The organism is Streptomyces sp. NBC_01241 (assembly GCF_041435435.1).
In the GTDB taxonomy this organism is placed as follows: domain Bacteria; phylum Actinomycetota; class Actinomycetes; order Streptomycetales; family Streptomycetaceae; genus Streptomyces.
The window spans coordinates 5,333,523-5,445,790 of the sequence record NZ_CP108494.1; the positions used below are offsets into that span (position 1 = coordinate 5,333,523).

The window sequence follows — 112,268 nt, forward strand, 5'->3', positions numbered from 1 at the left end:
CCGGCCGGAACCAAGCCGGAACCAAGCCGGAACCAAGCCGGACCCCGGGCGGAGCCCGGCCCGGCTTGGTTCCGGCTTGGTTCCGGTCAGGCCCCCGTGCCCGTCCCCGTCACGGTCCCCGTACCCGTACCTGTACCCGTCCCCGTCACGGTCCCCGGCGTCGGTACCGTCTTCGGTCTGGCCTTCGTCTCCGTGGTGCACAGATATCCGTGCGGCCGGTAGCTCCCCGGCCCGCCCAGCACCACCCTGCCGTCCGGGGCGAGCGTCCCGCTCTCCGCGTACGTGCACACGATCTGCGCCAGCGCCTCGGCCGGCAGGTCCTCCGGCTGTTCGCTGAGGCGCAGCGTGCCCCGGGGGTCGCCGCCGCGGGCCGCGCTGACCTGCAGGGTCGCCGGGACGGTGGTGGAGAACCCGGCCTGCCGCTCATCGGCGGGCGGCTTCTGCTCCAGCTCGTCGAGGAGGGCCTGCGCGATCCGGACCCGGTCCGCCTTCGCCTCGTCGACCTGGATCGTACGGTCCACCGTGACCAGTTGCGAGGAGCAGACCAGATAGATCTGTACGGGGACGCCCTGGAGCGTCTGGGGCGCGACGTCCACCGCGGACATGGAGCACGGCACCTGCGACGGCGCGGCCCCGGCGTCCACCGGTACGGACGTGGTCCTGATCCCGCAGCCCGCGGCCAGCACGGCCACGGTCACGGCACCGGCCAGCGTCACGGCCGCACGGCACCCCGGGCGATTGCTGCCCCTCATGTCGCGTCTCCCTCCTCGTCCTGGACCCCCGCGTCGGTATCCCCGGCGCTCCCGGCGCCTCCCGCGGAACCGGTGAGCGGCTCGGCATCGCGCGGCAGCCGCAGGACGAACACCGCGCCGTCGCCGTCCGGCGAGTTCGCGGCCGTGATGTCACCGCCGTGGATGTGCGCGTTCTCCATGGCGATCGACAGACCGAGCCCGCTGCCCTCGGAGCGCGGGCGGGAGGCGCTGGCCTTGTAGAACCGGTCGAAGACGTGCGGCAGGACGTCCTCGGGGATACCGGGGCCGTGGTCACGGACCTCGATGACGAGTTCGTCGCCCTCGGTCCGTACCGCGACCCGTACCGGCGAACCGCCGTGCTTGAGCGCGTTGCCGATCAGGTTCGCCAGGATCACGTCCAGCCGGCGCGGGTCGAGGCGGACCATCATGCCGCGCTCGGCGTCCAGGTCCACCGCGTCCAGCCAGGCGCGGGCGTCGATGCAGGCGGTGACCTGGTCGGCGACGTCGACGGTGTCGAGGACGAGCCGGGCCGTACCCGCGTCGAAGCGGGTGACCTCCATCAGGTTCTCCACCAGGTCGTTGAGCCGCCGGGTCTCGCTCACCACCAGATGCACGGCGGGCGCGATCATCGGGTCGAGGCTGTCGGCCTCGTCCTCCAGGACCTCGGCGACCGCGGTGATCGCGGTGAGCGGGGTGCGCAGTTCGTGCGACATGTCGGCGACGAACCGGCGGCTGGACTCCTCCCGCGCGCGCATGTCCGCGACCTTCTTCTCCAGAGAAATCGCGGCTCTGTTGAACGTACGGGAAAGATCGGCGAGTTCATCGGTGCCGGAGACCACGAGCCGGGTGTCGAGCTTGCCCTCACCGAGCTTGCGCGCGGCGTCACCGAGCCGCTGCACGGGCCGCAGCACGGTCGTCGCCGCGGCCTGCGCGAGCAGCGCCGAGCCGATCAGGGCGAGCCCGGTGGCGATCCCCAGCGACCAGGCCAGGGAGTTCAGATCCTGCCGCTCCTGGTCCAGGGACTTCAGCATGTAGCCGGTCGGGCCACCGCCGATGATCTTCGTGCCGCCCACCAGGTACGGCGTACCGCGGATGCTGACCCGCTGCCAGAACAGGTGGTACTCGTACTTGTTGCCCGCCTCGATCGGCTGCTTCTCGTTGACGGCCTTCTGCAGCGACAGCGGCACGTTGTCGAGCGTGAAGGTGTCCAGATCGGAGTTGCCGACGATCGGCTTGCCGGTGTCGCGCTCGTCGACGAGCAGAACGCTGTAGCCGGGGGAACTGCTCGCCATCTGCGCGGCGGTGTTCTGCAGATCGTCCTTGGTGGGCCGCAGCGGCAGCGACGCGGCCCGGCTCTGCATCTCCTGCCGGAAGTCCCCGAGCGCCGAGTCCTGGGTACGCGTCAGTACGGCCTCGCGGTTCAGCCAGTACGCGATCCCCGAGGCGGACACCGCGGCGGTCAGCGCCACCAGCGCGAACACGACGACGAGACGCAGTCGCAGACTCGTCCAGCGGAGTCCGGCGAGCAGGCTCCGCCTGGTGGCATCGCTCACTGAGGCGAATCCAGCCGGTAGCCCACACCCCGAACGGTACGGATCAGGGTCGGCGAGGACGGCACGTCCTCCACCTTGGCGCGCAGCCGCTGCACACAGGCGTCCACGAGCCGGGAGTCGCCGAGGTAGTCGTGCTCCCAGACCAGCCGCAGCAGCTGCTGCCGCGACAGGGCCTGGCCCGGCCGGCGGCTCAGTTCCAGCAGGAGCCGCAGCTCCGTCGGTGTGAGCTGCAGATCCTCGCCGTTCTTGGTCACGGTCATCGCGGAACGGTCGATCACCACGTTCCCGAAGGACGCGGAGTCGGTGGACTCGCGCTCACCGCGGCGCAGCACCGCCCGGATACGGGCGTCGAGCACCCGGCCCTGCACGGGTTTCACCACATAGTCGTCGGCACCGGACTCCAGCCCGACGACGACGTCGATGTCGTCACTGCGCGCGGTCAGCAGGATGATCGGCAGCTGGTCGGTGCGCCGGATGCGCCGGCACACCTCGAAACCGTCGATGCCGGGCAGCATCACATCCAGCACGATCAGATCGGGCCGCTGTTCACGCAGCAGTTTCAGGCCGTCCTCTCCCGTCGCCGCGGTGGCCACACGGTGGCCCTGACGTGACAGCGAGAGTTCGAGGGCCGTGCGGATGGCGTCGTCGTCCTCGATCAGCAACAGGAAAGGCACGCTGGCCATTCTGGCCCATGGGAGAGCCCCAGTTCGACAGTTGGGGGCGACTCATACATCCCGGGCCCCGCCGGCGCACCGACGGCAGGCCCTGTGACAGGCCTGTGACAGTCGGGGGACAGCCCCATGAAACTGCCCCGGCAAGCTCATTGGCACAAGGACGGACGGACTCCACCGATGGGGGGCGCGAGATGAACGCGATTCAGAGCACCACCGCAAGCGCAGTTGTCACGCGTCTCCACGATGTCGGCCGGAGCTCCGAGAAGTCCGGCGTCGGGGGGCGGGGTTGCGTTCGAGGCGCCGGGCGTCAGCACGCGTCGTACATGACGGTGGTCGACGCGCCTGTGGGGGCCAACGGGGGAAGCAACGGGGGATCCGCGTACGGGGAGGTCATGGGGGAGCGGAAGGTCCCGGCACAGTCCGTGGACGCCGAAACGGCGTTCACGGCCTACGTCCGGGAGCGCCGCGCCTCCCTGTACGCAACCGCCTACCACCTGACCGGTGACCGGTTCGAGGCCGAGGATCTGCTGCAGAGCGCCCTCTTCTCGACGTACCGGGCATGGGACCGGATCAGCGACAAGGCGGCGGTCGGCGGCTATCTGCGCCGCACCATGACCAACCTGCACATCAGCGCCTGGCGCAGGCGCAAGCTCAACGAGTACCCGACCGAGGAGCTGCCGGAGACGGCGGGCGACACGGACGCGATGCGCGGCACGGAACTGCGCGCCGTGCTCTGGCAGGCGCTGGCGCGACTGCCGGAACTCCAGCGCACGATGCTGGTCCTGCGGTACTACGAGGGCCGCACCGATCCGGAGATCGCGGCCATCCTCGACATCAGTGTCGGCACGGTGAAGTCCAGCATCTGGCGGTCGCTCCGCCGACTGCGCGACGACGAGGTCCTCAGCTTCGGCCGTGACCAGGAGGAGTCCTTCGGCGAGCTGGTGGCCTGAAGGGGCGGGGGATACGGGGGAACACGGGCCGCTGCTTCGGGGGAGGCGGCGGAACACGGGGGAATGCTGCGGGGCCGGACGGGCCGGGGGGTCCTGTCCGGCCCCGTCGCCGTGTGGCCCGGTCCCTTCGGCGCCCCGTGTACGCCTCCGCTACGCCGACCCCCGCGCCGCCGGTGCCCGGCGGCAGCGTCCCGCCGCCGCGGCGGCCAGTCGGCCCAGGGCCTCCTCCTTGCCGCACGGATGCGCGCCCAGTGCCGCCTGCCGTGCCACGATCCGCCGCTCCGCGCGCATCAGCCGCCACCCCCGCCGCAGCAGGAACGGCACCGACTTGCGGCCCTCCCGCAGATCCCGCAGCAGCCGACGGCGGAAGGTCGTCGTCGGACGGCCGCGCAGGCACAGCGCGTCCGCGAGCACGCCCAGTTCCTGGCACCGCTCGACTATGTCCGCCGCGAAGATCCCCTCGGCCACGAACAGTGGTGTGCGGTCGATGTGGAGGGCCTCGTGGTCGACGCGGGAGCTCGTGGCGATGTCGTACACCGGGACGCGCGTCCGCCCCGTGCGGCACAGCTCCGTGATCGCGGCCACCGCCGCGTCGGCGTCCCAGGACTGTGCGGAGTCCCAGTCGATGTCCGTACTTCCGGGAACGAGCGGCAGCGTGGGGTCGTCGCCCTCCTTGTAGAAGTCGTCCAGGCGCAGCACCGGCAGATCGGTGCGGGCGGCGAGGGAGGACTTGCCGGAGCCGGAGGGGCCCGCGAGCAGCACGACGCGGGTCAGGAGCGGTTGGGAATTCACAGGACACGAGTGTGAGGCATTGACCCGCGCAGGGGATCCCCCGGAGGTCGGGTTGGTATCGAGCATCACGCCTCAACTACTCTACGCACTCAAGCGATTACTCGATCGGCTCTGATCAGGTGGGAACTCCATGGCACGTCACGCACTTTCCAGGTCCCGGCGCCGCACCCTGCTGCGGGCAGGTCTGACCATCACCGCGGTGGGCGCCGCGCTCGGCGCGGGAGGTGCGGCGGCCCAGGCGGCGCCGCTGCCCCTCGTGCCGACCACGGGCGCCGACACCGGCTTCGGCGACGCGGGTGAGGCGGCCACCGGCGCGGTGACCGGGGGGCTCGGGCACTCGCTCCACAACGGCATCGCACCGGTGACGCAGCTGCGGCTGGACCCGCTGGCCGGTACGGGCGCGGACCCGCTGAACAACACGGTGGAGACACAGATCGCCGACTTCAAGCCGCTCTCCACGGCCGCCGTCACCGGCCCGGTCACCAGCGGCGGCGGGCTGAAGGACCTGCCGGTGGTGGGGCAGGTCACACAACTGCCGCGCCGCTGAGACGGACGCGGACGCGGCCCGTTCCTCCGGAAATCCGGAGGAACGGGCCGCGTCCGTGCGGGCGGGCCCGACCGGCCCTCGCACAGGTCAGTGCGAGGAGCCGGTACGAGGCGTCAGTACGAGGACCCCGAGGTGCCGAGCGCGCCCGTCGGGTGCCAGACCGTCTTCGTCTCCAGGAAGGCCGTCATGCGACGGGTGCCCGGGTCGGCCGACCAGTCGGAGGCGCCGTCGCCCCGGTGAACCCGCTTCAGGTTGTCCGCCGCCGCGATCTCCAGCTCCTTCGCGAGCGCGGCGTCCGCCCCCGTGAGGTCGATGGCGTTCACGTCTTGGTGGGACGCGAGCGGTGCCGCGATCTCCGCCGTCCTCCCGGACAGGATGTTCACCACGCCGCCCGGCAGGTCGGAGGTGGCCAGCACCTCGCCCAGGGACAGGGCCGGCAGCGGGGCGTCCGCCGAAGCGATGACGACCGCCGTGTTGCCGGTCGCGATCACCGGGGCGATCACCGAGACCAGGCCCAGGAACGACGACTCCTGGGGCGCCAGGACCGCGACCACACCGGTCGGTTCGGGCGTGGACAGGTTGAAGAACGGGCCCGCGACCGGGTTCGCCCCGCCCACGACCTGGCCGATCTTGTCGGTCCAGCCCGCGTACCAGACCCAGCGGTCGATCGCCGCGTCCACCAGGGCCGCGGCCTTGGACTTGGACAGGCCCTCCGCGTCGGCCACTTCCCGGACGAACTGGTCCCTGCGGCCCTCCAGCATCTCCGCGACGCGGTAGAGGACCTGGCCCCGGTTGTACGCGGTCGCGCCCGACCAGCCGCCGAACGCCTTGCGCGCGGCCACGACCGCGTCCCGCGCGTCCTTGCGGGAGGACCGGGGGGCGTTCGCCAGCCACTTGCCCTTGGAGTCGGTCACCTCGTACACCCGGCCGCTCTCGGAGCGGGGGAACTTGCCCCCGACGTACAGCTTGTAGGTCTTGAAGACGCTCAGACGGTTATCGGACATCGAGGTACGCCTCCAGGCCGTGACGGCCGCCTTCGCGGCCGAAGCCCGACTCCTTGTAGCCGCCGAAGGGCGAGGTCGGGTCGAACTTGTTGAACGTGTTGGCCCAGACGACGCCCGCCCGGAGCTTGTTCGCCACCGCGAGGATGCGGGAGCCCTTCTCCGTCCAGATGCCGGCCGAGAGGCCGTACTGGGTGTTGTTGGCCTTGGCGACCGCCTCGTCGGGCGTACGGAACGACAGCACCGACAGCACCGGGCCGAAGATCTCGTCGCGGGCGATGGTGTGCGCCTGGGTGACGTTCGTGAACAGCGTCGGGGCGAACCAGTAGCCGGAGGACGGGAGCTCGCAGGGGGCGGACCAGCGTTCGGCGCCCTCCGCCTCGCCGGTCTCGGCGAGCGCGGTGATCCGGGCGAGCTGCTCCGCGGAGTTGATCGCGCCGATGTCGGTGTTCTTGTCGAGGGGGTCGCCGAGCCGGAGGGTGGACAGCCGGCGCTTCAGCGCGTCCAGCACCTCGTCCTGGATCGACTCCTGCACGAGCAGGCGCGAGCCCGCGCAGCAGACCTGGCCCTGGTTGAAGAAGATGCCGGTGACGATGCCCTCGACGGCCTGGTCGATGGGGGCGTCGTCGAAGACGATGTTGGCGCCCTTGCCGCCCAGTTCCAGGGTGACCTTCTTGTCCGTGCCCGCGACCTGGCGGGCGATGGCCTTGCCGACCGCGGTCGAGCCGGTGAAGGCGATCTTGTTCACGTCCGGGTGCTCGACGAGGGCGGCGCCCGCGTCCCCGTACCCGGTGAGGATGTTCACGACACCCTTGGGCAGGCCCGCCTGGCGGCAGATGTCCGCGAAGAACAGGGCGGAGAGCGGGGTCGTCTCGGCGGGCTTGAGGACCACCGTGTTGCCGGTGGCGAGCGCCGGGGCGATCTTCCACGCGAGCATGAGGAGCGGGAAGTTCCACGGAATGATCTGGCCCGCGACGCCGAGGGGGCGCGGGCCCGCGCCGACGTGCCCTTCTGTCGTCCTGCGGCCGAACCCGGCGTGATCCAGCTTGTCGGCCCAGCCCGCGTAGTAGAAGAAGTGCGCCGCGACCAGCGGGAGGTCCGCGTCGCGGGTCTCCTTGATCGGCTTGCCGTTGTCGAGGGTTTCGAGAACGGCGAGCTCGCGGCTGCGCTCCTGGATGATCCGGGCGATCCGGAAGAGGTACTTGGCACGCTCGGAACCGGGCAGCGCCGACCACTTCTCGAACGCCTTGCGGGCCGCCTGCACAGCCCGGTCGACGTCCGCGGCACCGGCCTGCGCGACCTCGGAGAGCACCTCCTCGGTGCTCGGCGAGACCGTCTTGAAGACCTTGCCGTCGGCCGCGTCGGTGAACTCACCGTCGATGAACAGGCCGTACGAGGGCGCGATGTCGACGACCGCGCGCGACTCGGGCGCGGGTGCGTACTCGAATGCAGATGCCATGGGGATCAGTCCACCGTCACGTAATCGGGGCCGGAGTAACGGCCGGTGCTGAGCTTCTGGCGCTGCATCAGCAGATCGTTCAGCAGGCTGGAGGCGCCGAAGCGGAACCAGTGGTTGTCCAGCCAGTCCTCGCCCGCGGTCTCGTTCACCAGCACCAGGAACTTGATCGCGTCCTTGGAGGTGCGGATACCGCCGGCCGGCTTCACGCCGATCTGTACACCGGTCTGCGCCCGGAAGTCGCGCACGGCCTCCAGCATCAGCAGGGTGTTCGCCGGGGTGGCGTTCGTCCCGACCTTGCCGGTCGACGTCTTGATGAAGTCCGCACCCGCCAGCATGCCGAGCCAGGAGGCGCGGCGGATGTTGTCGTACGTGGAGAGTTCGCCGGTCTCGAAGATCACCTTCAGCCGGGCGTCGGGGCCGTCCGCCCGCGCGCACTCGGCCTTCACGGCCAGGATCTCCTCGTACACCTTGAGGTAGCGGCCGGAGAGGAAGGCGCCCCGGTCGATCACCATGTCGATCTCGTCGGCCCCCACGGCCACGGCGTCGCGGACATCCGCGAGCTTGACGTCGAGCGCGGCGCGGCCGGCCGGGAAGGCCGTCGCCACGGACGCCACCTTCACGCCGGAACCGGCCAGCGCGGCAACGGCGGTCGCCGCCATGTCGGGGTAGACGCAGACCGCGGCGGTGCGCGGGGTCGTGCGGTCGGTCGGGTCGGGATGGACGGCCTTGGCGGCGAGGGCCCGGACCTTGCCCGGGGTGTCCGCGCCTTCCAGCGTCGTCAGGTCGATCATCGAGATGGCCAGGTCGATCGCGTACGCCTTGGCCGTCGTCTTGATCGAACGGGTTCCGAGGGACGCGGCGCGCGCTTCGAGGCCGACGGCGTCGACGCCGGGCAGCCCGTGCAGGAAGCGGCGCAGCGCACTGTCGGACGCGGTCGCGTCGGAGAATGCGGGAGCTGTGGTGGGCATGGTCACCAGGGGAGCATATCTACGCGCGTAGCGACCTGTACAGGGGGTGGGGTCCTCCGAGCGTCGCACAGTACCGGGGCGGCCGCCCCGGCGCCCCTTGCGTGCGTCAGGCAGAATCGGTCCCATGACGAGCCCCACACCACCCGCCGAGCCGACCTACGCCGACCGGTCCTTCCGGTCGCCCGCCGGGATCGTCGGGGGTGTCCTGCTGCTTCTCCTCATCGGCTGGATCGGCGGGGACGCCGTGGTCCGCGGCGGCGGCCGGGCGCCGTGGCTGGCGCTGGCCGGGCTGCTGACCGTGGTGCCGCTGGTCGCCGCGTTCACGCTGCGGCCCGTCGTGTACGCCAACGACCAGCGCATCCGGATCCGTAACCCGTTCCGGACGATCACCGTGCCGTGGACCGAGGCCGCGGTTCTGCGGGCCGGATATTCGAGCGAGCTGCTCACCGAGGACGGCGCCAAGTTCCAGCTGTGGGCGGTGCCGGTGTCGCTGGGGAAGCGGAAGAAGGCCGCCAGGCGGCAGGCCCGGCAGTCGGCGGACGACCCGTACGGCCGGACGTCCGTGCACGCCGATGTCCGCGACAGCCGCTCCCGGATGGCGCCGGCCGACCAGACCATGGCGGACCTCCGCGAGCTGATGGAGCGGGCGAAGGCGGGGGCGGGTGCGGCCGCACAGCCTTCGGCGTCCTCGGAAACTTCGGCGTCCTCGGCGTCCTCGGAAACTTCGGTTTCGGTGCGCTGGGCGTACGAGTTGATCGCCCCGGCGGTGGTGGGCCTGGTGCTGCTGGTGGTGCTGCTCGCGACCGGCTGAGACCGGCTGGGACCGGCTGAGGCGGGCCGGAGCGCGCGTACGACGATCGGATGCCGGCCGTACGCACGTGGGTGGTCGTGGTCCCGGTCGCGAGGCAGCCCCGCCCGCCGGGTCGGCCCGTCGTGGCCGACCGGTAGGTGCACACCTGTACGCCCGTGCCGCTGGTGACCGTCGAAACCGGTTCGAAATGTCGCGGGCGCGCCGCATGCGTACGCCGTCGCCTTCGAGGCCCGCGCGCACGATGGCCCCTTCGAGCCGGAACGCCAGGTGTTCCGCCGTGGCCCGGGCCCGCTCGTCCTGGCCGGGCAGCAGCTCCTGGAGGGGCAGGCTCTTGACCGCCTCCAGGTGGCGCCCGCCTCGGCCATGCCTGCCTCCCGTGGCTCGTCATGAGGCAGACCCGTCTGCCTCATGCGTTCCCGGTGCATGCCTCGTGCGGACGCGGTCCTAGTTCTCCGGGAGCCGCGCCCAGAAGTGGTTGACGATGTCGTCGATGTAGCGTCGCCCGTTTTCGCCGGAGGCCGTGGTGCCGCCGGCCCGGCTGAGGGTGGCGGCCATGAGGGCCTGGTACTCCTGATGCATGTCGCGCAGGGGGTCCTGCAGGTCGCGGCGGTCCGTGGAGACGAGGCGGGCGATGGCGCGGATGTGGGCCTGCCAGCGGGTGGAGACGGCTTCGGTGAGGAGGCGGGCGAGTTCGTCCTCCAGGCCGGTGATGGCGATGAAGTCGCGTGGGGGGAGGTTGAGGAGGGCGCCGAGTTTGGCGGACTGCCGTTTGTCGCCGGTCCATTGGCCGGTTGTTTCCATGTGGTGGTAGGCGTCGAGGTCGACGCCGGTGGCACGGGCGACGTCCTCGGCGGCCAGTCTGCGGGCGAGGCGGTGTTCCCGCAGGGTGCGGGGAGCGCCCATGAGTTCGCGGGGATTGCACCACAGGGCACCGGCCAGCGCGGTGAGTTCGCTGGCGGTGGGCAGTGCGGTGCCGCGTTCCCACGCGGTGATGTGGTCGGGGGTGATGTGGGCCGTGCCGTAGGAGGCGCGCATGCCGTAAGCGACGTGGCCGGGGGCCATCCCGAGTTTCTCGCGCAGGATGCGGGCGGCGCGCGCGTTGAAGGGGAGCGGTGGATGCACGGACCGAGAGTAAGGAGTCACCCGGGGTGAACTCCATGGCCGCTGTCGCCCGCATCCCGGTTTGGCTGGATAGGTCGTCGGTGATTTTGGAGGAACCGACAGGGGTGGTGTCGGAAGGTCAACTGACGGATATCGCAAAGCGATTGAGATTACGTTCCTGCCGCGTATGATCCGCTCGCAAGGCGCCCGTATGTGTGTTCGTACAACCGACTGACACACGCTTCCGGCGCCACTGCCATGTTTTCCCTCGCACTTGCAGGTCCAGGAGACACAGTCATGCACACCAGCACGACCGGCCCGGCCGAAGCGCCGACAACCAGACCCGGTGGCCCGCTCAACCGGTTCTTCCGCATCGATGAACGCGGCTCGACGTACGGCCGTGAGATACGCGGTGGGTTCGCCACCTTCTTCACGATGGCGTACATCCTCGTACTCAACCCGATCATCCTCAGTAGCACCGAGGACAAGTTCGGTCACCAGCTGGATGCCGGCCAACTGGCCACCGCCACGGCCCTGGTGGCTGCCGTGATGACCGTGATCATGGGTGTGGGTGGCAACCTGCCGCTCGCCCTGGCCGCGGGCCTCGGTCTCAACGCCGTCACCGCCTTCCAGATCGCCCCTCTCATGAGCTGGGACGACGCGATGGGCCTCATCGTGCTCGAAGGCCTGCTGATCTGCGTACTGGTGATGACCGGTCTGCGCGAAGCGATCATGTTCGCCATTCCGCAGCCCCTCAAGCAGGCCATCAGTGTCGGCATCGGCCTGTTCATCGCCTTCATCGGCTTCGTGGACGCCGGGTTCGTCACCCGCATCCCGGACGCTGCGAACACCACCGTGCCCGTTCAGATCGGCACAGGCACCCTCACCGGCTGGCCCATGCTCGTCTTCTGTCTCGGCGTGCTGTTGACGGTCGTCCTCCTGGTCCGCAAGGTGCAGGGCGCCATCCTCATCAGCATCGTCGTGATGACCGTCGTCGCCGTCGTCATCAACGAGATCGCCGACATCAAGTCCTGGGGTCTGACCGAGCCCTCGCTGCCCGACAAGCCCGTCGCCTCACCCGACTTCGGGCTCCTGGGCCACTTCGATCTGTTCGGCTCGTTCGGTCAGGTCAGTGCGCTGACCGTCGTTCTGCTCGTCTTCACCCTCATCCTGTCCGACTTCTTCGACACGATGGGCACCGTCGTCGGCGTCACCGCCGAAGCCGGACTCCTCGACGAGCGCGGCCAGGTCCCCGGTCTGGGCCGCGTGCTGCTCATCGACGGTGTGGCCGCCGCCGCCGGCGGCGCCGCCTCCGCCTCGTCCGCCACCACGTACATCGAGTCCGCCGCGGGCGTCGGCGAAGGCGCACGCACCGGTTTCGCCAGCGTCATCACCGGCGGCCTGTTCGCCCTCGCCCTCTTCTTCACCCCCGTTCTCACCATCGTGCCCCTCCAGGCCGCGGCCCCCGCTCTCATCGCGGTCGGGTTCCTGATGATGACCCAGGTCAAGCACATCGACTGGGACCAGTACGAAGTCGCCGTCCCCGCCTTCCTGACCATCGCCGTCATGCCGTTCACGTACTCCATCACCAACGGCATCGGCGCAGGCTTCCTCGCCTACGTGGTCATCAAGGCGTGCCTGGGCAAGGCCCGCGAAGTGCACTGGCTGCTCTGGGGCACCGCGGCGCTCTTCCTCGTCTACTTCGCGATCGACCCGCTGGAGCAGCTGCTCAACACCAAGTAGCCGGTGCGGTCCACCCGAAACGGAGCGGGGGACGGCCCGGGACGATCAGCGACGGAGCGTGTGAACACACCGCGCCCGCCTGATCGCCCGGACGTCCCCCGTCGGCCGGGGCGTGGCTGTGGCCCGACACCGGCTACACGTATCTGATGCGTACCTGATGGGTACCTGCAGCATGAGTGATGCGTACCCGAAGCCGGTCGCCGCGACCGGTCAGATACCGGCCGCCGCCGCCAGGTCCCGCTTGATCCCGGCGAGCAGCTCCGCACCCCGCGCACGGGCCGCGGGCAGCTCGTCCGTCGAGGCGACCGGCACCACGACCTCCAGGTAGCACTTGAGCTTCGGCTCGGTGCCGCTCGGGCGGACGATCACGCGGGCGCCCCGGAGGTGGTAGCGCAGCCCGTCGGTGGGCGGCAGTTGCGCGGCGCCCCGCGCGAGGTCCTCGGCCGAGGTGACGGGGAGGCCGGCGAGCGCGGTCGGGGGCTGCTCGCGCAGCCGGCGCATGGCGTCCGCGATGACGGAGAGGTCCTCCACCCGGACCGACAGCTGATCGGTGGCGTGCAGCCCGTGGTCTACCGCGATGTCGTCGAGGAGGTCAAGGAGCGTACGCCCCCGCTCCTTGAGCACGGAGGCGAGTTCGGCGACGAGCAGCGCGGCCGTGATGCCGTCCTTGTCGCGTACGCCGTCCGGGTCGACGCAGTAACCGAGCGCCTCCTCGTACCCGTACCGCAGGCCGTCCACGCGGGCGATCCACTTGAAGCCGGTCAGCGTTTCCTCGTAGCCGAGGCCCGCCTTCTCGGCGATCCGGCCGAGCAGCGAGGACGACACGATCGACTCGGCGAAGACACCGGCCGCGCCCCGGTCCACCAGATGGGCGGCGAGCAGCGCCCCGACCTCGTCGCCGCGCAGCATCCGCCAGCCGCCGTCGGCGGCCGGGTCCGGGACAGCGACGGCGCACCGGTCGGCGTCCGGGTCGTTGGCGATGACGAGGTCGCAGTCGGAACGGCGTGCGGTGGCGAACGCGAGATCCATCGCGCCGGGCTCTTCCGGATTGGGGAAGGCGACGGTGGGGAACGCCGGGTCGGGCTCGGCCTGTTCGGCGACGAGCACCGGGGCGGGGAACCCGGCGCGGTCGAAGGCGGCGGTGAGCACGGACGTACCGACGCCGTGCATCGCGGTGTACACGACCCGGGCGGTGCGCGGTGATCCGGCGGCGAGCACGGCGTCGGTACGGGCCAGGTAGGCGGCCAGGACCTCGTCGCCGAGGATCTCCCAGCCGTCGTCGGGGCGGGCCACGCCGTCGAGCGGGCCGACCGCGGCGATCGCGGCGGCGATCTCGCCGTCCGCCGGGGGGACGATCTGCGAGCCGTCACCGAGGTAGACCTTGTACCCGTTGTCGCGCGGCGGGTTGTGACTGGCCGTCACCTCGATGCCCGCGACGGCGCCCAGGTGCCGGATCGCGTACGCCAGCACGGGCGTGGGCAGCGGGCGGGGGAGCACCGCCGCGCGCAGGCCCGCGCCGGTCATCACGGCCGCGGTGTCGTGGGCGAAGTCGGCGGACTTGTAACGGGCGTCGTACCCGATGACGACGAGCCCGCCGGTGTGTCCCCGGTCCCCGAGATACGCGGCGAGTCCGGCCGCGGCGCGGATCACGACGGCGCGGTTCATCCGCATCGGCCCGGCCCCCAGCTCACCGCGGAGCCCGGCCGTGCCGAACTGGAGCGTGCCCGCGAACCGTGCGGCGAGCTCATCGAGGTCCTCGGCGTCGATGAGCGCGGCGAGCTCGTCACGGGTCTCGGGGTCGGGATCCTCCGCGAGCCATGTCCTGGCCTGCGCGATGAGCTCCTGCTGCACGGTGTCCGCCTTTCTGCGGGATGGAATGGGTTACGGGGGCGCTGCCCCGGACCCCCGCTCCTCGATGCCGGTAGGGGCTTGCTCTTCAGCGTCGCTCTTCAGCGTCGCTCTTCAGCGTCGCTCTTCAGCGTCGGTCTTCAGCGTCGCCGGCGTTCGAGGCGCGGGGCCCGGGGCAGCGCCCCGGTTCGGGACGGGGCTCAGATCCGCTCAAGCACCCGAGCCAGCAACGCGCCCATCCGCGTGGCGGAGTCCCGCCCCGCCTGCAGCACCTCTTCATGGTTGAGCGGCTCCCCGCTCAGCCCCGCCGCCAGGTTCGTGACCAGCGAGATGCCGAGCACCTCGGCCCCTGCCTCCCGGGCGGCGATCGCCTCCAGCACGGTGGACATGCCGACCAGGTCGCCGCCCATCACGCGGACCATGTTGATCTCGGCGGGCGTCTCGTAGTGCGGGCCGGGGAACTGTACGTACACACCCTCTTCGAGGGTCTCGTCGACCTCCTTGCACAGCGCGCGCAGCCGCGGCGAGTACAGATCGGTCAGATCGATGAAGTTGGCGCCGACGATGGGGGACGCCGCGGTCAGGTTGATGTGGTCGCTGATCAGGACCGGCTGCCCGGGGCGCATGCCCTCGCGCAGACCGCCGCAGCCGTTCGTCAGCACGACGGTCTTGCAGCCCGCGGCCACGGCGGTACGGACGCCGTGCGCGACGGCGGCGACGCCGCGGCCCTCGTAGAAGTGCGTGCGGCCGAGGAAGACCAGGGCACGCTTCTCGCCGATCCGGTACGAGCGGATCGTGCCGCCGTGCCCCTGTACGGCGGGCGCCGGGAAGCCGGGCAGGTCGGTCACCGGGAACTCGGCCTCCGGAGCGCCGAGCGCATCGCCCGCGGGAGCCCAGCCGGACCCCATCACGAGGGCGACGTCGTGGGTCTCGGCACCGGTCAGCTCGCGCAGGCGGGCGGCGGCGTCGGCGGCGGCGGCGTACGGGTCGCCCTGGATGTTGTCCGGAATAACTGATGCGTTCACGCGGATGAGGGTAACCGGATATTCCCTACGCGCGTAGATGCCCATGCGTAGAGTCTGCACACGCTTCCTCGTGCATTCACACAAAAGCGCTGGTCGGCCGGGTCAGCAGGGGCGCTTGCGCAGTTCCATCACATAGTCGTGCGGTGCGCCCGCGGACTCCGCGGCGTCCGCGATCTCGCCCAGATAGCGGGCGGACGGCAGCCCGCCCTCGTACCCGTTCAGCACATACATCCAGGTCGGCTCCTCGCCGTCCAGGGTGTGCACCCGTACCCGCATCCGCCGGTAGATGTCGAGGCCGACGCCCTCCCACCGGTCCATGGAGTCCTCGTCCATCGGCGCGATGTCGTACAGCGCCACGAAGACCTGGGAACGGGGGGCCTCCACCACCGTGGCGAGCGCGCCTTCCCAGCCCATCTGCTCCCCGCCGAAGGTCAGCCGCCAGCCGTTGAGCCAGCCGGTGCCGCGCAGCGGGGAATGCGGTGCGCGGCGCGTCATCAGCCGCGCGTCGAGGTTGCCGGCGTACGCGGCGTAGAGCGACATGGGGTCGAGGGTACGGGAGGCGGTGGCCGGAACGTCGATTCCTGTGAGGAAGACCCCGTACGAGGGTTCCGCCGTCCGGGCCGGGAACCCCGTCCCGGACGCCCCGGCGCACGTATGGAGGGCCCCGGGGCGAAGCACCTTGGCGCGTGCGGGACAATGAAGTACGTACTGCATTCCCCGGGGCGACCCCCCGGACCCCCGGCCGGGGCAGCAGACGGCCGCGGGATGACACACGCGAGGCGGACTTTTCGTGACCCGGATCGTGATCATCGGCGGCGGACCCGGCGGGTACGAGGCGGCATTGGTGGGCGCCCAGCTGGGCGCGGAGGTGACCGTTGTCGACTGCGACGGCCTCGGCGGCGCGTCCGTGCTCACCGACTGTGTGCCCTCGAAGACCCTGATCGCGACGGCAGAGGTGATGACCACCTTCGACTCTTCGTACGAGGAGTTGGGCATCATCGTCGCCGACGACACGCCGCACATGGAGCAGGCGGCCCGGGTCGTCGGCGTGGACCTCGGCAAGGTCAACCGACGGGTGAAGCGTCTGGCGCTCGCCCAGTCCCACGACATCACCGCGTCCGTCACCCGGGCCGGCGCCCGGGTGATGCGCGGCCGCGGCCGCCTCGTCGGCCTCCAGGCCGCCGACGGCTCCCGCACGGTCGTCGTGACCGCCGCCGACGGTACGCAGGAGACGCTCACCGCCGACGCCGTACTGATCGCGACCGGCGGCCACCCCCGGGAGATCCCGGACGCGCTCCCCGACGGCGAGCGCATCCTGAACTGGACCCAGGTCTACGACCTCGACGAGCTCCCCGAGGAGCTCATCGTGGTCGGCTCCGGTGTGACGGGTGCCGAGTTCGCGGGCGCCTACCAGGCGCTCGGCTCGCGCGTCACCCTCGTCTCGTCCCGCGACCGGGTGCTGCCGGGCGAGGACCCGGACGCCGCCGCCGTCCTGGAGGACGTCTTCCGCCGCCGCGGCATGAACGTCATGGCCCGCTCCCGCGCGTTGGCTGCGAAAGTTGTGCCGGGAACCACTGAGGGACCCTCCTCGCCGAAGGCGGGCAAGGAGGGACGCGTCGGCGACCGGGTCGAGGTCACGCTCGCCGACGGCCGGGTCATCTCCGGTTCGCACTGCCTGATGGCGGTCGGCGCGATCCCGAACAGCGCCGGCATGGGGCTGGAGGAGGCCGGGGTCCGGCTCAAGGAGTCCGGCCACATCTGGACCGACAAGGTCTCCCGCACCACCGCCCCCGGCGTGTACGCGGCCGGTGACGTCACCGGGATCTTCGCCCTCGCCTCGGTAGCCGCCATGCAGGGCCGGATCGCGATGTACCACTTCCTCGGGGACGCGGTGGCCCCGCTGAACCTGAAGACGGTCTCCTCGAACGTCTTCACCGACCCCGAGATCGCCACCGTCGGCTACACCCAGGCCGACGTCGACGGCGGCAAGATCGACGCCAGGGTGGTCAAGCTGCCGCTGCTGCGCAACCCGCGCGCCAAGATGCAGGGCATCCGCGACGGCTTCGTCAAGCTCTTCTGCCGGCCCGGCACCGGCATCGTGGTCGGCGGCTGTGTCGTCGCGCCGCGGGCGAGCGAGCTCATCCACCCGATCTCGATCGCGGTCGACAACAACCTGACGGTCGAGCAGATCGCGAACGCCTTCACGGTGTACCCGTCCCTGTCGGGTTCGATCGCGGAAGTGGCCCGTCAGTTGCACACGCGGAAGAACGCGGGCGAGGCGTAGACACCGTCGCGACACCCGGCGATCCGCGGCGATCGGCCGCGATCCCCGGCAGTTCGTGGCGCATCGCGGCAGCTCAGACGGTCGTCCGGGCGCGGAGCGACTGCCGGGCGGGCGCCGGGCGGTCGTCGGCCGGTCAGCACGGAACATACAAGGGGCCGCCTATACCACTTGGCGGCCCCTTGTATGCGCAACTTCTGCTATTCGGCGCAAACTGCTGAAAACGCTCTGGTGTCACGTTACTGTCAGTTTCGTGTTCGCTGCAGAACGTCGTCAATTGATCCTCGAAATGGTGCGCGCCAACGGGGCGGTATCGCTCCGTGAGCTCGCCCGCGTCGTCCAGACCTCCGAAGTGACCGTACGGCGGGACGTGCGGGCGCTGGAGGCAGAAGGACTCCTAGACCGCCGGCACGGCGGTGCGGTTTTGCCGGGCGGTTTTACGCGGGAGTCCGGCTTTCCGCAGAAATCTCATCTCGCCACCGCGGAGAAGACGGCCATCGCCGACCTGGCCGCGGGTCTCGTCGAAGAGGGCGAGGCCATCGTCGTCGGTGCCGGTACGACCACGCAGGAGCTGGCCCGCCGGCTTGCGCGGGTCCCCGGTCTGACCGTCGTCACCAACTCACTGCTGGTCGCCCAGGCGTTGGCCCATGCCAACCGGGTGGAAGTGGTGATGACGGGCGGCACCTTGCGCGGCTCCAACTACGCGCTCGTGGGCAGCGGTGCCGAGCAGTCGCTCCAGGGGCTGCGGGTCTCGCGCGCGTTCCTCTCCGGGAGCGGGCTCACCGCGGAACGCGGCCTGTCCACGTCCAACATGCTCTCGGCGAGCGTGGACCGGGCCCTGGTGCAGGCGGCGGCGGAGGTGGTGGTCCTGGCGGACCACACCAAGCTGGGCTCCGACACCATGTTCCAGACGGTGCCGACGGATCTGATCACCCGCCTCGTGACGGACGAACCGCCCGGCCACGACGACCGCGCCGCCGCCGAACTCCAGGCCCTGGCGGACCAGGGCGTGCAGATCGCGGTGGCCGGCGCGGGCAGCGGCCCCGCCCCGGCGGAAGCCCTCCCACCGGGCCGTCAGCCCCGCCGCGACATGCCGCTCCCCGGCCAGCGCCGTACCCGCGGTGGCCCCGGAGGGCCGGGGCCGCAGCAACTGCGGAGCGCGGCAGTGCTGGCGGAACCGGGGCAGGGGCCGGGGGACCGGGCGAGGGTGGCGGATATGCGGCGCCGGTAGGGGGCGCGGGGGGTTTCCTTCTCCCCCGCCCCTCCCCTTCCCGCAACCGGGGCGCCGCCCCCGGAACGCAGCTCCTCGATCGCCGGAGGGGCCTGGCCGGGTGGCCCCCTCAATCCCTCTCCGCGTTCGGCCCCTTCAGTCCCTGCAAGGTCAGCATCAGCAGCCGCCCCGCCAACTCCGGGTCGTCCGGCGACTGTTCGGCGGCCAGTGCGATCGCGTTCGTCAGCTGCATCAGGTCGTCGATGGACACATCCGCCCGCACGGCCCCGCTCGCCTGCGCCCGCGCCAGCAGCACCGAACCCGCCTCGCGCAGCGGCACATTGCACCGCGACAGCGCCGAAGTCGCGTCCCGTGACGTCGACATGAGTGCCTGGGCGAGCCCGCGGTACTCACCCGCATGAGTGATGATCGCGCCCAGCCACTCCACCAGCCCGGCACACGGCTGCTCCGCCCCGGCGAGCTCACGGGAACGGTCGATCAGGGACGTCAGGGCCTCCTGGAAGACGGCGCTCATCAGCGCGTGCCGGTTCGGGAAGTGCCGGTACAGCGTGCCGATCCCCACGCCCGCGCGTCGCGCGATGTCCTCCAGGGACGCGTCCGTGCCGTGTTCCGCGAACGCGGTACGGGCCTCGCCCAGCAGCCGGACGTAATTGCGGCGCGCATCGGCGCGCATGGGCCGGGCCGGCGTCTGTGCCGTGCTCATCGACATTGCGCAGTCCTCCCTTTTTTCCGCCCCAGGGTCCAGGATGCCATTGCGTGTTCGGAGGCTTCCTCCGTATCCCGGGCCTCGCCCTCACCCCGCTCGCCCGCTTGCCCGGTGGTGGCGCTGCGAGCGGGGTGACGAACGGGGCCCCTGCGGAGTCGTACGACTCCGCAGGGGCCCCGGTGGAACGTCGGGTACCGCTCGATCAGTCCTTGATCTCGCAGATCACGGCCCCGGAGGAGACCGAGCTGCCGACCTCGGCGACCAGTCCCTTGACGATGCCCGCGCGGTGCGCGTTCAGCGGCTGTTCCATCTTCATGGCCTCCAGGACGACGACGAGGTCGCCCTCCTGGACCTGCTGGCCCTCCTCGACGGCGATCTTGACGATGGTGCCCTGCATCGGGGAGGCGAGGGTGTCGCCGGAGACCGCGGAGCCGGTCTTCTTCGCCGCGCGGCGCTTGGGCCTGGCACCCGCCGCGAGGCCCGTACGGGCCAGGCTCATGCCCAGCGACGAGGGCAGCGAGACCTCAAGACGCTTGCCGCCGACCTCGACGACCACGGTCTCGCGACCGGTCTCCTCCTCCGCCTGCACGTCGGCGGCGGCGGTGAAGGGCTTGATGTCGTTGACGAACTCGGTCTCGATCCACCGGGTGTGGATCCGGAACGGGTCGCTGGTGAACGCCGGGTCGGCGACGACCGCGCGGTGGAACGGAATGGCGGTGGCCATGCCCTCGACGTTGAACTCGGCCAGCGCGCGAGCCGCTCGCTGCAGCGCCTGCTCACGCGTCGCACCGGTCACGATGAGCTTCGCCAGCAGCGAGTCCCAGGCGGGGCCGATGACGGAACCGGACTCCACGCCCGCGTCGAGGCGGACACCGGGGCCGGTCGGCGGGGCGAAGACGGTCACCGTGCCGGGTGCGGGCAGGAAGCCGCGGCCCGGGTCCTCGCCGTTGATCCGGAACTCGAAGGAGTGCCCGCGCACGGCCGGGTCGTCGTAGCCGAGCTTCTCGCCGTCGGCGATGCGGAACATCTCGCGGACCAGGTCGAGGCCGGTGACCTCCTCGGTGACCGGGTGCTCGACCTGGAGGCGGGTGTTGACCTCCAGGAACGAGATGGTGCCGTCCGTGCCGACGAGAAACTCCACGGTGCCCGCACCGACGTAACCGGCCTCCTTGAGGATGGCCTTCGACGCCGCGTACAGCTCCGCGTTCTGCGCCTCGGACAGGAACGGCGCGGGGGCCTCCTCGACCAGCTTCTGGTGGCGTCGCTGGAGCGAGCAGTCACGGGTGGAGACGACGACGACGTTGCCGTGCTGGTCGGCGAGGCACTGCGTCTCGACGTGGCGCGGCTTGTCGAGGTAGCGCTCCACGAAGCACTCGCCGCGGCCGAACGCCGCGACGGCCTCACGGACCGCGGAGTCGTACAGCTCCGGGATCTCCTCCAGGGTGCGCGCCACCTTCAGCCCGCGGCCGCCACCGCCGAACGCGGCCTTGATCGCGATCGGCAGCCCGTGCTGCTTCGCGAACTCCACGACCTCGGCCGAGCCCTCGACCGGGTCGGGCGTGCCGGCCACCAGCGGGGCACCGGCGCGCTGCGCGATGTGCCGGGCGGCGACCTTGTCGCCGAGGTCCCGGATCGCCTGCGGCGGCGGGCCGATCCACGTCAGGTCCGCGTCGAGGACGGCCTGGGCGAAATCGGCGTTCTCCGACAGGAAGCCGTAGCCCGGGTGGATCGCGTCCGCCCCGGAGTCCTTGGCAGCCTGGAGCACCTTGGCCATGTCCAGGTAGCTGGCGGCCGGGGTGTCACCGCCCAGGGCGAATGCCTCGTCGGCCGCGCGTACGTGCAGAGCGTCGCGGTCCGGGTCGGCGTAGACGGCCACGCTCCCGATCCCGGCATCCCGGCATGCCCGAGCAACACGGACAGCAATTTCGCCACGGTTGGCGATGAGCACCTTGCGCACGATGGCTCCCTCCTTGAAACAAGCTGAGTTTAGGGACTACCGACACGGCCCTACGACCCGTCCCCAATGGTGAGCTTGCCCACACGGAGGGTGATTCGAGGCTTGCTCAAGTCGCGAAATCCCTAGTGGGACCACGGTACGCCGGGATCCATGACCGCACAGTAGCCACGAGGTGTGGTCCAGGTCTCTGTTCGTGCAAGCAGCCACGCCGGGTGTTTCTTTGTCGAATCCCCACTAACGGGGACTCGATTCTTTGCCCGACGCACGAGAGCCGCACCCGGGAGAGCGCAGGGAGGGCGCGCAGGGGCGCGTCGGCGGCGCGGGGCGGGAGCAAGGGCGCCGGAACCCTTGTCCCACGCGTTACCGATTAGTAGGGTCCGCGCTATCGCACGTACTGCAGGTAACAGGGGGTGAGCACCGTGGTGCGCAGACCGGTGGCGTTCGTGGCCGCGATCGTGCTGTTCGTGGAAGCCGTGGGCATCGTGCTCATCAACGGCATCCTGGCGACGGTCGTCAAGAACCAGGACATGTCACTGGCCGGGCTGGAATCCGACGCCATGTCCAGCGGCACCTGGGTGATGGGCGGCGTCTTCGGCCTGTATCTGCTGCTGTGCGGGCTGGTCCTCCTGCTGACCGGCATCCGCGACCGGGCCCCCGGCCGTGCCGGCCGCATCGCCCTCATCGGCTGCGCCGTGGTGCACGGGGTGCTGGGCGCGCTGACGGTGGGACTCGTCGGCTGGACGGCGTTCGGGTTCATGATGGTGGTGCTCGGGCTGATCGTGCTGACGCTGGTGGCGTACGGGCCCCGCCCCGAACCCGGCCCCGAGGCCGTCCGGCCCGCGGACGACGCCGGACCGAACGCTCCGGCCCCGATCTGACCCGTACGGCCGACGGGGAGAGCCCGACCCGTACGGCCCGGTTCACCCGGTCGGCCCCGCACGTTCCGGCCCGATCGGTTCCGCTCAGACCCAGAGCTCGGTGACGGAGATTCCCAGCTCGCCCAGCAGCCTGCGCAGCAGCGGCAGCGAGAGCCCGATGACGTTGCCGTGGTCGCCCTCGATGGAGTCGACGAACGGCGCGGACCTGCCGTCCAGCGTGAAGGCGCCCGCGACGTGCAGCGGCTCGCCCGAGGCCACGTACGCGGCGACCTCCGCGTCCGTCGGTTCGCCGAAGCGGACAGTCGTGGAGGCGGTCGCCGAGGCCGTGCGTCCGGTGGCGGTGTCGATCACGCTGTGGCCGGTCCGCAGCACCCCGGCCCGGCCGCGCATGGACTTCCAGCGGGCGATGGCCTCCTCGCCGTCGGCCGGCTTGCCGAGCGCCTCGCCGTCGAGTTCGAGCACCGAGTCGCAGCCTATGACCAGGGCACCCGCCGCCTCCGGCCGGCCGGCCACCGCGGTGGCCTTGGCCTCGGCGAGGACGAGCGCCAGCTCGGCCGGCGTCGGCGCGGCGAGCGCGTCCTCGTCCACCCCGCTGACGATCACCTCGGGCGCGAATCCGGCCTGTCGCAGAAGGCCGAGACGGGCGGGGGACGCGGAGGCGAGCACGAGACGGCGCTGATCAGTCATACGCGCCATCGTAGAAGGCCACCGTGGCAGGCAGGGGCACAGCCGCCGTTCCGGTGCCCCCACCGGGCCCCGGTACGAACTCAGCGCGTCCCGAGCACGAACATCGCGACCACCATCGCGAGCGCCAGCACCAGCCCCGCGCGCCGCATCATGTCCTGGGCGTCACGCAGTTCCTTCGGCGGCTTGTTCTCGGGGTCGGACCACAGCATGGGTCCGATCCTGCTGCTCAGGCGTGCGGCTGCGCCTGAGTACGGGTACTCAGGCGCCCTGGTGCGAACGGACCAGAACCGTGCCCGGACGCACCGCAGGCCCCGGCCCGTACGGGCCCGGACCTCCGGAAACGCGTGCGAAAAGATACTCCCGCGACTACCCGGGCCAGTACGTCCGCACCCAGGCCCGCGGCCCCGGCACGTGGCGCTCACGCCGGGCGATGCGCCCCGGGTCGGACCACTGACCCGGCAGCGCCGACGTGAGGGACGGTGCGCCGGACGACACCGCGGACGTCGCCGCGCGTGCCCGGACCACCGCCAGCGCGGCAGCCAGCTCCTCGGGGGTCGGGTTGCCCCGTACGACCTTGATCATGGCCAGGACCCTTTCTAGAGGGGGATGTTGCCGTGCTTCTTCGGGGGCAGCGATTCCCGCTTCGTACGCAGTTGGCGCAGCCCCTTCACGATGTGCGCGCGGGTGTCGGACGGCATGATCACTGCGTCGACGTAGCCGCGTTCGGCCGCGATGTACGGGTTGAGCAGCGCGTCCTCGTAGTCGGCGATCAGCGCGGTGCGGGTGGCTTCTGCCTCGGCGGGGTCGGTGACGGCAGCGATGGTGCGCCGGTGCAGGATGTTCACCGCGCCCTGCGCGCCCATGACGGCGATCTGCGCGGTCGGCCAGGCCACGTTGATGTCGGCGCCCAGGTGCTTGGAGCCCATCACGTCGTACGCGCCGCCGAACGCCTTGCGGGTGATCACCGTGATCAGCGGGACGGTCGCCTCCGCGTAGGCATAGATCAGCTTGGCGCCGCGGCGGATGATGCCGCCGTACTCCTGGTCGACGCCGGGCAGGAAGCCGGGAACGTCGACGAAGGTCAGCACGGGCACGTTGAACGCGTCGCAGGTGCGGACGAACCGGGCCGCCTTCTCGCTCGCGTTGATGTCCAGGCAGCCTGCGAACTGCATCGGCTGGTTGGCGACGACGCCGACCGGATAACCCTCCACGCGCCCGAAGCCGGTGAGGATGTTCGGCGCGAACAGGGCCTGCGTCTCCAGGAATTCACCGTCGTCCAGCACGTGCTCGATGGCGGTGTGCATGTCGTACGGCTGGTTCGCCGAGTCCGGGATGAGGGTGTCGAGCTCGCGGTCCTCGTCCGTGGTGGTGAGGTTCGCCTCCTCCGGGAAGGCCGGTGCCTCGGAGAGGTTGTTCGAAGGGAGGTACGACAGCAGCGACTTGACGTACTCGATGGCGTCCTTCTCGTCGCCCGCCATGTGATGCGCCACGCCGGACGTGGTGTTGTGGGTGCGGGCGCCGCCGAGCTGCTCGAAGCCGACGTCCTCACCGGTGACGGTCTTGATGACGTCGGGGCCCGTGATGAACATGTGCGACGTCTGGTCGACCATGACGGTGAAGTCGGTGATCGCGGGGGAGTAGACCGCACCGCCCGCGCACGGTCCGACGATCAGCGAGATCTGCGGGACGACGCCCGAGGCGTGCACGTTGCGGCGGAAGATCTCGGCGAACAGACCGAGCGCGGCCACGCCTTCCTGGATGCGTGCGCCGCCGCCGTCGTTGATGCCGATGACCGGGCAGCCCGTCTTCAGCGCGAAGTCCATCACCTTGACGATCTTCTCACCGTAGACCTCGCCGAGCGAGCCGCCGAAGATGGTGAAGTCCTGCGAGTAGACGCAGACGGGGCGGCCGTCGACCGTGCCGTAGCCGGTGACGACGCCGTCTCCGTAGGGGCGGTTCTTCTCGATGCCGAAGCTCGTGGAACGGTGCCGGGCCAACTCGTCGAGCTCCACGAAGGAACCCTCGTCGAGCAGCAGGCCGATCCGCTCGCGGGCGGTCAGCTTGCCTTTCGCGTGCTGCTTCTCGACCGCGCGTTCGGAACCCGCGTGCGTCGCTTCGTCGACACGGCGCTGCAGGTCGGCGATCTTGCCCGCGGTGGTGTGGATGTCGATCTCTTCCGGCTCGGACATCGGGTGGCGGCTCCCTGCCTGGTCACGGGGACGACTGTGCTGCTGCGGGCTGCTGAACACCCACTGATCAGGTACTCAACACCTACTGATCCGTAGCGTATCGGCGTCGATACGGTTCGGCAGTGCGTCGTTCACCACACCTAGTCTGGCTTGCATGACACCTTCGGATGCGCCTCACAGCCGCTGGTCGGACCTGGACCGGCCGCCCCTGAACGTCCCCGCGCTGCGCCGCGGGCTGCTGCGGCCGGGCGGACTGTGGACCTCGCTCGACGTCGTGGAGACCACCGGGTCCACCAACTCGGACCTTGCCCGGCGAGCGGCACAGGGGCTCGACGAGGGTGCCGTGCTGGTCGCCGAGGAACAGACCGCCGGCCGCGGCCGGCTGGACCGGACCTGGTCGGCTCCGGCCCGTTCGGGCCTGTTCTTCTCCGTCTTCCTGGTGCCGGGCGACATCCCCGTGCGGCAGTGGGGCTGGCTGCCCCTGCTCGCCGGCGTCGCGACGGCTACGGGCCTGGCGCGCGCGGCGGGCGTCGACACGGCCCTGAAGTGGCCCAACGACCTTCTGGTCACCATCCCCAAGGACTCCGGCAAGCTCCGTCCAGGGGAGACCCCGCTGGGCGAGGAACGCAAGGCGGGCGGCATCCTGGCCGAGCGCGCCGGGGACGGCGTCGTCGTGGGCATCGGCCTCAACGTCTCCCTGCGGGCCGACGAACTCCCCGCCCCCACGGCCGGCTCGCTGGCCCTGGCCGGCGCGGTCTCCACCGACCGGGAGACGCTGCTGCGCGGCGTACTGCGCTCGCTGGAGCACTGGTACGTCCAGTGGCGCGCGGCGGACGGCGACGCGGCGGCGAGCGGCCTGCAGGCGGCGTACGCGGCGGGCTGCGCGACCCTGGGCCGGGCGGTACGGGCCCAGCTCCCCGGCGACCGCACGCTCACCGGCGAGGCCGTGGCGATCGACAGCGACGGCCGACTGATCCTGTCCACCGACGACGGCCTCCAGGAACCCGTGTCCGCGGGCGACATCGTGCACCTGCGCGGGCTCGGAGGCGGCCTGACGTGACACGTACCGGGGGAGAGGACCGCGCCCTCGCGGAAACCTCCCACCAGCGGTAACCGTCCAGGCGCCCCGGCCCGCCCGGGAACGTTTCGGGAGGACTCGGGGACGTGAGCCACGGCACATCTGCCGTATCGTTGAGGCGATCCACCGACAGATCGGCAGGGCAGTGCGCAGGGAACGGGCAGGAGGCGGCTGGTGACCGTCGACGACACGACCTCCGGCGCGGGCGCGGAGCCCCCGCCGGAACCCTCGGTCCACCCGACACCGCATCACGATGTCGACCACACGGTCGAGCCGACCGACGACCCCCTCGCGATCCGGCTGGAACAGCTGATCCTGGGCGCCGACCGTCGCTACACGCCGTTCCAGGCGGCCCGTACCGCGGGCGTCTCGATGGACCTGGCATCCCGCTTCTGGCGGGCCATGGGCTTCGCCGACATCGGGCAGGCCAGGGCCCTCACCGAGGCCGATGTGCTGGCGCTGCGCCGGCTCGCCGGCCTCGTCGAGGCGGGGCTGCTCAGCGAGCCGATGGCGATCCAGGTCGCCCGGTCCACCGGGCAGACCACCGCCCGGCTGGCGGAGTGGCAGATCGACTCCTTCCTGGAAGGGCTGACCGAGCCGCCCGAGCCCGGAATGACCCGCACCGAGGTCACGTACCCGCTGGTCGAGCTGCTCCTCCCGGAGCTGGAGGAGTTCCTGGTGTACGTGTGGCGGCGCCAGCTCGCCGCCGCCACCGGCCGGGTCGTACAGGCCGCCGACGACGAGGAGATGGTCGACCGGCGCCTCGCCGTCGGCTTCGCCGACCTCGTCGGGTTCACCCGGCTGACCCGGCGGCTGGAGGAGGAGGAGCTCGGCGAGCTGGTCGAGGCGTTCGAGACGACCTGCGCCGACCTGGTCGCCGCCCATGGCGGCCGGCTCATCAAGACCCTCGGCGACGAGGTCCTCTTCGCCGCCGACGACGCGGGCACCGCGGCGGAGATCGCGCTGCGTCTGATCGAGGCGATGGCCCAGGACGACACGATGCCCGCGCTGCGCGTCGGCATCGCGTTCGGCACGGTCACCACCCGGATGGGCGATGTCTTCGGCACGACGGTGAATCTCGCCAGCCGGCTGACCTCGATAGCGCCGAAGGACGCCGTGCTGGTGGACGGGGCGTTCGCGGAGGAGCTGACCCGCACCGGCGACGCCCCGGCCTCCGAGGCGCAGGCGGCGGAGGAGGCCGCGATCGCGGAGAAGGAACGCCAGGACGGCGTGGAGCCGGTGTCCCTGCCGGCCTACCGCTACGGGCTGCAGCCGATGTGGCAGCGCCCGGTCCGCGGCCTCGGCGTCGTCGAGCCCTGGCTGCTGGCGCGCCGGGGCACGTCCTGAGCTCGTCGCGGACCCACCGCTCACCGCCGGCCGCCCATCACTCACCACTCGCCCGGGACCACTGCTCCGGGCGCCCCATAGGATCCCTCCGGTAACGATCGTTAACCGGAGGGGTGCAGTCATGACCGTCACGTCCGAGCAGCGGTTCGGTGAATTCGTCGTCGTACGGGTCCACGAGGGGCAGGAACACGTCGCCGAGCTGGTCCTCGACCGGCCGAAGGCGATGAACGCGGTGTCCACGGACATGGCCCGCTCGATCGCCGCCGCCTGTGCCGCGCTCGCCGCCGACCCGGGCGTACGGGTCACCGTCCTCACGTCGAGCCATGAGCGGGCCTTCTGCGTGGGCGCGGACCTGAAGGAGCGGAACTCCTTCACCGACGCCGATCTGTTGCGCCAGCGCCCCACGGCCCGTGCCGCCTACACCGGCGTGCTCGAACTGCCGATGCCGGCGATCGCGGCCGTGCACGGTTTCGCGCTCGGCGGCGGATTCGAGCTGGCCCTGTCCTGCGATCTGATCGTCGCCGACCGCACGGCCGTGGTGGGCCTGCCCGAGGTGTCCGTCGGCGTCATCCCGGGCGGCGGCGGTACGCAGTTGCTGCCGCGGCGGATCGGTGCGGCGCGCGCCGCCGAGCTGGTCTTCACGGCCCGGCGCGTGGAGGCGGCCGAGGCGCGCGACACGGGGCTGGTCGACGAACTGGTGGAGGCCGGGCGGGACCGGGAGGCCGCGCTGGCGCTCGCGGGCCGGATCGCCGCCAACTCCCCGGTGGGGCTGCGGGCCGCCAAGCGGGCGCTGCGGCTCGGTCACGGCCTCGATCTGCGGGCCGGTCTCGAAGTCGAGGACGCCGCCTGGCGGTCGGTGGCCTTCTCCGGCGACCGGGCCGAGGGCGTGGCCGCGTTCAACGAGAAGAGGAAGCCGAACTGGCCCGGCGAATGACATTGAGTGTTCACAGGGACACGCAGTGAACACCATCGGCACCCCCAATTGATCAAATCACTACAAAACTGCATAAGCTGTAGCGATGGGTGGTGATGATGCACGCCTGCGGGCCGTGGTTTCGCTTGCGCAGACAATGGCGGCGGCGCACACCCCGCGGGGGTCGTGGCGAGCGGCTGCGCTGGGGGCGTGCGAGGCGTTGGACGGCAGCTTCGCCGCGCTCTCCGTGTGGGAGCGCGGGCCCGGGCGGCTGCGCGTGCTGGTGAACGCGGGCGAACGGGCCGAAGGGGAGGAGGAGTTCCCCGAGGAGGAGACGTACCCGGTGCACCAGTTCCCGGAGATCACCGAGTTCCTGCACGAACGGTGGGCCGGCGGCGGTGAACCGGACGCCTGGGTGGAGACCGCCGACGGCCCGGTGGGCGGAACGCCGAGCGTGGGGGTGCGTGGGTACGGGCGTGGGTACTGCCAACAGCGGGGGGCCGCCCTGCGCCGGCGTGGGCGTGGCTGCTGCGTGGTCGCGCCGATCGTGCTGCACGGGCGGGCCTGGGGCGAGCTGTACGTGGCCCGCCCGGTGGGGGAGCCGGTCTTCGGGCGCCAGGACGCGGACTTCGCGACCGTGCTGGCCTCGGTCGTCGCCGCCGGGATCTCCCAGGCCGAACGGCTCGAAGAGGTCCGTAAGCTCGCCTTCACCGATCCGCTCACCGGGCTGGCCAACCGCCGCTCCGTCGATGTGCGGCTCGACGAGGCGGTGGAGCAGCACCGGGCGGACGGCGCGGTGGTCAGCCTGGTCGTCTGCGACCTCAACGGCCTGAAGCGGGTCAACGACACGCACGGCCATGCGGTCGGCGACCGTCTGCTGGAACGTTTCGGCTCGGTGCTGTCCCGCTGCGGCGCCATGCTGCCCGGTGCGCTCGCGGCCCGGCTCGGCGGCGACGAGTTCTGTCTGCTCGCGGTCGGCCCGGAGTCGGACGACGTGATCCGGGTGGCGACCGAACTATGCGACCGGGCGGCCGAGTTGGAGCTCGGCGACGGGGTGGCGTGCGGGATCGCGTCGACCGGTGATCCGATCGGCCCGGTGGTGTCCGCGCGGCGGCTGTTCCGGCTGGCGGACGCGGCCCAGTACCGGGCGAAGGCGGCCCGCTCCACGGAGCCGGTGGTGGCGGGGCGCGACGGCGAGGTCATCCGGCTGGCCGACGCGCCGCCCAGGTCCCCGCACGACCGCCGTCACCTGCGCGGCAGCCGCCCCTGACCGCGTGACGAGGCCGGTGCGGGGCGGGCCGTACGACCTCTGGTGACATGGAGGGATTCGTCCGTACGCTTCTGCATGTGGATACGCACACCGTTGTGGTGGGGACGTCCGGTACGACCGCCCGGGACGTCATCGCCGTGGCCCGCGGCAACGCCCGCGTCGAGCTCTCCGCGGCCGCCGTGGGCGCGCTCGCCGCCGCCCGCGAGATCGTGGACGCCCTCGCCGCCGGGCCCGAGCCGGTCTACGGCGTCTCCACGGGCTTCGGCGCACTGGCCGCCCGGTACATCGGCCAGGACCTCCGCGGCCGGCTCCAGCGCAACATCGTCCGCTCGCACGCCGCGGGCATGGGCCCGCGGGTCGAGCGCGAGGTCGTCCGCGCGCTGATGTTCCTGCGGCTGAAGACGGCCGCCTCCGGACACACCGGCATACGGCCCGAGGTCGCCCGGACCATGGCCGACGTCCTCAACGCGGGCATCACCCCCGTCGTCCACGAGTACGGCTCGCTGGGCTGCTCCGGCGACCTGGCTCCGCTCGCCCACTGCGCGCTGACGCTGATGGGCGAGGGCGACGCGGAGGGCCCCGACGGCACCGTGCGCCCCGCGGGCGAACTGCTCGCCGCCCACGGCATCACCCCGGTCGAACTGCGCGAGAAGGAGGGCCTCGCCCTCCTCAACGGCACCGACGGCATGCTCGGGATGCTCGTCCTGGCCCTCGCCGACCTGAAGAACCTCTACACCTGCGCCGACATCACCGCGGCCCTCTCCCTGGAGGCGCTGCTCGGCACGGACAAGGTGCTCGCCCCGGAACTGCACGCGATCCGCCCGCACCCGGGCCAGGGCGTCAGCGCCGACAACATGCTGCGGGTCCTCGCCGGATCCGGCCTCACGGGGCGGCACGCCGAGATCACGGACGCCGCCGCGCCCCGCGTGCAGGACGCCTACTCCGTGCGCTGCGCTCCCCAGGTCAACGGCGCCGGACGCGACACCCTCGACTACGCCGCGACCGTCGCGGACCGCGAACTCGCCTCCGCCGTCGACAATCCCGTCGTGCTCCGAGGGGATGCCTCCCGGGAGGGCGGAGCCGGGAGCGGGGGAGGCCGCGTCGAGTCCAACGGCAACTTCCACGGCGCCCCCCTCGCCTACGTGCTCGACTTCCTGGCGATCGTCGCGGCCGACCTCGGTTCGATCACCGAGCGCCGCACCGACCGGCTGCTGGACAAGGACCGTTCGCACGGACTGCCGCCGTTCCTCGCCGAAGACCCCGGTGTGGACTCGGGCCTGATGCTCGCCCAGTACACCCAGGCCGCCCTGGTCGGCGAGATGAAGCGGCTCGCGGTCCCGGCCTCGGCCGACTCGATCCCGTCCTCCGCGATGCAGGAGGACCACGTCTCCATGGGCTGGTCGGCGGCGCGCAAGCTCCGTACCGCCGTCGACAGCCTCGCCCGGATCGTCGCCGTCGAGCTGTACGCGGCGACCCGCGCCATCGAACTGCGCGCCGCCCAGGGCCTCACCCCCGCGCCCGCCTCGCGGGCCGCCGTCGAGGCGCTGCGCGCGGCGGGCGTCCAGGGGCCCGGACCGGACCGCTTCCTGGCGCCGGACCTGGCCGCGGCGGACGCGTTCGTACGGGCGGGCGGGCTGGTCGCGGCGGTCGAGCCGGTGACCGGACCGCTGGGCTAGGAGGGTGCTTCCGCACCCTCCTAGGAGGATGCTTCGGCACCCTCCTGGGTTCTTCCGCTCGGATCAGGCCGGATCAGGCGGAGAGAGCGCCGGTGCGGCGTACCGAGTAGGTGACGAAGGCCGCGCCGATGCCCAGGAACGCCATGCCGCCGATCAGATACGGGGTGGTGTCGACCCCGGCCCCGGTGTCGGCGAGCCTCGGGCCGGTGGTGGTGCTCCCGGTGGTGGTGGCCGGCCGGCTCCGTGTGCCCGGTGCGCCGACCGGATCGTCCGTCGCGTTGGCGGACGGGACGAACCACAGGGCGGCCAGCAAGGTGCCCGCGGCGGTGGCGGTCAGGAGCGGGCGACGGGCAGCGGCCACGGAATCGTTCCCCCTTGTCACAGCCGTGAGTCAGGCCTGTACGCAGATGCTAGTGACAGCAGCGGGTCGCAGGAAAGTCGCAGGTGCGAGGCGTTTACGCTCCGGATCATGAACACTTCTGAGTCATCACGGTTTGTTCGGCTTCAGGTCGAAATGGTGTTGGAGATCACGGACCCCGCCGCCCTGAGCGGTACCGCGCTGGAGCCCATCGCCGCCGAGTTCGGCGAGCCCGGCGGTGAGGCCGCCGAGGAGCGCATGCTGGCCGAGGCCGCCGTACGGGAGGACGGCGCCGAGGCCCTTGCCTCCCTCATCGACCCGTTCGACCTGGTCAGCGAGGTGCCGGGGGTCGAACTCACCCACGCGTCCTGGAGCAGCGAGAGCGTCGATTACGACCCGGCCGATCCGGACGCCTGGGACCTCGACGAGGAGGACGAAACGGACGACGAAGCGGACGAAGAGGGCGCCGCGTACGAAGATCACGAAGCGGGGGCCGCCGACGGCATCCCGCACAATGGGGTGGACGACGGCGAGCACAGCGGCGTGAGCGGCGGTGCGGAGCGGCGGGTCTAGCAGGCAGTACGTGCCACGGCCCCGACCCGCTTCCTTCCGCGGGCCGGGGCCGTGGCACGTACCGGTCGCATATACGTGACCGACGTCGGGAACCACCACTGCCGGGCAAGCGTCGATGAGTGGTGTTCCCCACATCTCTCTTGGATGTGGAACGGAGGACCCTTTTCATGGGTTCTAGGAACATTGACGGGTTCGCCGATCGACGGCGGTTCCGCTCGGGGATTTTGGGGATTCGGCAACGTATGGAGAAGCGTGTGATGACGGGAAGCAAGCGGCGCAAAGGTCTGATGGCCGCGTCCGCACTGCTCGGCGGAGTGCTGGTGCTCACCGCCTGCAACGACGGCGACGCGAGCGGCAGCAGCGCCGACAGCTCGAAGAAGTCGCAGGCGGCCGAGGTCGACAAGGCCGCCGCCCAGGACGCGTCGGACGCGCAGATATCCATCGCGCCGAAGAACGGTGCGACCAACGCGAGCATCAACAATGACGCCAAGGTCACCGTGGCCAAGGGAACGCTGTCCGAGGTCACCATGACCACATCGGCCGGAGCGCCCGTCAAGGGCTCGCTCGCCGCCGACGGCACGAGCTGGCAGCCCGACGTCCAGCTGGAGCGCTCGACCACGTACAAGATCAGCGCGACGGCCAAGGACTCCAAGGGCCGCGAGGCGCACGAGAACGGCTCCTTCACCACGGTGTCGCCCGCCAACAGCTTCATCGGCAACTTCACGCCCGAGGACGGCTCCACCGTCGGCGTCGGCATGCCGGTCTCGATCAACTTCAACAAGCCGATCACGGACAAGAAGGCCGTCCAGGACGGCATCACCGTGACGTCCAGCAGCGGCCAGGAGGTCGTCGGCCACTGGTTCAACCCGCAGCGCCTCGACCTGCGCCCCGAGAGCTACTGGCAGGGCGGTTCCACCGTCACGCTGAAGCTGGCGCTGGACGGCGTCGAGGGCGCGAACGGTGTCTTCGGTGTGCAGCAGAAGACGGTCACCTTCAAGGTCGGCCGCAACCAGGTCTCGACGGTCGACGCGAACACGAAGACGATGACCGTCACCCAGAACGGCAAGACGATCAAGACCATCCCGATCTCTTCCGGTTCCTCCGCCAACCCCACGTACAACGGGCAGATGGTGATCTCCGAGAAGTTCAAGGAGACCCGGATGAACGGCGCGACGGTCGGCTTCACCGACGGCGACGGCAAGGGCGAGTACGACATCAAGGACGTGCCGCACGCCATGCGGCTGTCCACCTCGGGCACCTTCATCCACGGCAACTACTGGGGCGCGCGGTCGATCTTCGGCAGCGCCAACACCAGCCACGGCTGTGTCGGCCTCCCCGACGTGAAGGGCGCGGGCGACGCCAACCAGCCCGCCGCCTGGTTCTACAACAACTCCCTCGTCGGCGACGTGGTCATCGTCAAGAACTCCCCGGACCGGACCATCACCCCCGACAACGGCCTCAACGGCTGGAACATGAGCTGGGCCGACTGGAAGGCGGGCTCCCAGGCCTGACCCGACCCCACGCGTCCACCCCGGCGCAGCCCGAATCCCGTTCGAAGGCGGCGGCACCCGGATCCCCACGGATCCGCGGTGGCGCCGCCTTCGGCGTACGCGGGAGTTCTCATCCAGCTCTCATCGTGGCCTCAACCCACCATCACGACCCGTCCATAGCCTCGCGCCATGTTCTTCACCTACCTCCGGCGCGAGCTGCGCCGCCGCAGAAAGGCGGCGCTGGTCGTCGCCTCGGGGCTCGCCCTCGGGATCGCGCTGGTCATCATCGTCAGCTCGGTCTCCTCCGGCATGAGCAAGGCCCAGGACAAGGTCCTGGAATCGCTGTACGGCCTCGGTACGGACATGACCGTCACCAAGGCCGCCGCCGCCCCCGGTTCCGGCAACGGGCGCCCGAAGTTCGAGTTCGACGCCAAGGGCAACGACGACGCGACGCAGAGCAGCGACCGCGTCATGGTCCAGGGCTTCCAGACGCTGGCTTCCTCCACCGTCGACACGATCGGCAAGCAGAACGGGGTCGCGGACGCCGTCGGCGGACTCAGCCTGAACGTCATGAAGGTCGACGGCCAGTTCAAGCGCGGCGAGTTCAAGCAGCAGGGCGGCACGGGCGAGAGCGGCCGGAGCGGCCCCGGCGGACCGGGCGGCAGCAATCAGCCGCAGGGCGAAGTCAGGGGCGGCGGCGCCTCGTTCGACGTCAACTCCTACTCCGTGTACGGCACCGACGTCACCAAGCAGGCCCTGGGCCCGCTCACCTCGTCGAAGATCACCAAGGGCCGTACGTTCAAGGCGTCCGAGACCGACGCGAAGGTCGCCGTCGTCGACGCCGCGTACGCCAAGGAGAAGAAGCTCGACGTCGGCAAGACCGTGACCATCCACGGGACGAAGTTCACGATCGTCGGGGTCTCGACCGCCGACAGCGGCGACGCGGCCGCCAATCTCTACATACCGCTGCAGCAGGCGCAGACCCTCGCCGACTCGAAGAACAAGGTCACCACGGTCTATGTGCAGGCCGCGGACTCGAAGCAGATCGACCAGGTCAAGTCCACCATCCAGAAGAACGTCTCCGGTACGACCGTCACCACTTCCGCCGATCTCGCCGACACCGTCTCCGGTTCTCTCTCCACCGCCTCCGACCTCGCCTCCAGCGTCGGCAAGTGGCTGTCCATCGCGGTGCTGGCCGCCGCCTTCCTGGTGGCCGGCCTGCTCACCTCCTCTGCGGTCAGCCGCCGCGTACGGGAGTTCGGCACCCTCAAGGCGCTCGGCTGGAAGAGCGGCCGGGTCACCCGCCAGGTCGTCGGGGAAGCCCTCGTCAACGGACTGCTGGGCGGGGTGCTCGGCATCGCCGTCGGTCTCGCCGGCGCGTACATCGTGACCGCCATCAGCCCCACCCTCACCGCCGAACTCGGCTCCTCGGGCGGTGGCATGGGCGGCGGCCGGTTCCTGGGCGGACCGGGCGGACCGGGAGCGTCCAAGACGCTCGACATCGCGCTGACTGCGCCCGTCTCGCTCTCCATCATCCTGATCGCCGTCGCGCTGGCCGTGGCGGGCGGGCTGATCGCCGGAGCGTTCGGCGGCTGGCGGGCCTCCCGGCTGCGCCCCGCGGACGCTCTGCGCCGCGTCGAATAGCCCGCCCGGCGTCCCACCTCACCACGTTCCAGCAGGAGTTGACCCATGTACACACTCAGAGACGTCACCAAGCGCTATACGCGCGGCAAGGCCACGATCGACGCGCTCGCCGGTGTCGACCTGACCATCGAGGACGGCGGCCGACTGGTCATCCAGGGCCCCACCGGCGGCGGCAAGTCCACGCTGCTGCAGATGCTCGGCGGCCTGGACCGCCCCACCAGCGGCAGCATCGAACTCGACGGCGTGGACCTCGCGAAGCTCAGCGAGGCCAAACTCACCAAGGTGCGCGCGCAGAACATCGGCTTCGTCTTCCAGAGCTTCAACCTCATCCCGACGCTGACCGCCCAGGAGAACGTCGAGACGGCGCTCGTACCGCTCGGCGGCAAGGCGTCCGAGCGGCGCAGGCGGGCCGCCGAGGCACTGGACTCCGTCGGACTCGGCGAACGGCTCGGGCATCTGCCCGGCGAGATGTCAGGGGGCCAGCAGCAGCGGGTGGCGATCGCGCGCGCCCTGGTCAAGCAGCCGAAGGTGCTCCTCGCCGACGAACCCACCGGCAACCTCGACGAGTCGATGCGCGACGAGGTCATGGAGGTGCTGGAGACCATGTGGAAGGAGCACGGCCTGACGTTCATCATGGTCACGCACGACAGCGCCATCGCCCGACGGGCGCCCCGGCTGGCGACCATCCGCAGGGGCAGGGTCACGATCACGGAGAACGCGGCGGCCTGAGAGCGGCCGAGGGGGCCGGGGAGCCGAGGGCTTACGACCTCACCCGCTTTCTATCGCGGGTGAGGTCGTTGCCGGAGGCCGGGCGGTGTGGCGGGCGTCCGGCCGCCGGTGACCGGCTCGGAGGCGGCCGGCTCAGAGGTGGCCGGCTCAGAGGTGGCCGGCGGCGGCTTTCCGGTGGGCCGCGAGGTCGCTGTGGCGGACCTGGCGCAGGCCCACCGGATCGGTGCGCCCGCTGGTCCAGAAGGTGCTGAGGGGGAGGGCGCCGGGTCCGGCGAGGTACGAGCGCAGTACGTACCAGGGCTGCAACGGCACCCGGCACAGCCCGTACAGCCAGCGCCGCACCAGTTGGCGGGGTCCCGGGCGCCCGGCGTCGGGCAGCCCGATCACCCGAATCCCCATGATCAGCTTGCCCGCGCCGCCCCCGACGACGGCCGTCAGGACCACCTGATTGAGGAACGAGAACGCGAGCGCCGGGCCGATCAGCAGACCGGCGGCCTCGGGAACGGTGGCCGTGTCCACGTATGGCCGGGCCAGTAGCCCCGCGGTGACCAGGCAGAGGTAGCAGTCGAGCGCGACGGCGAGATAGCGGCGCATGTCGCCCGCACGCGGTGGGACGCGGAGCGCGGCGCGCTGCCCGGGGACGGGCGGGAGAGCGGGATGGGCGTACGGGCCCGCAGGTCCGGGGCGCCCGTACCCCGACGGCGGCGGCCCGCCCGGTGAAGCCGGCCGGGAACCGCTCCGGGTACGCCTGTGGCCCCGCGACGTCGTCATGACGGCATCATGTCTGATTACCCGTCACGGTGTGGTCAGGTCCGCGCACCCGGAATCATTCAGCCGGGCCCGCGTACCCGGCTCCGCCCCTACGCCGTACTGCCCTGTGCGCCGTACCGCCCCGTACGCCGTACGCGTCAGCACGATCCGAACGGCCACAACCGGTAGGGCGCATCCAGCCGGTACTCGCCGCCCCGCGGCACCGTGAGCCGCGTCCACTCGCCGTCCTGCCGTACGCATCCGCCGCCGTCGGCCCGCAGCCACGGCGAGTAGGCGATCCGTACCGTCACCGACCCGGCGGCGGGCATCCGTACCACCACGGAGGCGTCGTCCCCGCGTACGACGGCGCCGGGGGCGGAGACCAGCGGGACGGCGCCCTGCACCCGGTAGATCCGCCAGTCCGCGTCGTGCCACACCGGCTCCAGCCAGTCCGTGCCGCGCCGGACGAGGTCCGCCTCCGCCTCGGCCGGCCCGTCCGGCCTGCCGTTGTGCAGCACCACGAGGCCCACACCCCACCGGTCCAGCCAGGCGCGGTATGCGGCCGGGGCCGGCGTCGTCCTCCCGTAGAACAGCCGCCCGCGCTCCACGTCGAGCTGACGGTTCCAGCCGCGCGCCATGTTCACGTGCGGGGCGAGCACGGCCGCCTCCCGGTGATTGCGGGCCGGTACGACCTCCACCCGGGTCCGTTCGGCACCGAGCCTGCGCAGTTCGGCGACCACGCCGTCGGTGTGGGCCGCCCAGGCGGGCACGGTGGTGGAGACCCGCAGATCGTCATCGGTCTTGTCGACCAGCCAGCCGGTGTTGTACGCGAGCATCCCGACGAGCAGAACGGCTCGCACCCGCAGCAGCCACCCGCCCCGCGCCCACCCCGCCAGGACGGCCAGTGCCGCCGCGAGAAGCACGGGCGGGCCGGCCAGCCCCACCAGCCGCTCCACGTTCGTCCCGATGGGCGAGGGGATCAGGAAGGTCAGGACGACACCGGCCCCGTACACCAGGCTCGCGAACCGGACCACCCGCCAGCCGCCCTCGCGCGGCGCCCCGAGCCACAAGGCCGCGCAGGCGGCCAACGGCATCCACAACCTCCCCATGGCCATCGGCTGTTCGCCCGTGAAGGGGAACAGGAGCGTCGTCGCCGCGACCACCACGAACGGCGGCACGAGGAGCACCGCCGCCCGCCGCCACTGCCGGTCGAGCCCGTACGCCCCACCCGCCACCACGAGGAACAGCCCCGCCACCGGACTCGCCGCCGTCGCCAGCGCCGTACAGCCCGCGGCGACGCCCGGCCGGTGCCGTACGTACAGCAGCGCGACCAGCCCGATCGCCACGCCCAGCGCGAACGTCGTACGCCCGGACGCGACATTGCACCAGAGCACCAACGACCCCAGCACCGACACCGCGGCCGGCCACCGCACCCCGGCCCGCACACAGAGCCGACCCAGTGCCCACGATGCGCCGAGCCCGGCGGCGACGGTGACGGCCCGCACTCCGAACACCGCCATGAGCGGTGGCGCCAGCAGGCTGTAGTTGGCGGTGTGCATCCCGCCGTACCAGGAGAGGTTGTACGCGGACCCGGGATGCCGGGACGCGAACCCGGCCCAGGCGAACTGCGCCGCAAGATCACCGCCGCCGGTGGCCAGCGCCAGCGCCCACAGGACGTACAACGGCACGACGACCAGCACCGCGACGCCCGGAACCCGCCACCGCGCCGCGTCCGTGGCCGTACCCGTACCCGTACCCGTGGCCGCCGGGCGCGGACCGGCGCCGGACCGCTCGCTTCCCGGCTCGCCCGTCCGCCCGCGCGCCGCCGTTCTCTCGGTGGTCCCCATCCCGCAGACCCTAACGGGACCGTCCGTACCCGCACGAGGGTGGAGCCGGCTACACCACGGATCCGGGGGCCCGGCCCCTCGTGGCGGCGGATACCGCCGTTGAGGATGGACACACCGCAAGACACACCGCAAGACACCGCAAGACAAGCCGCAAGACACCGCAAGACACCGCCCCGACCCTGGAGGTTTCCGTGAAAGCCCTGCTCTGGATCGTGCTGTGCGCGGCGATCGCCGCGAACGTCTTCCTGAACTTCCTCGTGGAGGACAACGGCCTGAACATCGCTCTGAGTGTCGTCTCCGGAGTGGTCGTCCTCGCGTCCGGAGTGGGGCTGTGGAGGCTGCGCCGTACGGGCGTGCAGCCATAAATTGGTCCATTTTGCGGACACGTCGACGATCTTCCGGGGCCACTGGGACAATCGAAGTGCCACACCGGTTCGGTACGTCGCTTTCGTGAGCCGCAGCGCGCGCGAGTCCGGGCGACGCCCTCAATGGCGAGGGGGACCGCTGGTGCCCCGGGACGAGGGCACTTATGCGCGCGATGGGCACTCACGGAAGGTCTTGATCAGATGCGTGTCATTGAGCCGCTGTACGCGGAGATTCTCCGCCGCAACCAGGGTGAGAACGAATTCCACCAGGCGGTACGGGAGGTCCTGGAAACCCTCGGCCCGGTCCTCGAACAGCGACCTGAATTCGTCGACGCCCGGATCGTCGAGCGGGTCTGCGAGCCGGAGCGCCAGCTCATCTTCCGCGTGCCGTGGTCGGACGACTCCGGCGACATCCACGTGAACCGCGGCTTCCGGGTCGAGTTCAACAGCTCGCTCGGACCGTACAAGGGCGGGCTGCGCTTCCACCCCTCGGTCAACCTCGGCATCGTGAAGTTCCTCGGCTTCGAGCAGATCTTCAAGAACGCCCTCACCGGCATGCCCATCGGTGGCGGCAAGGGTGGCGCGGACTTCGATCCGAAGGGCCGCTCCGACGCCGAGATCATGCGGTTCTGCCAGTCGTTCATGACCGAACTCCACCGCCACCTCGGCGAGTACACCGACGTCCCCGCCGGTGACATCGGCGTCGGCGGCCGCGAGATCGGCTACCTGTTCGGCCAGTACAAGCGGATCACCAACCGTTACGAGTCCGGCGTCCTCACCGGAAAGGGCCTGGGCTGGGGCGGCGCCCTGGTGCGCACCGAGGCGACCGGGTACGGCTGTGTGCTCTTCACCGCCGAGATGCTCCGCAGCCGGGGCGAGTCCCTCGACGAGCAGCGCATCTCCGTATCGGGCTCGGGCAATGTCGCGATCTACGCGATCGAGAAGGCCCAGCAGCTCGGCGCGACCGTGGTGACCTGCTCCGACTCCAACGGCTACGTCGTCGACGAGAAGGGCATCGACCTCGCCCTCCTCAAGGAGATCAAGGAGGCCGGCCGCGGCCGGGTCTCGGACTACGCGGAGCGCCGCGGCAAGCACGCCACGTACGTCCCCGGCACCGGTGTCTGGAACGTCCCCGTCGACGTGGCCCTGCCCTGCGCCACCCAGAACGAACTGCACGAGGCCGACGCCCTGGCCCTCGTACGCAACGGCGTGAAGGCGGTCGCCGAGGGCGCCAACATGCCCACGACTCCGGAGGCCGTACGCGTCCTCCAGGAGGCGGGCGTCGCTTTCGCCCCCGGCAAGGCGGCCAACGCGGGCGGCGTGGCCACCAGCGCCCTGGAGATGCAGCAGAACGCCTCCCGCGACTCCTGGACGTTCGCCCACACCGAGGAGCGCCTCGCGGAGATCATGCGGCACATCCACGACTCCTGCTACACCACCGCGGAACGCTACGGCAGCCCCGGCAACTACGTGGTCGGCGCCAACATCGCCGGCTTCGAACTGGTCGCGGACGCGATGCTGGCGCAGGGTCTCATCTGACCCGTCCGACAGTGTCAGTGACGGCCTCGGCCCGGCCGCGCTCCGCGGCCGGGCCGAGGCCGTCGCCGGTCTCACCGGCCGGTCCCGCCTGCCCGTCGGCCGGGTGGCTGCCGGGCCTGCATTTCAAGGGCTCGGACTGGTCGCGCGCCCGGGCGGTTCGACTCAGTGGCCGCCCCGTCGGCGTGACCGCACCGCGACGGGTCGAGCCGTCCATCCGTCTGCCGATGCCGGTGCGGTCCGACGGACTCCTGAGCAAGCGCCACCACCGCTACCGGTCCGCGATCACGCCACCGCACCAGCCAGGAACCCAGCACTCACGTCAGGCAGCCGGCATTGCGGGGCGCGGCGCGCGGCGCCGAAAGGTCTCCGCCAGGCCCGTGTTCACGACCACCACGCCCCCGAAGACCACCGCAGTCACCGGATGCCCCACCGCGTGGACCGCGTACACACCACCACCGAGGACCACGGCCTTGACCAGCAGAACCACCACGAGAGGCGGCCGGAAACGGGCGCGCGGGGCGGCGAACAGCCCCCAGAGCACGACGGCCACGGCCGGCGCCCCGATCCCGAGCAGCAGCCGGGCGACCGTGCCGTCACCGGTGGCGAATCCCCACCGGCCGAGCGCGCCCAGCGCCGCCAACTCCACGAGAAACGCCACGACTTCATTGAGCATGAACCAGGGCCGCCCGTCCGGGGCGGCGGAAACGCCGTGGCCTTCGCTCGTCATCGGTGGGGAACTCCTCTTCCTCACGGGCGGGCGCCGCATGCCGGTGCCCCTGGAATCCCGCAGCAACTGATCATTCCTTGTCGTTCTGGGTGATGCTTCGATAGTTTGCAGTGAGAAACGATCAGGTCGTCTGATGGGGGGAGACACGTGTCGATCGCTGACGAGTGGCAACAGTCGAAGGCTGATGTCCTTGACGGCAACGTCAGCGGCACCGAAACGCGTCTGCTGTCCGCACTGTCCGCCCTGTCCGCGAACCCTGCCACCGTCACCGCCCCCAGCGCTCCGCTGGGCCCGGCCGGGGCGTCAACCACGACTTGATCAACTCGATGCTGGTGCAAGCGGTCAAGGAGAAGATCCCGAAGGGCCAGTGGTACCTGACGGAAACGGACACCGGGCAGTTCGGGAGTGTGCCGCAGAAGGGTGCGACGGGCTCGTACAACGACGGCCTCACCAGTGGCGTGGGCCGCACGGGGAAGGTCACGGGCTGATGAGTCGACGACGGACGAAGTTCATTGCTGCGGGAGTTGCCGGACTGATCGTGGTGGCCGGGACGGTGGTGTTCGCCCTCCTGCGCGGAGAGGAACAGGAGCCGGAGCAGCAGAGCTTCTGCTGGGGCACTCTCTCAAGACACGATGTGTCCGCGCTCAGCGTGCAGCCGCTGGAGCGGTACGCCTCGGAGGAACGCCGCCTGAACGACGCCGGGCTGTCCTACTGCAAGGTGTGGGGCGGCTCGGGCAGCGCGGCCGCGATGCGCGAGGAGTTCACCCTCGACATCAACAACATGCCCCCCGAAACGAGCGTATGGCGGACGGCCGACGAAGTCGCCGCCGAGTCCCTGTTCCGCGCGCCGATCGCCGGGGTGGCCGGCTGGGTCAATAGGAGGTACGCCGGGGTACTGCTTCCCTCCGGCTGTGCCGGGGCACTGGGCAAGGGTGCTGCACCGTATCTGCAGATCAAGGCGGTGAACGATCAGGAGGAGCGTTGGCAGGACGGCACCCTCCAGAAGCGGATGACCGAAGTCCTCATGAAGGCCGGAGCAACCCTGACCAAGCAACTGGGGTGCTCTGACCGCGCGTTCGCCGCTCCGGAGGATGCTCCTCGGCTGCTCGAACCACGGGCGCTCACCCCCGGCAAGGCGTGCGGCCTTCCCGGGTTCACCCCTCTCAGGACGACCGGCACCACCTTCCAGGAATACGTGACCCCGGGAGACTTCCGCCTGTGGAGCTGCTCGATCGGCCTCGAAGGCGATACTCACGGCACCGTGAATTTCACCGTCACCCAGGACCCCCGATTGATCGGCCTCTCCAGCGTCCGGTCCGAGTCGCTGAGCCACCCGGGCGAGGCGCTTGTCACTTGCGGAGGCAAACCGACCCTCCTGCAAATGGGTACGCCTGGCAACACAGCGGAGAAGGAGCCCGGGGCGGAAGCGTTGCGTCCCGACAAGGAGCGGTTCGAGGGCTTCACCGGTGCCGTCACTCGGGCGGCAGGTTGCAGCTGAACCTGGGCGAGAGGACGGTGAAGTCCGCCCTGGACAGGCAGGTGTTGAGACAACCAACGGAGAGGGCGAGAGTGTCCCGTCGGCATCAGGCGATCGCGGCGGCAGTGGAAACGCGCCTGAGATTGCCTGGGTCCGGCATTGCCGGGCCCCGCCAGGTCCGGCGACCATGCGGGCATCTCCGGAGCGGGCGTTACCCGCGTTCCGGACCGCACCTCATCAGAGAATGGAGCGCCCCTCATGGCATGGGTGGTCGGAGCGAACGTGCTCATGGGTCTGCTGTTGATCGCATTGGGGCTGGTGACGCTCCGAACAGGGTGGATCCTGCCCACGGCGCGCCGCCACGTCACCAGACCTCAGCTCCACGGCCTCGGTACCCTGCTGACGGGTACGTCCCTTGTTTTTCAGGGCCTCTTCTACTTCCGAATCCTGCCGAGCGTCTCCTGGGAGATCCGGTTCTTCGGCGGAAACGCCTTCCTGTTCGCTGGTCTCTTCTTGATTATTGCCGGCCAGCTGCTGGCGCACCGCCGCAGCCCGCACCCGGACCCACACCGATCCCTCAGGAGCTTCCGCTCGATCGCGAGCCGTATGAGCCCTCGTGAAGACGGTGCCGGCGTGGACCGGCCCGGACCCGCTGACGACGCGTGACTACGGGCGAGACCATTCCAAAAGGTCGCGCTACCTCTCGGAGGCTGTGCTGTTGCTGTTGTTGTCCGCTCCCATACCGGCGTGCGCTGCCATCGACTTCACTCCGGCGTCTTGATCAACACAGAGTTTGACACGACGGGAGGTGGCGACGGCAACTGAACATAGCCCGTTTCGGGGTCTGTTGTCTTCTTCGCCGTTTGGTACGTATCGCTGTTCATCAACAGCACGGAAACAGTGCGCTCGGACCCTGGTGTCGTCGTGCTGAGATTCGCGTCGTAGGGGTAATCGCCCGGTCCCTGATTCAGGTCGTTCCGCAGCGTGTAGTGCACGTGCGGGGCGGCGGCCGTACCGGAAACTTTCCGCACCACCCAGGCAAGGTGGTCACCGGGTGCGAGGTCGCAGGACACTGTCGCGACCACATGCGCCACCGAATGATTTGGCTTCCCGTTCAGCTTGAGAACGACATCTTTGCTCGACTTGCCGCAGTCGGATGAGGAACCAGCCGACGGGCCCGGCATATTGCGCGGCGAGGCGGAAACACTCGGCTGTGATGAATCCGAATCGCCGAACTGTTCCAGGAGATCTTTCCAGATCCCCAGGGACTGCCCCACCACGCCGGCGACGAGCGCGACAAAGGTGAACACACCGGTGGCCCTCCTTACCCAACGGCCACCCACCTCGTCGGCGCCTCTCAGTGGCGTTCGCCGCCGACGGAGATGGGTGCGGTTTCCGCCTAAACCTGGGTTCCGCTGTCGCCTCGCCATACTGTTGGCTTCCCCTTCCCAGGTTGAGGTCAACGCGGATCGTGAACTTTCGTTCCGTCGTCCGCCGGGGAACCGCGGTCAGCGGTCGGCCCGTTGGTCGATGCCCGCGTCGTCGGGGGGTCCTGGGGCGTCCAGGATGGAGGTCTCCACCTCGCCGACGCCCCACCCGTACGCCAGTTTGTGCACCTCCAGCACGAAGAAGGAGTCCGTGGCGACGATCCCGTCGATCAGGTGGAGGCGCCGCGTCATCAGGTCGGTGAAGTGGTCGGTGTCCCGGCAGATCACCTCGGCCATGACGTCGAACCGGCCCGCCGTCATGATCACGTACGCGGTCTCGGGGAGCTCCCGCAGCGCCCGGCAGACCAGCTGCGCCATGCCGGGCCGCACCCGGATGCCGATCATCGCCATGCGGTCGAAACCGATGGTCAGCGGGTTGGCGATGCCGACGATCTGCAGGATGCCCGCATCCTGCAGCCGCTGCACCCGGTAGCGGACGGAGGAGGCCGGGATGCCCACGTCCGAGGCGATCAGACTGTAGGCGCGGCGTCCGTCGGTCTGCAGGATGGCGATGATGCGCCGGTCGATGTCGTCGAGCGGGCTCGCGGGGGGCATACGGCTGCTCCGGAGGTCGCGTCCAGGGGACTGACCCGGACCGGAGGCCGCGCCCTTGATCCAGGAGCGGCCACCGGGTCCGGTCGGTCCAGGGTACGGAGCCCCTGCGGGCGCGCCGGTCACAGGCCCGTTCAGACGCTCATGACACCCGTACGCAAGTCGGACATGTCGAGCAGGGTGTGCTTGCCGCCGATGCGGCCCCAGCCGGTGCCGCGGCTGCCCGCCCCGCCGAACGGCATGTTGATGTCCCAGAAGCACGTGCTGTCGTTGACCACGACCTGACCGACGGCCATCTCCTCGACGAACCGGTACGCGGCACCCATGCTCCGGGTGAACACCGCGCCCTGGAGGCCGAGCTTGTCGTCATTGGCGATCCGCAGCAGCTCGTCGTCGGAGCCGCCGGTGATGATCGGGACGACCGGGCCGAAGGACTCCTCGCGGGAGAGCAGGCTGTCCTCGGGCACGCCGTCCACCACGGTGAACTCGTAGTAGAGGCCGGTCGGCTGCCCGGCGCGGCGCTGCCCGCCGAGCAGGATCTGCGCGCCGTGCTCCCGCGCGTCCGCCATGTGCCGGTCCATCTTGGCCGCGACACCCTCGTTGTTGAGCGGGCCGAGGTTCGTCGCCGCGTCGAACGGGTCACCGAGCACGACGTCCTCGGCGGCACGGAGTACGGCCGCCACGAAGTCGTCGTGCGCGTCGGCGTGGACGACCACCCGCTCCGTGGCACAGCACACCTGTCCGGAACAGAGGTACGCGCCGTACACCGCGGCGCGGGCCGCCGCGTCCAGGTCGGCGTCGGCGAGTACCACCAGCGGGCCGTTGCCCGAGCACTCCATGATGGAGCGCTTGAGGCCGGCGGCGGCCGCGATCTTCGCGCCGGTCGCCGAGGAGCCGATGAAGCCGATGGCGTCGATGCCCGGATGGCGCACCAGCATGTCCCCGGCCGTGCCCTCGCCGGGCAGGACGTTGACCAGGCCCGCCGGAACTCCCGCCTCGACCATCGCCTCCATGGCCTTCAGTACGGTCAGCGGCGTGTTCGACGGCGGCTTGACGACGTGCGCGTTTCCGGTGGCCAGACCGGGGGCGACGAACTCGGCAAGCATCAGCAGCGGGAAGTTCCAGGGCGTGATGATGCCCCAGGTGCCGACGGGCCGGTAGAACGTCCACATCCGCTTGGTGTTGTCGGTGGACGGCATCGTCTCGCCGTGCAGGCGCACCGCGTCCTCGGCGTGCAGATGGAACAGCTGCGCCGCCTCCTCGATGTCGGCGACCGACTCGGCGAGCGGCTTGCCCTGCTCCAGCGTCTGCAGGCGGGCCAGCTCCTCCACCCGGGCGGACAGCGCGTCGCCGACGCGGTGACAGATCTCCGCCCGCTTCCAGACGTTGACCTTCGCCCAGGCCGCCTGCGCCTCGTTGGCGGCCTTCACGGCGGCGTCGAGGTCCGTGGCGGTGGGGAGCGGGATCGTACCGATGTGCGCGCCGGTGGCGGGGCTGATGACGTCGTAGGTCTCGGTACCGGTGCCGTCGGCGTAGCCGCCGTTGATGAAGAACGGGTGCACGGCAGACATGGGTGCCCTTCTGGTCTGGCGCCGGGAGGGCGCGAGGGGAGTGACGCACCTCACCATCGGTTGGGCAATCGAAGGGTGTCAATGGGGCTGAATCAACAATCTCAAGGCTGATTCACTGCTGAATGAGCAGGTTCAATCCATTGACATGGCGAAATCGTCAGCCCTACGGTGCGTGGCTCATAGGCCGTCGCTCTTCGTCTGAAGCTCCACGCGCTCTGCCTCTGCTTGCGGCCCGATGCTCTCTGTCCGAAGCTCCTCGCGCGCTGTCTGAAGCTCTCTCGTTCTCCGCCTGAAGCCCCCGCTCACCGACTGAAGGGGACACCCATGTCCGAGCAACCTGCCCTTGCCAAGAAGATGCGCTGGTACGACGGGTTCGCGATGTCGCTGACCATGCCGGCGGCGCTGATCGCATCGCTGGGGGCCTCCATCGGAGGGCTCGGCGCATGGGGCGCGATCGCCCTGTGGGCGGTGTCGATGGTGCTGGCCACCGCCACCAACTGGATCTACACCGAGATGGCCGCGATGTTCCCCGAGTCGTCGGGCGGTATCGCGCACTACGCCACCGAGGGCTGGCGCAGCCGGATCCCTGCCGTCGGCGCCCTGGCCGGCATTGGCTACTGGCTTCCCTGGACCACCGCGCTGTCGGTGTACGCGGGCATCATCGGCTCCCTGGTGCAGGCGCAGTGGTTCCCCGGTCAGAACTGGACGCTCGACCTGGGCGTGGCGGAGCTGAGCCTGCCGATCGTGGTGGGTCTGGTCGTCATGGCGCTGCTGTACGGGGCGGCGATGTACGGCCTGCACGCGGCGATGTGGGTGGTCTACGTGACCGGCGGGGTGCTGCTGATCCCGCTCGCCGTCTTCATCGTGGGACCGTTCCTCACCGGTGACTGGAGCACGGCCGGGCTGCACTGGAACCTGCACGGCATGAGCGGACTCCGCGAGGCCCTGGTGTGGCTGTACATCATGGCCTGGACCTCGTTCGGCGTGGAGGTGTGCGCGACCTTCGCCCCCGAGTACAAGGAGACCGTGCGGGACACCTCCCGGGCGCTGCGCGCGGGCGTGCTGTTCTGCCTCGGCATCTTCATCCTGCTGCCGCTGGCGCTCTCCGGTTACGTCGGGGAGAAGACGATCGGCGACGACCCGACCGCGTTCTACGTCGGGGCCTTCCACAACCTGGTCGGCGGGGCAGCCGACCTGATGGTCGTCTTCCTCATCGCCTCGCTGCTGCTCATCATGATCACCGGGCTGGCCGACGGCTCACGGGTGCTGTACAGCATGGGACGGCAGGGCGTCACGGTCCGTCAGGTCGGCGTGCTCAACCGGCGCGGCGTACCGGCCCGCGCGCTCACCGTCGCGCTGCTGCTCAACGTGGTCGTGCTGGTGGTCCTCAAGACCCCGCTGGCGATCATCGTCACCGGCAACCTGGGCTACATCCTCACCCACATCCTGGCGATCTCCGGCTTCGCCCTGCTCCGCCGGGACCGGCCCGACCTGGCGCGTCCGATCCGGCTCCCGAACTTCTTCGTGCCGCTGGCCTGGGTCCTCACGGCACTGCTGGGCGTCATCCTGGTCGTCGGCGCCACCGGCTTCGCGATCACCGGCTACGGCGGATACAAGGAACTCGCCATCGCGCTCGGCGTGATGGCCGCATCGGTCCTGCTGTGGGAGTACCGCCGCCGCGTCCAGGACCGCGACGCTCCGGCACCCGCCGACGGGTCCGCGGCCGACGACGAGGCGGCGGAAACTCCCCGCGTCTGAGCAGGCCGGTGCCTGAACGCGTCGGCAGGGGAAGCGGCCGGCGCGCCCTGGAGCCTCACCAACGGAGGTCCCCGCTCCTGAAGCCGCCTCCGCCCCGCCCCGGAGGCACCTCCCACTCCGGGCGTCCCACTCTGGGTACCGCACTTCGGGCGTCCCGGGCCCAGGCAAGGAAAACCCCCGACGGGCCCGTGCACCGCACCGGTCGGGTACCACTACCTCCTTTCCCCAGGCACCACTCCCTTTCAGAGGAAGGACTTCGGCATGGCCGGATTCCAGGGCCGTACCCGTCTCAGCACCCAACTGCGCGCCATGTTCTCGGCACACGAAGAAGCGGCACGCACAGGTGTGCCGGTGGAGGAGATCCAGGGCCGGCGGGCAGCAGCCGCCGCCGAGGGCGCGAGCCGTCGGCAGTTCCTGCGCGGCGCCGCGGGCGGCCTCGTGGTCGCCGCGGCCGGCGGACTCGGCGTCAACTCGCTCCTCCAAGCCCCGGCGGCCAACGCCGCCACCGCACCCAGGGTCGTCATCGTCGGCGCCGGCCTGGCCGGCCTGCGGACCGCACACGACCTCTACCGCCGGAAGGGCGTCGCCGCCACGGTCTACGAGGGCAACACCCGGGCCGGCGGCCGGTGCTGGAGCCTGCGCAACTTCTTCGATGCCGGCCAGGTCGTCGAGCACGGCGGCGCCTTCATCAACACCGACCACACGGCGACCCGCAACCTGGCCGCGTCGCTCGGTCTGCCGCTGCGGGTCGTCGGCGGAGGCAACCAGTCACCGTACGGCGACAAGTACTGGATCGACGGAGCGCTGTACACCACGAAGGACGCCAACGCCGACTGGAAGGTGATGCAGCCGAAGTTCGCCGCCGAGCTGGCCGCCGCGCCCTATCCGCAGACCTACGGCAACTACACCGCGCGCGGCCGCCAGTTGGACCTGATGACGGTCGACGAGTGGCTGACCGCCAACGTTCCCGGCGGCCTCGGCAGCCGGTTCGCCAAGCTCATGCAGTCCAATGTGCTCTCCGAGTACGGCCTCGACCCCGGCCAGCAGCCCGCGCTGAACCTGATCTACCTGCTGGGCTGGAACTCCCCGGGCTCCCTCGCCCCGCTCGCGGGCGACGACGAGAAGTACTCGGTGATCGGCGGCAACGACCAGATCGTCACCGGGATGATCAACCAACTGCCGTCCGGCACGGTGCAGTACGGGAAGAAGCTCACCGCGCTCAGGTCCAACCTCGACGGGACGGTCACCTGCACCTTCAGCGACGGCCCGGCCACCACCGACGTCACCGCGGACAAGGTCGTCCTCGCGCTGCCCTTCACGACACTGCGCGACTGCGACCTCACCCGCGCCGGCTTCTCGGCGCTGAAGACGCAGGCGATCCAGCAACTGGATCTGGGCGCCAACGCCAAGCTCCATGTGCAGTTCGCCACCCGTCCGTGGGTCACCCAGAAGTATGGCGGTGTCGCGTACACCAACCCCGACACAGTGCAGACCGTGTGGGACGACACCGTCGGCCAGGCGCTGCCCCAGGGCGTCCTGTGCCAGTTCCCCGCCGGCTCCATGGTGACCGGCGGCTGGACTGGCGCAGCCTTCGACACCGCCCCGGCGGCGCAGGTCAGCACCTTCCTGTCCCGGATGGAACCGATCTTCCCCGGTGTCACGGCCGCGTACAACGGCAAGGCGTACCGCGACGCCTGGTTCCTCAACCCCTGGTCCAAGGGCGCCTACAGCTGCCCCCGCGTCGGCCAGCACACCACCCTCTGGGGCGCCCAGCCCGCCCCCGAAGGCAACGTGCACTTCGCCGGCGAGCACACCTCCATGGAGAACTACGGTTTCCTCGACGGCGCCATCGCCTCCGGCGAACGGGTGTCGAAGGAAATCGCCCCCTGAGCCGGTCCGCTGAGCCGGTCCGCTGAGCCCGTCCCCTGAACCCACTCCCTGAGCCCGTCCTCTGAGCCCGCTCCGGCCCCGGACCACCCTCCGGGGCCACTCACTGAAGGCCCGGCGGCCGACACGATCCGTGCCGCAGGACTGACGCAGCCAAGCGGCTACAAGGCCACAACGAGGGCGCAACGGGTGGGTGGCGGGGCTGCGGCGCGATGCGGGGCGTCGCTACCATCCGGCGTACAGGGGGTACAAGGAGTCATCCCCGGCAAGGGGGGTCCGTGCAGTCGACCGTTTCATGGCCGGCGTTCCGGCGCTTCGCCGGCGCCGTCGCGGCCGGCGTGGCCCTGACCGCTTCCTCAGGGTGCACGGTGTCCGTCGATGCCGTCGCCGGCATCTCCGTGACCGGCGACGGCCATCTGCTCGGAGTCATGATGGTCTGCGGGCACCAGATCGACGGCGCGACCCTCTACGTGGACAGCACCGACGTCAACCGTACCGTGACGGTCGGTTCATGGACCGCCGACCGCCCCCTCACAGCCGGTCTCGCCACGTGGACCCTCGAATCTCCTTCCGCCGGCTGGGCCGCAACCAGATCTCTCACTCCGCTCGCTGCTGAAACCACCTATGCCCTCTACGGCTGGACCAGGGACAACTCGTGGTCATCAAGCAGCGTCTCCTTCACCCTGACCGACCGGGACCGGCTCACCCCGGGAATGGTGCGCTACGTCGACGTCGCGGACAACGGCGACGAGTCCGCAACCACCGTCCCCATAGCGGAGTTCAAACCCAGGGCCTGCGAGAACAGTTGACGCCACGGCGCCTCGCGCCAGGCCAGGCATTCACAAGAGCGCGGTCCGCGGCTGGAGTACTGGCCAGGATGGCTTCCTGGTCGACGATCCAGCCAGTTGCCGAAGCCGAGCAGCGACAGATGGCTCTGCCGACTGCCGTGAGGTGTACGAGTCCTTCCTGGCCCAGTACAGCGCACTTGATCGAGGGCTGTACCTGGCCTGTGGATCACTCGTCTCCAGGAGCCTTGGCGATGCCGATGGGGCAGGCCACACCGGTGCCGCCGATGCCGCAGTAGCCCGCCGGGTTCTTGTCCAGATACTGCTGGTGATATGCCTCGGCGGGCCAGAACGTGCGGCCCTCCGCCGGGAGGATCTCCGTGGTGATCTCGCCGTAGCCGGAGCCCGTGAGGACCTTTTGGTAGGCCTCGCGGGAGGCTGCCACGGCCGCTGCCTGCTCGGGGGAGTGGGTGTAGATCGCCGAGCGATACTGCGTGCCCACGTCATTGCCCTGGCGGAAGCCCTGGGTCGGGTCGTGGGACTCCCAGAACAGCTTCAGCAGCTCGGCGTACGAGACGGTCTTCGGGTCGAAGACGACGCGGACCGCTTCGGTGTGGCCGGTCAGGCCCGAGCAGACTTCTTCGTACGCGGGGTTCTCCGTGGAGCCGCCCTGGTAGCCGACGAGCGTCGTCCAGACGCCGTCCGTCTGCCAGAATTTGCGCTCGGCGCCCCAGAAACAGCCCAGTGCGAAGTCCGCGATCTCCAGGCCCTCCGGGTACGGGCCCAGCAGCGGGTTGCCGAGGACCGTGTGGCGGGACGGGACGGTGAACTCGGGGGTGGGGCGGCCCTTCAGGGCCTCCTCCGGGGTGGGGAGCTGCGGGGTACGGCGTTGCAGGAACATGCGGGGGCTCCTCCGAGGGCTGGGTTTTCCGGTCCGTACAACGCGCCGGGGGCGCCGGAGATTCCGGCGCCTGCGCCGCGTACGCGACGGTCAGTCGCCGTTCGCGCCCACGACCTGCATGGCGCTGTAGTCGCGGCACCGGACGTAGAAATTCTTCGGATTCCCGAAGTACGACCACGGGGTGCTGTCGTCGACGGGGCCGTTGATTAAGCGGAACTGCTCCAGCGCTGCCTCGTACCGGTCCTGCCAGTACAGCGTCCAGGCGAGCAGGTGGCGGGCCCGGACGATCCGCCGGTCCTCGAGGTCGGCCGCCACGGCTGCCGCCACGTCGACCAGGCAGGCGTCGACCGCGGCGATCAGCTCCGGGCTCTTGTAGTACACATCCGCGTGCGTGTTCCGGTCGGCCCGCTCCTGCTTGAACGCGGCGTACAGCGGAAGCAGCGAGAGCAGCCGGCCGGGGCTGCTCTGCCGCGCCGCCTCGCGTGCGAGGTACTCGGCCTGCCTGTACGAGCCGGCCCACCGGTAGCACCAGTACCGGAGCACCGCGTCGTGGGCCGCGAGGTGGGGCGCGTCGCGCACGACGATCTTCGCCCACAGGGCACGGCACTCGTTCTGCTCGTAGCCGAGGCCGAGGGCGCAGGGAATCTCGGCGATGTACGGACACGGGTCGTCGCCCGCCACGGCCTGGGCCTCGTGGCATGCCTCGCGGGCCCTGGCCATCACCTGGCGGAAGACGGAGGACTGCTCCCATGTGGGCTGCTGCGTCGGATTCGTACCGTGCACCTCCGCCGCGACGCCGATCAACGCGCCGGCGTGCACGAGGGCCGCGCCCGCGTCCTTGGGCCGCGCGGCGCGCCAGGCCAGCAGCCAGGCGTCGTCGGCCACGGCCTCGTCCTGGAGGACGGCGGCGCGCCGGTATCGCTCCTGCCAGTCCCGGCCCGCTTCGTAGAGGAAGACGGCGCCCGCCCGCCAGTCGCCGGAACGGACGGCGCAGCGGATCTCCTCGTCGCGCGGGCCGGGAGTGCTCTCGGCGGGCCGCGGCGGTTTCTTCCGCCCATTCGTCTTCTTCCGCACCTTCGTCCAGAGGTACTCGCACAGAGCGGCGGCCGACTGGAGCAGCCGGGGCGCCAGGGAGGGTTCCGGGCCGGCTCGGAGAGGGGTACGGCGGTCAGGCGTGAGCAGCGCGCGCAGCGGCTTCGTGTCCGGGGCATCCGCCACCGCCGCGTCCAACGCCGATGGGAGCAACTCCGCGTGGCCCCACGGGAGTTCCAGTGAGGCGTCGTCGTCGGTCCAGGGCAGCCGCCAGCGGGCACGCCCCTGCCGTACGTACTCGCCCTCGGCCAGCTGCCGCAGCCCCGCGCGCAGTCCGGGCCTGGCGAACTCGCGGGCCACGCGACCGGTCGCCTCCCGGGCCTTGTCGGACGTGTGGAGCCGGTCGGCGATCTGCCACTGTGCGCCCGCGTCGATCGCGTCGAGCGCGTCGGTCACCGAGCCTTCGCCGCCGGTCACCCCGGCGACCGCCGTCCTGAACTTCCGCGTCGACCACTTCCCGTATGTCGATATCGACTCGTGCACCAGGTCCGGCCAGTCGACCCGGCGCAGCCGCAGCATCTCCGGTGTCAGCACCTGCTCCTCGACAGCGGCCAGCGTGCGCTCGGTGTCGACGAGCAGGCCCAGGGCCGGCTCCACGGGCTCCGACGCGCGCCCGTCGTCCGGCATCGCCTCGATCCGGGCAATGCGTTCCATGATCCACGGATCCGCGTAAGGGGCGTCCACTTCGGACGGCAGGGAGTTGCGCAACTCGTCCAGCTCGTCCCTGCGCGCGGCCAGCACATGCCGTAGACCGCCGAGGACCTGGCCGGGCGGGGGCAGCATCCCGGCCTTCACACCGAGCATGGCGTACGTCTCCATGTAGTCCTCGTGCGTGTCGTGGAGGACCTGGATCTCGAGCAGTGCGCATGCGCTCACGTCACGGCCCGCGATCCTCGCCGCGGCGGCATCGGCCGCGAACTCCGCGCGGTGGGTGCCGGACATCGTGACGCGCGTGGAGAAACTCCTGTACCTCTGGTACAGCGCCGCCAACACGCGGTGCGGGGCACCGGCGTGGTCCGGGTCGATCTTCTTGGCCTTCCTGCCCTTGGCGCGCGCCTTCGCGGCCTTCTTCTCCTGGCGTTCCCGCTCCCTGGCGACGGCCTTGTCCGCCTGCTCCCGGAAGTGGGTGACGGCGCGGGCGGTCCGGTCCTGGCCGCGTGTGATGACCGCGGCGAGGCGGGTTTCGGAATTGGCGTAGCGGCTCATCTCGTACGCGAGCACGAAACGCAGCTGGGCCTCGGACATTCCGGCCATCAGGGGCAGCCCGACGAGGAGCCGGCGTCGGCCGGCGACCAGGCCGAGGAGCCTGGTGTCCTCGACGGCCGAGGCGTTCACCTGGTCGGTGAGCACGATGTCATCGGGTGCGCGGGTGCCGACCCGGTCGGCGAGGTCGCGGACCAGGGCCCAGAGCCGGGGCTGCCGGGTGTCGTCGACACGCAGTCCGCGCACGTCGTTGTTGTCCGGCGTGCGCGGCATGAACATGCTGCGCACGATCGGGAGCGCCGGCACGAAGGTGCGGGCGAGAACCAGCACGGCGATGGGTGTCCACGTCCAGCGGAACGCGGCCCAGTCAACGACGCAGAGGATGGCGAGCAGGAGGATGCCCAGCAGGTAGAAGCCGGTGAGAAGAGCAACGGTGCGGAGGGCGCGCAGAGTGGGGCTCATCGGACGGATTCCCCCATGGGGACGGGAAAGGTGGTGGTGGTCGTGGTGCGCGTGGGGAATCGGAGTATGTCGTCCCGCGGGTGGGCGCGGCAACGCGATATGGGGGCAGCCCGGGACCGGGGTCGCGTCACCCCCGGCCATCGCCTGGGGACGGTGCCGCGCCACTCCCCAGTCCATCGCCCGCGGAACGGGTGCCGGGCTACTGCCCCGGTGATGTCGCCGGTCCGCCGCCGGGTCGCTGCTCCGGCGGTGTCACCGGTCCGCCGCCGGGCAGTCGTCCGTCGCCCAGGCAGTCGGCCCGGCAGCGCATCGACGGCAGGTACCGGGCGCCGCGGCTCACGACTACCGCGGCAGCGTCGCCGGGCTGCCGCCGTTCGCCTCGTAGCCGGCGACGGCGAGGGCCCGGTAGACCGTGTATTCGGCGGCCGGGTCGGGGCTCTGGGTCCACGGCAGGGCGCCCACGTGGCCGTCGATGTGGACGAACTGGTTCATCGCCTCCGACCAGCGCTCCATCCGGACGAGGAAGAGGACCAGCAGATGCCGGACGTGGGCGAGCATCGGGTCGTCCGCACGGGCCGCGTGCACCGCGAACAGGGCGCCCTCGACCGCCTTCGTCACCACCGCGCTGCGGTAGAAGCCCTGCACGAGATTGACCTCGGGCAGATGCTCGTACACCGCGAAGAGCGGCAGCGCGGCCAGCAGGGAGCCCTGCGGGGCGCGGGCGGCGGCCGTGGTGGCGAAGCGGTCGGCCGCCTCGCGGGAGCCGTGCCACTTCTCGCACCAGTAGTGCAGCGCGGCGATGTGCGCGCCCATGTGGGCCGGGGCCCGGTCGATCACCTTCGCCCAGAGCCGGTCGAACTCCTCGTGGGAGTAGCCGAGTCCGCGGGAGACGGCCAGTTCGACGATGTACGGGACCGGGTCGCCGGGCGCCAGCAGTGCCGCCTCGCCGCAGACCGTGCGGGCCTCCTCCAGGATGATCCGGAAGTCGTCCGTCCCCGCGGTCGAGGAGCGCCACGCCTGCTGCACCAGGAACTCGGCGTGCACCGCCGCGCCGCCCGCGTCCTTCGGCGCCTCGGCCCGCCACGCGCGCAGCCACGCACCGCCGACACCGGGCTGCTGCGCCAGCTCCAGCGAGGCGGCCCCGGCGAACGCCTGCACCCGCTGCCATCGCACCTCGCCCTCCTTGGGCGTACCGGCCAGCAACTGCGAGGCCGCCCGCCAGTCCTGGGAGCGCTGCACGACGTCGAGCACATCGAGGAGATCCTGGTCCGGGCCCGGCAGCCGGATGTCCAGCTCCTCCTGGCGGGCGAAGCCGTACGTGTCCGGGTCGGCGGCGTCCGGCGAACCGGGCAGGACTTGGCGGATACCGCCGCGGCGGCGCAGCACGAAGGGGCCGACGACCGCGGCGAGCATGCACAGCGCGAGCAGGAACCAGAGAATCTCCATGCCCCCATTGTCACCGGACGGCCCGGCAGTCCGGTGGGCACCCTCGTAACGAACTACGCTCGGGCCCCATGAGTGACCAGCAGAGTTTCGAGACTCTCGCGATCCACGCGGGAAATACCGCCGATCCCCTCACCGGCGCCGTCGTTCCGCCCATTTACCAGGTGTCCACGTACAAGCAGGACGGCGTGGGCGGACTGCGGGGCGGCTACGAGTACAGCCGCAGCGCCAACCCGACCCGTACCGCACTGGAGGACAACCTCGCGGCTCTGGAGGGCGGCCGTCGCGGGCTCGCCTTCGCCTCCGGACTCGCCGCCGAGGACTGCCTGCTCCGTACGCTGCTCAGCCCCGGCGACCACGTGGTCATCCCGAACGACGCCTACGGCGGCACGTTCCGGCTGTTCGCGAAGGTCGTCTCGCGGTGGGGCGTGGACTTCTCCGTCGCCGACACCTCGGACGTGGCGTCGGTACGGGCGGCGATCACCCCGCGCACCAAGGCGATCTGGGTGGAGACCCCGTCCAACCCGTTGCTCGGCATCACCGACATCGCCGCGATCGCCTCAGTGGCCCGCGCGGCGGGCGTGCGGCTGGTCGTCGACAATACTTTCGCCAGCCCCTACCTCCAGCAGCCCCTCGCCCTGGGGGCCGACGTGGTGGTGCACTCCACCACCAAGTACATGGGCGGCCACTCGGACGTCGTCGGCGGTGCGCTGATCGTCAACGACCCGGAATTGGCCGAGGAGTTGGCGTACCACCAGAACGCGATGGGCGCGGTCGCCGGACCGTTCGACGCCTGGCTGGTGCTGCGCGGCATCAAGACCCTCGCGGTCCGCATGGACCGGCACTGCGAGAACGCGACCAAGATCGCCGATCTGCTGACCCGGCACCCCAAGGTCACCCAGGTCCTCTACCCGGGGCTGCCCGAGCACCCGGGCCACGAGATCGCCGCCAAGCAGATGAAGGCCTTCGGCGGCATGGTGTCCTTCCGGGTCGTGGGCGGCGAGGAGGCGGCGGTCCACGTCTGCAACCGGGCGAAGCTGTTCACCCTCGGTGAGTCGCTGGGTGGCGTCGAGTCGCTCGTGGAACATCCGGGCCGTATGACGCACGCCTCGGCGGCGGGGTCCGCGCTGGAGGTGCCGGCCGACCTCGTCCGGCTCTCCGTCGGCATCGAGTCCGTCGACGACCTGATCGCGGATCTGACGCAGGCGCTCGGATAGGGCCTGCCGGGCGGATCGGGGCCACGCGCCACCGGCAGGCCCCGGCCCGCTCGTCGTCCGGCGATGCGTCCAGCGATGTGTCCGGTGATGTCCGGACCCGTTCGCACGGCACGTCCGGCGCACGGCACGTCGGGCGCGCGGCACGTCGGGCGCGCGGCACGTCGGGATCAAAGATCCAGGATCGGGCTCAGGTCTTCTCGTCGTCCAGCGATGCCCGGATCTGTTCACGCAGTTCCGGGCTGTCGGTGTGCTCGTGGACGGAGACCGCGTGTTCCGCCGCGGCCCGTACGACTTCCTCTTCCTCGCCCGAGATGGTGAGTGAGCAGTTCGTGACGCTCGGATACTTGCGGCAGTCGGCGACTTTCCTGGTCATCACAGCCTCCTCGGCCGGTTCCCATGGCGTCCCGTTCCAGGGCTCCAGGATAGTTCGACGGGTCACCCGGTACCTGCCCTCACCAGCCGTCCAGCGGCGGCGTCGTCTCGGCGGGCGGCACCTGCCACGGCTGGGCCGCCACCGCCCACACCGTGAACGCGACCACCGCGGCGCACGTCAGCAGCAGCATCAGCCGGCCGGCGAAGCGCCGCCGGCGCAGCAGGCGGGCGCCGCGTTCGGCCGCCCGCTGTGCGAGCTCGGCGGGGACCTGCGGGTGCGGACCGTCCAGCATGCGCCGGACCTCGTCCTCCCCGCCGCGGCTCATGGCGCGGCCTCCGTGGGCCGATGCCACCCGCGCCGCGCCGTGGGGCGGCGGGTGCCGCGCATCGTGGCCACCGCGCGGTTGCAGATCGCCCGGATCCGGTCCACCGGAAGCCCCAGCAGCGCCGCAGCCTGCTCCTCTGTGACCCCTTCGTACAGCCGGAGCACGAGGACCAGGCGTTCCTGCGGGGGCAGCCGGTCCAGCGGACCGCCGCGCGGCCGGTGGTGGCGCCAGACCTCGTGGGCGAACCGGGCGGCCAGCTCCCGCCGGGTGCGGTCGTACGGGTCCTCGCCGCGCAGCCGTTCCCATTGCGCGTATGTGTGTGCCAGCGCGGCCGTGAGCAACCGCTGGGCCCGGGGATTCGCCCCGGGCGGCAGCAGAGGTTCGGCGGTGAGCAGCGTGGCCGTGTGCAGCAGTCGGCCGGCCGCGCCCGCCACGAAGGTCCCGAACTCCTGGGCGCGGCGCCGCTCCCGGCCCGCTTGGCGCTCTCGCACAGTCCTCATCCGAGCCTTCGCGGGGGCTCCTGGTCAAGAGGCGTGCGCGCGGCCGCCCGCTCAGCGGCGCCGGGCGTGGCCGGATCCCGCTGTCCCGCTCATTCGGTCCGGGGAGCCTGGTGCGAGGTCTGCCGGGCGGCCAGTGCCGTGTTGAACCGGGTGAGCAGCGTGCAGAACGTCTCGCGCTCCTCGGGTGTCCAGTCGTCCGTCACCTGCGTCATGAGTTCGCGGCGGGAGGCGCGGACCTCATCCAGTCGTGCCTGGCCGCGCGGCGACAGCTGGAGCACGACTGCCCGGCCGTCCTCCGGGTGCGAGGTGCGCTTGACCAGGCCGGTGTCGACGAGCGGTGCGACCTGCCGGGTCACGGTCGAGGAGTCGATTCCCATGCCCTCGGCCAGTGCCTTGACGCCCATCGGGCCTTCCCGGTCCAGCCGGTTGAGCAGCAGGTAGGCGGCACGGTCCATGGAATTGCGCACTTGGCCGACACCGCCGAGGCGGGTCTGCTCGGCACGGCGGGCGAATACCGCGACCTGGTGCTGCAGAGCATCGAGGACGTGGTCGGAACCCGTGGATTCGGGGGTCGCGCCCCCGGAAGGAGACGCAGCTGTCGTCATGTCCTGAGGGGGCATGGCCGGGGGCTCTCTTCGTGCGGTGTCGGATGGGTGGGGGACAGAGTACGCGGCCTCGGTGCGACGCGTACCAGCGCTGCACAAACCTGTGGACAACGGGGCGGGCGCAGCTCGGCGAGGCGTCCGGCACTTTGCCGAGCTGCAAGACTTGCCGTATGAACTTCTCGGCGACCGGCTCTTTTCCCCCGCTGATTCTCGATGACGTCCTCGGGGCGCAGAAGATGCTCTCCGGTGTCGCCAGGGTGACCGCCATGGAGGGCAGCCGCCACCTGACGGAGCTTGTCGGCGCGCCGGTCCACTTCAAGTGCGAGAACCTGCAGCGGACCGGTTCGTTCAAACTGCGTGGTGCGTACGTACGGATCGCCGGGCTGTCCCCGGTGGAACGGGCGGCCGGAGTCGTGGCCGCGAGCGCCGGAAACCATGCGCAGGGCGTCGCGCTCGCGTCTGCGTTGCTCGGCGTACGGTCGACGGTCTTCATGCCGGTCGGGGCACCGCTGCCGAAGGTGGCCGCCACCCGCCAGTACGGGGCGCAGGTCCGGCTGCACGGCCATGTCGTCGACGAGACGCTGGCCGCCGCCCAGGAGTACGCGCAGGAGACCGGCGCGGTTTTCATCCACCCCTTCGACCACCCGGACATCATCGCGGGACAGGGCACGGTGGGCCTGGAGATCCTCGAACAGTGCCCCGAGGTGCGCACCATCGTCGTCGGGATCGGCGGCGGCGGTCTCGCCGCGGGCATTGCGGTGGCGGTCAAGGCGCTCCGGCCCGATGTGCGGATCGTCGGCGTGCAGGCGGCGGGCGCGGCCTGCTATCCGCCGTCGCTGGCCGCGGGGCATCCGGTGTCGATCGGCTCGCTGAACACGATGGCGGACGGCATCAAGGTGGGGCGCCCCGGCGATGTGCCGTTCGGCCTGGTGAAGGACCTCGTCGACGAGGTCCGTACGGTCTCCGAGGACGAGCTGTCCAGTGCGCTGCTGCTCTGTCTGGAGCGGGCGAAGCTGGTGGTGGAACCGGCCGGCGTGAGCCCGGTCGCGGCGTTGCTGAGCGATCCGAAGTCGTTCCGCGGTCCGGTGGTCGCGCTGCTGTCGGGCGGCAACGTGGACCCGTTGCTGATGCAGCGCATCCTGACGCACGGCATGGTCGCGGCCGGCCGCTATCTGAGCCTGCGGCTGCGGCTGACCGACCGCCCCGGCGCGCTGGCCACGCTGCTGGCCGTGCTCTCGGTCGTGGACGCCAACGTGCTCGACATCGGCCATGTGCGGACCGACCCGCGGCTCGGGCTCACCGAGGTCGAGGTGGAGCTGCAGCTGGAGACGAAGGGCCCGGAGCACTGTGAGGAGGTCTCGACGGCGCTGCGTGACGCGGGCTACCTCGTGATGAGCTGATCCTTGTGTGTCGCGATGTATCGCGTTACGGTGCCGGCGCGCCGCCCGGTGGCCGCGCGTGTTCGCCGGATGTATTCACCGGGCGCGGAAAGACCGTCAATCCTAGGATCTGTTGAGGAAGTCACCCCGAACGCACTGGGGGAATCCCGTATGCCAGGCGCCATCCATGCCGAAGGCCTGGTGAAGACCTTCGGCGACGTAAGAGCACTCGGCGGTGTCGATCTCGATGTGCAGGAAGGCACCGTTCTCGGACTTCTCGGCCCCAACGGCGCAGGCAAGACGACGGCCGTGCGCGTCCTCACGACCCTGCTCAGGCCCGACAGCGGCAGGGCCGTCGTGGCGGGCATCGACGTACTGAAGAGACCCGATGAGGTACGCCGCTCGATCGGCCTCTGCGGCCAGTTCGCCGCCGTCGACGAGTATCTGACCGGCCGCGAGAACCTGCAGATGGTCGGTCAGCTCTACCAGATGAGCAAGCGGGACGCGAAGGCCAGGGCGGGGGAGCTGCTGGAGCGGTTCAACCTCGCCGACGCGGCCGACCGTACGGCCAAGACGTACTCCGGAGGCATGCGCCGCCGCCTCGACCTGGCGGCGGCGCTGGTCGTCTCCCCGCCGGTCATGTTCATGGACGAGCCGACCACCGGCCTCGACCCCCGCAACCGGCAGCAGCTCTGGGGGGTCATCGAGGACCTCGTCGCGGGCGGTACGACGCTGCTGCTGACCACGCAGTACCTGGAGGAGGCCGACCATCTCGCGCACGAGATCTGTGTGATCGACCACGGTCTGGTCATCGCCCGCGGCACCTGCGACCAGCTCAAGGCCCGTACCGGCGGCGAGCGCGTCGAGGTCGTGGTGCACCAGCGCGATCGGATCGACTCGGCCCGGGCCGTCCTCGCCCGCCTCGGCAAGGGCGAGGTCACCGTCGTCGAGCACATGCGCAAGCTGACGGTCCCGGTCTCCGGCGGAGCCAGGCTGCTGGCCGAGGTCATCCGCGATCTCGACGCCCGCGGCGTGGAGATCGACGACATCGGACTGCGCCGCCCCACCCTCGACGACGTCTTCCTCTCCCTCACCGGGCACGCCGCCGAGGCGGAGACCAACGGCGGGAACGGGACCGGGGCGGGCACGGCCGGCAAGGCCGCGCCGGCCGGTACGGAGCCGGTCAAGTGAGCGCCGTCACCGGAACCACCCCAGCGCCACCGTCCGGGCCTGCCGGGTGCTCTTCGGCAACCCGGCGTGTCGCCGTCGGACGCCTGGCCGATGGTGCACCCGGTCCGGGCGTCGCTGCTCCGGTCGCTGCTGATCCTGGTGGTCTTCCACACACTGGCGGTGCGCAGGTACCGGCAGGTCGCGGTCCGAGAGACGCGGCACACGTGAGAAAGCCTCCGGCCCACCGGGCCGGAGGCTTTCTCACGTCAGTGGTGCCGGATCAGCCCGAGTACGGCTTCGCCGCGAGGATCTTCACCGTGGCCATCTTGCCGTTCGGCAGTTCGTACTCGGCGTCCTCGCCCATCCTCTTGCCGTTCACGCCGGTGCCGAGCGGGGACTGGGGGGAGTACGTCTCGATGTCCGAGCTCGCGTACTCACGCGAGGCGAGCAGGAAGGTCAGGGTGTCGTCCGGGTCGCCGTCGAAGGCGATCGTCACCACCATGCCGGGCTCGACCACGCCGTCGTCGGCCGGTGCCTCGCCCACCTTCGCGTGCTCCAGGAGCTGGGTGAGCTGGCGCACGCGCAGCTCCATCTTGCCCTGCTCCTCCTTGGCCGCGTGGTATCCGCCGTTTTCCCGGAGGTCACCTTCCTCACGGGCCGCCGCGATCTTTACGGAGATTTCCGTGCGCGCGGGACCAGACAGGTACTCCAGCTCGGCCTTGAGCTGGTTGTACGCCTCCTGCGTGAGCCAGGTGACGTTTTCGCTGGTCTGGGTCACAGGGTGCTCCTCGTCGGTACTGGGTATACAAAGCATCGCCCTACCCGTAAGCATGAGCCTTCACGGGTGGGCGAAACCACGAGCCTAACAATTCCCCGGGAAAAGGGGGAGAAGGTAATCGCCGGGACCGCGTTTTGCGCAGGTCGGCACCGACAAGAGCGATGAAGCGCCGGCATGCGGCGGTTAACGCGCCGCCCCGCCGTCGGTGGTGCAGCCCAGCAGCTCGACACTGGTCGCCCTGGACGTCGTACGCAGCGACAGGACGCGGTCGACGCGGTCGGTGCGGTCGTCGAAGCGGAAGTCCTTGCGGGCGACCTCACTGCCGTCCTCGTGCTGCGCGCGGAGGGTGCAGTAGCCCTTGGCGTCCTTGTCCTTGCGCACCTCCAGGTGCACATCGACACGCGCGTCCGAGACGACCTGGCGCTTGATCACCTCGGCGCTGATCCCCTGCCCGGTGATGTAGGCGTAACCGATCCAGCCGACCACCCCGAGCAGGACGACGCCCAGCACCGAGCCGATGATCGTGAGCTTGCGGTCCGCGCGCTGGTCCGCGGAGCGGCCGTAGCGGTTCTCCGGGGGCGCTTCGCGTACCGCCGTCATGATCGTTCCTCCTGTGCCGGGGATCGAGGAATTTTCCGCCCCCCGGTTCGGTCACTATAGAAGCCTGCCCACGCGCCGAAACACTGAGGATCGAGTCTTGACTGAGCAGCTGCGACTGATGGCCGTTCACGCCCACCCCGACGACGAGTCGAGCAAGGGTGCGGCCACCATGGCCAAGTATGTGTCCGAGGGGGTGGACGTGCTGGTCGTGACCTGCACGGGCGGCGAGCGCGGCTCCATCCTCAACCCCAAGCTCCAGGGCGACGCGTACATCGAGGAGAACATCCACGAGGTGCGCAAGAAGGAGATGGACGAGGCCCGGGAGATCCTGGGCGTCGGCCAGGAGTGGCTCGGCTTCGTCGACTCGGGTCTGCCCGAGGGCGACCCGCTGCCGCCGCTGCCGGAGGGCTGCTTCGCGCTGGAGGACGAGGAGAAGGCCGCCGGCCGTCTCGTCCGCAGCATCCGCGCGTTCCGGCCGCAGGTCGTCACGACGTACGACGAGAACGGCGGGTACCCGCACCCCGACCACATCATGACCCACAAGATCACGATGATCGCCTTCGACGGCGCGGCGGACGCCGAGCTGTACCCCGAGTCCGAGTTCGGCCCGGCCTGGCAGCCGCAGAAGCTCTACTACAACCAGGGCTTCAACCGGCCGCGCACGGTCGCGCTCCACGAGGCGCTGCTGGCCCGCGGCCTGGAGTCCCCGTACGGCGAGTGGCTGGAGCGCTGGAAGGAGTTCGAGCGCGACGAACGCACGCTGACCACGCACGTTCCGTGCGCGGACTTCTTCGAGATCCGCGACAAGGCGCTGATCGCGCACGCGACGCAGATCGATCCCGACGGCGGCTGGTTCCGGGTCCCGATGGACATCCAGAAGGAGGTCTGGCCGACCGAGGAGTACGAGCTGGCGAAGTCTCTCGTCGATACCTCCCTCCCCGAGAGCGACCTCTTCGCGGGCATCCGCGACAATGCCTGATATGTACGCGACCCAGGCACTGACCCATCTCGTCCCTCTCGCCAAGGAGGTCGACGACAACAAGGTGACCCCCGGCGTTCTCGGCTTCATCGTCTTCGCGGCACTCGCCGTCGGCGTATGGCTGCTGATGAAGTCCATGAACCGGCACATGGGCAAGGTCGACTTCGTGGAGGCCCCGGACCCGGCGGAGGCGTCCGACGCCCCGGTGGCGGCGGGGTCCGCGAAGCGGAAGTAGGCGCGGGGCGGTACCGGGACGTCCGGTGACCGCCCCGTACGCCTGACGACGGGCGGGGCGGTCGTGCCCCGATGGGGCGGTCGTGCCCGGCCGGGGCAGCGCTGTCCTCAGGCGCCGGACGGGCTGGTGCTGGGCGGGACCGGTACGCCCATGACCTCCCGGGCGTGGCGCGTCGGCGTCAGGCCCAGGCGCCACGCCTGCCAGCCGTCCTCCAGGTCCACGCCGCGGTTCAGTACCACCCGGAACGCCTCCGCGCAGTCCTCCAGCTTGCTGTCGCGCGTCGGGTGTCCCGCCAGGAGCAGGTCGGCCAGTTCCTGCTGGGCCACCACCGTGCCCACCTCGCTGCCGCCCGGCGACGCGTACGGAAGCAGCGTGCAGCGCAGGAAACGGGCCCAGTCCGCGCCCCGCGTGTCGCCGTAGGAGCCGAACAGCTCCGCCGCCTCGTCGCACAGCTCCAGCGCCTGCGGGGCGCGGTTGTTGCCCGCGTCGATCAGGGCCAGCTCCAGGCATGTCCACGCCTCGCCGTGGGCGACCCCGATGCGCCGGAAGTCGGCCCGGGCGTCGACCAGGAGCTGACGGGCGAAGCCGGAGTTGCGGAGGTTCCCGGTCTGCGCGGCCCGCTGGTCGCGGGTGACCCGGCCCGAGTGGTGCCGGGCGCACGCCAGCCCGTACACGTCCCGCATCCGGGAGAACATCGTCCGGGCCCGCTCCAGCTGCCGCACGGCCTGGTCGGTGTCGCCGTTCTCCTCCAGGGCCTGGCCCAGGTAGTACCGCGTCCACGCCTCGCCGCGCGCGTCCTCGTTGTCGCGGTGGCGGGCCAGGGCCAGGCTGAGCTCCTCGGCCGCCAGGGCCGGGTCGTCGTCGAGCAGTCGCGCGCGGGCCAGCTGGGTCAGCGCCCACGCCTCGCCGCGCTCGTCACGGGTGCGGCTGTACAGGTCCAGGGCCGTGCGCAGCGCGTCCTTCGCCCGCGCCACGTCGCCCATCCGCAGCAGGGTCTGGCCCAGCTGGAACTGCGTCCACGCCTCGCCGTGCAGCGACTCGCCCTCCCGGTGCAGGGCCAGCGCCGTGTCCAGGAGGGTCAGCGCCTCGGCCAGGTGGGCCCGGTCCCGTTCGACGGCGGCCAGGGCGTGCAGCGACCAGGCCCGGTCCTCGGCCTGCTCCTCGGAGGACTGCAACGCGATCGCCTCGCGCAGCCGCGCCGACGCCTCGGTCAGATTGCCCTGGTGGTGCAGGGTGATGCCGAGCGAGCAGAGCGCCAGCGCCGTACCCGCCTCGTTCTGCGCCTCGCGGTAGAGCCCGACGACCGACGACAGCGTGGTGCGGGCCTTGTCCAGCTCGCCGAGCTGACGGGCCGCGATGCCGGTGCGCCACTGCACGGACCGCTCCAGCAGCCCCTTGTCCACGGCCTGAGTCAACTCGCTGATCTCGCCCAGCCGGTAGAGGTCGCCGCGCAGCAGGCAGTAGTCGCACAGCGCGCCCAGCAGATACAGCACGGCCCCTTGGTCGACGCCCTCCGCGTGCCGCAGCGCCGACGTGATGAAGCTCGACTCGTCGTCCAGCCAGCGCAGCGCCGATTCCAGCGAACCGAATCCGTGCGAGCCGAACTGCCCGGCCCGGGTGGACATCTTGCCGTCCACCATGCGGATCACCGCACCGGCCAGCTCCGCGTAGTTCTTGATCAGCCGCTCCTGCGCGGCCGTACGGTCCGCCGCCGCCTCCTCGTCCCGCAGCCGGTCCAGGGCGAAGCCCCGTACGAGATCGTGGAGCCGGTAGCGCGAGCCCCGTACGTGGTCCAGGAGCCCGGCCCCGGCCAGGGCCGTCAGCAGCCGCTCGGCCTCCTGCTCGTCGGCGGAGAGCAGCGCGGCCGCCGCCGCGGCGCCCAGGCTGGCCCGCCCGGCCAGCGCGAGCCGGCGCAGCAGCCGCCGCGCCTGTTCGGACTGGTCGGTGTAGCGCAGCCACAGCGCCCGCTCGACCGGCGCGACCGGACCGTACGCGGCGAGATCGGCGGCGAGGGCGCCGCGGGTACGGGCGCCGAGCGAGGAGCCCGCTGTGCGCAGCGCCAACGGCAGCCCGCCGCACAACTCGACGATGCTGTCCGTCGACCGGGCGTCGTACGGCTCCTTCTGCGCCGTACCGGCCGCCTCGCGCAGCAGCTCCTCCGCGCCCGCCGCGTCCAGCGCGCCGACCGGCAGGTGATGGACCCGGGCCGGAAGGTCGGCGGGCAGCTCCAGGGGCTCGCGGGCGGTGACCAGGACGAGGCTGTCGGAGCGCTCGGGGACCAGCGTGCGGACCTGGGCCGCGTCGGCCGCGTCGTCGAGGACGATCGTCACGGGCGTGCCGGTCAGATGCTGGTGGTACAGCTCGCTCAGCCGCCGCACCTGCTGCTCGGCGGAGGCCCTCTCGCGGAACAGCAACTGCTCGCGGGGCGCGCCCAGCCGGTTCAGGAGATGCAGCAGCGCGTCCCGGGTCGGCAGCGGCGCCTCCCCGGACACATTGCCGCGCAGGTCCACCACGCACGCACCCCGGAACTGATCCTTCAGGTTGCGCGCCGCCCGCACCGCGAGCGTGGTGCGTCCCGCGCCGGGCGTGCCGTGCAGGACGACGACGGTCGGCTTGGTCTCCGTCGACGCGCGGGCCTCGCGCACCCACTGCGCGATCTGCGCCAGCTCGGCCCGGCGGCCGGCGAACGGCCCGTCGGCGGCGGGCAGGTGGTCGAACGACTGGTCGAGGAGCGCGCGCATACGGGCTGCGGCGCTGCGGTCCCCGCCCCGCAGCTGCGGGGCGGTCCGCGACTGCGCGGGGATCTTTTTCGCCGGTGTGCGCGACGACGCGGTGAGCATCCGCTGCTGGTCGAGGAACGGGCGGATGCCCCGTACCTCCAGCGCCGCCAGCCACTGCAGCCGCAGCTGTTCGGCGCCGCCGGGCTGGCCGAGCGCACCCGCGCGGCGGTGGGCGGCGGGCCAGTGCGACGCGGTGACCTTGGCGACGGTCGCCGTGGCCCCCGCGACCGCGACGACGGCGCCCGCGCCGAGGGCCGGCCCCGTCGCCGTACCGAACGCGACATCGGCGCCGAAGGCGGCGACCGCGGCAACTCCCGTGACCAACAGGGGAGTTCCGAGGGTGGTCCGGCTGAACCGCTGCGACAGCGGCTGCTGCCCTGCCTCCGCCGCGTCCAGCGCCTGGAGATACGCGGCGTACTCGTCGGCCGCGGCGGCGGTCAGAGAATCGAGCGCCGCCCGCCCGCGTGCTGTCAGCGCACCGGCGTCGGCCCGCCCGCCCGAGCGCCTTACCTCTTCCTCGACGGCGCGAACCAACAGCCCTTCGGCTTCAGCCCGATGGCTGTCCCGCATGTGAATCCCCCTCCTGATACGACAACGACATCCGCCTCGGCCGATGTTGCCGCCCAGTGTCCTGGGTACGGCGCGACGGCGCGAGGGGAACGAGTCGGCCGACCGGGCCTGAGAGAGGATGTGGGTGTGCCGTCTCGCCCCAGAGGCTGTCGGGTGACCTCCGATCGGGCGGCCACGCCCTGGCACGCACTCCCCCAAGGCATTAAGGGCCGGGAGGGACTCCCTCCCGCGTTGCCGAAATGCCCTCGTAGCTGCTTCCCCGAGCTCTCAACTTCGTTCGAGCAGGGGAGACCCCATTCGAGGACATTTCGGCGCCTTGGAATCGCACGCACCGGACCGCGTCCGCTTTCCCATCGGAAGTCACCCGACAGCCTCTGCACCGTGAGACTTCCCCGTACCCGGGCCGCCATGCCGGTGGGCCGGCAATCCGTCGGCCGGTGGCACCGGCCGGCTCGGGGCTTTCGGCCGGCCGGGCCGCCCGGCCGAGGCATGGTGGCCGTGGCGTGAGCCGGTCCCGGGCGGCCGCGTGATGACCGTCACGCCGGTTTCTCGGGGGCCGGTGTAGTCCGGACGCGGGGTGCCGGGCGTATGCACGGTGAGACCGAGAAGATCCAGGAGCTGTTTGTTGACCGTCGAGGAGTTCGAAGATTTCTATGCGCAGACGGTCGCCCGGCTGACGGGACAGTTGTTCGTGATGCTCGGTGACCAGCACGAGGCGCAGGACGTGGTGCAGGAGGCCTTCGTCAAGGGATGGAGCCGACGGCGTCACCTCGACCGTGACGGGCAGCCCGAGGCATGGATCCGTACGGTCGCCTGGCGCCTGGCGGTGAGCCGGTGGCGCGGGCGGCGCCGCGCGGCGGATGCCTGGCGGCGCAGTGGTACCCCGCCCCATGCGGAGGCGCCCGGCCCGGAGTCGGTGGCGCTCGTGGAAGCGCTCCGGGATCTGCCGGCCAAGCAGCGCCGCACGCTGGCCCTGTACTACGTATGCGATCTGACGGTCGAGCAGATCGCCGCCGAGACCGGGCTGGCGGCCAGCACCGTCAAGACGCATCTCGCCCGGGGCCGGGCCACGCTCTCGCACCGTCTGCAGGATCCGCGTACCGAGGAGGGGCCCAGTGTCCGAACCCGATGACCCGTTGCGGTCCCTGTTCAAGGAGGCCGCGGCCACCGGCCGGTCCCGCGCCCGGTCCGCTCCGCTCTCGTACATCACCGCGCACGGGCAGCGCGTGCGCAGGCACCGGATTCTCGTGCTGGCGGTCGGCGCCTGCCTGGTCTTCTCCGGTACGGGCGCGGCCGTGGCAACATTCCTGTCCGGCAGCACGCGCACCACCGTCCCGGCCACCACCCCCTCCGCCCCGCAGCCCTCTCCGATGCTCTCCCCGCCCCGCACGAGCCCGCCGCCGACGGGTGCCCTCTCTCCCGGCCGGAGCGCCTCGGGCACACCGGCCACGCCCACCCGGAGCGCCTCGGGAACACCGGCCACGCCCACCCGGACCGCCTCGGAGACGCCGGGCACGCCCACCTGGAGCGCCAGCACACGCCCCTGACATCCTGCTTTCCCCACCCCGGACCGTGCCGGCCGGGCCGCTCGGCCCGTGCCCCGAACCGCGCCCGGAGGGGCACCAGACACGCGTACATCCGATCCAGGCCAGGAGATTCTGTTGTGACCCTTTCGCACCCCCAGCGGCAGCGTGAACGCCTGTCCGCCCGGACCGGGACCGCGCCCGGACCGTCCGGCGGCACGCCGTCACCGGGCACGACATCCTTCGGCGGGCGGTTCGTCCGGCTCTGCCGCCGGCTGGGGCCCGCCGACCGCGAGGTGCTGTGGCTGTACCTGCTGACCCGGGTGGGTATCTGGACCACCGCGTACTGCGTGCGCTGGCTGTTCGCCGACGACCGTCAGAACCGCGCCCCCGCCTCGTTCTTCGCGCCGTGGCAGCGCTGGGACTGGTGGCACTACCTGCACATAGCCCAGGACGGCTACTTCCCGGGCGGGTCCGGCCCCTGGATATCCGAGTGGGACAACAGAGAAGCCTTCTTCCCCGGCTTCCCCTACCTGCTGCGGGCCGTCCACACCATCGTCCCGAGCTGGCCCGCGGCCGGTGCGCTGATCTCCTTCGTCGCCGGCGGCATCGCCGTACTGGCCCTGGCCCGGATCGCCCGGCTGCACCTGCCGCACGGGGGCGCGGCACACCTGCCGCAGAAGAACGCGGGAAGTGCCGGACACCCGCCCCAGGAGAACGCCGGGCAGCGCGCCGCCCTCTTCTTCCTGCTCTCCCCGTGCGCGGTCTTCCTGGCCGCCGGCTACACCGAAGCGCTCTTCCTCGCCCTGGCCCTGCCGGCCTGGCTGGCCGCCCAGCGCCTCAACTGGCCGCTCGCGGCCGCCCTGACGTGCCTGGCCACCACCGTCCGGGTCAGCGGCCTCTTCCTCGCCGCGGCCCTCGCGGTCCACTTCCTGGTCACCGCCCGCACCCCCGCCCAATGGCGCCGTCTTCCCTGGCTGGCGCTGCCCGCCCTCCCGCCGCTGCTCCACAGCTGGTACCTGCACACGCGCACCGGCGACTGGATGGCCTGGAAGCACGCGGAGGAACGCGGCTGGTACCGCGACTTCCACACCCCCTGGGAGGCGTGGCGGAACACCTGGCACGCGGCCTTCGGACACTCCCAGAGCACCGGGTACGCCCTGATGTCCCAGGCCGAACTCCTCACCATGCTGATCGGCATCGGCCTGTGCGCCGTCCTGATCCGGCAGCGGCGCTGGCCCGAAGTCGTGTACATCGCCCTGACCCTGTGGGCCCTGGGTACGTCCTACTGGTACACCTCCATCCCGCGCGCGACCCTCCTGTGGTGGCCCCTGTGGACCGGCCTCGCCGTCTGGAGCCTGCGGTGCCGCCACGTCAGGACCGCCTATCTCGCCGTCGCGGCACCCCTGATGACCGTCTTCGCCGTCACCTTCCTCTCCGGACGGTGGGCGGGCTGACCCCGGCCCCGACGCTGCACCCGTACCCCGGCACGTACCCCGCCGCGCACCCGCCCGTGAGGCGTCCCGTGGCGCCTGGGCACGCCCCCGCCGAGTGCGCAAGGATTGGGGCATGCCCAACCGACTCGCGCACGCCACGTCCCCGTACCTCATTCAGCACGCGGACAACCCCGTTGACTGGTGGCCGTGGGAGCCCGCCGCCTTCGAGGAGGCGCGTCGGCGTGGCGTGCCCGTGTTCCTGAGCGTGGGGTACAGCTCCTGCCACTGGTGCCACGTCCTCGCCCACGAGAGCTTCGAGGACGAGGAGACGGCGGCCTTCATGAACGAGCACTTCGTGTCCGTGAAGGTGGACCGCGAGGAGCGGCCCGACATCGACGCCGTCTACATGGAGGCCCTCCAGGCGGCGACCGGCCAGGGCGGCTGGCCGATGTCGGTCTTCATGACCCCGGACGGTCGGCCGTTCTACTTCGGTACGTACTTCCCGCCCGAGCCGCGCCACGGGTCGCCGTCCTTCATGCAGGTGCTGGAGGGCGTACGGGCGGCCTGGGACGGGCGGCCCGACGAGGTGGCCGAGGTGGCGCGGAAGATCGTGCGGGATCTGGCCGGCCGGCAGCTGGACTACACGAAGGCCGGACTCCCCGGCGAAGCGGAACTCGCCGAGGCACTGCTCGGCCTCATCCGCGAGTACGACCCCGCCTCCGGCTGGTTCGCCGGCAGCACCCGGTTCCCGCCGAGCATGGTCGTCGAGTTCCTGCTCCGGCACTGGGCCCGGACGGAGTCCGAAGGAGCCCGCGACATGGCCGAGGGGCTGTGCGCGGCCATGGCGCGGTCGAGCCTGTTCGACCAGGTGGGCGGGGGCTTCCACCGGTATGTACTGCGCCGGCCCGACGGACCCCTGATCCCGCACTTCGAGAAGATGCTCTACGACAACGCGCTGCTCTGCCGGGTGTACGCCCACCTGTGGCGGACGACGGGCTCGGAACAGGCCCGCCGGGTCGCCCTGGAGACCGCCGACTTCATGGTGCGCGAGCTGCGTACGGCGGAGGGCGGCTTCGCCTCCGCGCTCGACGCCGACAGCGAGGACGGCACCGGCCGGCACGTCGAGGGCGCGTACTACGTGTGGACGCCCGAGCAGCTGCGCGAGGTCCTCGGCGATCAGGACGCGGCGTTCGCCGCCGCGTATTTCGATGTGACGGAGGAGGGCACCTTCGAGGAGGGCGCCTCGGTCCTCCGGCTCGCGCGGGCCGGCACCGACCCGGACGACGACCGGGTCGCCGGCATCCGGGCCAGGCTGCTGGCCGCCCGCGAGCCGCGCCCGCGTCCCGGGCGGGACGACAAGGTGGTCGCCGCCTGGAACGGCCTGGCGATCGCCGCGCTCGCCGAGACGGGGGCGTACTTCGGCCGGCCCGACCTGATCGAGCGCGCCACCGAGGCGGCGGACCTGCTGGTACGGGTCCACATGGGCGACGTCGCCCGGCTGGACCGGACCTCGAAGGACGGCCGGTCCGGCGGGCACGCCGGGGTCCTGGAGGACTACGGCGACGTCGCGGAGGGCTTCCTCGCCCTGGCCGCGGTCACCGGCGAGGGGGTCTGGCTGGAGTTCGCCGGCTTCCTGCTCGACGTCGTGCTCCAGCACTTCACCGGTGAGGGCGGGCAGCTGTACGACACGGCGGACGACGCCGAGCAGCTGATCCGTCGCCCGCAGGACCCCACCGACAGCGCGACTCCGGCGGGCTGGACGGCGGCGGCCGGTGCGCTGCTCTCGTACGCCGCGCACACCGGATCTCAGGCCCATCGCGCCGCCGCCGAGGGCGCGTTGGGGGTGGTGAAGGCGCTCGGGCCGCGGGTTCCCCGGTTCATCGGCTGGGGGCTGGCGGTCGCCGAGGCGTTCCTCGACGGGCCGCGCGAGGTCGCGGTCGCCGGACCCGTCGGCGGCGAACTGCACCGTACGGCGCTGCTGGGGCGGGCACCCGGCGCGGTGGTGGCGGCGGGGGAGACGGCGGGGACGGAGTTCCCGCTGCTGGCGGACCGGCCGATGGTGGGCGGGGCGCCGACGGCGTACGTGTGCCGGCACTTCGTCTGCGACGCTCCGACGACGGACCCGCGGGAGCTGGCGCGGACCCTCGGATCGGGCCCGTCGGAGGACTGAGAGCGCGGATCTGTACGAGGACTACGGGCGCCGCCGCACGGCGGCCGTAACCGTCGCCCCGGTGTTACGCAGCAACCGTCGCCCCGGTGTTACGCAGCAGGTGTCCCGGTCACAGCGTCAGGCCGCCTTCGAGCCTGTCCAGCGCCTGGTGGATCAAGGCGATCAGATCGCCCTCCTGACCGTGCTCGCCCCAGTACAGCGTCACCTCGCGCAGCGCCCCCAGCACCGCCGCGGTGAACACCCTGACCTCCAGGTCGTCGGGGCTGCGGCCGCTGCGGTCGGCGAGTGCCCGGGCCAGCACCTTTGCCGTGTCCGACATGGTCTCCGTCATCCGCGCCCGGATGGCGGGGACCTCCACCATCAGCCGGGTGCGCTGCCGCAGTTCCTCCTCCTCGCTCGCGAGCAACGCCGTCAGCGACTCGGTCACGATGAACCGCAGCGACTCCAGCGGCGGTTCATCGGCCGGCCGGTTGCGCAGCTCGGCCTCCATGACCGGGTCGCACTCGTCGGTGAGGACGATGTCCTCCTTGGCCGGGAAGTACCTGAAGACGGTGCTCGGCGACACCTCGGCCGCCTCCGCGATCCGCTCGATCGTCGTCGCGTCGTACCCCTGCTCGGAGATCAGCCGGTACGTCGCCCGGCGGATCGCGATCCTGGTCTTGATCTTCTTCCGCTCGCGCAGCCCCGGCCGGGGCTGCGCGCCGGGGGCGGAAACGGAAGAGGGACGGGAGGTTGCGGCCATGGTCGTCATTGTCGGCCATGGAAGGGTGCCCGGACCATGTCCGTACCCTCGTCCGCGCCCTCCCGCGACGGCGGTCAGTGGTGGCTGTAGGCCACCAGTGAGATGCCGACGTAGTGCACGGCGAAGGCCGCCAGGGTCAGCGAGTGGAAGACCTCGTGGAAGCCGAACCAGCGCGGGGACGGATTGGGGCGTTTGATGCCGTAGATGACACCGCCCGCGCTGTACAGCAGCCCGCCGACGACGACGAGCACCAGCACCGCGATCCCGCCGGTGCGCATGAAGTCCGGCAGGAAGAAGACCGCGGCCCAGCCCATCGCTATGTAGCACGGCGTGTAGAGCCAGCGCGGGGCGCCGACCCAGAAGACCCGGAAGGCGATGCCCGCGGCCGCCGCTCCCCAGACCGCCCACAGGAGCGGCGTCCCCGTCGAATCGGGGAGCAGGAGCAGGGTCAGCGGGGTGTAGGTGCCCGCGATGATCAGGAAGATGTTGGCGTGGTCGAGCCGGCGCAGCACCGCCTCGCCCCGCGGGCCCCAGGTGCCGCGGTGGTACAGCGCGCTCACACCGAACAGCAGGCACGCGGTCAGGACGTAGATGCCGCAGGCGATCCGGCCGCGGACGCTGCCCGTCAGCGCGATCAGCACGATCCCCGCGACGATCACGGCGGGAAACATCCCGGCGTGCAGCCAGCCGCGCAGGCGCGGCTTCACCGGGAGGGTGTCGGACTCGGCTGTTTCCAGCCCGGTCGGCTCGGGCGCGGCGGCGGCAGCAGTCATTCCCGCATCGTACCTACGCAACCGTAGGTAACGGATGGGAGTGGCAATGCTCACGTGTGCGGCCCCCTGGACATATGGGCGTATCGGCCGGATGATCAAATGAGTGCGGTCGGCACCGGATGAGCGCCAGTGGGGTCGAAGCATCCGGGTCGCAGCCCCCACGGGGCCAACCAAACAGACACCCTCATCAAGGAGCGATCGTGGCGCGCGACATCGCGGCTCCCCTCACTGTCCCCACCAACCACCAGGAGCTCATCTCCTGGGTGAACGAGATCGCAGCCATCACCGAGCCGGACCGGGTGGTCTGGTGCGACGGTTCGGAGGCCGAGTACGAGCGCCTGTGCGGGGAGCTCGTGGCCAGGGGCACCTTCACGAAACTGGACGAGACCAAGCGCCCGAACTCCTACTACGCCGCGTCCGACCCGAGCGACGTCGCCCGGGTCGAGGACCGTACGTTCATCTGCTCCGAGAAGGAGGAGGACGCCGGTCCGACGAACCACTGGAAGGCCCCCGCCGAGATGCGGGCCATCTTCACCGGTGAGAAGGGTGTGTTCCGCGGCTCCATGCGTGGTCGCACCATGTACGTCGTGCCCTTCTGCATGGGCCCCGTCGGCTCCCCGCTCTCCGCGATCGGCGTCGAGATCACCGACTCCGCGTACGTCGCCGTCTCGATGCGCACCATGACCCGCATGGGACAGGCCGTCCTCGACGAGCTCGGCACCGACGGCTTCTTCGTCAAGGCCGTCCACACGCTGGGCGCGCCCCTGGAAGAGGGCCAGGAGGACGTTCCGTGGCCGTGCAACAGCACCAAGTACATCTCGCACTTCCCCGAGGACCGCGAGATCTGGTCGTACGGCTCCGGCTACGGCGGCAACGCCCTGCTCGGCAAGAAGTGCTACGCGCTGCGTATCGCCTCCGTCATGGCCCGTGACGAGGGCTGGCTCGCCGAGCACATGCTGATCCTCAAGCTCACGCCGCCGCAGGGCGAGGGCGAGGGCCCGAAGTACATCGCCGCCGCGTTCCCGAGCGCCTGCGGCAAGACCAACCTCGCGATGCTGGAGCCGACGGTCCCCGGCTGGACCGTCGAGACCATCGGCGACGACATCGCCTGGATGCGGTTCGGTGAGGACGGCCGCCTCTACGCGATCAACCCCGAGGCCGGATTCTTCGGCGTCGCGCCCGGCACCGGCGAGCACACCAACGCCAACGCCATGAAGACCATGTGGGGCAACTCCGTCTTCACCAACGTCGCGCTCACCGACGACGGCGACGTCTGGTGGGAGGGCATGACGGAGACCGCTCCGGCCCACCTCACCGACTGGAAGGGCAACGACTGGACGCCCGCGTCCGAGACGCCGGCCGCCCACCCGAACGCCCGCTTCACCGTCCCGGCCGGCCAGTGCCCGATCATCGCGCCCGAGTGGGAGGACCCGAAGGGCGTGCCGATCTCGGCCATCCTCTTCGGTGGCCGCCGCGCCTCGGCCGTACCGCTGGTCACCGAGTCCTTCAACTGGCAGCACGGTGTCTTCCTCGGCGCCAACGTCGCCTCCGAGAAGACCGCCGCCGCCGAGGGCAAGGTCGGCGAGCTGCGCCGCGACCCGTTCGCCATGCTGCCGTTCTGCGGCTACAACATGGGCGACTACATGGCCCACTGGATCAAGGTCGGCGCGGACAAGCAGGACCAGTCGAAGCTCCCGAAGATCTACTACGTGAACTGGTTCCGCAAGAACGACGCGGGCAAGTTCGTGTGGCCGGGCTTCGGCGAGAACAGCCGCGTCCTGAAGTGGATCGTCGAGCGCCTGGAGGGCAGGGCCGAGGGCGTCGAGACGCCGATCGGCGTCCTGCCCGCCAAGGACGCCCTGGACACCACGGGCCTGGACCTCTCCGACTCCGACCTGGACTTCCTGCTCACGGTCGACAAGGAGGTCTGGCGCGAGGAGGCGGCGCTGGTCCCCGAGCACCTCAACACCTTCGGTGACCACACGCCGAAGGAACTGTGGGACGAGTACCGCGCGCTGGTCCAGCGCCTGGGCTGACGCCCCGGGCGCACCCCGCGCGGGTGCGCCCCCGCCCGCCCCGCGGCCGGGTCTCTCGATATCCGCCCTGACCTGTGGGATCAACGGCCCACCGCGGTACGGCCCCCGGAATCCCCTGACGGTTCCGGGGGCCGCCCTTTTCCGTACCCGGTGGCACCCGGACCACGCGCCTCGACGGCCCGTGGACCGGGGCCGTCAGAGGGCGCCGACCAGTCGCGACGGGGCTGCGGGGACGGCGGCGATCGCAGCCGTGTGGGCGTCCATGCGCTCGGCCGCGAGAATCGCGACGGCCGTGTCGGCGCGGGACGCGGCGACCACCAGCGCGCGGCCCGCGAGGGCGTGGGCGCGGCGGTGGAGCGTGAGCGCGGGTGTGTCGGTGCGACCGGCGTGCCGGGCGGGCGGCGCACCGCGCAGCCTGGCCACCTGCTCGGCGATACGGTCGCCCGCCACGCCGAGGCCCAGCTCGTCGGTGACCGCGAGAAGCGCGGCCAGGTGTCCGGCGAGCTGGATGTCCAGCTCCTCCTCGCGGGAACGGTGCGGGAAGTCGTCGGCGTGGTCGGCCGGTGTGTGGACCGATTTGGTGCGGATCGGTTCGTACATGGATGGCCTCCTGGTGGTGCTGTGGAACCATCCTAGCTTGGATTGTGTCTAAAGTTATTCGCAATCGATTCCGGGATGGGTGCTCGACCGTAGCGGCCGGCCGCTACGGCTGGCCGTACCCGTCCAGGAAGTGCGCGATCCGGGTCACCGCGTCCGTCAGATCCTCGGTCGACGGCAGCGTCACGACACGGAAGTGATCGGGCTCCGGCCAGTTGAACCCCGTACCGTGCACGACCATGATCTTCTCGGCCCGCAGCAGATCGAGGACCATCTGCCGGTCATCCTTGATCTTGTAGATCTTGGGGTCGAGCCGCGGGAAGAGATACAGCGCCCCCTTCGGCTTCACGCAGGTCACGCCCGGAATCTGCGTGAGCAGGTCGTACGCGACATCACGCTGCTCCAGGATCCGCCCGCCCGGCAGCACCAGTTCGTTGATCGACTGCCGCCCGCCGAGCGCGCTGGCCACGGCGTGCTGCGAGGGCATATTGGCGCAGAGCCGCATGTTGGCGAGAATCGTCAGCCCCTCGATGTACGAGGAGGCGTGCGCCTTCGGCCCGCAGACCGCCAGCCACCCCGAGCGGTATCCGGCCACCCGGTAGTTCTTGGAGAGCCCGTTGAAGGTGAGCACCATCAGATCGGGAGCGATCGTCGCGGTCGGGGTGTGGGTCGCTCCGTCGTACAGGATCCGGTCGTAGATCTCGTCGGAGCAGACGACCAGGTTGTGGCGCCGGGCGATCTCCGTCAGCCCGCGCAGCATCTCGTCGTCGTAGACGGCGCCCGTCGGATTGTTCGGGTTGATGATCACGATCGCCTTGGTGCGGTCGGTGATCTTCCGCTCGATGTCGGCGAGGTCCGGCATCCAGTCGGCCTGCTCGTCGCACCGGTAGTGCACGGCCGTACCGCCGGCCAGGGACACCGAGGCGGTCCACAGCGGATAGTCCGGCGCCGGTACGAGGACCTCGTCGCCGTCGTCGAGCAGCGCCTGCATCGACATCTGGATCAGCTCGGAGACGCCGTTGCCCAGGTAGATGTCCTCGACGTCGAGATCGATGCCCTTGGTCTGGTAGTGCTGCATCACCGCCCGCCGCGCCGACAGCAGCCCCTTCGCGTCGCCGTAGCCGTGCGCCCCGGAGAGGTTGCGCAGTATGTCTTCGAGGATCTCGGGCGGGCACTCGAACCCGAACGCGGCAGGGTTGCCGGTGTTCAGCTTGAGGATGCGATGGCCGGCCGCTTCCAGCCGCATCGCCTCCTCCAGCACGGGGCCTCGGATTTCGTAACAGACATTGGCGAGCTTCGTGGACTGGATGACCTGCATGTCTGGGAGCTTACGACCGTGTTTCACGGGTCGCCCGGGCTTTGCTCCCCGATTGCCCCACCCGGGTACTCCCGACGTCCCGCCCCGGCTTCCATCCCCATGCGCCCCCGCCCCCGAACCGTGGGAACGCCGGTCTGGGCGGGGGCCGGGCTTGGAATGGGCCGGAACGGGGACGTGACGGACTCGGCCGGGTGAGATGCGCCACGTCAGCGAGGATGTTCGGAGCGTGACGTGTTGCCTCGGCGCCCCCGTCAGCCTCCGCGGTCGGCCGGAGTTTCCCGGTCCAGCCGATGCGGGCGAGGCGGGCGTCGAGACCGAGGCCGGGAGGGTGGCGTCGGCTGTGATCGGCTTCGCGGTCGGATGTCATGTTCCGGCCGTAAGCAATCAGGTGGCTCGGAGGGCCAGCAGGTCCACCGCCCCCGTTGTGCTCTCGTTGCCCCGCCCGTCCGCGAGGAGGCGTTCCAGCAGGGCCAGGTACGGCGTCAGCAACTCGTTGCTGACCCCCTGTTCCTCGGCCGTGCGCAGGAGTGTGGCACTGCCCGCGACCTGCATGGCGAGGTTGGATACGACGCCTTGTGTGTAGTCGCCTTCGGTCAACTGGGCGGCGGCCGCGTGCACAGAGGGCGTCATGGCGAGGAGCCAGTCGGCGAGGAGCGGGGCGAACGCCGTCGGCTCGATGTTCTCCTTGCGGATCAGGGCGAACGCGTGCGCGACGCCGGCGAACATCCCGTACATCGCACTCAGCAGCGCCACATCGTGCAGGGCGGCGAAGCCGGCGTCCTCGCCGACGTAGGACGTGCCGGCCGGTACGGCAAGGACGGCGCGGTGGGCGTCGAAGAGGGCGCGGGAGCCGCTGTAGAAGACGTAGGCGCCGGAGCCCGGGGCGCCGATCATCGGCGGGACCGCCATGATCCCGCCGTCCAGGAAACGGGCCCCGCGCTCGCGGGCCAGGGCGGCGCGGGCGCGGGCCTGGGCGGGGGTGGAGGTGGTGAGGTCGACCAGATCCTTTCCGGCCAGGTCGATGCCGGTCAGGGTCTCGTCGACCGAGGAGTCGTCGAGCAGGCAGACGACGACGAGCCCGCTCGCCGCCACCGCCTCGGCCACGGTCCCGGCGACGGTCGCCCCCTCGGCGGCGAGCGGCTCGGCACGGCCCGGACCGCGGTTCCAGACGGTGAGCGGATGCCCGGCGGCGAGCCAGGCGCGGGCGAGTGCGGTACCCATGGCACCGAGCCCGAGGAGAGTGAGCGGCGACTTCTCAAAGGCGTTGTCAGTCATGCCGATTAGGCTTGTCGCAGGCCCGGAAGTGATCAAGTACGCACTTCGAAGTGGGTGGTTACCGCCAGGTGAGCGAGCAGCTGGGAGGGGTGCACCGTGGGGACCCTACGGAGGCCGGGGGCGTACGTCTGCGGGATCGACGCGGCGATGGATGTGATCGGCGGCAAGTGGAAGGTGCTGATCCTCTGGGCGCTCAACGAACAGGTGTGCCGTTTCGGTGAGTTGCGCAGGATGGTGCCCGGTATCACGGAGAAGGTGCTCACGTCACATCTGCGGGAGCTGGAGGAGGACGGCATCGTGCACCGGGAGGTGCATGCGGAGGTGCCGCCGCGCGTCGAGTATTCGCTGACCCCGCTGGGCGTCGGACTCAACGAGGCGCTGCGGCCGCTCGGCGCCTGGGGGAGGGAGAACATCCTCGTGGACGCCGAGCAGCCGCTGCCCTGACGGGCGGGTGCCGTTACGTGCTCTTGTCCTCGGCGAGCGTGTGTGCGACCAGGGCGTTGGCGTGCCCGTGGCCCAGGCCGTGCTCGGACTTGAGCCAGTTGACGATCTCCACGTGCTTCGTCAGCGGCGAGGACCGGATGAGGTCCTTCCACTCCGCTACCGGGCGGCCGTACTTCTTCTCGATCGATGGGAAATAGCTGGCAGGGCCTTTCACCGCATCAGTCATGGCGGGCATTCTGCCATCGCCGACGGTGATCGTCCGGGCGATATTCGACGGCCGGCCGGCCGCGCCTCCGGCGGTGAACCGCGCTCCGGCACACTGCGCCGGTGAACGCAGCCCCTTCCTCGTTGCCGCAGGTACGAGCCCTGAGCCATGGCGAGTCCCGGTCCGCGGGCAGGCCGCTCGAACCCCGCCCTGCCCCTGACGCCGAAATTCCACTCCGACCGGACGGCGGGCGACCGGCCGATCCTGGTCCGGCCGGCCGAGGACGCCGTCCACCGCTCGCAGTTCGTCACCGGCACCGTCACCGGCGGCCTGACCGCGCACCCCGACGGTGACCGGTGGCGCGCGCCCTCATCCGTCCGTGGGCCGGTAGCTGAGAAGATCGCCCGGCTGGCACTCCAGCACCTCGCAGATGCGGGTGAGGGTCGTGAAGCGGATGGCCTTGGCGCGTCCGTTCTTGAGGATGGACAGATTGACATTGGTCACGCCCACGCGGGAGGCCAACTCGGCCAGTGTCATGCCCCGTTCGACGAGGAGGCGGTCCAAGTGCACCTCGATGGCGTGGCCGTCCTCGGCATCGGGTGACATCAGACGGTTCCTTCGAGTTCCTCGCGCATGGTGACGCCGGCCCGCACGATCCGCGCGAAGGTGAGCAGTCCGAGCGCGGTGAGTATCGCCAGGTACGGGGGTGTCCAGGTGCTGAGCCAAGCACCGGGGGAGAAAGGGGTCAAGTGGGTGAGAGTCGCGCTCAGCGCCGCTCTGGCGTTGGCCTCGATGATGCCGGCGGCGAGGCTGCCGCACAGCAGCCACCAGCCGAGCCGCCGCAGTCGTTGTGCGGTCAGCCGGTGGTGGACCCCGTCCCGTGCCGCCCCGCGGAGCAGTCTGTTGAGCAGGAACAGTCCACCTATCAGCAGTACGAAGGACGGCAGCGAACCGAGCGCGTCAAGGAACCGCTGGTAGGTGTTGCCCGGCGAGGCGCAGTACCGGGGGATCGTCATGACGTCCACACCGGCTCGGGCGTCGAACATGGCGGCGGCGTCGTCGGACCCGCCGGAGATCGAGTCCGAGGTGACGCAGACGTCCGCACCGCCCCAGCCCAGATGGACGCCCGTGTCGAACAGGCTGAGGATGAACCCGGCCACGAGGAGCGCGGTCAGCAGACGCAGGACGCCCGATACGACGGTGGAGAGAGGTTCGAGCAGCTTCGAGTCCTCGGTCACAACGGCCCCCAGTTATCGATAATCGATGTTATCGAAAAACGATACACGCCGCCTCCTGCCAAGAAAAGCCCCCCACGGGAGATCCTGTGCGGCGCGGTATGGCGCCGCGCCGCGTGAGTCGTGGATGGGTGTCGTCCGAGGCGGCACCGTGCTGTCCGCCGGGGCTGGGCGGCCCGGGACCGGACCGTCCGACTCCTCGCGGCTTGAAAGCGCCCCTTGTGGGGGCCCCTCCGGTGCGCCAGCATGCGCATGTCAAAACCGAAGGAACTTCGGTTTCAGGGGCCATTGGGGTCCCGGACAGGTCACCGGAGGGGACCCCCACATGAAGAAGCCTCTCGTCGGCGCGCTTTTCACCGTTCTGCTCCTCGGGGTGGGAATCGCACCCGCAGCCGCGACCGCGGCCGCCGGCCACGACGCGGCAGCCACCGGCACGGTCAAGGAACAGGTCAAGGCCAAGGCGGTCAACTTCGCCGGAACCGTGGCGCTCAGCAACTGTTCCGGCTCCGTCGTCCGTACGCCCGACTCCCAGCCCAACGACCCCGCGCTCGTGCTCTCCAACGGGCACTGCATGGAGTCGGGCTTCCCGGGACCGGGCAAGGTGGTGTTCGATCAGCCGTCCACCCGTAGCTTCACCCTGCTGAACGCCGCCGGCAGCGGAGTCGGCACCCTGCGGGCGAGCAAAATCGCGTACGGGACGATGACCGACACCGACATATCGGTGTACCAACTCACCAGCACCTACGCGCAGATCGAGAGCAGCTACGGCATCAAGGCCCTGGAGCTCAACACCGCGCACCCCGTCCAGGGCACTGCGATCACGGTCGTCTCCGGCTACTGGAAGCGTACGTACGCCTGCAACGTGGACGGTTTCGTCTACCGCCTCAAGGAGGGTGCGTGGACCTGGAAGGACTCGGTCCGCTACACCTCCGCCTGCCAGACCATCGGCGGTACGTCCGGCTCCCCGGTGATCGACAACGCGACCGGCAAGGTCGTCGCCGTCAACAACACCGGCAACGAGAACGGTCAGCGCTGCACGGACAACAATCCGTGCGAGGTCGACGAGAGCGGCAATGTGACGGTGCGCCAGGGCATCAACTACGCCCAGGAGACCTACGGCATCGTGCCGTGCATCGGCACCGGCAACAAGTTCGACCTCAGCCGGCCCGGGTGTGTCCTGCCCAGGCCGTAAGCGTGTGAGCCCCGTCGCCGCCGCGCCGCCCGTCGGGTGTCGCGGCGGCGACGGGGCTCGTCGGCTCAGTGCGTGCCCGTGCGGCGGATGGCCGCCTCGATCCCGTCGAGCAGTACGTCGAGTCCGACCGTGAAGGTCTCCCGCGCTTCGCGTTCCAGGTACGGCAGTGCATCGACGTCGGGGGTGGGCGGCTGCGGGGCGGCTGCGCTCTCCATGGCGCTCAGGCTCGGGTAACGGTCCGCGAAGTCGGGTGCCACCTCGCCCAGCAGTGCCGAGCGGGCGAACCACCACTCCTCGTCCGACTCGCCCGTCACCGCCGCGGCCTGCCGCGCCTCGGCGACCGTCCCGGCGCAGCCGCGGACGAAGTGGGTCAGCGTGCCGACCAGTCGCCGCAGGAGCGGGGCGTCGAGCCCGGTCCCGTTCAGCAGGCGTACGAGTGTGTCGAGGGCGGCGTACTCGTGCGGGCCGAGGACCGGGCGGGCCTGGGAGACCTGGAGCACCCAGGGGTGGCGGAGGTGGAAGGAGAGGGTGTCGCGCGCCCAATCGGTCAGCCCGGTACGCCAGTTGTCGACATCGGCGTACTGAGTGGGCAGCTCGGCGTGGACCGCGTCGTACATCAGGTCCAGCAGCTCGCTCTTGCCGGGAACGTACGTGTAGAGCGCCATCGCCGTCCGGCTCAGCCGCTCGCCCACCGCGCGCATCGAGAGCGCGGCCATGCCCGCCTCGTCGGCGACGGTGATCGCGGCGGTCACGATCGCGTCCACGCTCAGCCCCGGCCTGGGGCCCGGGCCGGGGGTGCGACGTGGCTGCCCCGGCTGTTCGGCGCGCCATAGCAGGGACATGGAGCGGCGGGCGTCGCCTTGTCCCGCGAAGACCACCACTTGCGACTCCTTACGCCGTAAAGTAACCTCGCCGAGGTAATTCCTTACGGCGTAAAGTATCAGCCGAAGAGAGTGGGTGCCGCGATGGGGCAGGCGTTGCCCGTGTCGTATGTACGGGTCGTGGGCGTGGAGCGGATTACCCCGCGTACGGCGCGGGTGACCTTCGCCGGGGACGCGTTGGCAGAGCTCATGGAGGACCGGCCCGACCAGCAGATGAAGCTCTGCTTCCCGAGGGAGGGGCAGGAGGCGCCCCGGCTGCCGGAGCCGGATGTCGACGACACGTACGGCATGCGGTGGTACGAGGCGTACCTCGCGATCCCCGAGCCCGAACGCCCACTGATGCGGAGCTTCACCGTTCGCGCGTACGACCGCCGACTCGGCCTGATGACCGTCGACTTCGTGCTGCACGGCGACGAAGGCCCCGCCGCCCGCTGGGGCCGGGCCGCGCGCCCTGGGGACGTCCTGGGCATGGTCGGCCCGTCGTCGATGTACGCCAGGCCGCTGCCCGCCGCCGACTGGCTGCTGCTGGCCGGGGACGAGACGGCGCTCCCGGCGATCGGGACGCTCCTGGAATCCCTTCCGGCCGGGGCGCGGGCGGTGGTGTACGCGGAGGTCGCCGACGAGGCGGAGCGGCAGGTGCTCGACTCGCCCGGCGAGGTGACCGTGCACTGGGTGCACCGGGACCGGGGCGAGACGCTCACGAACGCGGTGCGGGGCGCCGGCCTGCCCGCCGGGTCCGGCGCGGCATGGCTGGCCGGCGAGGCCGGGGCGGTGCGGGCGCTGCGCCGCCACCTGGTCGAGGAGCGCGGACTGCCCGGGACCGCCGTGGAGTTCAGCGGCTACTGGCGCGCGAACCTCGGCCAGGACGACGCCCCGACCGAGGAGGACCTGGCCTGGGCGAAGGAGCGGGCGGCGGAGGGGACGGAGACCTCATAGACCCTGGCCCTCACAGGCCCTGACCCCTCGCAGACCCTGGACCCTTATAGGCCCTGGATGCGGCCCGATAGGCCCTGGATGCGGCCCGCTCCCCGTACCGCCCGGCCCGCCAGCACCTGGGTCCGGTGGCCGTCCTCGATGACGAAGCGGCCGTCGATCAGGACGTGCGGGATGCCGACCGGCAGGGTGCGCGGTTCCTCGAACGTCGAGCCGGCCGCCACCGTCGTCGGGTCGAAGAGGACCAGGTCCGCGCGGTAGCCCTCGCGGACGTACCCCCGGTCGGCCAGGCGCAGTCGCCGCGCCGGGCGGGAGGTGAGGTGGGCGACGCACTCCTCCAGTGACAGGACGCCCAACTCCCTTACGTACCGGCCGAGATACTGCGGGAACGTGCCGTACGCGCGGGGGTGCGGCTTGTCGCCCTGGAGGATGCCGTCGCTGCCGCCGGTGTGCACCCGGTGACGCATGATCTGCCGGACGTTCTCCTCGTGGCCCACGTGCTGGAGGATCGTGGAGCCGAGCCGGTCCTCGACGAGCAGCCGGCGGGCAGTCACCCAGGGCGCCTCGCCGCGCAGGCGGGCGGACTCCGCCACGGTGCGGCCGACATGCCCGGCGAGGGCGGGCACGCTCACGCCCGAGATCTCGATCGTGTCCCACTCGATCGGCACGCCGTGGCAGCCGTCCGAGCCCAGCACCTCCAGGTGGTGCCGGATCCGTTCCGCCGTTGCGTCGTCCGCGAGCCGGGTGAGGATCGCCTCGGGCCCGCCCTCGCTCGCCCAGCTCGGCAGCATCGCGACGAGCGTCGTGCAGCCGGGGGTGTACGGGTAGGTGTCCAGGGAGATGTCGGCGCCCGCGGCGAGGGCGTCGTCGAGCAGGGCGAGGAGCTCCGGCGCCCTGTCCTTGTTCACGCCGAAGTTCATGGTGGCGTGGGCGAGATGGAGGGCGCAGCCCGCGTTCCTGGTGAGCTGCACCATCTCCTCGTAGGCGCCGAGCGCGCCCGCCCCGTAGGAGCGGTGGTGCGGGCAGTAGTACCCGCCGTACCGGGCCACCACCCGGCACAGTTCGGTGAGTTCGGCGTCGTCCGCGTACATGCCGGGGGTGTACGTGAGGCCGGAGGACATGCCGACCGCGCCGTCCGCCATGCCCTGGGCGACGAGTTCCTTCATCCGGGTCAGCTCGGCGTCGGTGGCCGGACGGTCCTCCCAGCCCATCGCGTACATCCGGACCGTGCCCTGCGGGACGAGGTAGGCGGCGTTGACCGCGATGCCCTGGCCGCCGAAATTGCGGTCGAGGCGGTCCAGGTATTCGCCGACCGTGCGCCAGTCGAGGTCGACGTCCGAACCGTCGCCGTTCCAGCCGGTGATCGTCTTCCGTACCTCGGTGAGCGTACGGTCGTCGACCGGGGCGTACGACAGGCCGTCCTGGCCGAGGACTTCGAGCGTCACGCCCTGCGCGGCCTTGGCACTGTGGTCGGGGTCGCGGAGCAGCGCGAGATCGCTGTGCGCGTGCATGTCGACGAAGCCGGGGGAGAGGGCGAGTCCGTCGGCGTCGAGGACGCGGCGGGCGGTGGGGCGTGGCCCCGGCGCGTGTTCGGGGTGGATCTCGACGATCCGGCCGTCGCCGATGGCCACGTCGGCGCGGCGGGCGGGGGTGCCGGTGCCGTCGACGACGTCGGCGTTGCGGATGACCAGGTCCATGGGGGCTCCAAATCAAGCCCCTCCGGCGATCGAGGAGCGGGGGTCCGGGGGCGGGAGCCCCCGGACCCGGGAAGGGGCTGGCTGGGGAATCAGAAGAAGGTGCGGATGTAGTCCGTGACGGTGCCGTCCGCCGCGACGAGCGGAATCAGCTGCCACTTGTCGAAGCTCGTGCACGGATGCGACAGGCCCATCCCCACCCAGTCGCCCACCTCCAGCTCCGTGCCCGGCTCCGTACGCACCCACGTGTGCTGGTCCGACAGGCCGCTGACCGTGACACCCGTCGCGGGCCGGACCGTGCCGTCGCGGCCGGACCGGACGACCTGGGCCTGCGGGAGGTCGAGGTCGTACGCCGCGTCCCGCTTGCCCGCGTTGAGGAACGCCTGCTCGGGGGAGGGCCGGGAGACCACCTGCGCCCAGAGCCGGAAGGCGGGCTGCAGGGCCCCTTCCTCCGGGACGCGGTTGAACGGGGTGAGGTGGCGGTAGTGGACGTCGTCGTGCGAGACGTACGCCCCCGAGCGCAGCAGCTTGAGCACCGCACCGGAGAGGTCCGGGACGTCCGCGAACACGTCCGCCACCGCGTCGAACCACGCGCTGCCGCCCGCGCTGATCACGATCTCCTCGCCGGCCGCCACCGCCGCGTCGAACCTGCCCGCGCGATCGAAGCCGACGGCCAGCGCCACGAGCCGGCGCAGCCACTCCCGTACCCGCTCGCCGGACGCCTCCGGCACCTCGCCCTCGTAACCGGCCACGCCCACCAGGCGCAGCGTCCCGGTCGCGGCCACCGCGTCGGCGACCGCCGCGCAGTCGGCCTCGGTGCGGGCACCGGTACGCGCGCCCTCGCCCGCGCCCAGCTCCACGACGACGTCGACCGGGCGGGAGGCGTCCGCCGCCCGCAGCGCCTCGTCCATCAGCTCCACGCCGCGCACCGAGTCGACGTAGCAGACGAAGCGGAAGTCCGGGTCGCGGTCCAGCTCGCCGGCCAGCCAGCGCAGGGCCACGGCGTCGACGAGCTCGTTGGCGAGGAAGATCCGCCGGATCCCGTAGGCCCGGTAGACCCGCGCCTGGTGCGGCACGGCCGCGGTGATGCCCCAGGCGCCGTGCGCCAGCTGGCGGGCGAAGAGCTGCGGGGACATCGACGTCTTGCCGTGCGGCGCGAAGGCGAGCCCGTGGCGCTCCGCGTACGTCTCCAGAAGGGCGAGATTGTGCTCGACCGACTCGGCGGACAGGGCGAGCACCGGGGTGGTGAAGCCGTCCGTGAAGAGATTGCGCCGCTCGGCGGCGAGGGCGCCGACGGTCAGGCCCTCCGCGTCGGGCGGGAGCGCCTTGAAGCGGTGGTCGACCAGCTCGTCGGCAAGTCCGGCCGCACGTTCGGCCACGGGACGGTCGGCGGCCAAGGGGGCCTCCTCGATCGAAGTGTCGTTGCAGCATATGCAACACCCATTGCGCATATCGCTTGAGGCTGTCTAACATCCGAGCCGACGCCGGGTCAATGCCCAGTGCCGTGCGCGGCGAAGCCTGCCGGGCGTCGGAACGGGCGCCGAACCAGTGCCGGTGCCGGCGCTGGTGCCGGTGTCGGAGCCGGCACCGAGTCGGTGCCAAAGCCCGTGCCGCCCCACCGAACCGCTGCCCCGCAGCACCGAACCCGCAGACCCCCCGCGAGGAGCCCCGAGTGTCCGGAACCCCGGCCAGGACCGCCGACGCCGACACGGCCACCGATGTCGTGTGCCTCGGCGAGTCCATGGTGACGTTCCTGCCGTCGCAGCCCGGACGCCTCGCCGACGTACCCTCCTTCGGCCGCGGTATCGGCGGCGCCGAGTCCAATGTCGCCTGCGCGCTCGCCGCGGCCGGGCACCGGGCGGCCTGGGTCGGCCGGGTCGGCGCGGACGGGTTCGGGGACCACCTCGTCGAGACGATCGCCGGGTACGGGGTCGACACCTCCGCCGTCCGGCGCGACCCGGTGCGGCCCACCGGGATCTACTTCCGTACGGCGACGGACCGGGCCACCGACGTGCACGAGGTCGCGTACTACCGGGCCGGGTCCGCGGCCTCCGCGATGTCCCCGGACAACGTCCCGTACGAGGCGCTGTTCGCGGGCCGCGTCCTGCACCTGTCCGGCATCACGGCGGCGCTCTCCGCCGACTGCCTGGCGCTGCTGCGCGACCTGACGGCCCCGCGCCCCGGCCGCCCGCTCGTCTCCTTCGACGTCAACCACCGCCCCGGCCTGTGGCGCGACGACGACGCGGCTCCCGCGGTGCTCCTGGACCTGGCGCGCCGCTCCGACCTCGTCTTCGTCGGCGAGGACGAGGCGGAGGAGGCATGGGGGGTGCGTGGGGCGGACGCGATTCGTGCGGTGCTGCCGGAGCCGGGGGTGCTGGTCGTGAAGCGGGGGGCCGAGGGGGCGACGGTGTTCTCGGGGCCCCGCTCCTCAGGCGCCGCAGCGGCTGACACCGTCATCACCGTCCCCGCCCTCCACGTCGACGTCGTCGCCCCCGTCGGCGCCGGTGACGCCTTCGCCGCCGGGTTCCTCTCCGCCACCCTCCGCGACCTCCCCGTACGCGAGCGCGTCCGGCACGGCCACCTCATGGCCGCCGCCGTCCTCACCGTTCCCGGCGACCTCACCGCCCCTCCGGCCCGCGCGCACGCCGACGCCCTTGCCGCACTCGACGACGAGGCCTGGGGGAGACTTCGTCTCGGCCCCGGGTGGACGGGGGACGACCAGGAGGTACGTACGACATGAGCGGGCGCAGCGAGCGAACGGACAAGAGGGGCGTCCCGGGCGACGACCGGGCCGAGGGCAGCGAGGCACGCGCATGAGCCAGACCGTCGACCGGGCGCTGAGCATCCTGCCGCTGCTCGCCCAGGGGCCCGCCGACCTCGGACAGGTCGCCGAGCGGCTCGGCGTCCACAAGTCCACCGCACTGCGCCTGCTCCGCACGCTCCACGAACACGGGCTCGTCTACCGCCAGCAGGACCAGCGCTACCGCCTCGGCGCCCGCCTCTTCGCGCTCGCGCAGGAGGCCGTGGAGAACCTCGACGTACGCGAGATCGCCCACCCCCACCTCGTCGAACTCAACGAGAGCTGCGGCCACACCGTGCATCTCGCGGTGTACGAGGAGCACGAGGTCCTCTACATCGACAAGGTCGAGAGCCGCTACCCGGTCCGGATGTACTCGCGGATCGGGAAGCCCGTCGCGATCACCGTCGCCGCCGTCGCGAAACTGCTCCTCGCCGACCTCACCGAGCCCGAGCGGCGCGCCATCGCCGAGAAGCTCGACTACCCCATGTACACGCCCCGTTCGATCCCGAACGCCGGTGCGTTCCTCAAGGAACTCGCCGTCGTCCGCGAACAGGGCTGGGCCACCGACCTCGGCGGCCACGAGGAGTCCATCAACTGCATCGGTGCCCCCATCCGGGGCGCGGACGGGCGGGTCGTCGCCGCGATGTCGGTCTCCGCACCCAATGTCGTCGTCACGGCCGAGGAACTCCTCACCCTGCTCCCGCTGTTGCGCCGCACCGCCGACGCCATCAGCCGGGAGTACTCCGGCACCAACCCACCCAAGAAAGCCTGAACAGCCATGACCGAGAAGATCGCCCTCACCCCGAGCACCCACACCACCCCGCCCGCGAAGTTCTCGCACGGGGTGAAGAAGGGAAACATCCTCCAGGTCGCCGGCCAGGTCGGCTTCCTCCCCGCAGTAGAGGGCCAGGCCCCGACCCCCGCCGGTCCGACGCTGCGCGAGCAGACCCTCCAGACCTTCGCCAACGTCAAGGCGATCCTGGAGGAGGGCGGCGCGAGCTGGGACGACGTGATGATGATGCGCGTCTACCTCACGGACGTGGACCACTTCGCCGAGATGAACGAGATCTACAACACCTACTTCGGCGAGCAGGACCTGAAGGCGGCCCCCGCCGCCCGTACGACGGTCTACGTCGGCCTCCCCAAGGGCCTGCTCATCGAGATCGACGCGCTCGCGGTCCTCGGCTGATCCAGCTGATCCACTTGCCGCACCCGCTTCACCGCACCACCGCGCACGGCGCGGCGCCCCGCACCACGGGAGCGCCGTGCCGCGCTCCTCCCGCGAGGGGGTCCTGAAGATCTTGGCCGGGCTCGCGATGCCTGGCACGCACATCTGCCGCGTTGCCGAAACGCCCTGATAGCTCCGCTATAAGGGCGCTCCAGCGCCTTGCAGCTGCACGCACCAGACCCCGCTCCCCGATCCGGCCAAGACCTTCAGGACCCCCTACCCAAAAACCGTCTCCGACAACGGAGTTGCCCATGCTGCTCGCCGCATCCCCGCAACCGGCCGAGACACCACCCCACACCGGTGGACTCCTCCTGCTCATCGACGGCACCGCCGGTCTGCTGACCGTCGCCGCCCTCGGTATCGCGCTCCTCCTCTTCCTGATCATCAAGGTCAGGCTGCAGCCGTTCGTCGCGCTGCTCGCCGTTTCCATAGCCGTCGGCCTGGGCGCCGGTCTGTCCGTCACCGAACTCTTCGGTACGGTCCAGAAGTCCGCCGCCGTCTCCGTCATCGAATCCGGCATGGGCGGCATCCTCGGCCATGTGGCGATCATCATCGGCCTCGGTACGATGCTCGGCGCGATCCTCGAAGTCTCCGGCGGCGCCGAGGTGTTGAGCGCCCGCCTGCTGAACCTCTTCGGTGAGAAGCGCGCCCCGCTCGCCATGGGCCTGACCGGCCTCATCTTCGGCATCCCGGTCTTCTTCGACGTCGGCATCTTCGTCCTCGCGCCGATCGTCTACGCCGCCGCCAAACGCTCCGGCAAGTCGATCCTGCTCTACGCGATGCCGCTGCTCGCGGGTCTCTCGATGACCCACGCCTTCCTGCCGCCGCACCCCGGCCCGGTCGCCGCCGCCGGGCTCTTCCACGTCTCGCTCGGCTGGGTCATCCTGATGGGCGCCGTCGTCGGCATCCCGTCCGTGCTCGCCGCCTGGGGTTACGCCGCCTGGATCGGCAAGCGGATCTTCGTCGACGTCCCGCAGGACATGGTCGACGCAGCCGAGGAGGCCAAGGCCGCGGTCGTCGCCGAACAGCGGGCCGCCGGGGTCACTCCGCGCGAGGAGCCGGTCGGGCTCGCCACCGTGCTCACGATCATCGGCACCCCGCTGGTGCTGATCCTCGCCGCGACGTTCTCCTCCATCGCGCTGGACCCCTCCACCCTCCGATCGGTCATCGAGTTCTTCGGCAACCCGTTCGTCGCCCTGACGATCGCGCTGCTGCTCGCGTACTACCTGCTGGGCATCCGCCGCGGCTGGTCCCGCAAGTCCCTCGAAGCGGTGTCCACCTCCTCCCTGAAGCCGGTCGGCAACATCCTGCTCGTCGTCGGCGCGGGCGGCATCTTCGGCGCCGTCCTCAAGGGCAGCGGCATCGCGGACGCACTCGCCGACACCTTCAACGACGTCGGCCTGCCGGTCATCCTGCTCGCCTGGCTGATCTCCGTGGTGCTGCGCGTCGCGCAGGGCTCGGCGACGGTCGCGATCGTCACCACGGCCGGCATCGTCGTCCCGCTCGTCGAGGGCCAGGACATGTCGCAGGCGCACCTCGCCCTGATCATCATGGCGATCTCGGCCGGCTCCATCTTCGCCTCGCACGTGAACGACGGCGGCTTCTGGATGGTGTCGAAGTACTTCGGCATCTCCGAACGCGACACCCTGAAGTCCTGGACGGTCCTGGAGACGGTCCTTTCGGTGGCGGGGTTCGCGGTGGCGGCGCTGCTGAGCCTGGTGATCTGACATACGCGGGCGCGGGGGATCGGCATGGTGTTTGCCGGGTGCACGGGTGCCGGGAGGTGCCGGGTGCATGGGTGCACGGGTGCCGGGTCAGGACTGGCGGGTACAGACGATGTTCTTGTTTCCGTCCACCTTCCAATACCAGTACCGTTCCCCGGCGCCCGCCGGACAGACCTGGCCGCTGTACGACTTGGGCGCGCTGAAGTAGCCGGTGATCTGCAGGATGGAGTAGCCCGCGACCGGCACCCGGTCGGAGCTGCAGTTCCAGACCACCATCAGATCGGCCTGGCCGTTCCCCTTCAGATCGGCGGGAAAGCACTGGCCCTTACGGAATTTGCGCGACAGACACAGGGTCGTGTCGAAACCGTCGTCCGCCGAGTGGTGCCACTCGCCGCGGCCGTTCTCGCTGCTGCAGTCGTCGGGGGAACCGGAGGTGGAGGTGGCGCTGGTGACATGGACATAGGCGTTGGCGGATGCGCAGTCGACCCGGATGGGCGTCGAGGCGCTCCACCTCCCGTGCCCGTCGTCGTAGACGTTGAGACAGTCACCGGAGCGCACGGCGCGGAACGCCAGATCCGTGGCGTCGGGGGTGGGCGTGGGGGTGGGCGTCTGCCTCGCGGTGGAACCGTAGGCACTCCCGCCGGACGCGCTGCTGCCGGTGCTGCTCGTATCGAAGAGCTCCCAGGGCCGCCAGATCACGAGTACGAAGAAGACGACCGGGACGAGCAGCCAGCCGCTGCCGGAGGACTTCTTCGCCGCCGGTGGTGCGGGTGCCGCGGGTGGTGTCGGTGTACGGCGGGGCGCCGACGAGGACGGGGACGATGACGTGGACGAGGCCGACGACGGCCGTGCCGACGAGGCACGTGCACGCCGCTCGGCCCGCTCCCGCTCGGCCCGCTCGTGTTCCTCGGCGGCGCGCTGCCGTTCCCGTGCGGCGCGTTTCTCCGCGCGTTCGCGCTCGGCGCGCTCGTGTTCCTCGGCGGCGCGCTGCCGTTCCTGCTCGGCGCGTTCCCGCAGGATCCGTTCGCGTTCCCGCAGCTGCCGCAGGTGTGCCTCGCGCTCCTCGGTGTACATCCGGGTGGTGTTCGGCGGCGGCACCATGCTCGTGCGCTGGTCGACGGTCGGAGCCTCCGGTTCGATCCGGTTCGTGCGCGCGAGGTCCCGGCCCTGGGCCGCGTACTCCTCGATCAGTGCCGTCCAGCGCGGCGGCAGCCAGCGACTGCCGCTGTGCGTCGCCGGCATTCCGGCCTGCTCCGCCCGGAACCGGCCGAGCAGACCGGCGGGCGTGGGGCGTTCGGCAGGGTCGGCGGCCAGGCAGGGGCGGATCGTCGGGACGAGCTCCTTCGGCAGCCCGTCGAGGTCGAGTTCGCCGCGCTGGACCCGGGCGAGCAGGCGCAGGGTGTCGCCGTCCGCGCGGTACGGCGGCCGCCCGGTGGACAACAGGAACAGGGTCGCGCCCAGCGAGTACACGTCCGAGGCGGCCGTGGACGGCTCGCCGCGCGCCTGCTCGGGCGAGGTGAACGCGATGGTGCCCAGGGTGAGGCTGGTGCGGGTGAGGTCGTTGGCGTGGGATATGCCGAAGTCGATCAGCCGCGGTCCGGCGAGCGGCAGCAGAACGTTCTGCGGCTTCACATCACGGTGCACGATGCCCTCCCGGTGAAGGGTGACCAGCGCCTCCGCGGTGCCGGCCGCCGCCCATCGCACGGCCGAGGCGGGCAACACCCCGCAGGTGCGCACCAGTTCGGACAGCGGGGGTGCGGCGATGTAGTCGATGGCCATCCAGGGCCGCTCGGCGCCAGGGTCGGCGTCCCGTACCCGTGCCGTGTGCGCACTGTCGACCCGTTGTGCGAGCGTCACCTCCCGGGCGAACCGCCGCCGGTCGACATCGCTGACCTCCCCCTCGGCGAGCAGCGTCTTCACCGCGACGAGCCCCCCGGCGCCCTCGGCTCCCCGGCCGGACTCCCCGGGGCCCTGTCCGCCGTCGCTCCGGGCCAAGTAGATCCGCCCCATGCCGCCGGAGGCCAGCCGCCCGATCAGCCGGTACGGCCCGAGCACCGTCGGATCGTCCGCGCCCAGCGCCTGAACCCGCGCCCCGGCCATGTCACTCCCCCCGTCGCACCACCGCGCTCCCACCACGGTGGCACGCGGGCGCCCAGGAGGCCATGGGCCGGACCTGCCCGGGACAAAGCGCCCGGGTCCTGTACAGGCCCGGGACGGCCCCCGACCCCGGCCCCGTGGACCGGCCCGGGACAGCCCCCGACCCCGTACATGCAGCAGCGCCGCCGGGGGAGCGGCGGCGCTGCTGGTCACTGGTGCCGGACGGGGTTACGGCAGGCCGTGGACGTGCGGGGCCACCGCGTTCGACCAGGCGTTGCCCGACTTGGCGTCCCAGTTGGTCGACCAGGTCATCGCGCCGCGGAGACCCGGGTAGGTCTTCGAGGGCTTGAAGGTGCCGCAGTTGGTGCCCGAGGCCAGGCAGTCCAGGGCCGCGTTCACGACCGAGGGCGCCACGTAGCCGCTGCCCGCACCGCTGGGTGAGGCGGGGACGCCGAGGCCGATCTGGGACGGGGCGAGGCCGCCCTCCAGCTGGATGCAGGCGAGCGCGGTGAGGAAGTCCACCGAGCCCTGCGAGTAAACCTTCCCATCGCAGCCCAGCATCGAACCACTGTTGTAATACTGCGTGTTGACGACGGTCAGGATGTCCTTGATGCCGAGCGCCGTCTTGAAGTACTCACCCGACGCCGACTGCATGTCGATGGTCTGCGGGGCCATCGTGATGACGAGGCCGGAGCCCGCCTTCTGCGACAGGGAGCGCAGCGCCTTCGTCATGTACGTGGAGTTGAGGCCGTTCTCCAGGTCGATGTCGACGCCGTTGAAGCCGTACTCCTGGATCAGCGAGTAGAGGGAGTTGGCGAAGTTGGTCGCGGAGGCGTCGCTGTTGACCGAGACGGACCCCTTCTCACCGCCGACCGAGATGATGACGTTCTTCCCGGCGGCCTGCTTCGCCTTGATGTCGGCCTTGAACTGGTCGACGGTGTAGCCGTTCAGGCCTGCCGTGTCCAGGTTGAAGGTGACGGCACCCGGGGTGGTCGTGGCGTCGGCGAAGGAGACCGCGATGATGTCGTAGTTCGCGGGTACGTCGCTGAGCTTCTGCACGGTCGCGCCGTTGTTGAAGTTCTGCCAGTACCCGGTCACCGCGTGCTTGGGCACCGAGGTGCCGGGGTTGGGGTTGCCGCCGCCGTCCTTGGCCGTACGGCCGCCGACCGTGGCGGACTTGACGGACTCACCGGCCGCGTTGGTCGCGGACACCGCGAACTGGTACGCCGTGTCGGCGGCCAGGCCCGTGATCGTGGCGGAGGTCCCGGTGGACGTGGTGGCCTTCGTACCGTCCTTGTAGACGGTGTAGCCGGTCGCGCCGGACACCGCGTTCCAGGACAGGGCCACGGAGGAGGACGTGGTCGCGCCGACCGCGAGTCCGGCGGGCGCGGCGGGGATCTCGGGCGTGGGGTCGGTGCCGCCGCCTCCGTCGGGGCCGTTGACCGAGATGTCGTCCGCGTAGTAGGCGGCCTGCCCGTACCAGCCGTGCGTGTACACCGTGACCGAGGTGGTGCTCGGCCCGGTCTTGAAACTGGTGGTCAGCTGGGTCCAACTGGTCGAGCCGGGGGACCAGGTCGACACGTCGGTGGTTCCGGTGCCGCTCGCGCCGAGGTACGCGTACCCACCCTGCACCCAGGAGCTGAGCGTGTACGTCGAGTCGGGCTTCACGGCCACGGTCTGGGTGCACTGTGCGTTGTCCTGGCCGGCCGGGGTGGCCTTGAGGGCGGCGGTGCCCCCGTGCACGGGGGAGGAGACCGTGGTGCCGCTGCCGGCGGAACAGGTCCAGTTGGCGAGCCCCGACTCGAAGCCCGCGTTCTTGGCGACGTTGACATCGGCGGCCTGGGCGTTGCCGACGAGGCCGGTGGCGGTCAGCGCGCCGGCCGCGAGGACGGCCAGGGCGCCACCGAGGAGCGGCCGCGTGTGGCGCCTGCGGAGTCTGTGGTCGCTGATGGGGGAAGGTTCCACTTTGCTGCCTCCGTGGGGGAGTTGGGGGATGCCTGGCAGGGGTGTTGGGATGCCGGGCGGTGGTGCTGGGGGGAAGCGCCCGAGCAGGGGTGTTGGGATGCCGGGCGGTGGTGCTGGGGGAAGCGCCCGAGCGGGGGTGCTCGGGGTGCCCGGGGACGAGCCGGCGGGGTTGACCGGCGGTACCTCGGGCTGTCCTTGGAGTGGCGCGGGGATGAAGGGGGAGTGGAGCCGGGCGACGGGGGTCACCGCTGGCCGATAAACTGGTCCAGACCAATCAAGTTGTCAAGACCTCTGGCAACGAGAGCCGCGCGTACCGCGTTCGCCGACCCGCTCTCCGCCCGCTCTGTCGCCCTCCCTGTCGGCTACCCGCCGGCCACCCCCGAGTGCCCCCGCGCAGGTTCCGGAACGGCCTTGGGCCCCCAGGGATTGACGTTTTGTTGACTCGGCGTGCCCCGTGCGGGTGACGTGACCCAGATGTCCGGACAGTGACGGTCCGGCCCTCGCCCGGCCGCCGGGCCGCCGGTTCCGCATCCGGCCTGACGTGCGGAAATGAATTCCGGCCGCAGATAATCGAAAGATGGATTCGTAACACTCCGCAGTGGTACAGAAGTTAACCGTTTCGGATTTGGTCCGATTTAGCACGGGGGCGTTGCCCGGACATCTCATACGTGTTGTCGTACTGGCCTCCGAAAAGTGTTCTCTGCCAGGTAAGACGTGGATAAAGTGCTGAGGCAGAACCGCGGAGCAGGAGCGATTGCGGCCTACGTCATGACCGGCGTTTGGCCGGAGCCGAAACGGGGAACAGCGTGCCGACCGCAATAGCAGTGACCAGTGCTGATCTAGTACTACCTCCGACCGATCAGCAGACACCGACAGCCGCCCTGTTGCAGGCTCCCGACGCCCAGGCGCTGGAGATGGCCATCGGCGACATGCACGTGCTGCTCGAACAGCACGGGTACGTCGTCGCCGTCTACCCGGCCAGCATCGCGCCCGCCCACGAGCGCCGCCTGTACTCCGTACGCTCCGTCCTGGAGAGCGACCGCATCGCGCTGCTCAAGGTGGACCTCCCCCCCTTGGGTGTCGCCGTACTCGTCAGGCAGCTGCGCCAGTTGTCCATCTGTGACTTCAGCCCGGGAGTGGTCGCCTCCGCCGCCCGGCTGCTGTCCCACTACATCCACGCGGGCGCCCTGCTGAACTCGGTCACCAAGTTCGACCGGGTCCCGGTCGATCTCAGGACGCACGCCACGTCCTGGGTGCCGGGCTCCCAGTTCGTCGTGGTCGCGGGACCGGACCCGCAGCTCGTCAAGGTCGGCCCGAAGGCGGTCCTGCCGACCGGCCCGGAGTTCGCCACCGACCTGGTGACCGCCAAGGGGCAGTCCCCATCGGAATGGGTGAAGCGGACTCTCGCACCCGCCTGGCAGGTCCAGTCCATTCACGAGGCACCGCTTCCGTCCGATTCCCCGGCCTGGTGGGGAACCGGAAAACTGGTGGAATTCGCCGCCTATCTTCCAGACATCTCCGTCCTGTACCAATTGGTGTCCTCCGTACGTCGCGAGAACTGCCACTGGTGCGGAATGGAGCTCATCGGTGACCGCTGCGGGTTCTGCTCCTCCCCGCTGCCCGCGGCCGAGAGCCGAATGCACCCCGCCGGTGTCCTCAGCCAGGGAGCGCCTGCACCACCGCAGTTCTAGCGCTTCCGCTTTCCTCCGTAGACGCCCTTCTGTCCGCTGCCCCACGCATCCGATTCGAACGAGGTTGTCCGGCCCATGAACTCCCGCCAGCGCCGCGGCGTGATACTCCTGCTTTTGTCGGTCCTGTGCGCCTTCGGCGCCTTCGCCGGCGTGCTCTCGGTGATCAGCGACGTCAACTCCAAGGTCGGCCCCGAGGTCTCGGCCTACCAGCTGAAATCCGACGTGGCGCCCTATACAGCCCTGTCCTCCGGTCAGTTCGAGAAGATCTCGATGCCGAAGCGCTGGCTGTCCACCAACGCGGTGACCGATCTCTCCGAGGTGAACGGCAAGATCGCCGTCACCCAGCTGCGCAAGGGCTCACTGCTCCAGTCCGACATGATGCAGAAGCGCCCCGAACTGCAGCCCGGGGAGCAGGAGATCGCCATCATGATCGACGCCGCGACCGGCGTCGCGGGCAAGATCACGCCCGGCGCCACGGTCAACATCTACGCCACCTTCGCCGGTGAGCGCGACGGCGACCCCTCCCAGTCGAAGGTCATCGTCTCCAACGCCAAGGTGCTGGACGTCGGCAAGCTCACCGCCCTGGAGCCGAGCCGCGACGGCAAGTCCAACATGGGCACCGAGGCCGTCCCGATCACCTTCGCGCTCAACACGCTCGACACCCAGCGCATCGCCTACGCCGAGTCCTTCGCGGCGCACGTACGCCTCGCGCTCCTGGCCTCCGGCAGCGACGCCACCATCCGCCCGGGCGACCGCACCTACACGCTCGACAAGGACAAGTGAGGATCGCATGACCACCAGGATCCTCCCGGCCGTCGGTGACATCGACGCGGCCAGATCCGTCACCACCCTGCTCAGCCAGCTCCCCGACGCGGAACCAGCGACTCCGGTCGGTGACTCGACCCAGCTCATCGACACCCTCGCCCGGCTCGCGGGCGAATCGCTCGACGATCTGCCCGAGGTCGTGCTGGTCCACGAGCGGATCGGCCCGGTGCCGGCGCTGGAACTGATCCGGGAGGTCTCCCTGCGCTTCCCCGCCATCGGGGTCGTGCTCATCACCGCCGACGTCACACCGGGCCTGTTCTCGTCCGCGATGGAGTCGGGGGCGCGAGGCGTCATCACCTTGCCCCTGAACTATGAGGAACTGGCCAGCCGGGTCCAGTCCGCCGCCCAGTGGTCCGTCGGCGTCCGCCGCCACCTGAGCGCCGGAGCCGATGTCTTCACCGGCCCCGGCGGTACGGTCATCACGGTCAGCGGCGCGAAGGGCGGGGTCGGCGCCACCGTCACCGCCGTACAACTCGCCCTGGCGGCCCAGACGTCCGGACGCACCGTCGCCCTGGTCGACATGGACCTCCAGGCCGGTGACATCGGCTCGTACCTCGATGTGCAGTTCCGGCGCTCCATCGTCGACCTGGCGACCATCACCGACATCTCGCCGCGCGTCCTGTCCGACGCGGTGTTCAGCCACGGCTCCGGCCTCGCGCTGCTCCTGGCCCCCGGCGAGGGCGAGAGCGCCGAGGAGGTCAGCGACCGCTCGGCCCGGCAGATCGTCAGCGCCCTGCGTTCGCGCTACGAGGTCGTGGTCATCGACTGCGGCAGCCAGCTCCAGGGCGCCAGCGCCGCGGCCATCGAGATGGCCGACACGGCGCTGCTGGTCACCACCCCCGACGTGATCGCGGTGCGCGGCGCCAAGCGCCTCGTACGCATGTGGGACCGGCTCCAGATCCGCAAGGCGGAGGAGACGGTCACCGTGGTCAACCGGTTCATCCGCAACACCGAGATCCAGCCGCAGCTGATCGAGAAGATCACCGGAACCCGGACGGCGAACACGGCCGTTCCCGCGAACTTCAAGGAGCTCCAGAGCGTCGTCGACTCGGGCCGGCTGCATGAACTCGACTCCAAGAGCACCGTCAAACAGGCCCTCTGGGCCCTTGCGGGCGAGCTGGGCATCGTGAAGGTTCCTGACAAGGCGGAGAAGAGCGGCGCGAAGAGCGGCGCGAAGTTCAAGAACGACCGAGGCTCGATCGGGCGCCGACGCGACCGCGACTCCCGGAACCGGCCGACGACCTAGGGGGCAAGTTGACCAATGGCACTTACCGAGACGAAAGACACGGAGAGACGGGGAAGGCGTTACGGTGACGCCGCCCCGGCGCGGGATGGAATCCGCGTCCGCCTCTTCGGCCGGGGGCGCGACCGAGGCCAGACCGCGATCGAGTTCCTCGGCGTCACACCGCTGATCATCCTGCTGATGATCGCGCTCTGGCAGTGCGCGCTGATCGGCTACACGTTCTCCCTGGCGGGGAACGCGGCGGACGAGACGGCGCACAAGGGGGCCATCTCGCAGGGCCTGCGGTTCACGGAGTGCCGGAACACGGCCGAGAAGCACCTGCCGAAGGCCTGGCGGGACGGCTTGAAGTCGGCGAAGTGCCGTTCCAAGTCAGGCCTGTACACGGCCGAGGTCAAACTCCAGGTACCAATCCTGGTACCCGGCATCCTCAACTGGAAGTTCCCGGTCACCGGCAACGCGGCGTTCCCGCTGGAGGGCTGAGCGATGAGCAAGCGCACGCACACACCCGGCCGGACGGCCGCTCCCACCACCGCCACCCCCCGCCGCGACCGCGGCCAGGTCGCCATCGAGTATCTGGGCTTCCTCCCCCTGCTGCTCCTGGTCGGCCTCCTCGCGATCCAGGCAGGCCTCGCCGCGTACGCCGCCAACCAGGCGGGGACCGGCGCCCGGGCGGGAGCCCGTATGGCCAGCATGTCGACGGGGGACTGCGACGTGCAGGCAGCCAAGGACGCGATGAGCGGCTGGACCGCCGACCGGGCCAAGAGCATCGACAAGCCCGCCTCCTTCGACAAGGTCACCTGCACCATCAGTGTCGACGTGCCCGACATCATCCCGGGCGTCCATATCTGGGGTCCGGCCGAACGCAGTTCCACGATGCCCCGCACCTGACCCCCCCGGCGCACGCGCCGCTGCTTCACCAGCGGCTCAACCAGCAAGTCGGAACGAGGAGTTACGGAATGAGTCTGCGGGCACGCATGGCCGCCCCCGAGAAGAACGGCGGAGCGCGGGAGGACAGCCACATGGTGGCCACCTACCGCGCCAAGCTGCTCGAAGAGATCGACCTGGCGGAGATGTCCTCGCTCGCCGCCGCAGACCGGCGGGCCCGGCTGGAGCGCGTGCTCAGCCACATCATCAGCCGCGAAGGACCGGTCCTCTCGACCGTCGAACGCACCCAGCTGATCCGCCGGGTCGTCGACGAGGCCCTCGGTCTCGGCATTCTGGAACCGCTCCTCGAAGACGCGTCCATCACCGAAATCATGGTGAACGGACCGGACCAGATCTTCGTCGAGCGCAGTGGCAAGGTCGAACAGCTCCCGATGCGCTTCAGTTCGCACGAGCAGCTGATGCAGACCATCGAGCGCATCGTCTCGACCGTCAACCGCCGCGTCGACGAGTCGAACCCCATGGTTGACGCGCGTCTACCCAGTGGTGAGCGTGTCAACGTGATCATCCCGCCGCTGTCGCTGAGCGGTGCGACGCTCACCATCCGACGGTTCCCGAGGGCCTTCACGCTCCAGGAAATGATCAACGTCGGCTCGCTCGACGAGCAGATGCTGATCCTGCTCTCCGGACTCGTCCAGGCCAAGCTGAACGTCATCGTCTCCGGCGCCACCGGCACCGGGAAGACGACGCTCCTCAACGCGCTCTCCGGCCTCATCCCCGACAGCGAGCGCATCGTCACCATCGAGGACTCCGCCGAGCTCCAGCTCCAGCAGAGCCATGTGATCCGGTTGGAGTCCCGTCCTGCGAACGTCGAGGGGAAAGGCCAGATCACCATCCGTGACCTGGTCCGCAACTCCCTGCGTATGCGCCCCGACCGGATCGTCGTCGGTGAGGTCCGTGGTGGTGAATCGCTCGACATGCTCCAGGCGATGTCGACCGGTCACGACGGCTCGCTCGCCACCGTCCACGCCAACAACGCCGAGGACGCGCTCATGCGTCTGCAGACTCTGGCCTCGATGTCGGAGATCAAGATCCCGTTCGAAGCACTGCACGACCAGATCAACAGCGCCGTCGACGTCATCGTCCAGCTCACCCGGCACGCCGACGGCTCCCGCAAGATCACCGAGATCGCCGTCCTCGACTCGCACGGCCGCGATCCCTACCGCATCGTGACCGTCGCCCGGTTCGACGCCCAGCCGATGGACGCCGAGGGGCGGATCAACGGCGAGTTCAAGTACCTCCCGATCCCGCGCAAGATCGCCGAGCGTCTCTACATGGCCAGCCAGCCCGTCCCGCAGGCCTTCGGGGTCGCCGATTCCGCCGAACAGCTCGCCACCCGAGAGGCCAACTAGGACCGCGCCATGACGAATCTCCCTCTTCTCACGATCGGCGTCACCCTGCTCTTCGGCGTCACGGGCGTCGCGGGCCTGCACGCCTACTCCGGCGGGAAGGCCGACCGGGACGCCCTGGTGGACCGCCTCTCGCACACCGGCCACATCCCGGAGACCGGGCGCCATCGCCGATTCCGCGGCCTCGACGCCAGGCTGCGCAAGACGGGTCTGGGCCGGAAGCTCGAACTGAAGCTGGCCGCCACCGGCCTGGAGCTCACCCCGGGCGAATTCTTCGTCTACTCGCTCCTCGCCATGGCCGGACTGTGGATGATCGCCTCGTCCATGCTCGCCAGCTTCTTCGGTCCGGTCGCCGCGCTCATCGGCCTCTGGGGCGCCAACGCCTTCCTGAACTGGCAGCGGACCAAACGCACCGAACGCTTCATCAACCAGCTCCCCGAACTCGCCCGTATCCTCGCCAACGCCACCCAGGCCGGCCTCGCGCTGCGTACGTCCATCAGCATGGCGGCCGACGAGATGGAGGACCCGGCGGGCGAGGAACTGGCCCGGGTCTCCCGACGCCTCGCCGTCGGCGAATCCCTGGAGGACGCGATGAGCGAGCTGACCGACCGGCTGCCCTCCCGCGAACTCGTCGTCCTCGTCACCACCCTCGTCCTGTCCAACCGGGCCGGCGGTACGGTCGTCAGCTCGCTGCGCAACCTCACGGAGACGCTGGAGGAGCGCAAGGAGACCCGGCGCGAGGTCAAGACACAGCTCTCCCAGGTCACCGTCACCGCCTACGCCGTCCCGATGTTCGGCCTGGGCGCCATGCTCCTGATGAACGCGGTCATGCCCGGCGCACTCGACCGCATGACCGGCGCCTTCATCGGCCAGGTCGCGGTGGTCGTCTCCATCGCCCTGTACACGATCGGATTCATCGTGATCCGCCGCATGTCCCGGATCGACGTCTGATGGGCGGGGCGCACATGGGCCTGCTGCTCGCCGGCGTCATGGGTCTCGCGGTGTACGGAGTCAGTGCCGGTATCCGCATGTACCGGCGCGACGCGAAGCTCCCCGGCGACCTCGCGATCGCCCTGGAGGTCGGCGCCACCCGCACCAGCGCGGTCGGCTCCGGTATCGACCGGCTCGGCATGCGCTGGGCCCCCGCGGTCCTGCGGATGATGGGACCCAAGGCCGTCAACAAGAAGCGCCGCCAGATCGACCTGGCGGGCAACCCCGGCGGTCTTACGATCGACCGCTACGCCGCCCGCCGCGCCGTCTACGGCGGCCTCGGCGCGCTCGGCGCCTTCACGATGCTCCTGCGCGGCCAGATCTTCTTCGCGCTGCTGCTGATCGCCTTCGGCATCTTCTGGGTCGAGGTCGGCATCTGGTCGGCGGTCCGTGTGCGCCGCGACCACATCGACCGGACGCTCCCCGACTTCCTCGACGTCCTCGCCGTCGTCGTCTCGGCGGGTCTCGGCTTCCGCCAGGCACTGGGACGCGTCGCCGAGAAGTACGAGGGCCCCTGGGCCGACGAACTCCGCATCACCCTGCGCCAGATGGACATGGGCGTCAGCCGTCGCGAGGCCTTCGAGCAACTGCGCAAGCGCAATGACTCGGAGCAGGTGGCGATGTTCGTGACCACGCTCCAGCAGGGCGAGGAGCTCGGTGCGCCGATCGTCGAGACGCTGATCCAGATCGCCAACGACATGCGCCGCACCGACGCCCAGAACGCCCGCCGCAAGGCGGCCAGGGCCGTACCCAAGGCGACCTTCGCCGTCACGACGTTCCTGCTCCCCGGAACGCTGGTGCTGCTGACGGTCGGCTTCGTCTACGGAGCCAACATCGACTTCGGCTTCCTCACGGGCGGATGACGTGAACGAGGCGGACGGTGGGCAGGACGATCGGAAGGAGGTGACAGGCTCATGTCGTTCCCACTCGGTGGCATCCAGGCCGGGCTGAATGTCGAGGTGCGTCAGGCGATCGCCGATCCCGGAGCGCGCCCGGCGTTCGCGATCCAGGTCAACGCGCTCCAGGCGATGTGCCGCCAGGTCTTCGGCTTCCGGCTCGCGATGATCGCCATGGCCACACCGTTCGCGATCGGTCACACCGCGAAGGGACTGGCCTCCTGGCTGATCGGCTCGGCCATCCTCGTCACCTTCATGGGCAGTTACGTTCTGTTCCGCGACTGGGAACGCTTCGGCCCCGTACTCCTGCGCCACCCCTGGCTGCTCGGCATAGACGCCTTCTTCGGCGCCCTGCTGCTGATCACCGCCGGCCCCGAGTCCACCCTCGCGTACGTCACCGTGTGCACCCCCCTGCTGGCCGGACTCGTCTACGGCTGGCGCGGCGCGGCGGTCTTCACCGCACTTCAGATCGTCATCGTCCTCGGCGTGTACGGCACCAACACGAAACTGCAACCCGCCGACGCCACGACGTTCCTCCTCCCCGGCTTCTGCGTCATCGCGGGCGCCGTCGGCGTCACCCTGCGCAATCTGCTCCTTCGCTTCGGGACGGCCAGTCAGGCCCTCACCGAAACCAGGGCCCGCTTGGCCGTCAACGAGGCCGTGGAGGGCGAACGCACCCGGCTCGCCCGAGAAATGCACGACTCGGTCGCCAAGACCCTGCACGGTCTCGCGCTGGCGGCCGACGGCCTGGCCGGCTCGTCCGGCCGGATGGACCCGCTCACCGTCAAGCACCAGGCCGAACTGGTCGCCCGCGCCGCTCGCCGCGCGGCGGCCGAATCCCGGGAGCTCCTCTCCGACCTGCGCCGCGAGTCCGGACTCGACGGCGGCGTGGACGTCGTATGCGAACTCCGGGCACGCGCCGACGACTTCACCCGCCGCCACGGCCTCACCGCCACCTTCAGGCTGCTCGACGACGCACCGATTCCGCAGGTCCCCCAGGCCGTCGCGCGCCAGCTGCTCACCGTCGCCTCCGAGGCGATGGAGAACGCCCACCGCCACGCCCACCCCACCTACCTCGTCGTACTCGTCGGCGTGAAGGGCGATGTCCTGCGCGTCAGCGTCTACGACGACGGGCAAGGCCTGCCCCCGGGCACGACGCTCGACGACCTCCGGCAGGCCGGACACTTCGGCCTCGTCGGCATGGTCGAACGCGCCGCGTCCATCGGCGCCCGCATCCGGATCGGAAAGGGCCAGGCGGCCAGGGGAACCGAAGTCCGCCTGGAACTCCCGATCGCCGCTCTCACCACCGCTCTCACCACCGCTCCGGAACCGCAGCACCCCGACTGAACCGCACAACGTCCCACCCCACCCTCACCCCCCATAAAACCCTGAGAGGAGGTCGCAGATGCCGGACGACGTCTCCCGCGCGTCGGGCCAGAACTGGGCCGCACAGAACCACGCCTCCCAGCACACGACCTCGCACGTCACCCCGCTCAACTCGGAGCCCAGCTCCCCGGGGTTCCCCGTCCCCGCCCCCGCGCCCGTCCCCCAGCAGTCCGCGGCATCCGAGTCCATGTACCCCTTCCCCGCGCCCCCGCCTGTTCCCGGTGTCCTGCGGGTCGTCGTCGCCGACGACAACCCGGTGGTCCGGGCCGGCTTGGGCGTCCTGCTCTCCGGCCGCGACGACATCGACGTCGTGGCAGAGGCCGCGGACGGCCGCCAGGCCTACGACATGGCCGTTCTGCACCGCCCGGACGTCGTCCTGCTCGACGTCCGCATGCCGGGCGTCGACGGCATCTCCGCCCTGCCCCACCTCGTCCAGGTCGCACCGGTCATGATGCTGACCTACAGCCGCGAGAGCGAGATCGTCCACGAGGCGCTGCGCCTGGGCGCGAGCGGCTACCTGGTCCACGGCGAGTTCACCGCCGGCGAGTTGGTGCAGGCCGTACGCGACACCAAGAACGGCCGGGCCCACTTCACCGCCACCGCAGCAAACGCCCTCCTGGCCCACATGCGCCAGGGTCCCGGCCCGCAGGGACGAGCGCTCCCGGAGGGCCTCGGCGCGGCCCTGACCACGGGTGTTCCGTACCAGGGGCCCGGCTACGACGGCCACGCCCCGAGTTCCGCTCAGCAACACGGTGCGCCTGCACATGCACCCAAGCCCGAACCGGCTCCACCTGCGATGCGACCGGTCCACACCGCACAGGGTCTTTCGCATCTGCAACCAGTTGTGGCACAGTCTTCCGTGACCGGGGGGCCGGGCGTAACTCTCAACAGGCGGCAGTACGGGCTGAGTTCACGGGAGGTGGAGGTCATGGAGCTGATCGCTTCCGGCATGAGCAATCAGCAGATCGCCGCCACCTGCTTCATCAGCGAGAAGACGGTCAAGAACCACATCAACCGCATCTTCACCAAGCTGCACAGCGCCACCCGCAGCGAGGCCATTGCCCGCTGGCTCGGCACGGCTCCCACGGCGGGACCGGGGGCGCACGGGGCCGGTGGTCGCCGTGGCTGAGCGTCGCAGCGGGAGCGTGGTGGTACGTGCGGGGCGTGGGGCCCCGTACGTACCGGAGCGGGAGGCCCAACTCATGCTTTGGGCCCGGGAATGGGCCCTGGGACCCTCCGGCGAGCACGGTGTGCCGCCGTATGTTTCTCACGTCGCCGGCGGTTCCGGCCAGGAGGAAGCCGGAACCGCTGGCGACGCCCAAGAAACGTGCGAGTCGGCCGGCCACCGGTCGGCCGAACCCGGAGGGGACTTCCATGTCGAACATCACCCTGAAGACCGCCGTGCGCGTCAACGGCTGGGCCAATACCGCGGTCAGCGCGATCCAGAAGCGTTACGAGGCCAAGGACCGGGGCCAGACGGCGTTCGAGTACTTGGGCATCATCCTGGTGGTCGTGGCGATCATCGGGGCGATCATGGCTACGGGGATCGGCGGCAACATCTCGCAGCGGATCGACCGCCTGGTGACCTCCATCACCGCAGGCACGTGATCGAGCGAAGTCGCCGCGACGCAGGGCAGGCCTTCCCCATCTACGTAGTGATGGTGGCGGGCCTGCTCTTCCTCGTGTTCGCATTCTTTGCCGTCGGCAAGGCGTCGGCCTTGCGCAATGGGGCCCAGGGTGCAGCGGATGCTGCCGCACTGGCTGCTGCTCAACAGAATCGTGAAAACTTCGGGACCGGGTTCCTCGCGTCGCTCCCCGGGGACATGCTGGAGCAGTTCCTTCGGGCCCACCGGGTTTACGGGTGCCCCGCGGCTCGCAAATTTGCCGCAGAGAATCAGGCAAGACTCAGCGACTGCTTGCCGACGCTTGGCGGCCGTCGAGACCGGATCAAGGTTGAGGTCAAGGGCCGTAAGCCGGTGGACTCGTCGGTGATTCCCGGTACGAAGAAGAGGGTCGCGAAGGCCACGGCCACTGCCATTGTCGAGTTCCGTTGCGAATGGAAGGCCTTGGACTTCAACGATGACGGTGTCATGGACTTGTACATCTTCACGTGCGGGAGCGCCGGGACGGTCGAAATCGCCCCGGGCAGTCCCCCGCCTTGGTCCGAGGTGAGCAAGATTCTCTACGACGTGCACCTGGTCGACAATTGACGGCGAACGACGAGTAAAGGAATCAGAACCCATGAGCATTCGGCGCTCTACCAAGTCCCGAAGGGCGGTGGCAGCCGTCTCGCTGGCGGCGGCCTTGGCTCTGGCCGTCACAGGTTGCGGCACTGACGGTGGTGGCAAGAAGACGAACGATGCTGGTTCGTCGCCGTCCTCCGAGCCTTCCAAGTCCTCCGACGGGGACAAGGGGGCGGAGCAGGAGGACACTGCTGCCGGGGAAAATGTGGACCCGAATGTGAAACTAGCTCAGGTCAATGGCCGCGACGGGCTGACTCTTGTCGTCAATGAGGTAAAGCGCGATAGCGGCGGGTTCGTTACTGTCAGTGGCGTGATCAAGAATGACGGGGACGGTATTCGCAGTGGCGGCCAGTGGGCGGGCAACGAGAAAAACATCGTGGTCGAGAATCCGAATTCCGTAGCAGGCGCCACGCTTGTGGACAAGATCGGCAAGAAGCGTTACTACATTCTTCGGGACACGGATGGGCGATGCCTCTGCACCACCGGGTTGACAGCGATTCAGGCCGGAAAGTCGGTCTCTGTCTTCATGCAGTTCCCGGCACCGCCGGAAACCACCACTGAAGTCGACTTCACGCTGCCGACGTTCGCCACTGCCTCGCTGAAGATTTCTGGGTGATGGCCGACATGGAATGCGTTCGTACACGGCGCGGGCAACGCCATGTCGCAGGGCGGGCCATCGCTGTAGCGGTACTGCTCGCCGGCAGTACCGTCTTCGGCGCGACGACGGCTCTGGCTGATGACGGCCCGAGCGTGCCGCCCGGCACCGAAGCGACATCGGTGCCCCCGGTCAAGCTCGACCCCAACGATCCCGACCTGAAGATGCCCGAAGGTGGCACGCTCGCCCCGGCCAAGGTTCTCGACATCGTCCAGGTGGTCGAGGACGAGGGCGGCGACGAGCGTCGCGAGGACAGCAACGCGAACATCAAGTTCGCGCTCCAGGCCGAAGTGCTCTTCGGCAAGGACAGCGCCAAGCTGAGCTCCGCCGCCAACGCGCGTATCGCGGCGATCGCCGCCGAGATCAAGAAGCAGAACTCGACCAAGGTGCGTGTCTTCGGCTTCACCGACAATCTCGGTTCCTCGGCCCATGGCGACGTGCTGTCCAAGCAGCGCGCCAACGCCGTGCAGTCGGTGCTGGTCAAGCAGTTGGGCCCGAACGTCACCTTCGATATCCGCGGCTACGGCGAGCAGTACCCGATCGCCGACAACAGCACGGAAGAGGGCCGCAAGAAGAACCGTCGCGTGGAGGTCTCCTTCCCGCGAGGCACCTCTTCCTGAGGCACCCGCCGACCGAAAGGGTTTGTAGGGTCTCAAAAGCCTTGGCAGAATCTCACGGCAGTTGGCAGATGGATGGCAGAAATGCCACTGCCATGAGACTTGCAGTTCAGGGGCTTCACTCGTCTGGGTGGCTCGGGCGGTAGTCCGGGTCACCCAGGACGGGTGCTCAGTGCCTCGTCTCGTACCTGGTCAGGATCACGCCGCAGGGAAGCGTCCGCGTCTCCACCAGGTTCAGGTTCACCCAGTTGTCCACTGCGGTGAAGAACGGCGTGCCGCCGCCCACCAGGACCGGCGCGGTGGCCAGCACGTACTCGTCAATCAGCCCGGCCCGCATGGCCGCCCCGGCGAGCGTCGCGCCGCCGATGTCCATCGGGCCGCCGTCCTCGGCCTTGAGCCGGGTGATCTCGGCGACCGCGTCGCCGGTGACCAGGCGGGTGTTCCAGTCGACCTTGTCGATCGTCGAGGAGAACACCACCTTCGACATGTCCCGCCAGCGGCGCGCGAACTCGATCTCCGCCGGGGTGGCATTGGGCTGCTGGTCGCCGGTCGGCCAGTAGGAGCTCATCGTCTGCCACAGCTTGCGCCCGTACAGCGTCAGGTCGGTCGCCTGCAACTGGTCGGACCAAAACTGGAACAGCTCGTCGCTCGGCACGCTCCAGCCGATGTCGTCGCCGGGCGCGGCGATGTAGCCGTCCAGGGTCAGGTTCATGCCGTAGATCAGTTTCCGCATGGCGCCAGTCTTCCGTGAGTCGGTCTCACGCGTACAGACCGGCGCGGCGCGGGAAACTCATCGGTGCGCGATCTGAGCTCACATGTAGTCCTCGTGCTCGGTGGCCCAGCCGCAGACTCATCGTTCCGCCGAGGAAATGGCATCGATCTGAGACTGATTTTGGGTGACATCGCGGTGAGACAACAGAGAACCAGCAGGTCACAGAAGATCGACATGTCATCGGCGGCGAGACCCTACAGGTCGGGACCCTGACACACTGAGGTCCCGACCCTTCGCATGCGCTTCCTCAGACGCCCACGGTCCGTACCCGGTCTCCGCAGAGTTTGTTGATGTCGTCCACGTCCGATGTGACGACGACCCGTGGACCCGCGTAGCTCAGTGCTGTTGCGGCCACGACGGAATCGATGGCGTACTTGTGTCCGTGGAGGTTCGCATTGCGGAGCAGGTCGATGGCCTGCCACGTGATCGCCTCGGTCACAGGCAGCACTTCGAGACGGGATACGTGCCACCGAAAGCGGTCCATTCGGACCTTTGAATGCCAGGTCTCGATCAGCGTCAGGTTGCTGACAGCGACCAAGGTGTCCTTGGACTGAGCAGCCCGGACGAGTCCGACGATGCGGGGATCATTGTCGATGAACCGGTTCAGCCCCTCGGAGTCGAGGAGGAGGATGCCGTGGCTCAGCCGGCCTTGTGGACGTCCCACCCGGATTCCCCCTCCGCTGCCGACTCGACGCGTTCCTGCATCGACAGACCTTCGGCTTCCCGGAAGATTTCCGCAGCCCAGTCCTGGATTTCCTGGTTCGGTGGACCGATCTCCGCTTCCTTGGCCTGGAGCAGCTCCTCCAGCAGATCGCGCTGTATCTGCCGTTCCACGGCCGCACTGATGTAGGCCGAGAAGCCGCGGGCTCCGACCCGTGCCTTCACGGCGGCGATCCGGCCGGCAGGCATGGAAACGCTGACCTTCTGGGCGGGGCCCTCGTCGGGTCCGTATTCCGCAGGAGTATCCATGAACCAATGGTAGCAATTCATGTGGCAAAGCTCTCGCCGGACGTCCGCGGGCCCCCAGTGCGCGGGGGAGCGCCCTGGGGGCGGTGGGTGCCCGGTGGCTTGCTACAGCAGGTGGTCGGCCTTGCCGGCCTTGATGTCGCGGATCATTTGCTGGAGCGCCTCGCGGCTGTCGGTGAGGTATCGATCCTCCTGGCCTCGGACAGCGATGAACCCGTTGCCTTCTGTGTCTGTGCCGATCCTGAAGCAGTTGTTGCCTTCGCCGCAGTAAGGCTCTTCCCAGTTGATCTCGGACATGCTGAACTTCCTTAAAGTTGACCAGAGATGGCGTGAATGAAATCCCTGGAAGCGGCGGAGGGGAGCGCTGCACTCTCCATCCAGTCCAGGTGCGCGCGGTATTTGGTCAGCTGCGCATCGGCGTGCATGAATGCGGGGCCGTGAGCTGAATCGAGCTGCACGGTATCGAGTTGCGGTACGACGCCATGGGCATAGAGGAGCGCGTGCCCGGCTCCAGGGAATGCGCCTCGGTTGACTGGAATCACCCGTACATCGATGTGCTCGCGTTCGGACATCTCACACAGATGGAGCAGCTGCTCCCGTGCGACGTCCCGGCCGCCGAACTGCATGCGCAGGGCGACTTCGTGGACGTAGCCCACGTAGGCGATGGGGTTCTCACGGTCGAGTACCTGTTGCCTTTCCATTCGGTGCGCCACCCGCAACTCGATCTCCAGACGGGACAGCTCGGGCAGAACGGCGCCGAACACCGCGCGGGCGTATCCGTCTGTGTGGAGCAGGCCGGGGAGGTGGACGGTCTGAGCTGTACGGATGCGGGCCGCATGCCATTCGAGTTCGGCGATATCCAGGAGGCCTGACGGGAGCGTTCCCCTGTACTGCTCCCACCACCCACGCTCGCGTGGTTCGGCCATCTCTGCAAGTGCTTCAACGTAACGTGCGTCGGCACAGGCGTAGTTGCAGGCCAATGTGCGGACACGTGCGGGGGCAATCGGACGGACTCCGGCCTCCATGTTGGAGATTTTCGTCCGGTCGATGCCCAGCAAGCCAGCCGCGTAGGCGGTGGTTGCCTCGGCTGCGACGCGCATCTTGCGCAGTTCGGCACCGAGTCGCTTCTGGCGCTCTGTCGGAGTGGAACTGCTTGGCATAGGCCCTCTCTTTCACGGACTGTGCGCACAGTCTGCCGCCGCGTTGGGTACCCAGTCCAACAAGAGGGAGGTAATTGCCTCCGATTCGATGACACGAGTGCCGCTGCTGCGCTACTTTGGGTCACGCACCGCTCACACAGCGACAGCGAGCCGGAAGTGCATCGCGCGGTCCTGCCCGCAACCTCCTTCCCTGGGAGGGGCGGGCCCGCGTCAGGGAGACAGGCCACTGCTCATCCGCAGCGCAACAGTGTGAGCCATCTGTGCGCGCCCACGCGGAAGAGAGACGCCGTCAACTCGCCACTCGTATCAGGGGAGTCAGTCATGCACTCATCTCCATTCACCGCACTCTGCCCGGTTCTCGCCGAAGCGCGTACAACGGGCCTGTATCCCCATCCCCATCCGAATCTGCCCTCGGCCTCACTCCGCGGCCCGCACCAGCAGCTCCCGCAACTCCAACAGCTCCCGCAGCCCTACCTGCGCTCCAGGGGCCGCTCCGCGCGCGGCCTCGCGCTGAGCTTCACGCTGCCGGGTGATGTCCGTAGTGCGTTCATCGGGCGTACGGCGATCGCCGCCGCTCTGGAGGCGCACGGGCTGACCCCGTACGTCTGGCCGGCCACGCACGCTGCGGCCGAACTCATCGCCGTCACGGCCAGGATGAGCCCCGGAAAGGAGCTGTA

109 protein-coding genes (1 of these 109 only partly in view) are annotated in these 112,268 nt (G+C 70.3%); 57 read left to right on the forward strand and 52 right to left on the reverse strand.

From position 1 onward, the window contains the following. Positions 1-86: 86 nt before the first annotated feature. The 3 genes from OG306_RS23985 to afsQ1 are packed head-to-tail and all read right to left on the reverse strand — an operon-like array spanning position 87 to position 2,979. Positions 87-752, reverse strand: a complete 666-nt coding sequence (locus OG306_RS23985) for a hypothetical protein (protein ID WP_266905645.1) — start codon at positions 750-752, stop codon at positions 87-89. Beyond that, a complete protein-coding gene (locus OG306_RS23990; RefSeq protein ID WP_266748127.1) occupies positions 749-2,305 on the reverse strand; it encodes a sensor histidine kinase in 1,557 nt (518 codons plus the stop codon). Before OG306_RS23990 ends, OG306_RS23985 begins: the two co-directional genes overlap by 4 nt. Further along, entirely contained in the window at positions 2,302-2,979 is a 678-nt protein-coding gene (gene afsQ1, locus OG306_RS23995; RefSeq protein ID WP_176729344.1) for a two-component system response regulator AfsQ1, read from the reverse strand. Before afsQ1 ends, OG306_RS23990 begins: the two co-directional genes overlap by 4 nt. A gap of 191 nt (positions 2,980-3,170) precedes the next feature. Here afsQ1 and OG306_RS24000 point away from each other — a divergent pair, with 191 nt between their 5' ends. Next, on the forward strand, positions 3,171-3,929 hold the full coding sequence (locus tag OG306_RS24000; protein ID WP_266748128.1) for a SigE family RNA polymerase sigma factor: 759 nt from the start codon (positions 3,171-3,173) through the stop codon (positions 3,927-3,929). A gap of 150 nt (positions 3,930-4,079) precedes the next feature. On the opposite strand, the gene OG306_RS24005 is transcribed toward OG306_RS24000, so the two are convergent. After that, entirely contained in the window at positions 4,080-4,787 is a 708-nt protein-coding gene (locus OG306_RS24005; RefSeq protein WP_266748129.1) for a uridine kinase family protein, read from the reverse strand. A 64-nt stretch (positions 4,788-4,851) separates the two neighbouring features. On the opposite strand from OG306_RS24005, the gene OG306_RS24010 reads away from it, so the two are divergent. After that, positions 4,852-5,268 (forward strand): hypothetical protein, encoded by a 417-nt coding sequence (locus OG306_RS24010; RefSeq protein ID WP_266748130.1) that lies wholly within the window; start codon positions 4,852-4,854, stop codon positions 5,266-5,268. A 113-nt stretch (positions 5,269-5,381) separates the two neighbouring features. On the opposite strand, the gene OG306_RS24015 is transcribed toward OG306_RS24010, so the two are convergent. The 3 genes from OG306_RS24015 to deoC are packed head-to-tail and all read right to left on the reverse strand — an operon-like array spanning position 5,382 to position 8,696. Beyond that, a complete protein-coding gene (locus OG306_RS24015) occupies positions 5,382-6,272 on the reverse strand; it encodes an aldehyde dehydrogenase family protein (RefSeq protein ID WP_266748131.1) in 891 nt (296 codons plus the stop codon). Continuing rightward, positions 6,262-7,728, reverse strand: coding sequence for an aldehyde dehydrogenase family protein (locus OG306_RS24020; RefSeq protein WP_266748132.1), 1,467 nt, complete (start codon positions 7,726-7,728; stop codon positions 6,262-6,264). Before OG306_RS24020 ends, OG306_RS24015 begins: the two co-directional genes overlap by 11 nt. A gap of 5 nt (positions 7,729-7,733) precedes the next feature. Next, positions 7,734-8,696 (reverse strand): deoxyribose-phosphate aldolase, encoded by a 963-nt coding sequence (deoC, locus tag OG306_RS24025; RefSeq protein ID WP_266752384.1) that lies wholly within the window; start codon positions 8,694-8,696, stop codon positions 7,734-7,736. A gap of 124 nt (positions 8,697-8,820) precedes the next feature. Here deoC and OG306_RS24030 point away from each other — a divergent pair, with 124 nt between their 5' ends. After that, complete coding sequence (locus tag OG306_RS24030) at positions 8,821-9,507, forward strand: PH domain-containing protein (protein ID WP_266748133.1); 687 nt, start codon at positions 8,821-8,823, stop codon at positions 9,505-9,507. A gap of 444 nt (positions 9,508-9,951) precedes the next feature. On the opposite strand, the gene OG306_RS24035 is transcribed toward OG306_RS24030, so the two are convergent. Beyond that, positions 9,952-10,629: a helix-turn-helix domain-containing protein gene (locus OG306_RS24035; protein ID WP_266748134.1), complete on the reverse strand. Its 678-nt coding sequence runs from the start codon at positions 10,627-10,629 to the stop codon at positions 9,952-9,954. A gap of 276 nt (positions 10,630-10,905) precedes the next feature. Here OG306_RS24035 and OG306_RS24040 point away from each other — a divergent pair, with 276 nt between their 5' ends. Next, on the forward strand, positions 10,906-12,351 hold the full coding sequence (locus OG306_RS24040; protein WP_266748135.1) for an NCS2 family permease: 1,446 nt from the start codon (positions 10,906-10,908) through the stop codon (positions 12,349-12,351). A 210-nt stretch (positions 12,352-12,561) separates the two neighbouring features. On the opposite strand, the gene OG306_RS24045 is transcribed toward OG306_RS24040, so the two are convergent. The 3 genes from OG306_RS24045 to OG306_RS24055 all read right to left on the reverse strand — a co-directional run bounded on the left by OG306_RS24045 (position 12,562) and on the right by OG306_RS24055 (position 15,764). Further along, entirely contained in the window at positions 12,562-14,202 is a 1,641-nt protein-coding gene (locus OG306_RS24045; RefSeq protein ID WP_266748136.1) for a phospho-sugar mutase, read from the reverse strand. 197 nt (positions 14,203-14,399) lie between these two features. Beyond that, complete coding sequence (locus OG306_RS24050) at positions 14,400-15,224, reverse strand: purine-nucleoside phosphorylase (protein ID WP_266748137.1); 825 nt, start codon at positions 15,222-15,224, stop codon at positions 14,400-14,402. 102 nt (positions 15,225-15,326) lie between these two features. Further along, positions 15,327-15,764 carry a gamma-glutamylcyclotransferase gene (locus OG306_RS24055; RefSeq protein WP_266748138.1) on the reverse strand — a complete coding sequence of 146 codons (438 nt, stop codon included), beginning with the start codon at positions 15,762-15,764 and terminating at the stop codon, positions 15,327-15,329. Between the two features lie 250 nt (positions 15,765-16,014). On the opposite strand from OG306_RS24055, the gene OG306_RS24060 reads away from it, so the two are divergent. Together OG306_RS24060 and OG306_RS24065 are read left to right on the forward strand one after the other, a co-directional pair. After that, positions 16,015-17,508 carry an NAD(P)H-quinone dehydrogenase gene (locus OG306_RS24060; RefSeq protein ID WP_266748139.1) on the forward strand — a complete coding sequence of 498 codons (1,494 nt, stop codon included), beginning with the start codon at positions 16,015-16,017 and terminating at the stop codon, positions 17,506-17,508. Between the two features lie 250 nt (positions 17,509-17,758). Next, positions 17,759-18,736, forward strand: a complete 978-nt coding sequence (locus OG306_RS24065) for a DeoR/GlpR family DNA-binding transcription regulator (RefSeq protein WP_266748140.1) — start codon at positions 17,759-17,761, stop codon at positions 18,734-18,736. Positions 18,737-18,845: 109 nt separating this feature from the next. Here the strand turns inward: OG306_RS24065 and OG306_RS24070 are convergent, their stop codons facing one another. Then, the gene (locus OG306_RS24070; RefSeq protein WP_266748141.1) at positions 18,846-19,445 is read right to left on the reverse strand and encodes a TetR/AcrR family transcriptional regulator; all 600 of its coding nucleotides are present in this window, start codon (positions 19,443-19,445) and stop codon (positions 18,846-18,848) included. Positions 19,446-19,644: 199 nt separating this feature from the next. After that, entirely contained in the window at positions 19,645-21,399 is a 1,755-nt protein-coding gene (locus OG306_RS24075; RefSeq protein WP_266748142.1) for an acetyl/propionyl/methylcrotonyl-CoA carboxylase subunit alpha, read from the reverse strand. Between the two features lie 410 nt (positions 21,400-21,809). On the opposite strand from OG306_RS24075, the gene OG306_RS24080 reads away from it, so the two are divergent. Continuing rightward, complete coding sequence (locus OG306_RS24080) at positions 21,810-22,277, forward strand: hypothetical protein (RefSeq protein WP_266748143.1); 468 nt, start codon at positions 21,810-21,812, stop codon at positions 22,275-22,277. Positions 22,278-22,361: 84 nt separating this feature from the next. On the opposite strand, the gene OG306_RS24085 is transcribed toward OG306_RS24080, so the two are convergent. The 4 genes from OG306_RS24085 to OG306_RS24100 form a co-directional block, all read right to left on the reverse strand. Continuing rightward, positions 22,362-22,973, reverse strand: a complete 612-nt coding sequence (locus OG306_RS24085) for a Maf family protein (protein ID WP_266748144.1) — start codon at positions 22,971-22,973, stop codon at positions 22,362-22,364. A 71-nt stretch (positions 22,974-23,044) separates the two neighbouring features. After that, positions 23,045-23,173 carry a morphogenic membrane protein MmpB gene (mmpB, locus tag OG306_RS24090; RefSeq protein WP_093900106.1) on the reverse strand — a complete coding sequence of 43 codons (129 nt, stop codon included), beginning with the start codon at positions 23,171-23,173 and terminating at the stop codon, positions 23,045-23,047. Positions 23,174-23,330: 157 nt separating this feature from the next. Then, on the reverse strand, positions 23,331-23,546 hold the full coding sequence (locus OG306_RS24095) for an acyl-CoA carboxylase epsilon subunit (protein ID WP_266748145.1): 216 nt from the start codon (positions 23,544-23,546) through the stop codon (positions 23,331-23,333). 14 nt (positions 23,547-23,560) lie between these two features. Further along, the gene (locus OG306_RS24100; protein WP_266748146.1) at positions 23,561-25,153 is read right to left on the reverse strand and encodes an acyl-CoA carboxylase subunit beta; all 1,593 of its coding nucleotides are present in this window, start codon (positions 25,151-25,153) and stop codon (positions 23,561-23,563) included. A gap of 154 nt (positions 25,154-25,307) precedes the next feature. On the opposite strand from OG306_RS24100, the gene OG306_RS24105 reads away from it, so the two are divergent. The 5 genes from OG306_RS24105 (at position 25,308) to hutH (ending at position 31,437) form a co-directional block, all read left to right on the forward strand. Continuing rightward, complete coding sequence (locus OG306_RS24105) at positions 25,308-26,213, forward strand: biotin--[acetyl-CoA-carboxylase] ligase (RefSeq protein WP_266748147.1); 906 nt, start codon at positions 25,308-25,310, stop codon at positions 26,211-26,213. A gap of 192 nt (positions 26,214-26,405) precedes the next feature. Continuing rightward, complete coding sequence (locus tag OG306_RS24110; protein WP_266748148.1) at positions 26,406-27,578, forward strand: adenylate/guanylate cyclase domain-containing protein; 1,173 nt, start codon at positions 26,406-26,408, stop codon at positions 27,576-27,578. 121 nt (positions 27,579-27,699) lie between these two features. Beyond that, a complete protein-coding gene (locus tag OG306_RS24115) occupies positions 27,700-28,512 on the forward strand; it encodes an enoyl-CoA hydratase/isomerase family protein (protein ID WP_266748149.1) in 813 nt (270 codons plus the stop codon). An 85-nt stretch (positions 28,513-28,597) separates the two neighbouring features. Continuing rightward, complete coding sequence (locus OG306_RS24120) at positions 28,598-29,761, forward strand: GGDEF domain-containing protein (protein WP_266748150.1); 1,164 nt, start codon at positions 28,598-28,600, stop codon at positions 29,759-29,761. A gap of 47 nt (positions 29,762-29,808) precedes the next feature. After that, positions 29,809-31,437, forward strand: a complete 1,629-nt coding sequence (gene hutH / locus OG306_RS24125; protein ID WP_371665605.1) for a histidine ammonia-lyase — start codon at positions 29,809-29,811, stop codon at positions 31,435-31,437. A gap of 73 nt (positions 31,438-31,510) precedes the next feature. Here the strand turns inward: hutH and OG306_RS24130 are convergent, their stop codons facing one another. Beyond that, positions 31,511-31,798 (reverse strand): hypothetical protein, encoded by a 288-nt coding sequence (locus tag OG306_RS24130; protein ID WP_266748152.1) that lies wholly within the window; start codon positions 31,796-31,798, stop codon positions 31,511-31,513. A 108-nt stretch (positions 31,799-31,906) separates the two neighbouring features. Between OG306_RS24130 and OG306_RS24135 the strand changes: the two genes are divergently transcribed. The 4 genes from OG306_RS24135 to OG306_RS24150 all read left to right on the forward strand — a co-directional run bounded on the left by OG306_RS24135 (position 31,907) and on the right by OG306_RS24150 (position 36,231). After that, positions 31,907-32,368 (forward strand): hypothetical protein, encoded by a 462-nt coding sequence (locus OG306_RS24135; RefSeq protein WP_371665606.1) that lies wholly within the window; start codon positions 31,907-31,909, stop codon positions 32,366-32,368. Positions 32,369-32,610: 242 nt separating this feature from the next. Further along, a complete protein-coding gene (locus OG306_RS24140) occupies positions 32,611-33,879 on the forward strand; it encodes a L,D-transpeptidase (protein ID WP_266748154.1) in 1,269 nt (422 codons plus the stop codon). A gap of 168 nt (positions 33,880-34,047) precedes the next feature. Beyond that, a complete protein-coding gene (locus OG306_RS24145; protein ID WP_266748155.1) occupies positions 34,048-35,502 on the forward strand; it encodes an ABC transporter permease in 1,455 nt (484 codons plus the stop codon). A gap of 45 nt (positions 35,503-35,547) precedes the next feature. Beyond that, positions 35,548-36,231 carry an ABC transporter ATP-binding protein gene (locus OG306_RS24150; protein ID WP_266748156.1) on the forward strand — a complete coding sequence of 228 codons (684 nt, stop codon included), beginning with the start codon at positions 35,548-35,550 and terminating at the stop codon, positions 36,229-36,231. 147 nt (positions 36,232-36,378) lie between these two features. On the opposite strand, the gene OG306_RS24155 is transcribed toward OG306_RS24150, so the two are convergent. Together OG306_RS24155 and OG306_RS24160 are read right to left on the reverse strand one after the other, a co-directional pair. Next, on the reverse strand, positions 36,379-37,002 hold the full coding sequence (locus OG306_RS24155; protein ID WP_323183922.1) for an RDD family protein: 624 nt from the start codon (positions 37,000-37,002) through the stop codon (positions 36,379-36,381). Positions 37,003-37,139: 137 nt separating this feature from the next. Then, positions 37,140-38,828 (reverse strand): glycosyltransferase family 87 protein, encoded by a 1,689-nt coding sequence (locus OG306_RS24160; RefSeq protein ID WP_266748157.1) that lies wholly within the window; start codon positions 38,826-38,828, stop codon positions 37,140-37,142. Between the two features lie 191 nt (positions 38,829-39,019). Between OG306_RS24160 and OG306_RS24165 the strand changes: the two genes are divergently transcribed. Next, positions 39,020-39,193: a hypothetical protein gene (locus tag OG306_RS24165; RefSeq protein WP_266748158.1), complete on the forward strand. Its 174-nt coding sequence runs from the start codon at positions 39,020-39,022 to the stop codon at positions 39,191-39,193. Between the two features lie 201 nt (positions 39,194-39,394). Beyond that, a complete protein-coding gene (gdhA, locus tag OG306_RS24170; protein ID WP_266748159.1) occupies positions 39,395-40,732 on the forward strand; it encodes an NADP-specific glutamate dehydrogenase in 1,338 nt (445 codons plus the stop codon). 319 nt (positions 40,733-41,051) lie between these two features. Here gdhA and OG306_RS24175 read toward each other — a convergent pair whose 3' ends face one another. Further along, positions 41,052-41,459 (reverse strand): YrdB family protein, encoded by a 408-nt coding sequence (locus OG306_RS24175; RefSeq protein WP_266748160.1) that lies wholly within the window; start codon positions 41,457-41,459, stop codon positions 41,052-41,054. Between the two features lie 147 nt (positions 41,460-41,606). Here OG306_RS24175 and OG306_RS24180 point away from each other — a divergent pair, with 147 nt between their 5' ends. From OG306_RS24180 to OG306_RS24195, 4 genes are all read left to right on the forward strand, one after another. Then, positions 41,607-41,777 (forward strand): hypothetical protein, encoded by a 171-nt coding sequence (locus tag OG306_RS24180; protein WP_266748161.1) that lies wholly within the window; start codon positions 41,607-41,609, stop codon positions 41,775-41,777. An 8-nt stretch (positions 41,778-41,785) separates the two neighbouring features. Further along, on the forward strand, positions 41,786-41,947 hold the full coding sequence (locus OG306_RS24185) for a hypothetical protein (protein WP_266748162.1): 162 nt from the start codon (positions 41,786-41,788) through the stop codon (positions 41,945-41,947). Then, entirely contained in the window at positions 41,947-42,957 is a 1,011-nt protein-coding gene (locus OG306_RS24190) for a hypothetical protein (RefSeq protein ID WP_266748163.1), read from the forward strand. Before OG306_RS24185 ends, OG306_RS24190 begins: the two co-directional genes overlap by 1 nt. 237 nt (positions 42,958-43,194) lie before the next feature. Continuing rightward, complete coding sequence (locus OG306_RS24195; RefSeq protein ID WP_266748164.1) at positions 43,195-43,602, forward strand: hypothetical protein; 408 nt, start codon at positions 43,195-43,197, stop codon at positions 43,600-43,602. A gap of 98 nt (positions 43,603-43,700) precedes the next feature. Here the strand turns inward: OG306_RS24195 and OG306_RS24200 are convergent, their stop codons facing one another. The 3 genes from OG306_RS24200 to OG306_RS24210 form a co-directional block, all read right to left on the reverse strand. Beyond that, entirely contained in the window at positions 43,701-44,246 is a 546-nt protein-coding gene (locus OG306_RS24200) for a hypothetical protein (RefSeq protein ID WP_266748165.1), read from the reverse strand. A 198-nt stretch (positions 44,247-44,444) separates the two neighbouring features. Continuing rightward, the gene (locus OG306_RS24205; protein ID WP_266748166.1) at positions 44,445-44,978 is read right to left on the reverse strand and encodes an Lrp/AsnC family transcriptional regulator; all 534 of its coding nucleotides are present in this window, start codon (positions 44,976-44,978) and stop codon (positions 44,445-44,447) included. A gap of 131 nt (positions 44,979-45,109) precedes the next feature. Continuing rightward, positions 45,110-46,546 (reverse strand): aldehyde dehydrogenase family protein, encoded by a 1,437-nt coding sequence (locus OG306_RS24210; protein WP_266748167.1) that lies wholly within the window; start codon positions 46,544-46,546, stop codon positions 45,110-45,112. A 324-nt stretch (positions 46,547-46,870) separates the two neighbouring features. Here OG306_RS24210 and OG306_RS24215 point away from each other — a divergent pair, with 324 nt between their 5' ends. The 3 genes from OG306_RS24215 (at position 46,871) to OG306_RS24225 (ending at position 51,000) form a co-directional block, all read left to right on the forward strand. After that, on the forward strand, positions 46,871-48,304 hold the full coding sequence (locus OG306_RS24215) for an APC family permease (protein ID WP_266905626.1): 1,434 nt from the start codon (positions 46,871-46,873) through the stop codon (positions 48,302-48,304). A 261-nt stretch (positions 48,305-48,565) separates the two neighbouring features. Continuing rightward, positions 48,566-50,194, forward strand: a complete 1,629-nt coding sequence (locus OG306_RS24220; protein ID WP_266748169.1) for a flavin monoamine oxidase family protein — start codon at positions 48,566-48,568, stop codon at positions 50,192-50,194. 275 nt (positions 50,195-50,469) lie between these two features. Beyond that, positions 50,470-51,000: a hypothetical protein gene (locus tag OG306_RS24225; protein WP_371665607.1), complete on the forward strand. Its 531-nt coding sequence runs from the start codon at positions 50,470-50,472 to the stop codon at positions 50,998-51,000. Positions 51,001-51,205: 205 nt separating this feature from the next. Here OG306_RS24225 and msrA read toward each other — a convergent pair whose 3' ends face one another. From msrA to OG306_RS24240, 3 genes are all read right to left on the reverse strand, one after another. Next, positions 51,206-51,877 (reverse strand): peptide-methionine (S)-S-oxide reductase MsrA, encoded by a 672-nt coding sequence (gene msrA, locus OG306_RS24230; protein WP_266748171.1) that lies wholly within the window; start codon positions 51,875-51,877, stop codon positions 51,206-51,208. 90 nt (positions 51,878-51,967) lie between these two features. After that, positions 51,968-54,634, reverse strand: coding sequence for a M48 family metallopeptidase (locus tag OG306_RS24235; protein WP_327349416.1), 2,667 nt, complete (start codon positions 54,632-54,634; stop codon positions 51,968-51,970). Between the two features lie 342 nt (positions 54,635-54,976). Further along, complete coding sequence (locus tag OG306_RS24240; protein ID WP_266748173.1) at positions 54,977-56,080, reverse strand: hypothetical protein; 1,104 nt, start codon at positions 56,078-56,080, stop codon at positions 54,977-54,979. Positions 56,081-56,148: 68 nt separating this feature from the next. Here OG306_RS24240 and OG306_RS24245 point away from each other — a divergent pair, with 68 nt between their 5' ends. Next, positions 56,149-57,294, forward strand: coding sequence for a cystathionine gamma-synthase (locus OG306_RS24245; protein WP_266748174.1), 1,146 nt, complete (start codon positions 56,149-56,151; stop codon positions 57,292-57,294). Between the two features lie 187 nt (positions 57,295-57,481). On the opposite strand, the gene OG306_RS24250 is transcribed toward OG306_RS24245, so the two are convergent. The 4 genes from OG306_RS24250 to OG306_RS24265 all read right to left on the reverse strand — a co-directional run bounded on the left by OG306_RS24250 (position 57,482) and on the right by OG306_RS24265 (position 59,112). Beyond that, entirely contained in the window at positions 57,482-57,667 is a 186-nt protein-coding gene (locus OG306_RS24250; RefSeq protein WP_266748176.1) for a DUF1059 domain-containing protein, read from the reverse strand. A 79-nt stretch (positions 57,668-57,746) separates the two neighbouring features. Beyond that, positions 57,747-57,992 carry a hypothetical protein gene (locus tag OG306_RS24255; protein WP_266748177.1) on the reverse strand — a complete coding sequence of 82 codons (246 nt, stop codon included), beginning with the start codon at positions 57,990-57,992 and terminating at the stop codon, positions 57,747-57,749. Continuing rightward, a complete protein-coding gene (locus OG306_RS24260; RefSeq protein WP_266752387.1) occupies positions 57,989-58,483 on the reverse strand; it encodes a sigma factor-like helix-turn-helix DNA-binding protein in 495 nt (164 codons plus the stop codon). Before OG306_RS24260 ends, OG306_RS24255 begins: the two co-directional genes overlap by 4 nt. 98 nt (positions 58,484-58,581) lie before the next feature. Next, a complete protein-coding gene (locus OG306_RS24265; RefSeq protein ID WP_266748178.1) occupies positions 58,582-59,112 on the reverse strand; it encodes a MarR family winged helix-turn-helix transcriptional regulator in 531 nt (176 codons plus the stop codon). Between the two features lie 155 nt (positions 59,113-59,267). Between OG306_RS24265 and ilvA the strand changes: the two genes are divergently transcribed. After that, on the forward strand, positions 59,268-60,497 hold the full coding sequence (gene ilvA / locus OG306_RS24270; protein WP_266748179.1) for a threonine ammonia-lyase: 1,230 nt from the start codon (positions 59,268-59,270) through the stop codon (positions 60,495-60,497). Positions 60,498-60,647: 150 nt separating this feature from the next. Further along, positions 60,648-61,667, forward strand: coding sequence for an ATP-binding cassette domain-containing protein (locus OG306_RS24275; protein ID WP_266905615.1), 1,020 nt, complete (start codon positions 60,648-60,650; stop codon positions 61,665-61,667). A gap of 259 nt (positions 61,668-61,926) precedes the next feature. On the opposite strand, the gene greA is transcribed toward OG306_RS24275, so the two are convergent. Both greA and OG306_RS24285 read right to left on the reverse strand, forming a co-directional pair. Beyond that, complete coding sequence (greA, locus tag OG306_RS24280; RefSeq protein WP_266748181.1) at positions 61,927-62,424, reverse strand: transcription elongation factor GreA; 498 nt, start codon at positions 62,422-62,424, stop codon at positions 61,927-61,929. Positions 62,425-62,607: 183 nt separating this feature from the next. Further along, positions 62,608-63,024 (reverse strand): DUF4307 domain-containing protein, encoded by a 417-nt coding sequence (locus tag OG306_RS24285; protein ID WP_266748182.1) that lies wholly within the window; start codon positions 63,022-63,024, stop codon positions 62,608-62,610. 97 nt (positions 63,025-63,121) lie between these two features. Here OG306_RS24285 and mca point away from each other — a divergent pair, with 97 nt between their 5' ends. Together mca and OG306_RS24295 are read left to right on the forward strand one after the other, a co-directional pair. Further along, the gene (mca, locus tag OG306_RS24290) at positions 63,122-64,003 is read left to right on the forward strand and encodes a mycothiol conjugate amidase Mca (RefSeq protein WP_266748183.1); all 882 of its coding nucleotides are present in this window, start codon (positions 63,122-63,124) and stop codon (positions 64,001-64,003) included. 1 nt (position 64,004) lies between these two features. Further along, positions 64,005-64,238, forward strand: coding sequence for a hypothetical protein (locus OG306_RS24295; protein ID WP_266748184.1), 234 nt, complete (start codon positions 64,005-64,007; stop codon positions 64,236-64,238). A gap of 107 nt (positions 64,239-64,345) precedes the next feature. Here OG306_RS24295 and OG306_RS24300 read toward each other — a convergent pair whose 3' ends face one another. After that, positions 64,346-67,588, reverse strand: a complete 3,243-nt coding sequence (locus tag OG306_RS24300) for an ATP-binding protein (RefSeq protein ID WP_266748185.1) — start codon at positions 67,586-67,588, stop codon at positions 64,346-64,348. 625 nt (positions 67,589-68,213) lie between these two features. On the opposite strand from OG306_RS24300, the gene OG306_RS24305 reads away from it, so the two are divergent. From OG306_RS24305 to OG306_RS24320, 4 genes are all read left to right on the forward strand, one after another. Then, positions 68,214-68,720 carry a SigE family RNA polymerase sigma factor gene (locus tag OG306_RS24305; protein ID WP_266748186.1) on the forward strand — a complete coding sequence of 169 codons (507 nt, stop codon included), beginning with the start codon at positions 68,214-68,216 and terminating at the stop codon, positions 68,718-68,720. After that, on the forward strand, positions 68,704-69,135 hold the full coding sequence (locus OG306_RS24310; RefSeq protein WP_266748187.1) for a hypothetical protein: 432 nt from the start codon (positions 68,704-68,706) through the stop codon (positions 69,133-69,135). The genes OG306_RS24305 and OG306_RS24310 overlap by 17 nt, the downstream gene beginning before the upstream one ends. Before the next feature lie 116 nt (positions 69,136-69,251). Continuing rightward, positions 69,252-70,568 carry a mannosyltransferase family protein gene (locus OG306_RS24315; RefSeq protein ID WP_371665608.1) on the forward strand — a complete coding sequence of 439 codons (1,317 nt, stop codon included), beginning with the start codon at positions 69,252-69,254 and terminating at the stop codon, positions 70,566-70,568. A gap of 112 nt (positions 70,569-70,680) precedes the next feature. After that, the gene (locus tag OG306_RS24320; protein WP_266748188.1) at positions 70,681-72,717 is read left to right on the forward strand and encodes a thioredoxin domain-containing protein; all 2,037 of its coding nucleotides are present in this window, start codon (positions 70,681-70,683) and stop codon (positions 72,715-72,717) included. Between the two features lie 109 nt (positions 72,718-72,826). Here OG306_RS24320 and OG306_RS24325 read toward each other — a convergent pair whose 3' ends face one another. Continuing rightward, positions 72,827-73,459: a TetR/AcrR family transcriptional regulator gene (locus tag OG306_RS24325; protein WP_266748189.1), complete on the reverse strand. Its 633-nt coding sequence runs from the start codon at positions 73,457-73,459 to the stop codon at positions 72,827-72,829. 74 nt (positions 73,460-73,533) lie between these two features. Continuing rightward, on the reverse strand, positions 73,534-74,232 hold the full coding sequence (gene trhA, locus OG306_RS24330; protein WP_266748190.1) for a PAQR family membrane homeostasis protein TrhA: 699 nt from the start codon (positions 74,230-74,232) through the stop codon (positions 73,534-73,536). A gap of 200 nt (positions 74,233-74,432) precedes the next feature. Here trhA and OG306_RS24335 point away from each other — a divergent pair, with 200 nt between their 5' ends. Continuing rightward, complete coding sequence (locus tag OG306_RS24335) at positions 74,433-76,268, forward strand: phosphoenolpyruvate carboxykinase (GTP) (RefSeq protein ID WP_266748191.1); 1,836 nt, start codon at positions 74,433-74,435, stop codon at positions 76,266-76,268. A gap of 195 nt (positions 76,269-76,463) precedes the next feature. Here the strand turns inward: OG306_RS24335 and OG306_RS24340 are convergent, their stop codons facing one another. From OG306_RS24340 to OG306_RS24350, 3 genes are all read right to left on the reverse strand, one after another. Then, positions 76,464-76,868 (reverse strand): hypothetical protein, encoded by a 405-nt coding sequence (locus tag OG306_RS24340; RefSeq protein WP_266748192.1) that lies wholly within the window; start codon positions 76,866-76,868, stop codon positions 76,464-76,466. Between the two features lie 103 nt (positions 76,869-76,971). Further along, complete coding sequence (locus OG306_RS24345; protein ID WP_266748193.1) at positions 76,972-78,183, reverse strand: pyridoxal phosphate-dependent aminotransferase; 1,212 nt, start codon at positions 78,181-78,183, stop codon at positions 76,972-76,974. Positions 78,184-78,567: 384 nt separating this feature from the next. Further along, entirely contained in the window at positions 78,568-79,458 is an 891-nt protein-coding gene (locus tag OG306_RS24350; RefSeq protein ID WP_266748194.1) for an NAD(P)-dependent oxidoreductase, read from the reverse strand. 96 nt (positions 79,459-79,554) lie between these two features. Here OG306_RS24350 and OG306_RS24355 point away from each other — a divergent pair, with 96 nt between their 5' ends. Next, positions 79,555-79,902: a winged helix-turn-helix transcriptional regulator gene (locus OG306_RS24355; RefSeq protein ID WP_323183923.1), complete on the forward strand. Its 348-nt coding sequence runs from the start codon at positions 79,555-79,557 to the stop codon at positions 79,900-79,902. 13 nt (positions 79,903-79,915) lie between these two features. Here OG306_RS24355 and OG306_RS24360 read toward each other — a convergent pair whose 3' ends face one another. The 3 genes from OG306_RS24360 to OG306_RS24370 form a co-directional block, all read right to left on the reverse strand. Further along, on the reverse strand, positions 79,916-80,128 hold the full coding sequence (locus OG306_RS24360; protein ID WP_266748195.1) for a DUF4287 domain-containing protein: 213 nt from the start codon (positions 80,126-80,128) through the stop codon (positions 79,916-79,918). A 348-nt stretch (positions 80,129-80,476) separates the two neighbouring features. Next, a complete protein-coding gene (locus OG306_RS24365) occupies positions 80,477-80,713 on the reverse strand; it encodes a helix-turn-helix domain-containing protein (RefSeq protein ID WP_266748196.1) in 237 nt (78 codons plus the stop codon). Beyond that, positions 80,713-81,345 carry a DUF2975 domain-containing protein gene (locus OG306_RS24370; protein ID WP_266905613.1) on the reverse strand — a complete coding sequence of 211 codons (633 nt, stop codon included), beginning with the start codon at positions 81,343-81,345 and terminating at the stop codon, positions 80,713-80,715. Before OG306_RS24370 ends, OG306_RS24365 begins: the two co-directional genes overlap by 1 nt. 322 nt (positions 81,346-81,667) lie before the next feature. Here OG306_RS24370 and OG306_RS24375 point away from each other — a divergent pair, with 322 nt between their 5' ends. Next, positions 81,668-82,534, forward strand: a complete 867-nt coding sequence (locus OG306_RS24375; protein WP_327349411.1) for a S1 family peptidase — start codon at positions 81,668-81,670, stop codon at positions 82,532-82,534. Positions 82,535-82,599: 65 nt separating this feature from the next. On the opposite strand, the gene OG306_RS24380 is transcribed toward OG306_RS24375, so the two are convergent. Continuing rightward, positions 82,600-83,415: a TetR/AcrR family transcriptional regulator gene (locus tag OG306_RS24380; protein ID WP_266905609.1), complete on the reverse strand. Its 816-nt coding sequence runs from the start codon at positions 83,413-83,415 to the stop codon at positions 82,600-82,602. An 84-nt stretch (positions 83,416-83,499) separates the two neighbouring features. On the opposite strand from OG306_RS24380, the gene OG306_RS24385 reads away from it, so the two are divergent. Beyond that, positions 83,500-84,351 (forward strand): siderophore-interacting protein, encoded by an 852-nt coding sequence (locus OG306_RS24385; RefSeq protein ID WP_266748200.1) that lies wholly within the window; start codon positions 83,500-83,502, stop codon positions 84,349-84,351. A gap of 44 nt (positions 84,352-84,395) precedes the next feature. On the opposite strand, the gene OG306_RS24390 is transcribed toward OG306_RS24385, so the two are convergent. Both OG306_RS24390 and OG306_RS24395 read right to left on the reverse strand, forming a co-directional pair. Further along, on the reverse strand, positions 84,396-86,045 hold the full coding sequence (locus OG306_RS24390; protein ID WP_266905607.1) for an N-acyl-D-amino-acid deacylase family protein: 1,650 nt from the start codon (positions 86,043-86,045) through the stop codon (positions 84,396-84,398). An 89-nt stretch (positions 86,046-86,134) separates the two neighbouring features. Beyond that, positions 86,135-87,493 carry an alanine racemase gene (locus tag OG306_RS24395; protein WP_371665609.1) on the reverse strand — a complete coding sequence of 453 codons (1,359 nt, stop codon included), beginning with the start codon at positions 87,491-87,493 and terminating at the stop codon, positions 86,135-86,137. Positions 87,494-87,714: 221 nt separating this feature from the next. Between OG306_RS24395 and OG306_RS24400 the strand changes: the two genes are divergently transcribed. From OG306_RS24400 to OG306_RS24415, 4 genes are all read left to right on the forward strand, one after another. Then, positions 87,715-88,782 (forward strand): sugar kinase, encoded by a 1,068-nt coding sequence (locus tag OG306_RS24400; protein WP_266748203.1) that lies wholly within the window; start codon positions 87,715-87,717, stop codon positions 88,780-88,782. A 73-nt stretch (positions 88,783-88,855) separates the two neighbouring features. Continuing rightward, positions 88,856-89,614 (forward strand): IclR family transcriptional regulator, encoded by a 759-nt coding sequence (locus tag OG306_RS24405; protein WP_266748204.1) that lies wholly within the window; start codon positions 88,856-88,858, stop codon positions 89,612-89,614. 6 nt (positions 89,615-89,620) lie between these two features. Further along, positions 89,621-90,031: a RidA family protein gene (locus OG306_RS24410; protein ID WP_266415004.1), complete on the forward strand. Its 411-nt coding sequence runs from the start codon at positions 89,621-89,623 to the stop codon at positions 90,029-90,031. A 290-nt stretch (positions 90,032-90,321) separates the two neighbouring features. Then, positions 90,322-91,797, forward strand: a complete 1,476-nt coding sequence (locus tag OG306_RS24415) for a GntP family permease (RefSeq protein ID WP_266748205.1) — start codon at positions 90,322-90,324, stop codon at positions 91,795-91,797. Between the two features lie 87 nt (positions 91,798-91,884). Here the strand turns inward: OG306_RS24415 and OG306_RS24420 are convergent, their stop codons facing one another. Beyond that, positions 91,885-93,894 (reverse strand): serine/threonine-protein kinase, encoded by a 2,010-nt coding sequence (locus OG306_RS24420; RefSeq protein ID WP_266905605.1) that lies wholly within the window; start codon positions 93,892-93,894, stop codon positions 91,885-91,887. Between the two features lie 225 nt (positions 93,895-94,119). Then, positions 94,120-95,841 (reverse strand): chitinase, encoded by a 1,722-nt coding sequence (locus tag OG306_RS24425; protein WP_323184053.1) that lies wholly within the window; start codon positions 95,839-95,841, stop codon positions 94,120-94,122. 839 nt (positions 95,842-96,680) lie between these two features. Between OG306_RS24425 and OG306_RS24430 the strand changes: the two genes are divergently transcribed. From OG306_RS24430 to OG306_RS24495, 14 genes are all read left to right on the forward strand, one after another. After that, on the forward strand, positions 96,681-97,547 hold the full coding sequence (locus tag OG306_RS24430) for a hypothetical protein (RefSeq protein ID WP_266748207.1): 867 nt from the start codon (positions 96,681-96,683) through the stop codon (positions 97,545-97,547). A gap of 75 nt (positions 97,548-97,622) precedes the next feature. Next, positions 97,623-98,330, forward strand: a complete 708-nt coding sequence (gene cpaB, locus OG306_RS24435; RefSeq protein WP_266748208.1) for a Flp pilus assembly protein CpaB — start codon at positions 97,623-97,625, stop codon at positions 98,328-98,330. 7 nt (positions 98,331-98,337) lie between these two features. After that, the gene (locus OG306_RS24440; RefSeq protein ID WP_266748209.1) at positions 98,338-99,618 is read left to right on the forward strand and encodes an AAA family ATPase; all 1,281 of its coding nucleotides are present in this window, start codon (positions 98,338-98,340) and stop codon (positions 99,616-99,618) included. A gap of 15 nt (positions 99,619-99,633) precedes the next feature. Then, positions 99,634-100,095, forward strand: coding sequence for a TadE family protein (locus OG306_RS24445; protein WP_266748210.1), 462 nt, complete (start codon positions 99,634-99,636; stop codon positions 100,093-100,095). Positions 100,096-100,098: 3 nt separating this feature from the next. Next, entirely contained in the window at positions 100,099-100,503 is a 405-nt protein-coding gene (locus tag OG306_RS24450; protein ID WP_266748211.1) for a TadE/TadG family type IV pilus assembly protein, read from the forward strand. Positions 100,504-100,571: 68 nt separating this feature from the next. Next, positions 100,572-101,909, forward strand: a complete 1,338-nt coding sequence (locus OG306_RS24455) for a CpaF family protein (protein ID WP_266748212.1) — start codon at positions 100,572-100,574, stop codon at positions 101,907-101,909. A gap of 9 nt (positions 101,910-101,918) precedes the next feature. Continuing rightward, entirely contained in the window at positions 101,919-102,857 is a 939-nt protein-coding gene (locus tag OG306_RS24460; protein ID WP_266748213.1) for a type II secretion system F family protein, read from the forward strand. Positions 102,858-102,871: 14 nt separating this feature from the next. Beyond that, on the forward strand, positions 102,872-103,759 hold the full coding sequence (locus OG306_RS24465) for a DUF5936 domain-containing protein (RefSeq protein ID WP_266752394.1): 888 nt from the start codon (positions 102,872-102,874) through the stop codon (positions 103,757-103,759). 51 nt (positions 103,760-103,810) lie between these two features. Then, complete coding sequence (locus OG306_RS24470) at positions 103,811-105,139, forward strand: sensor histidine kinase (protein ID WP_266748214.1); 1,329 nt, start codon at positions 103,811-103,813, stop codon at positions 105,137-105,139. 58 nt (positions 105,140-105,197) lie between these two features. Then, positions 105,198-106,307 (forward strand): response regulator transcription factor, encoded by a 1,110-nt coding sequence (locus OG306_RS24475; protein WP_266748215.1) that lies wholly within the window; start codon positions 105,198-105,200, stop codon positions 106,305-106,307. A 245-nt stretch (positions 106,308-106,552) separates the two neighbouring features. Beyond that, a complete protein-coding gene (locus tag OG306_RS24480; RefSeq protein ID WP_371665610.1) occupies positions 106,553-106,786 on the forward strand; it encodes a hypothetical protein in 234 nt (77 codons plus the stop codon). Beyond that, positions 106,783-107,388 (forward strand): pilus assembly protein TadG-related protein, encoded by a 606-nt coding sequence (locus tag OG306_RS24485; RefSeq protein WP_371665611.1) that lies wholly within the window; start codon positions 106,783-106,785, stop codon positions 107,386-107,388. The genes OG306_RS24480 and OG306_RS24485 overlap by 4 nt, the downstream gene beginning before the upstream one ends. A 31-nt stretch (positions 107,389-107,419) precedes the next feature. Beyond that, positions 107,420-108,037, forward strand: coding sequence for a hypothetical protein (locus OG306_RS24490; protein ID WP_371665612.1), 618 nt, complete (start codon positions 107,420-107,422; stop codon positions 108,035-108,037). Then, positions 108,037-108,696 carry an OmpA family protein gene (locus OG306_RS24495; RefSeq protein ID WP_371665613.1) on the forward strand — a complete coding sequence of 220 codons (660 nt, stop codon included), beginning with the start codon at positions 108,037-108,039 and terminating at the stop codon, positions 108,694-108,696. The genes OG306_RS24490 and OG306_RS24495 overlap by 1 nt, the downstream gene beginning before the upstream one ends. A gap of 166 nt (positions 108,697-108,862) precedes the next feature. Here OG306_RS24495 and OG306_RS24500 read toward each other — a convergent pair whose 3' ends face one another. From OG306_RS24500 to OG306_RS24520, 5 genes are all read right to left on the reverse strand, one after another. Next, the gene (locus OG306_RS24500) at positions 108,863-109,426 is read right to left on the reverse strand and encodes a dihydrofolate reductase family protein (RefSeq protein ID WP_266748219.1); all 564 of its coding nucleotides are present in this window, start codon (positions 109,424-109,426) and stop codon (positions 108,863-108,865) included. 286 nt (positions 109,427-109,712) lie between these two features. After that, positions 109,713-110,129 carry a type II toxin-antitoxin system VapC family toxin gene (locus OG306_RS24505; RefSeq protein WP_266748220.1) on the reverse strand — a complete coding sequence of 139 codons (417 nt, stop codon included), beginning with the start codon at positions 110,127-110,129 and terminating at the stop codon, positions 109,713-109,715. Then, complete coding sequence (locus OG306_RS24510; protein WP_266748221.1) at positions 110,105-110,434, reverse strand: hypothetical protein; 330 nt, start codon at positions 110,432-110,434, stop codon at positions 110,105-110,107. Before OG306_RS24510 ends, OG306_RS24505 begins: the two co-directional genes overlap by 25 nt. 102 nt (positions 110,435-110,536) lie before the next feature. Then, positions 110,537-110,728, reverse strand: a complete 192-nt coding sequence (locus OG306_RS24515; protein ID WP_266748222.1) for a hypothetical protein — start codon at positions 110,726-110,728, stop codon at positions 110,537-110,539. 11 nt (positions 110,729-110,739) lie between these two features. Beyond that, positions 110,740-111,591, reverse strand: coding sequence for a DUF5753 domain-containing protein (locus OG306_RS24520; RefSeq protein WP_266748223.1), 852 nt, complete (start codon positions 111,589-111,591; stop codon positions 110,740-110,742). A 321-nt stretch (positions 111,592-111,912) separates the two neighbouring features. Between OG306_RS24520 and OG306_RS24525 the strand changes: the two genes are divergently transcribed. Continuing rightward, on the forward strand, positions 111,913-112,268 hold the 5' portion of the coding sequence (locus OG306_RS24525) for an ATP-binding protein (protein ID WP_266748224.1). 220 nt of this gene lie beyond the right edge of the window; 356 of the gene's 576 nt are visible here — the first part of the coding sequence; its start codon is at positions 111,913-111,915; its stop codon lies beyond the right edge, outside the window.

What these genes read in the sequence shown, in the direction of transcription:
- OG306_RS24115 (WP_266748149.1), top strand. Translation starts at nt 27,700, where the DNA reads ATGACCGTCACGTCCGAGCAGCGGTTCGGTGAATTCGTCGTCGTACGG.
- trhA (WP_266748190.1), bottom strand. Translation starts at nt 74,232, where the DNA reads ATGACTGCTGCCGCCGCCGCGCCCGAGCCGACCGGGCTGGAAACAGCC.
- OG306_RS24005 (WP_266748129.1), bottom strand. Translation starts at nt 4,787, where the DNA reads ATGCTCGATACCAACCCGACCTCCGGGGGATCCCCTGCGCGGGTCAAT.
- mmpB (WP_093900106.1), bottom strand. Translation starts at nt 23,173, where the DNA reads ATGCTGTGGTCCGACCCCGAGAACAAGCCGCCGAAGGAACTGCGTGAC.
- OG306_RS24465 (WP_266752394.1), top strand. Translation starts at nt 102,872, where the DNA reads ATGGGCCTGCTGCTCGCCGGCGTCATGGGTCTCGCGGTGTACGGAGTC.
- OG306_RS24190 (WP_266748163.1), top strand. Translation starts at nt 41,947, where the DNA reads ATGAGTCGACGACGGACGAAGTTCATTGCTGCGGGAGTTGCCGGACTG.
- OG306_RS24085 (WP_266748144.1), bottom strand. Translation starts at nt 22,973, where the DNA reads ATGGCGCGTATGACTGATCAGCGCCGTCTCGTGCTCGCCTCCGCGTCC.
- ilvA (WP_266748179.1), top strand. Translation starts at nt 59,268, where the DNA reads ATGAACTTCTCGGCGACCGGCTCTTTTCCCCCGCTGATTCTCGATGAC.
- OG306_RS24150 (WP_266748156.1), top strand. Translation starts at nt 35,548, where the DNA reads ATGTACACACTCAGAGACGTCACCAAGCGCTATACGCGCGGCAAGGCC.
- OG306_RS24360 (WP_266748195.1), bottom strand. Translation starts at nt 80,128, where the DNA reads ATGACTGATGCGGTGAAAGGCCCTGCCAGCTATTTCCCATCGATCGAG.
- OG306_RS24475 (WP_266748215.1), top strand. Translation starts at nt 105,198, where the DNA reads ATGCCGGACGACGTCTCCCGCGCGTCGGGCCAGAACTGGGCCGCACAG.
- hutH (WP_371665605.1), top strand. Translation starts at nt 29,809, where the DNA reads ATGGAGGGATTCGTCCGTACGCTTCTGCATGTGGATACGCACACCGTT.
- OG306_RS24265 (WP_266748178.1), bottom strand. Translation starts at nt 59,112, where the DNA reads ATGCCCCCTCAGGACATGACGACAGCTGCGTCTCCTTCCGGGGGCGCG.
- OG306_RS24375 (WP_327349411.1), top strand. Translation starts at nt 81,668, where the DNA reads ATGAAGAAGCCTCTCGTCGGCGCGCTTTTCACCGTTCTGCTCCTCGGG.
- OG306_RS24510 (WP_266748221.1), bottom strand. Translation starts at nt 110,434, where the DNA reads ATGGATACTCCTGCGGAATACGGACCCGACGAGGGCCCCGCCCAGAAG.
- OG306_RS24415 (WP_266748205.1), top strand. Translation starts at nt 90,322, where the DNA reads ATGCTGCTCGCCGCATCCCCGCAACCGGCCGAGACACCACCCCACACC.
- OG306_RS24010 (WP_266748130.1), top strand. Translation starts at nt 4,852, where the DNA reads ATGGCACGTCACGCACTTTCCAGGTCCCGGCGCCGCACCCTGCTGCGG.
- OG306_RS24420 (WP_266905605.1), bottom strand. Translation starts at nt 93,894, where the DNA reads ATGGCCGGGGCGCGGGTTCAGGCGCTGGGCGCGGACGATCCGACGGTG.
- OG306_RS24215 (WP_266905626.1), top strand. Translation starts at nt 46,871, where the DNA reads ATGTCCGAGCAACCTGCCCTTGCCAAGAAGATGCGCTGGTACGACGGG.
- OG306_RS24070 (WP_266748141.1), bottom strand. Translation starts at nt 19,445, where the DNA reads ATGTCGATGAGCACGGCACAGACGCCGGCCCGGCCCATGCGCGCCGAT.
- OG306_RS24255 (WP_266748177.1), bottom strand. Translation starts at nt 57,992, where the DNA reads ATGAGCCGCGGCGGGGAGGACGAGGTCCGGCGCATGCTGGACGGTCCG.
- OG306_RS24285 (WP_266748182.1), bottom strand. Translation starts at nt 63,024, where the DNA reads ATGACGGCGGTACGCGAAGCGCCCCCGGAGAACCGCTACGGCCGCTCC.
- OG306_RS24405 (WP_266748204.1), top strand. Translation starts at nt 88,856, where the DNA reads ATGAGCCAGACCGTCGACCGGGCGCTGAGCATCCTGCCGCTGCTCGCC.
- OG306_RS24490 (WP_371665612.1), top strand. Translation starts at nt 107,420, where the DNA reads ATGAGCATTCGGCGCTCTACCAAGTCCCGAAGGGCGGTGGCAGCCGTC.
- OG306_RS24410 (WP_266415004.1), top strand. Translation starts at nt 89,621, where the DNA reads ATGACCGAGAAGATCGCCCTCACCCCGAGCACCCACACCACCCCGCCC.
- OG306_RS24440 (WP_266748209.1), top strand. Translation starts at nt 98,338, where the DNA reads ATGACCACCAGGATCCTCCCGGCCGTCGGTGACATCGACGCGGCCAGA.
- OG306_RS24100 (WP_266748146.1), bottom strand. Translation starts at nt 25,153, where the DNA reads ATGTCCGAGCCGGAAGAGATCGACATCCACACCACCGCGGGCAAGATC.
- OG306_RS24385 (WP_266748200.1), top strand. Translation starts at nt 83,500, where the DNA reads ATGGGGCAGGCGTTGCCCGTGTCGTATGTACGGGTCGTGGGCGTGGAG.
- OG306_RS24145 (WP_266748155.1), top strand. Translation starts at nt 34,048, where the DNA reads ATGTTCTTCACCTACCTCCGGCGCGAGCTGCGCCGCCGCAGAAAGGCG.
- OG306_RS24325 (WP_266748189.1), bottom strand. Translation starts at nt 73,459, where the DNA reads ATGGCCGCAACCTCCCGTCCCTCTTCCGTTTCCGCCCCCGGCGCGCAG.
- OG306_RS24365 (WP_266748196.1), bottom strand. Translation starts at nt 80,713, where the DNA reads ATGTCACCCGATGCCGAGGACGGCCACGCCATCGAGGTGCACTTGGAC.
- OG306_RS24350 (WP_266748194.1), bottom strand. Translation starts at nt 79,458, where the DNA reads ATGACTGACAACGCCTTTGAGAAGTCGCCGCTCACTCTCCTCGGGCTC.
- OG306_RS24105 (WP_266748147.1), top strand. Translation starts at nt 25,308, where the DNA reads ATGACACCTTCGGATGCGCCTCACAGCCGCTGGTCGGACCTGGACCGG.
- OG306_RS24240 (WP_266748173.1), bottom strand. Translation starts at nt 56,080, where the DNA reads ATGGAGATTCTCTGGTTCCTGCTCGCGCTGTGCATGCTCGCCGCGGTC.
- OG306_RS24345 (WP_266748193.1), bottom strand. Translation starts at nt 78,183, where the DNA reads ATGCAGGTCATCCAGTCCACGAAGCTCGCCAATGTCTGTTACGAAATC.
- OG306_RS24210 (WP_266748167.1), bottom strand. Translation starts at nt 46,546, where the DNA reads ATGTCTGCCGTGCACCCGTTCTTCATCAACGGCGGCTACGCCGACGGC.
- OG306_RS24155 (WP_323183922.1), bottom strand. Translation starts at nt 37,002, where the DNA reads ATGACGACGTCGCGGGGCCACAGGCGTACCCGGAGCGGTTCCCGGCCG.
- OG306_RS24095 (WP_266748145.1), bottom strand. Translation starts at nt 23,546, where the DNA reads ATGATCAAGGTCGTACGGGGCAACCCGACCCCCGAGGAGCTGGCTGCC.
- OG306_RS24340 (WP_266748192.1), bottom strand. Translation starts at nt 76,868, where the DNA reads ATGTACGAACCGATCCGCACCAAATCGGTCCACACACCGGCCGACCAC.
- OG306_RS24275 (WP_266905615.1), top strand. Translation starts at nt 60,648, where the DNA reads ATGCCAGGCGCCATCCATGCCGAAGGCCTGGTGAAGACCTTCGGCGAC.
- OG306_RS24245 (WP_266748174.1), top strand. Translation starts at nt 56,149, where the DNA reads ATGAGTGACCAGCAGAGTTTCGAGACTCTCGCGATCCACGCGGGAAAT.
- OG306_RS24205 (WP_266748166.1), bottom strand. Translation starts at nt 44,978, where the DNA reads ATGCCCCCCGCGAGCCCGCTCGACGACATCGACCGGCGCATCATCGCC.
- OG306_RS24195 (WP_266748164.1), top strand. Translation starts at nt 43,195, where the DNA reads ATGGCATGGGTGGTCGGAGCGAACGTGCTCATGGGTCTGCTGTTGATC.
- OG306_RS24320 (WP_266748188.1), top strand. Translation starts at nt 70,681, where the DNA reads ATGCCCAACCGACTCGCGCACGCCACGTCCCCGTACCTCATTCAGCAC.
- OG306_RS24120 (WP_266748150.1), top strand. Translation starts at nt 28,598, where the DNA reads ATGGGTGGTGATGATGCACGCCTGCGGGCCGTGGTTTCGCTTGCGCAG.
- OG306_RS24185 (WP_266748162.1), top strand. Translation starts at nt 41,786, where the DNA reads ATGCTGGTGCAAGCGGTCAAGGAGAAGATCCCGAAGGGCCAGTGGTAC.
- msrA (WP_266748171.1), bottom strand. Translation starts at nt 51,877, where the DNA reads ATGTTCCTGCAACGCCGTACCCCGCAGCTCCCCACCCCGGAGGAGGCC.
- OG306_RS24030 (WP_266748133.1), top strand. Translation starts at nt 8,821, where the DNA reads ATGACGAGCCCCACACCACCCGCCGAGCCGACCTACGCCGACCGGTCC.
- OG306_RS24500 (WP_266748219.1), bottom strand. Translation starts at nt 109,426, where the DNA reads ATGCGGAAACTGATCTACGGCATGAACCTGACCCTGGACGGCTACATC.
- OG306_RS24295 (WP_266748184.1), top strand. Translation starts at nt 64,005, where the DNA reads ATGTACGCGACCCAGGCACTGACCCATCTCGTCCCTCTCGCCAAGGAG.
- OG306_RS24055 (WP_266748138.1), bottom strand. Translation starts at nt 15,764, where the DNA reads ATGTCGCTCTACGCCGCGTACGCCGGCAACCTCGACGCGCGGCTGATG.
- OG306_RS24520 (WP_266748223.1), bottom strand. Translation starts at nt 111,591, where the DNA reads ATGCCAAGCAGTTCCACTCCGACAGAGCGCCAGAAGCGACTCGGTGCC.
- OG306_RS24455 (WP_266748212.1), top strand. Translation starts at nt 100,572, where the DNA reads ATGAGTCTGCGGGCACGCATGGCCGCCCCCGAGAAGAACGGCGGAGCG.
- cpaB (WP_266748208.1), top strand. Translation starts at nt 97,623, where the DNA reads ATGAACTCCCGCCAGCGCCGCGGCGTGATACTCCTGCTTTTGTCGGTC.
- OG306_RS24040 (WP_266748135.1), top strand. Translation starts at nt 10,906, where the DNA reads ATGCACACCAGCACGACCGGCCCGGCCGAAGCGCCGACAACCAGACCC.
- OG306_RS24015 (WP_266748131.1), bottom strand. Translation starts at nt 6,272, where the DNA reads ATGTCCGATAACCGTCTGAGCGTCTTCAAGACCTACAAGCTGTACGTC.
- OG306_RS24495 (WP_371665613.1), top strand. Translation starts at nt 108,037, where the DNA reads ATGGCCGACATGGAATGCGTTCGTACACGGCGCGGGCAACGCCATGTC.
- OG306_RS24390 (WP_266905607.1), bottom strand. Translation starts at nt 86,045, where the DNA reads ATGGACCTGGTCATCCGCAACGCCGACGTCGTCGACGGCACCGGCACC.
- OG306_RS24470 (WP_266748214.1), top strand. Translation starts at nt 103,811, where the DNA reads ATGTCGTTCCCACTCGGTGGCATCCAGGCCGGGCTGAATGTCGAGGTG.
- OG306_RS24395 (WP_371665609.1), bottom strand. Translation starts at nt 87,493, where the DNA reads ATGCGCAATGGGTGTTGCATATGCTGCAACGACACTTCGATCGAGGAG.
- deoC (WP_266752384.1), bottom strand. Translation starts at nt 8,696, where the DNA reads ATGCCCACCACAGCTCCCGCATTCTCCGACGCGACCGCGTCCGACAGT.
- OG306_RS24450 (WP_266748211.1), top strand. Translation starts at nt 100,099, where the DNA reads ATGAGCAAGCGCACGCACACACCCGGCCGGACGGCCGCTCCCACCACC.
- OG306_RS24175 (WP_266748160.1), bottom strand. Translation starts at nt 41,459, where the DNA reads ATGACGAGCGAAGGCCACGGCGTTTCCGCCGCCCCGGACGGGCGGCCC.
- OG306_RS24445 (WP_266748210.1), top strand. Translation starts at nt 99,634, where the DNA reads ATGGCACTTACCGAGACGAAAGACACGGAGAGACGGGGAAGGCGTTAC.
- OG306_RS24220 (WP_266748169.1), top strand. Translation starts at nt 48,566, where the DNA reads ATGGCCGGATTCCAGGGCCGTACCCGTCTCAGCACCCAACTGCGCGCC.
- OG306_RS24515 (WP_266748222.1), bottom strand. Translation starts at nt 110,728, where the DNA reads ATGTCCGAGATCAACTGGGAAGAGCCTTACTGCGGCGAAGGCAACAAC.
- OG306_RS24235 (WP_327349416.1), bottom strand. Translation starts at nt 54,634, where the DNA reads ATGAGCCCCACTCTGCGCGCCCTCCGCACCGTTGCTCTTCTCACCGGC.
- OG306_RS24020 (WP_266748132.1), bottom strand. Translation starts at nt 7,728, where the DNA reads ATGGCATCTGCATTCGAGTACGCACCCGCGCCCGAGTCGCGCGCGGTC.
- OG306_RS24160 (WP_266748157.1), bottom strand. Translation starts at nt 38,828, where the DNA reads ATGGGGACCACCGAGAGAACGGCGGCGCGCGGGCGGACGGGCGAGCCG.
- OG306_RS24480 (WP_371665610.1), top strand. Translation starts at nt 106,553, where the DNA reads ATGTCGAACATCACCCTGAAGACCGCCGTGCGCGTCAACGGCTGGGCC.
- OG306_RS23985 (WP_266905645.1), bottom strand. Translation starts at nt 752, where the DNA reads ATGAGGGGCAGCAATCGCCCGGGGTGCCGTGCGGCCGTGACGCTGGCC.
- OG306_RS24300 (WP_266748185.1), bottom strand. Translation starts at nt 67,588, where the DNA reads ATGCGGGACAGCCATCGGGCTGAAGCCGAAGGGCTGTTGGTTCGCGCC.
- gdhA (WP_266748159.1), top strand. Translation starts at nt 39,395, where the DNA reads ATGCGTGTCATTGAGCCGCTGTACGCGGAGATTCTCCGCCGCAACCAG.
- OG306_RS24250 (WP_266748176.1), bottom strand. Translation starts at nt 57,667, where the DNA reads ATGACCAGGAAAGTCGCCGACTGCCGCAAGTATCCGAGCGTCACGAAC.
- OG306_RS24135 (WP_371665606.1), top strand. Translation starts at nt 31,907, where the DNA reads ATGAACACTTCTGAGTCATCACGGTTTGTTCGGCTTCAGGTCGAAATG.
- OG306_RS24140 (WP_266748154.1), top strand. Translation starts at nt 32,611, where the DNA reads ATGGAGAAGCGTGTGATGACGGGAAGCAAGCGGCGCAAAGGTCTGATG.
- OG306_RS24460 (WP_266748213.1), top strand. Translation starts at nt 101,919, where the DNA reads ATGACGAATCTCCCTCTTCTCACGATCGGCGTCACCCTGCTCTTCGGC.
- OG306_RS24000 (WP_266748128.1), top strand. Translation starts at nt 3,171, where the DNA reads ATGAACGCGATTCAGAGCACCACCGCAAGCGCAGTTGTCACGCGTCTC.